Origin of the sequence: Paraglaciecola aquimarina (assembly GCF_032464635.1) — a bacterium.
Taxonomy (GTDB): domain Bacteria; phylum Pseudomonadota; class Gammaproteobacteria; order Enterobacterales; family Alteromonadaceae; genus Paraglaciecola; species Paraglaciecola aquimarina.
Window position 1 is genome coordinate 1,614,801 of the sequence record NZ_JAWDIO010000002.1, and the last position, 115,343, is coordinate 1,730,143.

The 115,343-nt window shown below is 42.2% G+C and carries 90 protein-coding genes, 1 tRNA gene, 14 pseudogenes and 1 riboswitch (1 of these 106 only partly in view); of the genes and pseudogenes, 50 read left to right on the forward strand and 55 right to left on the reverse strand.

Annotated elements, in window-relative coordinates:
• Positions 1–156: the start of a hypothetical protein gene (locus tag RS130_RS08285; protein ID WP_316025564.1), read on the reverse strand. It extends 489 nt beyond the left edge of the window; only the first 156 of its 645 coding nucleotides appear in the window; it begins with the start codon at positions 154–156; its stop codon lies beyond the left edge, outside the window.
• Between the two features lie 380 nt (positions 157–536).
• Between RS130_RS08285 and RS130_RS08290 the strand changes: the two genes are divergently transcribed.
• The 10 genes from RS130_RS08290 to RS130_RS08335 all read left to right on the forward strand — a co-directional run bounded on the left by RS130_RS08290 (position 537) and on the right by RS130_RS08335 (position 10,804).
• Positions 537–2,903, forward strand: a complete 2,367-nt coding sequence (locus tag RS130_RS08290; protein ID WP_316025565.1) for an MHYT domain-containing protein — start codon at positions 537–539, stop codon at positions 2,901–2,903.
• Positions 2,888–3,874: a response regulator gene (locus RS130_RS08295; RefSeq protein ID WP_316025566.1), complete on the forward strand. Its 987-nt coding sequence runs from the start codon at positions 2,888–2,890 to the stop codon at positions 3,872–3,874. Before RS130_RS08290 ends, RS130_RS08295 begins: the two co-directional genes overlap by 16 nt.
• Entirely contained in the window at positions 3,874–4,875 is a 1,002-nt protein-coding gene (locus RS130_RS08300; RefSeq protein WP_428982747.1) for a response regulator, read from the forward strand. The genes RS130_RS08295 and RS130_RS08300 overlap by 1 nt, the downstream gene beginning before the upstream one ends.
• A 101-nt stretch (positions 4,876–4,976) precedes the next feature.
• Positions 4,977–5,720: a gluzincin family metallopeptidase gene (locus RS130_RS08305; protein WP_316025567.1), complete on the forward strand. Its 744-nt coding sequence runs from the start codon at positions 4,977–4,979 to the stop codon at positions 5,718–5,720.
• Positions 5,721–5,740: 20 nt separating this feature from the next.
• Positions 5,741–6,955: a M3 family metallopeptidase gene (locus tag RS130_RS08310; protein ID WP_316028005.1), complete on the forward strand. Its 1,215-nt coding sequence runs from the start codon at positions 5,741–5,743 to the stop codon at positions 6,953–6,955.
• 550 nt (positions 6,956–7,505) lie between these two features.
• Entirely contained in the window at positions 7,506–8,099 is a 594-nt protein-coding gene (locus tag RS130_RS08315; protein ID WP_316025568.1) for a TonB-dependent receptor plug domain-containing protein, read from the forward strand.
• A gap of 8 nt (positions 8,100–8,107) precedes the next feature.
• The gene (locus RS130_RS08320) at positions 8,108–9,307 is read left to right on the forward strand and encodes a TonB-dependent siderophore receptor (protein ID WP_316025569.1); all 1,200 of its coding nucleotides are present in this window, start codon (positions 8,108–8,110) and stop codon (positions 9,305–9,307) included.
• The gene (locus tag RS130_RS08325; RefSeq protein ID WP_316025570.1) at positions 9,304–9,591 is read left to right on the forward strand and encodes a TonB-dependent receptor domain-containing protein; all 288 of its coding nucleotides are present in this window, start codon (positions 9,304–9,306) and stop codon (positions 9,589–9,591) included. The genes RS130_RS08320 and RS130_RS08325 overlap by 4 nt, the downstream gene beginning before the upstream one ends.
• Positions 9,592–9,723: 132 nt before the next feature.
• The gene (locus tag RS130_RS08330) at positions 9,724–10,503 is read left to right on the forward strand and encodes a PepSY-associated TM helix domain-containing protein (RefSeq protein WP_316025571.1); all 780 of its coding nucleotides are present in this window, start codon (positions 9,724–9,726) and stop codon (positions 10,501–10,503) included.
• Positions 10,504–10,552: 49 nt separating this feature from the next.
• Positions 10,553–10,804 carry a PepSY domain-containing protein gene (locus RS130_RS08335; RefSeq protein ID WP_316025572.1) on the forward strand — a complete coding sequence of 84 codons (252 nt, stop codon included), beginning with the start codon at positions 10,553–10,555 and terminating at the stop codon, positions 10,802–10,804.
• Positions 10,805–10,896: 92 nt separating this feature from the next.
• Here RS130_RS08335 and RS130_RS08340 read toward each other — a convergent pair whose 3' ends face one another.
• The 4 genes and pseudogenes from RS130_RS08340 to RS130_RS08355 form a co-directional block, all read right to left on the reverse strand.
• The gene (locus RS130_RS08340; protein WP_316025573.1) at positions 10,897–11,292 is read right to left on the reverse strand and encodes a TonB-dependent receptor; all 396 of its coding nucleotides are present in this window, start codon (positions 11,290–11,292) and stop codon (positions 10,897–10,899) included.
• Complete coding sequence (locus RS130_RS08345) at positions 11,235–13,436, reverse strand: TonB-dependent siderophore receptor (protein WP_316025574.1); 2,202 nt, start codon at positions 13,434–13,436, stop codon at positions 11,235–11,237. The genes RS130_RS08340 and RS130_RS08345 overlap by 58 nt, the downstream gene beginning before the upstream one ends.
• Before the next feature lie 299 nt (positions 13,437–13,735).
• Positions 13,736–15,080 (reverse strand): annotated as a pseudogene (locus tag RS130_RS08350) (nucleobase:cation symporter-2 family protein).
• Positions 15,081–15,233: 153 nt separating this feature from the next.
• Entirely contained in the window at positions 15,234–15,689 is a 456-nt protein-coding gene (locus tag RS130_RS08355; protein ID WP_316025575.1) for an immunity 22 family protein, read from the reverse strand.
• A 449-nt stretch (positions 15,690–16,138) separates the two neighbouring features.
• Between RS130_RS08355 and RS130_RS08360 the strand changes: the two genes are divergently transcribed.
• Together RS130_RS08360 and RS130_RS08365 are read left to right on the forward strand one after the other, a co-directional pair.
• Positions 16,139–16,897, forward strand: a complete 759-nt coding sequence (locus RS130_RS08360; RefSeq protein ID WP_316025576.1) for a substrate-binding periplasmic protein — start codon at positions 16,139–16,141, stop codon at positions 16,895–16,897.
• Between the two features lie 580 nt (positions 16,898–17,477).
• Positions 17,478–20,663, forward strand: coding sequence for a glycoside hydrolase family 2 TIM barrel-domain containing protein (locus RS130_RS08365; protein ID WP_316025577.1), 3,186 nt, complete (start codon positions 17,478–17,480; stop codon positions 20,661–20,663).
• 472 nt (positions 20,664–21,135) lie between these two features.
• Here the strand turns inward: RS130_RS08365 and RS130_RS08370 are convergent, their stop codons facing one another.
• Positions 21,136–21,780, reverse strand: a complete 645-nt coding sequence (locus RS130_RS08370) for a fibrinogen-like YCDxxxxGGGW domain-containing protein (protein WP_316028006.1) — start codon at positions 21,778–21,780, stop codon at positions 21,136–21,138.
• A 656-nt stretch (positions 21,781–22,436) separates the two neighbouring features.
• Here RS130_RS08370 and chrA point away from each other — a divergent pair.
• Positions 22,437–23,653, forward strand: a pseudogene (chrA, locus tag RS130_RS08375) (chromate efflux transporter).
• A gap of 874 nt (positions 23,654–24,527) precedes the next feature.
• On the opposite strand, the gene RS130_RS08380 reads toward chrA, so the two are convergent.
• Positions 24,528–25,148 carry a hypothetical protein gene (locus tag RS130_RS08380; RefSeq protein WP_316025578.1) on the reverse strand — a complete coding sequence of 207 codons (621 nt, stop codon included), beginning with the start codon at positions 25,146–25,148 and terminating at the stop codon, positions 24,528–24,530.
• Positions 25,149–25,357: 209 nt separating this feature from the next.
• Between RS130_RS08380 and RS130_RS08385 the strand changes: the two are divergent.
• Positions 25,358–25,747 (forward strand): annotated as a pseudogene (locus RS130_RS08385) (group II intron maturase-specific domain-containing protein); the annotation flags it as partial.
• Positions 25,748–25,871: 124 nt separating this feature from the next.
• Here RS130_RS08385 and RS130_RS08390 read toward each other — a convergent pair.
• The 17 genes and pseudogenes from RS130_RS08390 to RS130_RS08475 all read right to left on the reverse strand — a co-directional run bounded on the left by RS130_RS08390 (position 25,872) and on the right by RS130_RS08475 (position 46,628).
• Positions 25,872–26,699, reverse strand: a complete 828-nt coding sequence (locus RS130_RS08390) for an RES family NAD+ phosphorylase (protein WP_316025579.1) — start codon at positions 26,697–26,699, stop codon at positions 25,872–25,874.
• Positions 26,700–27,466: 767 nt separating this feature from the next.
• Positions 27,467–28,522, reverse strand: coding sequence for a hypothetical protein (locus RS130_RS08395; RefSeq protein ID WP_316025580.1), 1,056 nt, complete (start codon positions 28,520–28,522; stop codon positions 27,467–27,469).
• A 67-nt stretch (positions 28,523–28,589) separates the two neighbouring features.
• Complete coding sequence (locus RS130_RS08400; RefSeq protein ID WP_316025581.1) at positions 28,590–29,069, reverse strand: hypothetical protein; 480 nt, start codon at positions 29,067–29,069, stop codon at positions 28,590–28,592.
• Positions 29,070–29,278: 209 nt separating this feature from the next.
• The gene (locus RS130_RS08405; protein ID WP_316025582.1) at positions 29,279–29,632 is read right to left on the reverse strand and encodes a hypothetical protein; all 354 of its coding nucleotides are present in this window, start codon (positions 29,630–29,632) and stop codon (positions 29,279–29,281) included.
• A gap of 1,126 nt (positions 29,633–30,758) precedes the next feature.
• A complete protein-coding gene (atzF, locus tag RS130_RS08410; RefSeq protein WP_316025583.1) occupies positions 30,759–32,570 on the reverse strand; it encodes an allophanate hydrolase in 1,812 nt (603 codons plus the stop codon).
• A 9-nt stretch (positions 32,571–32,579) separates the two neighbouring features.
• Positions 32,580–36,233, reverse strand: a complete 3,654-nt coding sequence (gene uca / locus RS130_RS08415; RefSeq protein WP_316025584.1) for an urea carboxylase — start codon at positions 36,231–36,233, stop codon at positions 32,580–32,582.
• Positions 36,234–36,322: 89 nt separating this feature from the next.
• A pseudogene (locus RS130_RS23715) lies at positions 36,323–36,987 on the reverse strand (urea amidolyase associated protein UAAP2).
• A gap of 12 nt (positions 36,988–36,999) precedes the next feature.
• Positions 37,000–37,734 (reverse strand): urea amidolyase associated protein UAAP1, encoded by a 735-nt coding sequence (locus RS130_RS08430; RefSeq protein ID WP_316025587.1) that lies wholly within the window; start codon positions 37,732–37,734, stop codon positions 37,000–37,002.
• Between the two features lie 2 nt (positions 37,735–37,736).
• Positions 37,737–38,507 carry an ABC transporter ATP-binding protein gene (locus tag RS130_RS08435; protein WP_316025588.1) on the reverse strand — a complete coding sequence of 257 codons (771 nt, stop codon included), beginning with the start codon at positions 38,505–38,507 and terminating at the stop codon, positions 37,737–37,739.
• 38 nt (positions 38,508–38,545) lie between these two features.
• The gene (locus RS130_RS08440) at positions 38,546–39,370 is read right to left on the reverse strand and encodes an ABC transporter permease (RefSeq protein ID WP_316025589.1); all 825 of its coding nucleotides are present in this window, start codon (positions 39,368–39,370) and stop codon (positions 38,546–38,548) included.
• A 99-nt stretch (positions 39,371–39,469) separates the two neighbouring features.
• Positions 39,470–40,522: a putative urea ABC transporter substrate-binding protein gene (locus RS130_RS08445; RefSeq protein ID WP_316025590.1), complete on the reverse strand. Its 1,053-nt coding sequence runs from the start codon at positions 40,520–40,522 to the stop codon at positions 39,470–39,472.
• Positions 40,523–40,580: 58 nt separating this feature from the next.
• A riboswitch (guanidine-I (ykkC/yxkD leader) is annotated at positions 40,581–40,710 on the reverse strand.
• Positions 40,711–40,889: 179 nt separating this feature from the next.
• Positions 40,890–41,438, reverse strand: coding sequence for a LysR substrate-binding domain-containing protein (locus tag RS130_RS08450; RefSeq protein ID WP_316025591.1), 549 nt, complete (start codon positions 41,436–41,438; stop codon positions 40,890–40,892).
• A gap of 14 nt (positions 41,439–41,452) precedes the next feature.
• The gene (locus RS130_RS08455) at positions 41,453–41,809 is read right to left on the reverse strand and encodes a LysR family transcriptional regulator (RefSeq protein WP_316025592.1); all 357 of its coding nucleotides are present in this window, start codon (positions 41,807–41,809) and stop codon (positions 41,453–41,455) included.
• A 28-nt stretch (positions 41,810–41,837) separates the two neighbouring features.
• A complete protein-coding gene (locus tag RS130_RS08460) occupies positions 41,838–43,496 on the reverse strand; it encodes a response regulator (RefSeq protein ID WP_316025593.1) in 1,659 nt (552 codons plus the stop codon).
• Positions 43,497–43,709: 213 nt separating this feature from the next.
• The gene (locus RS130_RS08465) at positions 43,710–45,422 is read right to left on the reverse strand and encodes a TIGR03545 family protein (RefSeq protein WP_428982751.1); all 1,713 of its coding nucleotides are present in this window, start codon (positions 45,420–45,422) and stop codon (positions 43,710–43,712) included.
• Positions 45,423–45,474: 52 nt separating this feature from the next.
• Positions 45,475–45,978, reverse strand: a complete 504-nt coding sequence (locus RS130_RS08470) for a TIGR03546 family protein (RefSeq protein ID WP_316025594.1) — start codon at positions 45,976–45,978, stop codon at positions 45,475–45,477.
• Positions 45,979–46,019: 41 nt separating this feature from the next.
• A complete protein-coding gene (locus tag RS130_RS08475; RefSeq protein ID WP_316025595.1) occupies positions 46,020–46,628 on the reverse strand; it encodes a TIGR04211 family SH3 domain-containing protein in 609 nt (202 codons plus the stop codon).
• 159 nt (positions 46,629–46,787) lie between these two features.
• On the opposite strand from RS130_RS08475, the gene RS130_RS08480 reads away from it, so the two are divergent.
• The 3 genes from RS130_RS08480 (at position 46,788) to RS130_RS08490 (ending at position 51,111) form a co-directional block, all read left to right on the forward strand.
• The gene (locus tag RS130_RS08480) at positions 46,788–47,831 is read left to right on the forward strand and encodes a CYTH domain-containing protein (protein WP_316025596.1); all 1,044 of its coding nucleotides are present in this window, start codon (positions 46,788–46,790) and stop codon (positions 47,829–47,831) included.
• Between the two features lie 180 nt (positions 47,832–48,011).
• Positions 48,012–49,655 (forward strand): acetolactate synthase large subunit, encoded by a 1,644-nt coding sequence (locus RS130_RS08485; protein WP_316025597.1) that lies wholly within the window; start codon positions 48,012–48,014, stop codon positions 49,653–49,655.
• Between the two features lie 25 nt (positions 49,656–49,680).
• On the forward strand, positions 49,681–51,111 hold the full coding sequence (locus RS130_RS08490) for an aldehyde dehydrogenase family protein (RefSeq protein WP_316025598.1): 1,431 nt from the start codon (positions 49,681–49,683) through the stop codon (positions 51,109–51,111).
• Positions 51,112–51,750: 639 nt separating this feature from the next.
• Here RS130_RS08490 and RS130_RS08495 read toward each other — a convergent pair.
• Together RS130_RS08495 and mutH are read right to left on the reverse strand one after the other, a co-directional pair.
• The gene (locus tag RS130_RS08495; RefSeq protein ID WP_316025599.1) at positions 51,751–52,500 is read right to left on the reverse strand and encodes a PRC-barrel domain containing protein; all 750 of its coding nucleotides are present in this window, start codon (positions 52,498–52,500) and stop codon (positions 51,751–51,753) included.
• A gap of 437 nt (positions 52,501–52,937) precedes the next feature.
• Complete coding sequence (gene mutH, locus RS130_RS08500; RefSeq protein WP_316025600.1) at positions 52,938–53,624, reverse strand: DNA mismatch repair endonuclease MutH; 687 nt, start codon at positions 53,622–53,624, stop codon at positions 52,938–52,940.
• 101 nt (positions 53,625–53,725) lie between these two features.
• Between mutH and rppH the strand changes: the two genes are divergently transcribed.
• The 6 genes and pseudogenes from rppH (at position 53,726) to RS130_RS23720 (ending at position 60,802) form a co-directional block, all read left to right on the forward strand.
• Positions 53,726–54,256, forward strand: a complete 531-nt coding sequence (rppH, locus tag RS130_RS08505; protein ID WP_316025601.1) for an RNA pyrophosphohydrolase — start codon at positions 53,726–53,728, stop codon at positions 54,254–54,256.
• Positions 54,257–54,278: 22 nt separating this feature from the next.
• Positions 54,279–56,565: pseudogene (gene ptsP, locus RS130_RS08510) on the forward strand (phosphoenolpyruvate--protein phosphotransferase).
• Positions 56,566–56,614: 49 nt separating this feature from the next.
• A pseudogene (locus tag RS130_RS08515) lies at positions 56,615–57,449 on the forward strand (thymidylate synthase).
• Positions 57,450–57,491: 42 nt separating this feature from the next.
• Positions 57,492–58,508 carry a response regulator gene (locus tag RS130_RS08520; RefSeq protein WP_316025602.1) on the forward strand — a complete coding sequence of 339 codons (1,017 nt, stop codon included), beginning with the start codon at positions 57,492–57,494 and terminating at the stop codon, positions 58,506–58,508.
• Between the two features lie 11 nt (positions 58,509–58,519).
• Positions 58,520–59,473, forward strand: a complete 954-nt coding sequence (locus tag RS130_RS08525) for a GGDEF domain-containing protein (protein ID WP_316025603.1) — start codon at positions 58,520–58,522, stop codon at positions 59,471–59,473.
• 76 nt (positions 59,474–59,549) lie between these two features.
• A pseudogene (locus RS130_RS23720) lies at positions 59,550–60,802 on the forward strand (AmpG family muropeptide MFS transporter).
• Positions 60,803–60,827: 25 nt separating this feature from the next.
• Here RS130_RS23720 and RS130_RS08545 read toward each other — a convergent pair.
• Complete coding sequence (locus tag RS130_RS08545; RefSeq protein WP_316025607.1) at positions 60,828–61,244, reverse strand: cytidine deaminase; 417 nt, start codon at positions 61,242–61,244, stop codon at positions 60,828–60,830.
• 481 nt (positions 61,245–61,725) lie between these two features.
• Between RS130_RS08545 and nlpI the strand changes: the two genes are divergently transcribed.
• From nlpI to nadA, 3 genes are all read left to right on the forward strand, one after another.
• A complete protein-coding gene (gene nlpI, locus RS130_RS08550; protein ID WP_316025608.1) occupies positions 61,726–62,631 on the forward strand; it encodes a lipoprotein NlpI in 906 nt (301 codons plus the stop codon).
• On the forward strand, positions 62,631–63,701 hold the full coding sequence (locus tag RS130_RS08555) for a hypothetical protein (RefSeq protein ID WP_316025609.1): 1,071 nt from the start codon (positions 62,631–62,633) through the stop codon (positions 63,699–63,701). Before nlpI ends, RS130_RS08555 begins: the two co-directional genes overlap by 1 nt.
• Positions 63,702–63,951: 250 nt before the next feature.
• On the forward strand, positions 63,952–65,010 hold the full coding sequence (gene nadA, locus RS130_RS08560; protein WP_316025610.1) for a quinolinate synthase NadA: 1,059 nt from the start codon (positions 63,952–63,954) through the stop codon (positions 65,008–65,010).
• On the opposite strand, the gene RS130_RS08565 is transcribed toward nadA, so the two are convergent.
• The gene (locus RS130_RS08565) at positions 65,007–65,531 is read right to left on the reverse strand and encodes an NUDIX hydrolase (RefSeq protein WP_316025611.1); all 525 of its coding nucleotides are present in this window, start codon (positions 65,529–65,531) and stop codon (positions 65,007–65,009) included. The genes nadA and RS130_RS08565 overlap by 4 nt on opposite strands.
• Positions 65,532–65,846: 315 nt before the next feature.
• Here RS130_RS08565 and RS130_RS08570 point away from each other — a divergent pair.
• From RS130_RS08570 to RS130_RS08580, 3 genes are all read left to right on the forward strand, one after another.
• Positions 65,847–65,936, forward strand: a tRNA-Ser gene (locus RS130_RS08570).
• A 768-nt stretch (positions 65,937–66,704) separates the two neighbouring features.
• A complete protein-coding gene (gene ggt, locus RS130_RS08575; protein ID WP_316025612.1) occupies positions 66,705–68,462 on the forward strand; it encodes a gamma-glutamyltransferase in 1,758 nt (585 codons plus the stop codon).
• Positions 68,463–68,714: 252 nt separating this feature from the next.
• A complete protein-coding gene (locus RS130_RS08580) occupies positions 68,715–70,088 on the forward strand; it encodes a hypothetical protein (protein WP_316025613.1) in 1,374 nt (457 codons plus the stop codon).
• A gap of 84 nt (positions 70,089–70,172) precedes the next feature.
• Here RS130_RS08580 and RS130_RS08585 read toward each other — a convergent pair whose 3' ends face one another.
• Together RS130_RS08585 and RS130_RS08590 are read right to left on the reverse strand one after the other, a co-directional pair.
• Positions 70,173–70,631, reverse strand: coding sequence for a LysR substrate-binding domain-containing protein (locus RS130_RS08585; protein WP_316025614.1), 459 nt, complete (start codon positions 70,629–70,631; stop codon positions 70,173–70,175).
• Positions 70,621–71,145 (reverse strand): LysR family transcriptional regulator, encoded by a 525-nt coding sequence (locus RS130_RS08590; protein WP_316025615.1) that lies wholly within the window; start codon positions 71,143–71,145, stop codon positions 70,621–70,623. Before RS130_RS08590 ends, RS130_RS08585 begins: the two co-directional genes overlap by 11 nt.
• Positions 71,146–71,339: 194 nt before the next feature.
• Between RS130_RS08590 and RS130_RS08595 the strand changes: the two genes are divergently transcribed.
• Both RS130_RS08595 and RS130_RS08600 read left to right on the forward strand, forming a co-directional pair.
• On the forward strand, positions 71,340–71,882 hold the full coding sequence (locus RS130_RS08595) for an acyloxyacyl hydrolase (protein ID WP_316025616.1): 543 nt from the start codon (positions 71,340–71,342) through the stop codon (positions 71,880–71,882).
• Positions 71,883–71,949: 67 nt separating this feature from the next.
• A complete protein-coding gene (locus RS130_RS08600; protein ID WP_316025617.1) occupies positions 71,950–72,606 on the forward strand; it encodes an MlaC/ttg2D family ABC transporter substrate-binding protein in 657 nt (218 codons plus the stop codon).
• Positions 72,607–72,838: 232 nt separating this feature from the next.
• On the opposite strand, the pseudogene RS130_RS23725 reads toward RS130_RS08600, so the two are convergent.
• Both RS130_RS23725 and RS130_RS08605 read right to left on the reverse strand, forming a co-directional pair.
• Positions 72,839–73,180 (reverse strand): annotated as a pseudogene (locus RS130_RS23725) (LysR substrate-binding domain-containing protein); the annotation flags it as partial.
• 53 nt (positions 73,181–73,233) lie between these two features.
• A complete protein-coding gene (locus tag RS130_RS08605) occupies positions 73,234–73,635 on the reverse strand; it encodes a LysR family transcriptional regulator (protein ID WP_428982753.1) in 402 nt (133 codons plus the stop codon).
• 192 nt (positions 73,636–73,827) lie between these two features.
• Here RS130_RS08605 and trxA point away from each other — a divergent pair.
• The 8 genes and pseudogenes from trxA to RS130_RS23500 all read left to right on the forward strand — a co-directional run bounded on the left by trxA (position 73,828) and on the right by RS130_RS23500 (position 80,098).
• Positions 73,828–74,138 (forward strand): annotated as a pseudogene (gene trxA / locus RS130_RS08610) (thioredoxin).
• Between the two features lie 606 nt (positions 74,139–74,744).
• Positions 74,745–75,548 carry a hypothetical protein gene (locus RS130_RS08615; RefSeq protein WP_316025618.1) on the forward strand — a complete coding sequence of 268 codons (804 nt, stop codon included), beginning with the start codon at positions 74,745–74,747 and terminating at the stop codon, positions 75,546–75,548.
• A 243-nt stretch (positions 75,549–75,791) separates the two neighbouring features.
• Complete coding sequence (locus RS130_RS08620; protein WP_316025619.1) at positions 75,792–76,394, forward strand: outer membrane beta-barrel protein; 603 nt, start codon at positions 75,792–75,794, stop codon at positions 76,392–76,394.
• 283 nt (positions 76,395–76,677) lie between these two features.
• Complete coding sequence (locus tag RS130_RS08625) at positions 76,678–77,691, forward strand: efflux RND transporter periplasmic adaptor subunit (RefSeq protein WP_316025620.1); 1,014 nt, start codon at positions 76,678–76,680, stop codon at positions 77,689–77,691.
• Positions 77,642–78,151: a hypothetical protein gene (locus tag RS130_RS08630; RefSeq protein WP_316025621.1), complete on the forward strand. Its 510-nt coding sequence runs from the start codon at positions 77,642–77,644 to the stop codon at positions 78,149–78,151. The genes RS130_RS08625 and RS130_RS08630 overlap by 50 nt, the downstream gene beginning before the upstream one ends.
• The gene (locus RS130_RS08635) at positions 78,151–78,873 is read left to right on the forward strand and encodes an ABC transporter ATP-binding protein (protein ID WP_316025622.1); all 723 of its coding nucleotides are present in this window, start codon (positions 78,151–78,153) and stop codon (positions 78,871–78,873) included. The genes RS130_RS08630 and RS130_RS08635 overlap by 1 nt, the downstream gene beginning before the upstream one ends.
• A 116-nt stretch (positions 78,874–78,989) precedes the next feature.
• Positions 78,990–79,549 (forward strand): annotated as a pseudogene (locus RS130_RS23495) (ABC transporter permease); the annotation flags it as partial.
• 231 nt (positions 79,550–79,780) lie between these two features.
• Positions 79,781–80,098 (forward strand): ABC transporter permease, encoded by a 318-nt coding sequence (locus RS130_RS23500; RefSeq protein ID WP_346433340.1) that lies wholly within the window; start codon positions 79,781–79,783, stop codon positions 80,096–80,098.
• 120 nt (positions 80,099–80,218) lie between these two features.
• On the opposite strand, the gene RS130_RS08650 is transcribed toward RS130_RS23500, so the two are convergent.
• The 3 genes from RS130_RS08650 to RS130_RS08660 are packed head-to-tail and all read right to left on the reverse strand — an operon-like array spanning position 80,219 to position 81,364.
• Positions 80,219–80,716, reverse strand: coding sequence for an FAD-binding oxidoreductase/lyase (locus RS130_RS08650; RefSeq protein ID WP_316028141.1), 498 nt, complete (start codon positions 80,714–80,716; stop codon positions 80,219–80,221).
• Positions 80,646–81,191 (reverse strand): FAD-dependent oxidoreductase, encoded by a 546-nt coding sequence (locus RS130_RS08655; RefSeq protein WP_316025624.1) that lies wholly within the window; start codon positions 81,189–81,191, stop codon positions 80,646–80,648. Before RS130_RS08655 ends, RS130_RS08650 begins: the two co-directional genes overlap by 71 nt.
• 29 nt (positions 81,192–81,220) lie before the next feature.
• A complete protein-coding gene (locus tag RS130_RS08660; RefSeq protein ID WP_316025625.1) occupies positions 81,221–81,364 on the reverse strand; it encodes a twin-arginine translocation signal domain-containing protein in 144 nt (47 codons plus the stop codon).
• Between the two features lie 198 nt (positions 81,365–81,562).
• On the opposite strand from RS130_RS08660, the pseudogene RS130_RS08665 reads away from it, so the two are divergent.
• Positions 81,563–82,766 (forward strand): annotated as a pseudogene (locus RS130_RS08665) (aminotransferase class I/II-fold pyridoxal phosphate-dependent enzyme).
• Between the two features lie 158 nt (positions 82,767–82,924).
• A complete protein-coding gene (locus RS130_RS08670; protein WP_316025626.1) occupies positions 82,925–83,740 on the forward strand; it encodes a hypothetical protein in 816 nt (271 codons plus the stop codon).
• Between the two features lie 144 nt (positions 83,741–83,884).
• Here RS130_RS08670 and RS130_RS08675 read toward each other — a convergent pair whose 3' ends face one another.
• From RS130_RS08675 to RS130_RS08735, 14 genes and pseudogenes are all read right to left on the reverse strand, one after another.
• Positions 83,885–84,289, reverse strand: a complete 405-nt coding sequence (locus RS130_RS08675) for a hypothetical protein (RefSeq protein ID WP_316025627.1) — start codon at positions 84,287–84,289, stop codon at positions 83,885–83,887.
• Positions 84,290–84,350: 61 nt separating this feature from the next.
• Positions 84,351–84,731 carry a sulfatase-like hydrolase/transferase gene (locus tag RS130_RS08680; protein WP_316028009.1) on the reverse strand — a complete coding sequence of 127 codons (381 nt, stop codon included), beginning with the start codon at positions 84,729–84,731 and terminating at the stop codon, positions 84,351–84,353.
• A complete protein-coding gene (locus RS130_RS08685) occupies positions 84,662–85,591 on the reverse strand; it encodes a sulfatase-like hydrolase/transferase (RefSeq protein WP_316025628.1) in 930 nt (309 codons plus the stop codon). The genes RS130_RS08680 and RS130_RS08685 overlap by 70 nt, the downstream gene beginning before the upstream one ends.
• A 132-nt stretch (positions 85,592–85,723) precedes the next feature.
• Positions 85,724–86,440, reverse strand: coding sequence for a ZIP family metal transporter (locus tag RS130_RS08690; RefSeq protein ID WP_316028010.1), 717 nt, complete (start codon positions 86,438–86,440; stop codon positions 85,724–85,726).
• A 261-nt stretch (positions 86,441–86,701) separates the two neighbouring features.
• Positions 86,702–86,962, reverse strand: a complete 261-nt coding sequence (locus RS130_RS24075; protein ID WP_487369326.1) for a hypothetical protein — start codon at positions 86,960–86,962, stop codon at positions 86,702–86,704.
• Positions 86,963–87,043: 81 nt separating this feature from the next.
• A pseudogene (locus tag RS130_RS24080) lies at positions 87,044–87,259 on the reverse strand (hypothetical protein); the annotation flags it as partial.
• 23 nt (positions 87,260–87,282) lie between these two features.
• Complete coding sequence (locus RS130_RS08700; protein WP_316025630.1) at positions 87,283–89,535, reverse strand: outer membrane protein assembly factor BamB family protein; 2,253 nt, start codon at positions 89,533–89,535, stop codon at positions 87,283–87,285.
• A gap of 147 nt (positions 89,536–89,682) precedes the next feature.
• The gene (locus RS130_RS08705; RefSeq protein ID WP_316025631.1) at positions 89,683–90,558 is read right to left on the reverse strand and encodes a sialate O-acetylesterase; all 876 of its coding nucleotides are present in this window, start codon (positions 90,556–90,558) and stop codon (positions 89,683–89,685) included.
• A gap of 31 nt (positions 90,559–90,589) precedes the next feature.
• A complete protein-coding gene (locus RS130_RS08710; RefSeq protein WP_316025632.1) occupies positions 90,590–92,179 on the reverse strand; it encodes a sulfatase family protein in 1,590 nt (529 codons plus the stop codon).
• 1 nt (position 92,180) lies between these two features.
• Positions 92,181–92,312: a hypothetical protein gene (locus RS130_RS08715; RefSeq protein ID WP_316025633.1), complete on the reverse strand. Its 132-nt coding sequence runs from the start codon at positions 92,310–92,312 to the stop codon at positions 92,181–92,183.
• An 11-nt stretch (positions 92,313–92,323) separates the two neighbouring features.
• A complete protein-coding gene (locus RS130_RS08720) occupies positions 92,324–93,001 on the reverse strand; it encodes a sulfatase-like hydrolase/transferase (RefSeq protein ID WP_316025634.1) in 678 nt (225 codons plus the stop codon).
• Positions 92,910–93,239, reverse strand: a complete 330-nt coding sequence (locus tag RS130_RS08725; protein ID WP_316025635.1) for a hypothetical protein — start codon at positions 93,237–93,239, stop codon at positions 92,910–92,912. The genes RS130_RS08720 and RS130_RS08725 overlap by 92 nt, the downstream gene beginning before the upstream one ends.
• 13 nt (positions 93,240–93,252) lie before the next feature.
• Entirely contained in the window at positions 93,253–93,378 is a 126-nt protein-coding gene (locus RS130_RS08730; RefSeq protein ID WP_316025636.1) for a hypothetical protein, read from the reverse strand.
• A 32-nt stretch (positions 93,379–93,410) separates the two neighbouring features.
• Complete coding sequence (locus tag RS130_RS08735) at positions 93,411–93,743, reverse strand: sulfatase-like hydrolase/transferase (RefSeq protein ID WP_316025637.1); 333 nt, start codon at positions 93,741–93,743, stop codon at positions 93,411–93,413.
• A gap of 382 nt (positions 93,744–94,125) precedes the next feature.
• On the opposite strand from RS130_RS08735, the gene RS130_RS08740 reads away from it, so the two are divergent.
• From RS130_RS08740 to rlmA, 9 genes and pseudogenes are all read left to right on the forward strand, one after another.
• Positions 94,126–96,096, forward strand: coding sequence for a TonB-dependent receptor plug domain-containing protein (locus tag RS130_RS08740; protein ID WP_316025638.1), 1,971 nt, complete (start codon positions 94,126–94,128; stop codon positions 96,094–96,096).
• A gap of 40 nt (positions 96,097–96,136) precedes the next feature.
• Positions 96,137–97,801, forward strand: a complete 1,665-nt coding sequence (locus RS130_RS08745) for a TonB-dependent receptor domain-containing protein (RefSeq protein ID WP_316025639.1) — start codon at positions 96,137–96,139, stop codon at positions 97,799–97,801.
• 222 nt (positions 97,802–98,023) lie between these two features.
• Positions 98,024–99,569 (forward strand): annotated as a pseudogene (locus RS130_RS08750) (sulfatase family protein).
• A 98-nt stretch (positions 99,570–99,667) separates the two neighbouring features.
• The gene (locus RS130_RS08755) at positions 99,668–100,819 is read left to right on the forward strand and encodes an aldose epimerase family protein (RefSeq protein WP_316025640.1); all 1,152 of its coding nucleotides are present in this window, start codon (positions 99,668–99,670) and stop codon (positions 100,817–100,819) included.
• A 101-nt stretch (positions 100,820–100,920) separates the two neighbouring features.
• Entirely contained in the window at positions 100,921–102,531 is a 1,611-nt protein-coding gene (locus tag RS130_RS08760; protein WP_316025641.1) for a solute:sodium symporter family transporter, read from the forward strand.
• A 179-nt stretch (positions 102,532–102,710) separates the two neighbouring features.
• Positions 102,711–103,746: pseudogene (locus RS130_RS08765) on the forward strand (UDP-glucose--hexose-1-phosphate uridylyltransferase); the annotation flags it as partial.
• Positions 103,747–103,755: 9 nt separating this feature from the next.
• A complete protein-coding gene (locus RS130_RS08770; RefSeq protein ID WP_316028011.1) occupies positions 103,756–104,343 on the forward strand; it encodes a GHMP family kinase ATP-binding protein in 588 nt (195 codons plus the stop codon).
• Positions 104,312–104,899, forward strand: a complete 588-nt coding sequence (locus RS130_RS08775) for a galactokinase (RefSeq protein ID WP_316025642.1) — start codon at positions 104,312–104,314, stop codon at positions 104,897–104,899. Before RS130_RS08770 ends, RS130_RS08775 begins: the two co-directional genes overlap by 32 nt.
• A 231-nt stretch (positions 104,900–105,130) precedes the next feature.
• Positions 105,131–105,991: a 23S rRNA (guanine(745)-N(1))-methyltransferase gene (rlmA, locus tag RS130_RS08780; protein WP_316025643.1), complete on the forward strand. Its 861-nt coding sequence runs from the start codon at positions 105,131–105,133 to the stop codon at positions 105,989–105,991.
• Here rlmA and RS130_RS08785 read toward each other — a convergent pair.
• From RS130_RS08785 to RS130_RS08810, 6 genes are all read right to left on the reverse strand, one after another.
• Positions 105,972–107,072 carry a DUF1513 domain-containing protein gene (locus tag RS130_RS08785; RefSeq protein WP_316025644.1) on the reverse strand — a complete coding sequence of 367 codons (1,101 nt, stop codon included), beginning with the start codon at positions 107,070–107,072 and terminating at the stop codon, positions 105,972–105,974. The two genes, rlmA and RS130_RS08785, sit on opposite strands and share 20 nt — an antisense overlap.
• A 14-nt stretch (positions 107,073–107,086) precedes the next feature.
• On the reverse strand, positions 107,087–109,312 hold the full coding sequence (locus tag RS130_RS08790) for a TonB-dependent receptor family protein (protein ID WP_316025645.1): 2,226 nt from the start codon (positions 109,310–109,312) through the stop codon (positions 107,087–107,089).
• 67 nt (positions 109,313–109,379) lie between these two features.
• Positions 109,380–110,579, reverse strand: coding sequence for an imelysin family protein (locus RS130_RS08795; RefSeq protein ID WP_316025646.1), 1,200 nt, complete (start codon positions 110,577–110,579; stop codon positions 109,380–109,382).
• 8 nt (positions 110,580–110,587) lie between these two features.
• A complete protein-coding gene (locus RS130_RS08800) occupies positions 110,588–112,048 on the reverse strand; it encodes a di-heme oxidoreductase family protein (RefSeq protein WP_316025647.1) in 1,461 nt (486 codons plus the stop codon).
• Positions 112,048–113,691, reverse strand: coding sequence for a di-heme oxidoreductase family protein (locus RS130_RS08805; protein WP_428982851.1), 1,644 nt, complete (start codon positions 113,689–113,691; stop codon positions 112,048–112,050). Before RS130_RS08805 ends, RS130_RS08800 begins: the two co-directional genes overlap by 1 nt.
• 85 nt (positions 113,692–113,776) lie before the next feature.
• A complete protein-coding gene (locus RS130_RS08810) occupies positions 113,777–115,165 on the reverse strand; it encodes an imelysin family protein (protein WP_316025649.1) in 1,389 nt (462 codons plus the stop codon).
• Positions 115,166–115,343: the final 178 nt, after the last annotated feature.

Here is a 115,343-nt window from a genome sequence, read left to right on the forward strand (position 1 = left end):
CGATGACTTCTTAATATAAAAGGTGGCTTGTTCGTCTAAGGCATTGATGTAGCTCATTTCGGCATCATTGTTGCTGAGCGCTTCCTCTGTGCATGCGCTTAACATTGCCAAAAAGCTCATACTAAACAGAAGGTTAATCTTTCTCTTTACATTCATTATATCTTCCCTAGTGTATTGTGTTACGTTGAAACAGATAACGCTATGTGTGTGTTTATCAACCCATAGTGCGCACTTTCTTAATTCTTGTCTGTTTACAAATTGTATTTAACTGTAATTTTTTGTACAAAATGTTGCAGCAAATGATTCATCAATCATGGCTTATTGTTTAGTTACCTATTTTCGAACTAGACAATTCGTCGCTTTCGTCACATTATTTTTAGTATATTCTCACGTCTATCGAATTTTGTTTACAGGATAGGTCGGCAAACTATTTTTACAAAAACGATTAAAACTGAAAATTAGCTTATACCAGCCGATATACTTGTTTATACTCACCAACGGTTTTATTTTTTCTCCATATGGGTTTTTAGTGGTTTATGCAAAATCTATTTTCTGCTTTTTTTCATACTTCTGATAATAGTTTATTAGCGGTGTCTGACTATCACCCTTGGCTGGTAGTGTTGTCGGTAAGTATTGCTATTTTTGCCGCCTTTATGGGATTTCAAGTCGCATTTCAAGCGATTAGAAGCATATCTGTTGCACGTAAACATATTTCTTTATTGGTAGGTAGTATCGCTCTAGGCGGTGGTATTTGGTCAATGCATTTTATTGGTATGTTGGCTTTGGAGTTATGTACCGCCGTTACTTATCGATTTAGTTTGACCGCGCTCTCAGTGCTACCAGGTATCGCTGCATCATGGATTGCCTTGTATGTGATTATTCAGGCAAAGCCTAAAATATCTCAGTTTATTTGGGGAGGGGTGTTGGTGGGGGCTGGCATTGGCACTATGCATTATGTCGGTATGGCGGCGATGCAAATGGCGCCGCTACTGCGTTATGACCTATTGATGTTTTGCGTGTCAATTTTAGTCGCTGTTATTTTAGCGATATTGTCTTTGTGGATTAGTTTTGGTTTAGAACAATTCGCAGGTTTGAGCTTAAGTAAACGAATAAAAATTGTCATTTCTAGCTGTGTGATGGGGGCCGCTATTTCGGGCATGCACTACACAGGGATGGCAGCCGCCCGCTTTGTGCTTCCTGCCGGTATGGAGAGCAGTCCGCAAACCAATGATATATCCTATTATTTGGCAGCCGGTATTACTGTTATTACTATGTTCATTATAGGCTTGACCATCGCTTTGAATTTGGTTTTTCGCTATAAGGATGTGTCGGCTGTCGCCTCTCAAAATGAAAAACGTTTAACCGCTATCATGGATACGGCGGTGGACGGTATTATTACCATAGATGCCAAAGGAATAATAATTAGCATCAATCAAGCCGTTACTCATTTGTTGGGCTGGGAAGCCTCTGAGTTAGTCGGAAAAAACGTTAAAATTCTGGTGCCAATGCCCTTCCAGCATAATCACGATCAATACATAGAAAATTACTTACGTACCCGTGAAGCTAAAATTATAGGTTCGGGGCGGGAAGTCGAAGCCAATACCAAGTGTGGCGGCAAAATACCTATGCGGCTGGGAATAGGCCATGTTGAGTTTAATCAAAAGCACATGTTTGTGGCTTTCATCTCAGACCTTCGAGAGCGGGTTAAAATGGAAGCGGCGCTACGAGAAAATGAAGCACAAATTCGCTCGCTATTGACGAATATCCCGGGTATCGCTTATCGATGCCTAGATGCGCCGGGTTGGCCTAATTTATTCATGACCGATGAGGTTGAAAAGATCATCGGCTATCCTGCCGCAGATTTTTTATTGCCAGAGCCTAAGCGTAGTCTAGGGGATTTTTTGCATCCGGATGATGTGGATTATATCGCTGGAAAAGATCTTCGAGATCCGAATGGTTTCCAATTAGAGTTTAGATTTGTTGATAGATTCGGTGACACAAAATGGATGTTAGGTCACGGCAGAGCTTCTAAAGTGAATGGTACCGATGACTATTATCTTGATGGTTTTATTATGGATATTAGTGACCGCAAAAAAATGGAATCAGAATTGCGCACAGCCAAAGAGAAAGCTGAGCAAGCTGCAGAATCCCGCTCAGCGTTTTTGGCGAATATGAGCCACGAAATTCGCACCCCAATGAATGCGGTTATCGGTTTCAGTGATATTTTATTGGATGACGTTTTACCTAGTGGACAACGCAAACATATTGCCACAATCAATCAATCGGCCAAGTCATTGCTGCATATACTGAATGACATTTTGGATAGCGCCAAATTAGACAAAGGCAAGTTTCAACTCGAATACCGAAACTTTTCCTTAGTTGAAGAAGTGGATGCAGTTATCTCTACACTATGGTTACAGGCAAAAGGTAAAGGTTTACAACTTGACTTGAGTATTGATGACGACGTTCTAGGCTATTACAACGGAGCGCCTGAGCGTATTCGACAAGTGCTAACTAACTTGTTAGGTAATGCGATTAAGTTTACCGAACGGGGTAAAGTTGCGCTTAAAATTAGTCAATCAACGGGTAACAAAGTCGCGTTCACTATTACAGATACCGGTATAGGAATGACGCCCCAGCAATTAGCCAGTATTTTTGATGCATTCGCGCAAGCAGACGAGTCAATGAGTCGACGGTTTGGGGGGACGGGTTTAGGCACTACAATTAGTAAACAGTTAGTTGAGTTAATGGGGGAGAAATATTTGCCACCAGTGTGCATGAGCAAGGATCCGAATTTAGATTTGATATTCCCCTCGAATTGGTTAAATATTCCTCCGAGGACGCCCCAAAAAATAACTATGCGGCTTTACCTAAACTGCATATTTTGGTGGTTGACGATATAGAACAAAATATAGAATTGTTAAGTTTATTGCTGAAACGAAATGGCCATACTGTTAGCGAGGCAAGGGACGGGGAGCAAGCGTTATTACAGATGCAGAATAACCCTATTGACTTAGTGCTGATGGATATTCAAATGCCAGTAATGGACGGATTAACCGCGGCTAAAAAGCGCCGTTTACTTGAGCAGCAAAACGATTGGCAAAATATCCCTATCATTGCCCTTACGGCAAGTGTCCTGCCTGAAGATAGAAAATCAGCAGAAAATGCAGGTATGGAAGGATTTGCAAATAAGCCGGTTGATTTTACTTTGTTAACCAACGAAATGGCGCGAGTTCTAAATGTAAAAATTGCGGCTGGTAAACCGTTGCAGCCAAGTAACCAAGGCTTAGTTAAAATTGATACTGAGAAAGGTGCGGCATTATGGGGTTCTAAGCGCGCTCTTTATATTGAAGTGCAAAGGTTCATCGAAAATAATCAGCTTGAAATATTTGCCCTACGTGAGAAATTAACCGCACTCGATTGGGCTACGTTATCTGCTGGCGCTCATAAGTTTAAAGGGTTAACCGGTAATTTAGCGTTAAATAGCTTGATGGACTTATTTGGCAAGTTAGAGCAAGCCTGTGAATTGGCTGAAGTTGATAAGTGTAATGAGCTTATTTCTGATATAGAGACAGCCTTCCTTGCGGTCAGTACTGGTGTTGCAGCAATGCAAGGCTCGAAACCCAGAACAGAGCCGGTTGAAACGGCTCATGCAGCTTCCAGTGCAGATGATTTGTTGCAAGCATTACGGCACTTGGGAGTAGCAATAAATAATAATGAATTCGATGAAGAGCTATTAGATAAACTACATGACATGCGAGCATATAAACCGACTGAAATTCAGTTAATTATTGATGCATGCAATGATTTTGAATTCTCTAGAGCAGCGACGCTGGTTGATAATTTAATACAATCACTCGGCTTAGAGACTTAATGAAAAGAAACAACACTATGTTAAATACTAAACAAAGCGTGCTGATCGTTGACGATGAACCGACTAATTTACGGGTTTTGAATCAAGTTTTAAATCAAACCTACAGATTGATCTTTGCCAAAAGCGGTCAAGAGGCGTTACGTTTAGTAGAAAAAGATCGTCCAGATCTGATCTTGTTAGATGTGATGATGCCAGAAATGAGCGGTCACCAAGTATGTGAAACGCTGAAAAGCAGTAGTTTATATAAAGCCATCCCGATTATATTTGTCACTGCATTAAATGATACAGAAGATGAAGCCAAAGGCTTAAACCTTGGGGCAGTTGATTATATTTCTAAACCCATTTCACCTGCCGTGGTGAAAGCTAGAGTGAAGACCCATTTGTCCTTAGTCGATGCAGAAGAATTAAGACGTACTCGATTACAAGTTATTCAAAGACTGGGTAGGGCGTCAGAGTATAAAGATAACGAAACGGGTATGCACGTGATGCGGATGAGTCACTACTCAAGAGTGATCGCTGTGGCCCATGGTTTTTCAGACGCCGAAGCGGAGAACTTATTTAATGCCGCTCCTATGCATGATATTGGTAAAATTGGTATTCCAGATAGTATTATGCTGAAACCTGGGAAACTCACAGATGATGAGTTTGCGCAGATGAAAAAGCACCCAGAGATTGGCGCTGAAATATTAGGAGAGGCAGACTCTGATCTAATCGCATTAGCTAAAGTGGTGTCTATGACGCACCATGAAAAATGGGACGGTACCGGATACCCTAAACAATTGAAAGGAGAGGATATTCCCATTGAAGGAAGGATTGTCGCTATCGCCGATGTGTTTGATGCATTAACCAGCGTTAGGCCATATAAAGATGCGTGGTCAATAGAAAAGACCATGGACTTTATGCATAGCCAAAAAGGGCAACATTTTGATCCTGTTTTGATTGATTTATTCACTCAAGAGTTAGATCAAATATTACAAATTAAAGATCGTTGGAAAGACTAATTTTGCTTGCCCATTAGTCTTTTTACCTGCGCTACTAGCTGTTACTAAGCTAAGGCGTTCGCAAGAATAACATCACTTACCCTACAACTCGAGACATCTACATGAAAGTATTCCGTTTAAGCTATAACCTTGTTTTTGCGTCAGTGTTGGGGCTATCTATTGGTTTGCCAGCGCAGGCGGCCAATTCTTTTGACCGTTCACCGGAAGTGATTAGTCAAAGTTGTGATACATACATGGCGAAGTTTGAAGGCCAAATTGAGCAGTTGGTTTCTGACGGTAGTAACGCTACTTATGAAACTGTGTTTGTGACTTTTGACGATTTTATGACTGAATTCGTTGATGCATTATTACATGATTATTTAATGCAAAATGTGCACACAGATGAAGCGGTGCGCCAAGCTAGTACTGATTGTGCGTTAAAAGGTTTTGCTGCGCTCAATGCTTTGAATGCGAATCGCCCATTATATGAACGTATGTCGGCGGTCTCTACCCAAGGTTTATCTGCAGACAAAGCCTTTACCGTGAACTATTGGAAACAAAATTTTGAAAGCTCAGGTATAGGCAAGTCGCAAAGTGTTAGAGAACAAATTCAGCTAGTGAACGATAAAATAAGCCAAGTGGGGAATACCTTTAGGCAAAATATTACAAAAGCGGTGAACTCGATTAAGGTTAAGCCTGAACGTCTTGCTGGATTGCCTCAAGATTACCTCGATTCCCACCCTGTTAATGAGCAAGGGCTAGTCACTATCACGACAGCTTATTCAGATACTACACCTATTGCTAAATATGCTCACGATGCTTCGTTGCGTAAAGAAGTGAGTATCATGACGCGAAACCGGGGGTAGCAGAAAACCAGCCTGTACTGATTGAATTACTCGAAGAGCGTTACAAATTGGCTAAACTATTGGGCCATAAAAACTTTGCCGAAACCAATATGATCGGCACTATGGTCAGTGCACCTGCCAATGTTGTTAAGTTTACCGATACCCTAAGTGCCGCCATAAAAGCCCCTGTGGTCAAAGAAAAAGCAATATTGTTGGCGCAAAAACAAAAGCTGACACCTGATGCAAAACAAGTGCATCGCTGGGACGCAAGCTACCTGAGTAATATTATTCGAGAACAAGATTACAGCCTAGATGCTAAAGAAGTACGCCAATACTTTGATTATGACAAAGTCAGAGATGGCATTGTTGCGCTGTCTGAAAGCATGTTTGATATCACCATTAAGCCTTCAAAAGTTGCCACTTGGCACTCCAGTGTTGAAGCCTATGAGGTTTATGAGCACAACAAATTAATTGGTAGTTTTTTCCTAGACTCTCACCCAAGAGATGGCAAATTTACCCATGCTGCGCAATTTGGTATGCAGATGGGTAAAAAAGGCCAAACTTTACCAAAAGCCGCGTTAGTCATGAACTTTCCTAAAGGTCTAATGGAGCATAGTCAAGTAGAGACCTTCTTACATGAATACGGCCATTTACTGCATTTCATTTTTGCGGGGCAAAACGATATAGGCTATAGCCGTTTTCAAGGTGAATCCGACTTTAATGAAGCGCCATCTATGATGTTAGAAGAATGGGTGTGGGATTACGATACCTTAAAAGACTTTGCCACTAACGCTAAAGGCGAGGTAATACCTAAAGCATTGGTTGAAAAAATGAATAAGGCTCGCTACTTTGGTCAAGCTTTAGGGGTAGCTACTCAACTTACTTATACCGCCTTGTCATTTGATTTGTATAATCGCGATCCAGCGGGTATCGATTTAGATGCCTTCGAAAAAGATATTTTCGAACGCTACTCACCATATGGCTATGTAGAGGGTACGCATATGCACGCTTCTTTTGGCCACTTAGACGGTTATGGTGCTAAATATTACACTTACCAATGGTCTAACTCTATTGCTGAAGAACTGCTATCGCGCTTTAAACAAGAAGGCTTGCTGAATAAAAAAACGGCAAAAGACTATCGTCAGCTTGTATTGGCTAAAACCGGTACAAAACCAGCGGCCGAGCTGGTGAAAGACTTTTTAGGCCGAGACTTTAGTGTCGACGCCTATGCTAAAAAATTAAGTAATGGTGGTTAACCTAGTATGAAATACTGACAGAGGCTTGGCCTTTGTCAGTAGCACAATTGGTCTCATTCAATTCATTAGTATATCTAACCTGAATCCTGGACAAGCCAGAACCTCTGGATAACGCTCTTTTTGTAGCGGCGTTGGATTGGCTAGCAAAAACACGTTATTACGTACGACAATCCGCCTTGCTATACACGAAAAATCTCGTCACCGAGTAAGCCATTAAGTAAAGTGATGCGGGTGAATGAATTTAAGTGATTGAATTTTAATGTTAAATTTAATTCAATTCAAACGATACTTCTAATCCGGGATTCAGGTTATCTACCTTGTAATAAATCATGTTGTTTAGTCATTATCTACGTTGACTAATCTTTGCTTATTCCCATGCTGTTCGCTCTCTCGTCTCACAGTCTGTTTCTGAGCATTTTCCCGCGTTTGAATCTAGCGGTTACCTTTTATTTTTAGAAATTCAAATGATAATCGTTTGTATTAGTCTTTTTGTGTTGTTATTCTCCACCGAAAATTTAAGCACAGTACAAAACTAGGTGGAGATTCTCTGGTGCATTTATTCAATAAAATTACATTGGGGCTATTAGCAACGGTAACTGTAGGCGTTGCTGTTGCTGAAGAAGCGAGTAGTAAAACTGAAAGTGAAGAAACTTCGGTCGAGCGTATTCGTGTTTATGGCGAACAAGGGATAAGTAACTCTGCCACTAAACTGGGTTTGTCTATGGCCGACACGCCACAAACCGTGACAGTTGTCGCTAGACCTCAAATAGAGGACTTTTCCCTTACTAGCATTAATGATGTTTTAGCGTTTACCCCTGGCGTGACGGTTGAAGACATAGAAACAGACAGAACCTATTACACCGCCAGAGGATTTGATATTGTTAATTTTCAATTTGACTCTGTAGGAGTGCCTTTTTCGTCCGGTCTAGCAGATGGTCATCAAGACTCGGCAATATTTGAACAAGTTGAAGTGGTTAAAGGGGCGGCAGGGTTGATTACTGGATTGGCTAATCCTTCGGCCACAGTGAATTATATTCGTAAACGTCCTACCCAAGACACCAGTGCTAGCGTGGCTTTATCTTTAGGTGACAATGCACGTGGTCGTGTAGAGGGGATGTATCTGGTGCCTTTACTGATTCTGTAAGAGGCCGCTTGGTTGTCGTTAAAGATAAAGGGGACAGTTATCTTGACCGCTATTCTGATGATAACAATGTATTCTACGGCATAGTCGAAGCAGACTTGAGTGACTCAACTTTGTTAACTGTTGGTCATAGTTACAACGCTAATCACGTTAAGGGCAGTATGTCGGGAGCTTTGCCTTTGCATTACACCGATGGTTCAATGACTGATTATCCGGTATCCACTAGTACGGCCACCGATTGGGCTTTTAGAGATACCGATAGAAACAGCTCTTTTATTGAACTCAAACAGGGCCTTTCTAAAAATTGGAGCTTACATGCCCAATACAGCCGCAATAAAATAGCGATGGATTCAGACCTGTTTTATACCTACGGCACCCCAGACAAAGACACTGAAGTTGGCCTGTTAGGGTATGCCTATGGCTACAACATGGATGAGAAACAAGACATTGCAGACATTTTCTTAACGGGTTCAATTGACGCCTTTGGACGTAAGCATGAACTGATTGTGGGTTACAATTATGCGCAAATAGAGCTATTTGGCTTATCACTCTATAACTACACCGATGGTTATCCTGTTTTGGATGGCGACTGGGCTGATGGTTCTACCGCGGCAATGGCATTTCCTGATTACGACGCATTTACAACCGGTCACAAAGACGAACAAGAGCACAACTCTGTTTACTTTGCGACGCGGGTAAACTTACTGGATAACTTCTCTATCTTGCTTGGTGCAAGGCATATGAAGATCACTCAGGAAGGTTATAATTATGGCGTGGTGAACGAAAGTGAAACTGAAGAAACCGTACCCTATGCCGGTGTGGTTTATGACTTTTCAGACAATCTTTCTGCCTATGGTAGCTATAGTGAGGTGTTCACTCCGCAAAACTTTATCGGTAGAGATTATAAGTCTATTGGTGTTGCGCAAGGCAGTAACACTGAGTTAGGTATTAAGTATGCGTTCGATGACAAGTTATCTAGTGCCTCTTTTGCTATGTTTCGCTCGAAACTAGATAACTTGGCTGAATTTGGTGAAGTGATTGACGGGGTCAATATCTATGATGGCGTTACTTACGACACTGAAGGTCTTGAATTGGAGTTAATAGGGGCGGTAACTAATAGCCTCAATATTAGTGCTGGCGCAACCTATCTTTTCATATTGAAGACGACAGTGGTGCGGCTATTCGTACTTATATTCCTCGTAAAACGGTGAAAATAGCTACCTCATACTACTTCGATAGTGTGCCTGATCTATCTGTAGGGGCGAGTTATCGTTGGCAGAATGATATTTATAACGCTGCTGGAGAAGTACGGGTTGATCAAAAAGCTTACTCAACTGTAGACGCCTTTGCTCGTTACCAGTTAAACAGTAATATTGATTTGGCCCTGAATGTCTCTAACTTGTTAGATAAAAAATATCTCACTAGTTTGTATTGGACTCAGAGTTATTATGCGGCTCCTCGTCAAGTTCAAGCTACCATTGCTTGGCGTTATTGATGGGGATAGGTTTGCTGGTGTGATATGAACTGGCGTTATGGACTAAGGCTTAAGGACTATTATCTACCTATGGTATTTAAGCCTATTTTTTATTTTTCAGGTGGCAGAACATTTTGAAGGTTTATATTAGGTATGCGTAAAAAGCTGTTTAAACTGCATTCTTGGTTGGCAGTTACCTGCTTTGTTCCCTTGCTTGTGATTTGTGTTACAGGTGGGGTACTAGTATTCAAAGTAGAATTAGATGCTTTGCTTATGAAGGATAAAACCGTCCTAGTTGATAGCACCGACAAGCGTATCAGTATGGACCTGCTCGCGAAGGAAATAAATAGTGAATTCCCCGATTATGAAATTGGCAGCTGGGAAATATTTGATAATCAATACCGAGCCGATGCCGTTTACTTGTTAAAACGTCATACTCAAGATTGGTATAAAATTTATGTAAACCCCTACACCAATCAAATACTCAGTACCCCAGTGCCAACTGGCTCAGATTTAACAGATTGGTTGGTTGAGTTACATTACAGCTTCTTATTACACGGCAGCGGTATTTTTATCGTGTTTGTGTTTGGTGTAGTGCTAGTATTTTTAGGGATCAGTGGCTTAATCATCTATCGTAAGTTTTATGCAAGGGTATTTACGCTGCGCTACAAGGCCGTAAAGTTGGTATTGTTTAGCGATATTCATAAACTGTTTGGTACCCTAGCGTCACCTATTTTGTTGGTGATTGGCCTTACTGGGGTGTATTGGAATGCCAAAGAGTTTATCCACGAAGTAAGCCACACCGCAGCAGAAGAGGCTTGGGTATTAACCGAGCGGTTGTATAGCAGCGATGTTTCGTTAGATAAACTATTAGATGACAGCCAAAAGCATTTGCTTAGGATTTACGCCCACTTACTTACTTTTCCCCTTTGATGCGGTCAGTCACTTTACTGTGTTTGGGCACGTCACTACCCAGAATCCCTTGTATAGCGATTACAATAGTTGGCTTGGCTTTGATAAAAATAATGGGCAATTATTGAGTATCGATGACATCAGGCAGGGCAACCTGTTACGTAAATTTGACGACAGTATTAGGCATCTACACTTTGGTAGTTTTGCCGGTATTATTCCAAAAATACTATGGTGTATTGCCGGGCTGACCCCATTGGTGCTTGTCGTCACTGGTGGTTATCTGTGGTGGAATAGAAAGAAAAAGTATGGAAAAAAGCGCTAACTTAAGCTCACTTTTGGCAAAGTGTCTTTCTGTCTAAAAAAATCGGGGCGCTATTTGCCCCGACTAAGTCTGTTGTTAAAGTGAATTGAAAATTAAAACTTATAACTTAACATGATAGAACCGGTACGGCCTTCCGAAGGTTTGACCACAACAGAGTCGAACAAATCTGCAGAGGTGTAGTACTCTTCGTCAAATAGGTTATTAATCGACAACAGCACTTCGTAACTATCAGCCACATAACCGACAGATGCGGTCCATACCATGTAGCTAGGTAACAAAATGGTTTCTAGTACATCTGTATAAGTTTCGTCTGCCCAGCCAAAACCGGTACTACTGGTGAACTGTCCATCGCCCATAGGTTGTACGTAGTTTAAGTAGAAGCTCATAGAGTTGTCTGGTAAGCCTCCACGGTCTAATTCTACTCCTGTCCCTACAAAAATTGAGCGATTGCCACCAATACGTCCACCATATACTTGGTAAGGCTGCAACCCATTCTGCACTTGGCAAATTCTGCACCGTTAATAATTGCTAAGGCATTATCGCTGACTTCTGTTGTTTCAATATGCGTGGCAGTGGTTGTAATCGAGAAATATTCGTTCAGTAAAGCGCGGGCCTCAAATTCTATGCCCTTACTCGATACCGCTACTAAGGCTTGAGTTTCGCCAATACGGTCCGTTTTTTCTTGGTCATAAATTGATAAAGCAGCGTAAATACTCTCATCGTCACTGGTATATTTTATCCCCATTTCAATTAAGTCTGAATCTGCAATATATTCACCATTGTCGACACTATTGGGTACGATCCCACCTAGTTGGTTAGTCGTCAGCGAATTGGATTTAGCGTAAGTTGCGTAAGGTATTAAGCCTGAATCCATCATGTATGAGACACTAATATTATAACTTAGCACTGATTCAGTATCGCTATGAACTAATCCATCCCCAAAAGGAATGCCTAGCAAAGACACGGCTTGATCTTCCGATTCCACGTCGTAGTAATCATAGCGTCCACCAAGTAGAATCGACCATTGATCTAGCGTAATATCGGCTAAGTAAAATAGGCCTAGGTTGGTGACCGTAGATACTTGTTCCTCGTTATAATTTCTACGTACAGTGCCTTCAATGCCAATAGGATTGTTATCTTCATCATATAGAATAGTGGCATCTTCGTAAGGGTCTTCTACGGCCCAGTCGATTCTATCATTGGCTGTTGGCCCTACTGTAATATCACGAAAGTCGAAGGTTTCATCATAAAATCCATGATTATAATCGAGGTCTTCGTTGCGAATGCTGAGCCCGGTAATATGTTGGATAAAGTAACCGTCGCCTTGGCTATCAAACTTGAAGCTTGAACGAAACTCGGCAGCCTTGGCCCCAGGATAATCCGCAGTGAATCCCCAGCTTTGGTACTTAGTATGATCCATATAGTCGTAATAAAATTGGTTTTTCCAAGTAATGTCGCCATCGAGATAAGTGGTAAAGTCTAAGTAAGCAGTAAAAGCTGTTGAATCTGCAAAGTCGATATCGTCAATGAAAGTGGTTTTATGGTCAATTTGAGTGGTACCAGGATTGGTTAACGCATAGCCATCTATAAATCCAGGCGCGCCAGGGCAAGACAATAAGTTACCGTTGTAGACAAAGTTACTATTATCCTCTGTTCCCGCACTACAGAAAGAGCCAACCCCTGAAAATGATGAGTTGATAAAGTACGGCGCAGCCGGTGTAACAAAACCAGATTCTTGAGGTAATAAACGGTCTGCACCAATTGGGTTGTCTGAGTTACGCACAGGCGCGGCACCCGTAATATAGGTACCTTTGTCAATGAGGTCTTGGGTAACTCGGTTCCAATCTGGAACTTGGATACTATCTGAAGTCTGTGCTTGAAACCCCATTTCCATTGTTGTGCTATCACTGATATCTAAGTCGATGGCAACTTGTAGCATTTCATTGCTAGGCTCCGAACCATGATAAAAAGATCCAGAGTCCTCTACTTCAGCAAACACATATATCCCACCTTGCTTGTCACCAATTGTAAATGGTGTACCTACTTCGCCGGCCAGTATTTTCTGTGAATAGCTACCTAGAGTTAAATCGATTTGGCCAGTGGTCGACTCAATATATTTGGTGGCGTCTGACTTAGCAGATTTGGGCGAGTAATTCAGTTGCCCACCTACGCTACCTGTACCATATAAAGGGCTAACGGGCCCACGCATTACTTCGAGGTTTTTGGCTCCGCGAATATTGGTTTTAAAGGCCCCTGGGTTGGCGATCCTGCGAAACCCTCTAAAGTAATTATCAGCAGACTCACCGCGAATATCCATCTGACCTTGGATCCCAAAAAACGAACTGGTCATGGCCCCAGGGGTCATTCTGACTAGATCATCAACACTGCGTAAACCATACGCTTGAATCAAGTCTGCGCTGACTTCGGTTACGGCTCGTGGGGTTTGCACTAAAGATTTGTCGAAGCCAAAAGTGCTGCTAGATTCGGGGGGCATGAGTGAATTAACGTCTTTTACACCGGTTATCGATATTGTTTCCATTGCTTCTTCTTGCGCAAAACTAGGTGCGACATAAGAGGTTGCCAATACTGATACGGTTGCGACATAAAGCAAATTGTGTTTAAAGCTGTTCATTGTTCTGGGTGTCCTTTGTGTTTTCAGTCGTAGGCAAGTCATGTATGTGTTGATTTACATCACTGTAAATCACGTAAGTAAAAGCAATGGCTATGCCATAAACAATAATATTGACCGAGCGGTCAATTTTATTGGGGTGAGATACAAAAGTGAGAACATTGATGAATTATGCACAGACAAAACGCCCAAAAAAAGTGCAATATTGACTCTTTTTGGGTATACGGTGAGCAATTGATGTTGACTGATTAGTGCTGGTTTTAGCCTTACTTACAACTTAGTGACTTGGCGTAATTTTAAACCTAATCTTGTGAGGCACTTTTGTCTTCTGGCAATGATAAACTCATAATGATGGCGGTAAATCCAGCCGTGGTGACAGCAGAAGAAAGTATGTTTCTAATCAGCTCCGGTAAGTTTTGTACAACGTCAGGTACCATTAAGACACCTAAGCCCGCACCGAACGAGGTGGCAATGATCAGTGATTTTCTACGATCTATAGGTTCGCTGCTTAATATTTTTATCCCAGCAACGGCAATAGTGGCAAACATAACTAATGTTGCACCGCCTAAAACGGGCTTGGGAATAGCCTGCAGCACCCCACCGATTATCGGGAATAACCCTAATATCACCATGATAGCTGCAATATAAAAACCAACATGACGACTTGCTACCCCTGTCATTTGGATGACTGCGTTATTTTGACCGAAAGTAGTATTGGGAAAGGTATTAAATACCGCAGCAAGGGCCGAGTTTAAACCGTCTGCCAATACACCGCCTTTGATCCGTTTGAAATAGCGGTCTCCTTTTATGGGTAACTTACAAAATAGGCTGTTAGCGGTGATGTCGCCAGATGTTTCTAGGGCGGTTAAAAAGTAAATTAGAGCAACAGGTAAAAAAATGTCCAAGTCAAAATTGAAACCGTATTTGAAGGGTACTGGTAAGCTAAACCAAGGCTGCGAAAGCACATGGCTAAATGACACCAGTCCCATAGTGTAAGCAACAATCGAACCTGCCAACATACCTAACATAATCGCAGAAAGTCTGATCCAAGGGTTTTTAGAAATATTCATACCGATGATTAACACCAAAACAAACAGGCCTAACATTAAGTTTTTCAGCTCTCCAAAACTCTCACTGCCAAAGCCTCCGGCTAGAATCAGTGATCCCGACTTTTATTAAACTTACGCCTATTGTTGTGATCACTATGCCAGTAGTGAGCGGTGTTATAATACGTTTTACCTTGTCTATAAACTGGCTAACCCCAATCTCAATAAAGGCCCCGACAAAGCAAATACCAAACATAGTTGCCAATATTTCATCATTACTGCCCCCTTTACTTTTAATTGTAAAGCCCGCAACTAACAGGGCACTGACAAAAGCAAAGCTGGTACCTTGTACTGCGATTAAGCCGCAACCGACAGGACCAAAGGTTTTGGCTTGTACAAAAGTTGACACACCAGAGATAAATAACGCCATACTGATTAAATAAGGCACCTCTGCTTGTAAACCTAATGCACCACCAATAATTAACGTAGGTGTTATCACGCCTACAAAGCAGGCCATTAGATGTTGAAGGGCAGCAATAAAACTTTGCTTTTTGGTCGGTATATCTTCAAGCGCAAACAAGATATCGGAGTTAGTTTTCATTCAATTTCCTTTTGAGTTACTTAAGGATTAAGTAACTCTTATTCTTAGCCATCAAGTGATGAATAATTCAAAGGAAAGCAAGAATCTGACCAAAAGGTCAGATTGTTAAGTTGAGTCGTTTTTCTAAGTGATTTAAAAGGGGCGGCTTGCTATTTATTCTTCGTTTTCTGCGAACACACTTTCGCTCAATGGGTCGTAGTTAAATGCGCCGAGAAAAGTGGTGTACTTGTCTTGACTCACGCCACTCAGTTTGGTGCTATATTCTTGTTCAAATAATAAAATGATCCAGCTCACCTGTTCGAGCTTAGCCTTTTTAGCTTTACTCAATAAATTGACAATGTACGAGCTAGAGCAAGAACATTGTCCTGCAGCCTCACGAATATCAATTAAGCTGTCGTGAGAGCCGTTGGTCTCCATATCTTCCGGTAAGAAGTAACGGATTTTATAATTGGCTGACCAAGTGTTTTTAGCTCGTTTGTTGTTTTTGAAAAACGTCTCTTCAAAATACTCATCGGGAATATCAGCATAGGGAAAATTTGCTGCCCAGATTGATACTTTGTTTTTCTTATTAAAAAGAAGAGATTGCTCTTGGGGAATGTCTGTACTCATAAAAACTGATGGCCATAGGTGACTGAAAGTGTGTTTATAGTAATAGATGAGAAGCGTTAAAAACAGCTGCGAATGTTGAGCAAACATCGGAAGCCTGCAATAGGCAAATGATTGAACGCGTATCTGGAGGCGGCCTATTAACTGATAAACCGCTGGATGCATTTAATTGTTTATCAATATAGATGGTATTAATAATTAAGTGCGCGGTTAGTCATATTCGACACCTAAAACGTACTTATGTGCATAAAGCATTAAAATAGACTCAGTGATCAAAACCTTGGATAAGCAAGAACCTCTGGATAATGCTCTTTTTGTATCTAGCGGCGTTGGATTGTTTAGCAATAACCCGTTATTAGGTACAACAATCTGCCTTGCTAAATACATAAGGTTAGCGGTAAGGTAATTACTAATAACCTTAATATAAACCGTGGAATGTAAAGTGCTCTGATATGAAAAACAAGGTGCAAGTTTTGTTACTATTGTTCATTTCTGCGTTACCAGTAGGCGTAATGGCCGATACGTTAACGGCCTATTGTCGTGACTATCCACCAGAATTACTTTTTGAAAATGGCCAGTGTGCCGGCCCAGTACCTGATTTAGTGGCAGATGTTTTCGCACAGTTCGGGTTTTCTATTAAGTGGGTACAACAACCCCCATTGGGGCGATCAGTTAGGCAGGCCAAACAAGGTAGGATTGATTTGCTGATCAGGCACTCGATGACAGCAGAAAGACGAGAAGCTTTGCATCCTGTGCAGTATGCGTCGCCAACGAGACATCTATTTTTTTATAAATCACCCAAATTTAAATCCGATATAGACACATACGATGCTCTAAAAAACGTAAATGTAGGGGCTATTCGCAACGTTTTTTATTCTCCGAGTTTTGCAAAGTTGGAGAGTAAAAAACTGATTTTTGTCGATAAAACCGAACAACTTTTGGCATTGTTAGAGCTAGGCAGGATAGACGTTGCAGTTACTTCTGTTTATCACTATGTAGAACTATTTGCTACGCGATTTGAAAAGGCATCGCTAGAAGATTCTTTTACGAACCCTATGTATGTAAGCATCTCTAAAAAATCAAAGGTGGCGAAGTATCATAATCAAGTAGCGGCGCTTATGCTGGAGTATCGTAAAAGTGGCAAAGTCGCTCAATATTTTGAAAAATATGGATTACCCGCCCCCGCACAAACTTTTGACCACAAGCTGTAAATAGAAATCAGTAAAGAAATTAGATTGGAAACACGTGCCCACAAGAGCATCGCCCGATGCCGAAATTAGTCATACCCGTATGTCGTTAGCAGGCATCCATTGTTTTGCAACAGAAACGTCAGAACAGTAGCTTATTGAGACACCCATAAAAGTAAATCTCCCAAAGGTTGTTATCGAATTTAGTTATGGGTGTCTCGATTGGAGTTGCCTGGATTCCGGCTAAAAAGCGCACCGGAATGACGTGATGCGGGGCTGTCGGTATATCGTAATTTGGATCTTACTGTGTATTGCGGCAAATCAAAAAAGCAGTAACTCAGAAACTATTAGCCCTAGCAATGAATGGTCAATCCCAAATTACTACTGACCTAAAAGCCTGTCATGCCTGCATGTAGTTAGCAGGCATCCATTGTTTGCGGAGCAGAAAAGTCAGGATGTTTTTCTATCTTTCACATTAATTTTACATTCAACAATCAAAGTGTTGCTAATATAGCGCCAATAAAGTACAGTGTTCAAATATAAAATGGCAGGGTTAGTGAGCACACTAACGACCTTATTTGGATTTATGACTGTAGGTTAAAAAATGATAAAACGTAAACTGCGATCCTGTTTAGCGCTGGTGTTAATCACTACATTTATGGCTAGTTGTAACATGCAACAACAATCAATCCCCACTGTAGATGAAGAAACCATTTCATTAAATGGTGATTGGAAGTTTTATGCCATTTACGGTGAGGGCTCCAATTATATGAACATTCAGGAGCAAAGTAGCGACCTTGTCATTGATAACAAAGACGCAAACGTCGAAATGAAAGGTAAGTGGAAATCTTCAACCCTAGGTCAACGCAACACCCAAATATATGGCGATGATTATGTGCAGCATAATTTCACTTTAACCGACTTAAATAACGCCAATAAAGAGGACGATTCTTATTTTCGTTTTTACCCCAAATTTCAGAAATCAGGCTATTACGAGGCCTTTACTCGTTATCCATTTGCTTCACACTTAACTGCTCAGTACAAGATAAAGCATGCAGATGGTCTGGCTGCTAAATACGTGAGCCAGCGAGTATTTTGTAATGAATGGAACAGCTTAGGAATCTTTAAGTTTGACAGCCAACAGCAAAACTATGTTGAACTTACCGCTATCGTAAGTGGCACAGTCGCCGCCGACGCAGTGATGTTTAGAGAAATATCTGAAGAAAAATATCTACAAGCTAAACAACAGCCAAACCGTGTTTACTTAAGTGAATTTGATGATGCTAATTGGGCCGATCTAAAAGTCCCAGGGCACTGGGGCATGAACAATGATTTTTCTAATTACACTGGTAAGGCTTGGTACCGTAAACACATTAATTTACCTAAATCTTGGCAAAAATCCTCAGATCAAAGGTACTACCTAAAGTTTGCAGGGGTTTACCATTTAGCCAGTGTTTACCTGAACGGCACACTGATAGGTAAAAACCGTGGAGGCTTTACTCCATTCGAATTTGATGTGACAGATGCCCTTAATTTTGCTGGTGATAACGTGATTGCCGTGCAAGCTGATAATAGTGCAGTAGTGGGAGCGACGTGGAACTGGGGCGGTATTATTCGTGATGTCACCCTAACTAAAAATAACGATGTACGGATTGATTACCAATATGTGCATGCCGATCCCGACTTAGAAACTGGCAGTGCCAACATCAAGTTGCGGGTAAAAGTTGAAAACAACGCCAATGTCGAACGTAATATTCAGCTTACATCTAACATATTAGACGGCAAACAAATCGCCACATTAAGCGGAAGTATTGATGTGCCAGCCAATAGCAGCAAAGAAATACATTTAGACACTCAGCTTAGCCCTGAGCAAGTGAAGTTATGGCATTTTGACAACCCTAAATTGTATCAAATAGAAACCTCGATTAGCGATGACAGTAAGGTTTTACATACAAAACAAGAAAATTTCGGGATCAGAAAAGTCGAACTAACAACGTCTAAAATGTTGCTAAACGGCGAACCTGTCAGACTGGCCGGCTTTAACCGGGTAAGTGAGCACAGATATTGGGGCTCGTCTGAGCCTGCAGAAATACTGGCGCAAGACATAGATTTAATGAAAGAAGCTGGTGCCAACTTTATGCGAATCATGCATGGCACCCAAAACAAAACCTTGTTCGAATTAGCCGATAAAAAGGGCCTATTACTATTTGAAGAAATCAATGTTAGGGATCTAGATAACGATGAATTTAGAGCAAACTACTACCCAGTAGCCAAACTGGAGCAAGAGAAAGGCATTAAGCTAAACCTAGCCGATGAAGAAATTCTCACTTTAGATGAAGCCTACGTAAAACTACGCCCAGAACACGGCGTTACAGTTACCGAAAAGAACTACTTTTTAGCCAAGTATTGGTTAAAAGGCATGATCGAACGAGACATCAACCACCCTAGTATTATTGGCTGGAGCGTAGGTAATGAGCTAAACAATCATTATGAATACGGCAAGGCTGCCATTGACTATGTCAAAACAGAGTTAGACCCATACCGCTTATTAACTGTGGTAAGTAACTCCGGACAAAAACCACAATATACCCCAGAAACCGATCCCAATACGTTTTCTGACATCATTATGCACAATATGTATCGTTGGCAGGGTGAGCCACAAGAAATTTTAAATACCTTAAGAGCTAAATGGCCAGACAAGCCTGTGTTTATTTCTGAATTTGGTTTTGACCCTTTTCCGTCAACGGCACTAGATGCGGATAAAGAAATATTTTCTGAATGGACCAATCATTTCAGGCATAAAAATGAGTTTGTGATTGGTACGTCTATGTGGACCTTCAATGACTATCGCAGCGCTTACGCAGGCACAACGGCCGAAGAGAATCGTGTTTGGGGTGTGATCACATCATGGCGGGAAAAACGTCGTTTATACCAGCGTATTCAAAAGGAATACGCACCGGTTAAAGATATTGAAGTAAGCAACATCGATTTCAACAACAACCAAGCTCAAGTGCGTATGCCAATCAGAGATCCAGGCGACTACCCTAGTCATAGTATGCACAACTATCAGTTACGGTATCAATTTAGCAATAGCCAAGGCCAAGTGGTTTATAGCAATGTGAAAAACTTACCAAGCATTACGCCACTAGATAAAGAATGGCAAGGCACCATTAGTTGGACTTCTTTACCTGATGATGTACTTGCTCTTAGTTTAAGCCTAGTGACACCAACTAAGCACACTCGATTAAGTAAAACCGTGTCTTTTCAACCGGCGATTACACCGCAAATTAGCACCTTACTCTCTGGCAAGAATGCAATAAGGATCCTGTTTGATAAAGTGCCTAATGCAACTGAATACTTTGTTCGTTATACAGATGAAAAAGGGCTTACTCATACATCTGACAAAACTATAAGCGATAGAATTGATATTACAGGCTTGCAAGCTAATCAAGACTATCAATTTAGGCTGTTTGCAATTAACGACAAAGGGCCAAGCCAAGCATCTAAGCCAATCACTGCCAGTACCAATACTAAAGCTCTACCGCCGATTATTTGGGATAGTTTTATTGTCGACAACAAACTAGTCATCGCCTATTCAAGTGACTTTGCAGACGGCAATTATGTAGTTCAATATGGCAGCGGCAAAGAGCAGTTAAATAAAACTTTCGTATCGAACGTCAGAGGTATGTTGAGCATAGATTTATCAGGTGAGAAACAAATCTATTTCAAAATAAAACGCCAGCTCAATTCCCAAGATAGTAACTGGTCCGAGACGGTAAAAGTTGAATGAAGCAGATTCCTTCAGCATGAGCCAGACTGTGCAGAATGTTGCAGACTTAGGCAAGATGCTTATTGAGACACCCATAAAAGTAAATATCTCAAAGGTTGTTATCGAATTTAGTTATGGGTGTCTTGATTGGAGTAGCCCTGGATTCCGGCTAAAAAGCGCACCGGAATGACGTGATGCGGGGTTGTCGGTATATCGTAATTTGGATCTTACTGTGTATCGCGGCAAATTAAAAAAGCAGTAATTCGCAAACTATTAGCCCAAGCAATGAATGGTCAATCCCACATTACTACTGACCTCAAAGCCCGTCATGCCTGCACGTAGTAGCAGGAATCCAGTCTTTTAAAGCAGAAAAGCCAGAATGTTGCAGACTTAGGCAAAGCTTATTGAGACACCCATAAAAGCAAATATCTCAAAGGTTATTATCGAATTTAGTTATGGGTGTCTTGATTGGAATATTTATAAGTCTTAAACCTTATCGAATAAAATACATCAAGGTATCTTGATGTTTATAGGATGAGCCGTCTGAACCATAAGGCCATTCATCAAACTTCATTGATGAGTCCTGATAAATCGCTGCACCAGCAATGTCATAAGATTTAGCTGTAGTCGAATCAGTCAGACTTATTAAAGAATAGTCAAGTCCTCGACCATCACAGCCTCGGCTTTCATGATGCCAAATATGGCGAGAACCATCTTTACTTAATGCAGTCAGATTATTTAAATCAGATATGCTTTCACAATTAGCACCATATAGTTTGGCGGCACTAATTCTAGATACTCGCTTGTTTTCATCAAGAAGCATCATTCCGTCATTCATGTTTTCTCGCATAGCCACCCAGTATTCACTGGAAATAACACCAAACTTTTTGGTTGTAACATTGTTTGTTTGAGTTATGCGGTCTAAACCGTCAGTATGATGGGCAAATAACATCCAGCCACCACCAGAAGTCTGCATATCACAGTAAACTTCAATTGGCGCCAGAGGGCCATTGTTATCTAAATCAATCGCATAGTAACCATTTGCTGATGAGGGAATGTTGTTTTTTATGTCAGCGCAACTGCTGCCAACAACTACAAGTGCTTTCTTAGAAGGGGGTATCGGTTGATTTACACGCAGTTAGTGTGACAACACTCAGTATTGCCAAAGTGATTGCTTGTTTAAGTTGCATTTTATTTCCTTATTTATTAGTCATTTATCTATAGAGACATTAACTAATGCAAGTATCACGACAAAAAATATGGAACCAAATCTTCACTAATATACTGTGATACTTTAGCTACTGCCCTTAGCATATTCACATCTTTCTATGATTGGGCCTTAATAACGACAACATATAATTCAACGTATTGATGAATCAAAAGTGATTATAAATTAAGCAAAGTTAAATTTGTACAACTTTTAGCCTATCCATCCCCCTTTAAAAGTAAGCCTAACAATAAAACCTATTGAGACACCCATAAAAGTAAATCTCCCAAAGGTTGTTATCGAATTTAGTTATGGGTGTCTCGATTGGAGTAGCTGGAGGTTACGTTGAAGCTAACTGCAGCATTGAGCATTGAGCATTGATGTTAGCCCAAATGGTGTGCGCAGTATGTGGTTAAGGAGTGATATGGATGCAACAGTTCTAAGAGTCAAAAGAGCGCAGATGCTTGCAGAATTGGTGTAAAAGATAGCCAGTTTACCAACTGGCTGGTATGCTCATTACGACAAAGTCGCTCGGTAATTTGACCGACACAATCTCTTGGTAATCACATTAGTACAGACGAAATGGAATGAGCGATATCAAACGTAACGACAACGATCAAAGCCCGTGGGTTGTTTTTTTAATTTTCCTGCGCTTAGGCCTAACTTCGTTCGGTGGTCCGATTGCCCACTTAGGTTATTTTCATCAGGAATTTGTTAAAAAACGGCGTTGGCTGACAGACCAAAGTTACGGAGATTTAGTTGCTCTGTGCCAGTTTTTGCCTGGGCCAGCGAGTAGTCAGGTGGGCATTGCACTTGGATTGTCTCGTTCGGGGTATTCTGGAGCTGTGGCCGCTTGGTTAGGTTTTACATTACCCTCTGCAATTATACTCATCTTATTTGCAATGGGGATAACCGGTTACGGTGATTCATTGCCAACTGGTGTGCTTCACGGATTGAAGGTTGTCGCAGTATCCGTCGTTGTACAAGCGGTTTGGGGGATGGCTCGCAATCTTTGCTCGGATACGCCTCGTATTACCATCATGGTAGTTGCCGCTTGTATTGCGGTGATGACACAGTCGGTTTTAGGGCAAGTAGGAATTATTTTCATTGCTGCGGGCATTGGCGTTACGTTACTTAAACCGGCGACGGGAACGGCTCATGATCCTCTGCCAATTGTCATCAGGCGTCGTACCGGACTGATTTGGTTGTCGTTATTTTTTGCTCTGTTAGTGGGGTTACCTTTAGCGGCAGATGTTTTTCCTCATCAATCGCTTTCATTGGTGGATGCATTTTATAGAGCTGGTTCCTTGGTTTTTGGTGGTGGGCATGTCGTTCTCCCACTACTTCAGGCAGAGGTTGTTCCGTCTGGATGGGTAAGCAATGAGTCTTTTCTTGCAGGGTACGGCGCGGCGCAGGCTGTTCAGGCCCGCTGTTTACTTTTGCTGCTTTTCTAGGTGCATCCATGAATGAGTCACCTGCGGGTTGGTTAGGTGGCTTGGTCTGCTTGTTGGCGATTTTTATTCCATCCTTTCTTTTAGTTTTTGGCGCCTTGCCGTTTTGGGAGCATCTACGCCAAAGCGCTCAAACTCAATCCGCTTTGGCTGGTGTCAATGCTGCTGTTGTTGGACTCTTATTAGCAGCACTTTATCAGCCGGTATGGACGAGCGCGATACATGCCCCTGCAGGATTTTGGCCTTGCTTTACTGGCATTTGTTGCGCTTATGTTTTGGAAGTTACCTCCATGGCTTGTAGTAGTAGGAAGTGGGACCGTTGGGTGGCTGTTAACCATGATACCTTAAAGTGATTCCTGTGCAGGAACTGACGATTTGAAGTGAAACCGGGTGGGCGAAGCCGTCAGATACTGCTCAAATGCTCCGTTAGCCCACCATCGATGAGCCTGAAACATAAGCAGCAAAAAATAAGCTAGCTATCGAGACACCCATAAAAGCAAATATCTCAAAGGTTATTATCGAATTTAGTTATGGGTGTCTCAATTGGAGTAGCCCTGGATTCCGGCTAAAAAGCGCACCGGAATGACGTGATGCGGGGCTGTCTGTATATCGTAATTTGGATCTTACTGTGTATCTCGGCAAATTAAAAAAGCAGTAATTCGCAAACTATTAGCCCTAGCAATGAATGGTTAATCCCAAATTACTACTGACCTCAAAGCCCGTCATTCCTGCATGTCGTTAGCAGGAATCCAGTCTTTTAAAGCAGAAAAGCCAGAATGTTGCAGACTTAGGCAAAGCTTATTGAGACACCCATAAAAGCAAATATCTCAAAGGTTATTATCGAATTTAGTTATGGGTGTCTCAATTGGAGTAGCCCTGGATTCCGGCTAAAAAGCGCACCGGAATGACGTGATGCGGGGCTGTCGGTATATCGTAATTTGGAGCTTACTGTGTATCGCGGCAAACTAAAAAGCAGTAATTCGCAAACTATTAGCCCTAGCAATGAATGGTCAATCCCAAATTACTACTGACCTCAAAGCCCGTCATTCCTGCATGTCGTTAGCAGGAATCTAATCTTTCTAGGTAGGCATTTGTTAAACGGCTCAAAGTATTTTTTTGTGTGTAAACTAAGCAAAATTTGAATACAACCTATGTTTTTAACCTTGTTGTAACCCCAATATGATTGAGCCATCGTCAAATGGAGCAGACAAAATGAACCCACTAATTTCAAAAAACTGAATCCATTAACGATATCTTGCCTTTGCAAGCTTTAGGGTCATCTGAAGGATCATGGTCAAATGCTGTCTTGAGGATGTTGCGGTTATAGCCTTCTGGGCAACGATAGCATTTTTTGGATAGCGTTCCAGCCCATGCTCCATTAGGGCATCCCTTTTCACCTATTTTATTAGCTGCCCTATAGCTATACTTGGCCTCTGGTTTGCACTGTGCCTTACCCTTGTTTTCTTTAATGCGAGCTGGCTTGTAACTATTTGGGCAGGTCCAACATGCGCTGTTTTTAAACCAAACGTCTTTCGTTTCGCACTTAATTTTTAACAAGCCTGTTGGTTTACCATGAGGAATCGCAGCAACGTAATTATTCTTTTTTCTACAGTGTTTTTTATTTGCCGGATCACTAACCGTTTTGTTTACCCAATTATTAAAGCCTTCAGGGCATGACCAGCACTCACCTTTAAATTTTGTTATTCCCTTGTTGAAATCAGAGCATGATAATTTTTCACCATGTTCGATTGCGAAGGCGTATTCATTAACCTTGTAATAACGAAGAAAGCCAATTCCCACTGCCACTAATAGAATTAATACGGAAAATTTATAGATGTATTTAATCATTGTTTTTTCTCAATTTTTTTATGAGACATTAACCCATACACATTAATACTAATCCAAGTGTTTAAAAACTTGAATATTCGCATATAAGATTTTTTCTATCTTTTCATAATCTTACACAACTAAAAAGCGAAGCTTATTGAGACACCCATAAAAGTAAATCTCCCAAAGGTTGTTATCGAATTTAGTTATGGGTGTCTCGATAGGAGTCCAAACAACAAGTCCGAAGGTTAACAAACCGTAACTGGGGCGTGTCTATGCACTACCAACTATTTAAACTCAGCCAGTACTTACGTGGCTGGATAAACTACTTCGGTATCGCCAGTGGGTTCCAGCGATGCGTAGATCTAGATCATTGGATCAGACGTAGAGTTCGAATGGCCTATTGGCGGCAGTGGCGAAAGCCACGCACCAAAGTCAGAAGTTTAATGAAATTAGGTGTACATGTACAGGCAGCCGTTGCGTGTGGCATCACCAGCAAAGGACCATGGCGCAGTGCCAAAACCCCGGGGGTTAATCAAGCTTTATCCCTTGAATACTTAAAATCCGAAGGGCTTTATTCACTGCGTGATGGTTGGATATCGCTTCACCATCCTAAGTGAAACGCCCTCGGCTCTGGCATCCTGCTTCGCTCTACCTCCTGCATCCATGCAGTCGTGTGCGGAGCCGCATGCAGGGTGTTGTGGGAGCTGGAGGTTAGACACCTCCGGCTACCCGATTAGGTTTCTACCAAATAATTTTACCGTCGGATCTTTCTCCTTTGGCTTGCTTTACAACTTTAAAATCACAAAGCCCATAGGGATATAGTTTAATAATTTTTATAACTTGACTTGAAACTACTTTTGCTTTTGTTAAAACAGCTTCAGGGCGAAGAGAAATATTCGCCGTTCCTTTAATTTTGGCACTAGGAAATATTAAACCATCAATTTCAGGGTGTTTTTCGAGTAAAAGCCTGCTTAATGTTCTAGAGTAAATATAATCTTTTTCAGAAGCAGAAAGATCATTCAATAGCTCAGCAGAGAGAGCATCCATATATAAATAAGAAAGAAGCCCATGAATATCATTTTTACCAAGTCTATCGATTAATTTGCGTATCTCATCAAACATAGTCTGCGAAATTGTACTCGTGCCATGATAGGTATTATAAATCTCGCCAATTGCCAAGCACCTAATTCCTGAGTCAGACTGATTGGGCAATTGAAATTGTCCAATTTGAATAATGTCACCTTCCTTAGCATTAATTTCAGCGAGCGCTGTACCTATATGATACGAAGCATAGAACATTGGGCTACCTTTTTCATTCATGCGCCCAATGCTTGCCACTTCAGGAGGTGGAGAGTGCAACTCACTAACATGACTAAAGCCTTCAATGCTAGAACAAAGCCTTGCTCTTATAATTGGTCGATCATAGCCAAATTTAAAATTCAGCCCGCCAAAAGATTCAATATACCAATTTAAGAGCTTTTCAATAGCTTCAGATGAATCTGCTGAAAATAAATCTTTTCTAAATCGATCAAGACTATTTAACTCGATTACTTTAATGTTCGCTTTCATCTTCTTTGAAACCTAACGAGGCTGTAGAAAAAGTCCCAGCCTTAAATTTATTATCAAAATCACTTAAAAACACACACCAAATGGCACTGCTACGTGAAATCTGGATAGGTTTTACCATTGCACTTCAAAAAGAATCAGCTTAAAACACGCTATATTTTTTGACTCGAACTTTTTCTACAGCCTCAACACCCGCATAAATTGCGGATAGCAGTTGGCTAAAATAAGCGAAGAATGAGCGCCAGCCAACTGTTAGACGTCCATTTTGATGCGTTTGTGTACGCCCAGCATGGGCATGAACTAATGAGGTGAAAGTCCTCTGTAGGAGGAACACCGTTTATATAACTTACCGTTATTAAACGTTAACTACTAGCGAATGGCAAGGGCTAAACCGCGAGGTTTGGTCTGAAGGAAGCCGGACGCACAAAATGGTATGGAACCATTTTGAACATCCGTAGGATGGCCTTCGGTGAAATGCATGGACGCATTTCATAAATTTGCGAGCTGATGAACAATAACATCATATGAGGCGTAGGCTGGAGGTGAGTTGGCAGCAAATTGCAGGAGCAATTTACAACCGCTTTAGCTGGCTCCGAAGGGGTGAATACCAAGGATGGCATGAATACAAGACAACGAAACCATGTGATCTAACGGCCACCGTAAATGATGCAGCAGTGCAGAGACAGTTCATGCTCATATCTGGGGATGAAAATCACTAAAAATCAGCGTCTACGACCCCATTGATTGATCTTCAATAAGTGGTTAGCCCCTTAAAAACGAGCAATTAATTTTTCTAAACAAGGCGTTTTTTGTAAATAACTATCATTCCATTGCTGTATTACTCTGCTCTCGTCTAATAATCCCTCATATTCATCGTAGATAATCGCTAAGTCTTCATTAAACATTGTTTGGGCAATTCTAGGGATATCTTCTTCATCAATAGATGGTAGGTTTTTGTTGTTACGTTCCGTATCTATTGCCTCAATGTGCTGGCGAGTTCTTTTGCTAATTTCTAGTAAATCATTACTACTAAGTACGTTATCAGGAACTAGTCCGTGCAACAATTCTTCACTATCAGCAAACATTAAATAGGTGTTTAACGCTGCAGGATTTCGTCGTTTTAGGCCGAGTTCAACTAACGCTAAAGCATCAATTAAATCTCTTTTAACTTGTAAGTCTGCTTGTTTTTGTTCAGAAAAACGGAAAGCCGCACTGACCAAGTGTTCTATTACCAATTGCTGTAAACCCATATCTGTGTCGCCTAAAATAACTAACTTTTTAGCTGCAGATGAACGTTCAGATGGCTTTACATCTTCACGCTGCATTAAGGTTATAAGAGCCATACGGTCATCTTTATTGCCAAATTCAATAAGGGTTTCTACATCCAGTTCCTGATAGGGCTCAACATACTCATTATTTAATTTAAATGCCTCATAATCGGCAGTATCCTTGTGAATAAAGTGCATACCTCTTTTTAATGACCAGTCTTTTCTTTCTTCTTCCGCTCTATAAATATCATCTTCTGATAAATCTTCAGACGCAATACACCAGTTGTCTTCGTATGAGAACTTATCTTGCACGTTAAGATCTTTATTAACGTTATTATTTTGTAATTTATTTTTAAGAACGCTCTCTTGGTTTCTGTCGTTTGCTGTTAGTAAGTCCGTTTCTATTTCATGATCTCCTTGCAACGGTTCTAACTGCTCAGAACTTTCATTACCCGATGATATAAAGTTTCTACCGTCCTCATTTTCTCTTTGAAACAGAAACAAGTAAATTAACAGTGCTGAAATTAAAACTGCCAGCACACCATTCTTTTTGTTCATTATTTTTACTCTTATTTAAACTGTTTATCTGAGCATCATCGCTGCTCTCAAATTTTTCTGAATAAACCTACGGACATGTATTTGCTAAAGCTTCAGCTTTATCTAACTTACATCTTGCTAACCCAGCATCTCGTCTAGCTTCAGCAGTGTCTTTACATTGGTCATAAGAGTTACTTCCTATACTGAAGTATTTCCAATTAAAGACAGTATTAGTTATTGTGCGGCAACTTTTCGATATCGTTATTGAATAGGTATTTCTAAAATTACTTTCGCATCTTGCATATTCTACGTCTACATTTTTAGTACACGTCTTTACTTCTTCTTTTTCTGTCTCTGTCCCCCCTGGGCTCCCAACACTAGAAGGGATAGCGGGAATAACAGGTTGAATATTGCTCATATGTCTTTGAAGTTCTTCTTGTTGCCTACGCTCAAATTCAGAAACATGATGGTAAATTTGGATAGTCTCAATAGTACCAGCTAAAGCACTATTTACTGAACCAACAAAACATATTGTTGCAACTGCGGCTTTTGTTAACATATTTTTCACTATATTTTCCTTGTGTCATTATAAATAAAATTTCAATAAACGTGCTTCTTACTTAATAGAGAAACAACCTTTCTAACAAACCGATATTAAGACATACCACCTCTGCTAGAAAAAAGACTAGACTTAACATATACCATCATTAATAAAACCAGCTACATTCGCGTGCAAAATAAAATTTCTTCCTCAAATTAATTCATTTAATTTGGGTATTAAAAATACCCGTTAATATTGCCGTAAAACAAAATACTGTCAACAATAAGTGTGTGGAAGTAGAAATCTAATTGAGACATATATTGACGATCCACTATAGGCAAGACAATATTATCTTTGTCTTTTGGAAGGTGTAACATGGGATGTCGCACACCTTGAATGGTTTGTTCAACCTCGTAAGTATGCAGTATAGCTTTCTTAGCTACTTCGTATTCACTTGTGCCTTTTAATTGTCTGCGCCAAGTGGTTAAACCGATAATACCAATAACAACCGCTGAGATTGTTCCAATAATCGAAAAAACATCCTTAGTTATTGCCCAGTCAATGTTTGAAAAAGTTAGACAAATACTCACGCACTCTCCATAAAATAAAAGAATCTAACTAACGACAATTTAGGCTATTCAAACACGACAAATTGTCCAATTTCATTCGGGCTGTTTTTTTACACACCCACAAGGTTTTCGTTTATAACGAATAACCACTTCATGTGCAAAACATACTTATTTCAAATACGACATTTTTCCTTGATCTGCTGTTATTGGACAAAATAGCCAATCTGAATAGGTAGGGTGAGGTTATTTAATAATAAAAAGCCATGGATTCTGGCTCATACGTCATTCCTGTATGTTGTTAACAGGAACTACCGGAATGACGAGATGTGAGGCTTGTATTAACAAATATTCCCTCTGTGCGCGAAGCCTCTGTGCCCTCAGTGGTTCAAATTATTTGTTTTTGCTTTTTTAACTATCCCTAACTTCTACCTCCTATCTACTGATTTTTCTGCTTCATCCTGACTTTTCTACTGTAAAAGAATGGATTCCGGCTCAAAAGACTACCGGAATGACGTTAGGGAAAGACGATGAAGAGTGAAAACTTGCTTCAGTATCGATAAACGTAGGGATATATTTTTGTTTTTACTTCAACCTGTTTACTAGCACCTACCCACCGCTTTTTGTCGGCGAAGCCGATGCTCTATTCACGAAGTGAATGCTCTTGATTTACCTCGCGACTCCAAGTTCGCCGAGCAACGCAGGCTAATAGAGGGTAAATGACATGGATGTCATTTTAGCAAAGTTTGTAGGGAACACTTCTTTGCGACCTCTATTAGACAAGTCGCGCAGGTAATAGAACTTGGTTGGAGACCGGCATTTCTTGTTTACTTCTTTTTGCTGTTGACCATATTTACAGGATAAATATGGAACGCACTTTAGTGCGGCTCGAAGGGTGAAATACAGGGATGTATTTCATAAAAGAAGTAAATCGGGCCTCAGGGATGAGGCCTGAAAAACGTCATGGATGACGGTGAGCAACGCGAATGCCTTATCGCGCAGCGATGTAAGCAAAGCGAATATGTGGCGAAGCCATGCCTTGTGTGCGCAGCACATTCTTTGTGAGCGAAGCTCATGCCTTGTGAGCGAAGCTCATGCTTAGTGTGCGCAGCACATAAATTAGCAAAGCGCATGAGTGGCGAAGCCATGCTTAGCGCGCAGCGCAATACCCCCGCCAGCCGCCAAACTCACTAATATCTGTGCCTATTTCAGCTGCATAACCTTCGGCGATAAAACCTGTGAGTATGTCACCTGTTTCTAGCTCCACTTGGCCTATGCCTAATGGTGCGGCAATACCTTGGACAAAGGAGCCAAATTCACTGATGGGCATTGACCAGACTTCTACCTCGAATGCACAACCATTGTCGCTAGTACGGATCAACGCTGGGCGTTCTACAGCCCCTGTGACAGCATACATTTGGTAGTTAGCAGAGGTTTTATTGATGGATTTAAATATTGCCCCGCGTTCTGTTAGTTGCCAATTTAGTGGCATGCCAGATAAGTGAGCACCTGCTACTACTACATCAATGTAACCTGCACTTGGCGCTAAGCTACTGGCTGTTGCTTGATAAGCAATTTTAGTGGCCCCTAAAGGCAGTTGATTATGCTGGCGTAATCGAGTCGCTAGCGTTAATAGCTTTTGGTCTGTCATAGCTGGGCCGAATAAGGTCACCCCAAATGGCATGTTTTCAGCGGTAAATGAAGTGGGTACCGCTATGGCAGCAAAGTCGAGTAAGTTCATAAAATTGGTGTAATAACCCAATTGTGAATTACGCAAAATTGGCTCTTCGGCTATTTCGGCCAAAGTAAAATGTCGGCCCGCTGTGGGTGACATAAATACATCAACATCAGCCATTAACTTGTCTGCTAACTGTTTTAAATCTTGTAACTTGTATAAGGCGTTAAAGGCGTCGGTGGCCTTAGGTTTATCACCGGCGCTAATGATAGTGCGAGTTACGTCCATCATAGCTTCGGGTTTATTGCTGATAATATCTTCGGTGGCCACATAACGCTCGGCTACCCAAGGGCCTTCGTACAACAGTTTTGCCGCATCGAGTAGTGGTGCAAAGTCTACTTCAACTTTGCTTCCGCCTATGGCTTCTAGCTGCTTTATGGCGTCTTGATAGGCGGTTTGGTACTGGTCACTACCAAAAAAGGCTAACTGACTGGCTAAAGGCACAGCAAAGGTGAACTTGGCAGGAAAGTTTACCGCGCCTTGGTTAGTGAGCGGATTTTGACGGGCAAAGCCATCACTGTCATCAAATTTGGCGGCTACCGCAAACACTGTTTGTGCATCTTCGGCGGTTAAACTAAAAATACTGACACAATCTAAACTGCGACAAGCAGGCACCACACCTGTGGTTGATAACAAACCTTTTGACGGTTTTAAGCCGACTAAATTATTGAAACATGCTGGTACTCGGCCCGAGCCTGCTGTGTCTGTACCTAAGGCAAAACTGACTAAGCCTACTGCTGTGGCAATAGAGGAGCCAGAACTAGAGCCACCAGAAATATACTCTGGGTTAAAACTATTAGGTGCTGCACCATAAGGTGAGCGAGTGCCTACTAACCCTGTGGCAAACTGATCTAAGTTAGTTTTGCCTAATGGAATGGCACCGGCGTCTATCAGTTGTTGCACCACATAAGCTGATTTGTCTGCCACATAACTAAATTCTGGGCAGGCCGCTGTAGTCGGTACGCCCGCTAAGTCTATATTGTCTTTGATGGCAAAAGGTACACCCCATAATGGGCATTCTTCTGGGGTTTTGTTTTCTAAGGCTTTAACGTATGGCGCTACTTCTTCTGCTGATAATAAGTGGATCCACGTTTCTGGATAATGTTTCGCTTCGGTTAACAATTCGGCAATTAAGGTACTTGGGGTAAAGTCACCATTTTTATAGCTTTGTTGTAAGGCGTTAATTGTTAAGTTTAAAGGGGGGCTTAAGTTAATAGGTAATTTCATGGTGTCTCCTTAATCTTTCGTTGGGTTGCTAGAAAGTACTAACAAAGCTTGACCGGCTTGTACTTGTTGCCCGGCTTCTACTAGTACTTTTTTCACCACTGCGGCTTCTGGGCTAGCGATACCGATTTCCATTTTCATCGACTCTAAGATGATTAAGCTGTCACCTTCGGCTACGCTCTTATCTTGTTCGGTTTCGATCAACCATACGCTTCCAGCCGCCGTAGACTCTATAACAAACTCACCGTCAGCTAAAACCAGTTCGTCTTGTTCACCGTCCATGCTGTCGTCGGCTTGATAGACCAATTGGCCACTGGCCTTCCAGTCGTTCATTTCTTGCTCGAAGGCTCGTTCACGCTGCTCGACAAACTTGTCGATGTCGCGCTGTTGTTTAGACCATTCAAGGGCTAACTCGGGCATAGATATAGAGGTTTGTTCGATTTTGGGTTGCCATTTTCCAATTGGGAAATCAGCTCTGATTTGCTCAAGTTCATCATGGGAAACCGGATAAAAACGAATCTGGTCAAAAAAGCGTAATAACCAAGGGTTCTCAAATACATCTGTTTGACGATAGCGATTCCACATTTGTGCGGTACGCCCTACAAATTGGTAGCCTCCAGGACCTTCCATGCCATACACACACATATAAGCGCCGCCTATACCCACAGAGTTTTCTGCGGTCCAAGTTCTGGCTGGATTGTATTTTGTGGTCACTAGTCGATGACAAGGATTTAGCGGCGTAGCTACTGGCGCACCTAAATATACATCGCCTAAGCCAAGCACTAAATAACTGGCCGCAAAGACTATGTCTTGCACCTGTTGAATGTCGGTTAGACCATTAATGCGTTTAATAAAATCGATATTTGACGGACACCAAGGAGCGTCTTTGCGGACCGATTGCATGTATTTATCGATAGCTAGCTGACAAGCTTCGTCATCCCAACTTAGGGGTAAATGCACTATACGTGAGGCAAATTCCAGTTGGCTAGTATCGCCCAGTGCCATGTCTAATGTTTTTAACTTGGCGATCAGCTCGTCGACGGCCACGCTTTGGTTATCGAAGTGCACCTGTAGTGAGCGAATGCCTGGGGTGAGTTCTAATACCCCTTGGATATTCTCTGCCTCAACACTGGTTAATAAAGCTTGTACCCTGGCTCGTAAGGCTAGATCTAACACTAGGTCGCCATATTCGACTAACAAGAATTTATCGCCGGCTTGGCGAAATACCAGATCAGGTTCACCGTCTTCGGTGATTAACCTATCTAAAATAGGTGAACTAACGGCGACGGCTTGATAGTCACAGGCTTGTGGGGTTAATGCCTGCAATTGAGTGTTTTGGGCTTGTTCAAGTTGTTGTGCTGCGGCTAAATCGACTACCTCAAAACGTACTTTATCACCGGCTTTAAACTGGCCCAGTTTCCATAAGTCGGCAGATATGACGGTAAAGGGACATACAAAACCGCCTAAACTTGGTCCGTCTGGACCTAAAATAACCGGCATGTCTCCGGTAAAGTCCACCGTACCAAAGGCATAAGCATTGTCATGAATGTTTGAAGGGTGTAAGCCTGCTTCGCCACCGCTTTCTCGTGCCCACTCTGGTTTAGGGCCGATTAAACGAATCCCTGTGCGGCTTGAGTTGTAATGGATTTCCCATTCATGTTGATTAATGGTTTGAATGTCTTGTTCGGTGAAAAAGTCAGGGGCACCATGGGGGCCAGACATTACCCGTAAAGACCAACTGTTATCAATTTTAGCGGCTAACGCTTGGTTGTCATGAGTTGGGCGACTGATGTGATTAGCTTGGTTGTCTATCAGCTGAATAAAATCGCCAGTACGTAAGGCACGGCCACAATGTCCACCAAATTGACCTAAGGTAAAGGTGCTTTTGCTGCCTAAGTATTCTGGACATTGAATACCGCCACTTATGGCTAAATACGCTCGGCTTCCGGCACTTTTTACTGAACCAATTTTTAATGTTTGCCCAGCAGCAATATCGATCACTTGGTTCATGCCATAGCTTTGTTCATCTACTTTTATGTCAATTTCTGCACCACACACCATTACTTGACTGGCTTGATGGAACAATAACGATGGACCTTGAATGGTTATTTCTAAACCGGCTGCATCTTGACTATTGCCTAATAAACGGTTTGCTAGATTGAACGAGTAAAAATCGAAAGGACCAGATGGCGGTACGCCAATATTCCAATAGCCTGTGCGGGCAGGGTAGTCTTGTATGGTGGTCATGGTGCCGGGTTTCAATACTTCAAAGCCCGCAAAAATCGCTTGAATTTTGTCTAGGCTACGAGTGAAAATTTTGCCCTGTGTAAACAGTTCTGATTGCAAAATATCTCGCACATAATCCATATTGGTAATAATGCCATATAGCTTGCTTTGCTCTAGGGCTTTGTCTAATTGTTGGATGGCTTGCTCTCTGCTTTGCCCTTTCACTTGCACCTTGGCTAACATAGGATCAAAAAATGGCGACACTTCGATGCCTGCCTCAATCCAATGGTCTATACGCAGTGTTTCTGCGTTGGTGACGTGCTGTTCGGGCCATACAACTTGGGTTAATAACCCCGACGAAGGTTGAAACTGCTTAGCTGGGTTTTCGGCATACACTCGCGCTTGAATAGCGTGGCCATGACTGACCAAATTATCTATGGCGCTTAAGTCTGTAGCTGGCAATGAAGCTTGCTTGGCCATAGTGTCGTCATAGGCAATTTTTAACATCCACTCTACCAGATCTACATCGAAGCAAAGTTCAGTAATACCATGCTCAACCTGTAAGCGAGTGTTTACTTCCAAAAAGTAAAACTGCTGAGAATCTTGATCAAAAATATATTCAACCGTACCGGCGTTTAGGTAGTGAATAGAAGCCATAAGTTGTTTGGCTGTAGCATACATTTGCTGTCTGATGTCGTCAGATAAATTTGGTGCGGGAGTTTCTTCCACTACCTTTTGGTTACGTCTTTGACTAGAGCAGTCACGTTCACCTAAGGTCACGACTTGCCCAGCACCGTTACCCACTACTTGTACTTCAATGTGTCTGGCTCGTTGTACAAATTTTTCCAAAAACACGCCGTCGTTAGAGAAGTTTTGCGCGCCTAAATATTTCACATTGGTAAAGGCTTTTTCTAGCTGACTTTTATTGTCACACCTTTGCATGCCTATGCCACCACCACCGGCGGTACTTTTCAGCATAACGGGATAGCCTACTTGTTCGGCAAATGCGGTGACTTCGTCTAAGTCTGCCAGCAAGCCGCTGCCTGGTACTAAAGGCACGCCAGCTTGCTCGGCTAAATCGCGGGCTTGATGTTTTAAGCCAAAATCGATCATCTGTTGGGCTCTGGGACCAATAAAGGTGATGCCATGGTTTTGTAATTCATTACAAAAATCAGCATTTTCACTTAAAAAGCCATATCCAGGGTGGATAGCGTCAGCCCCTGATTGTTTAGCGATGTCGATAATTTTCTGTTGATCTAAATAGGTTTGGCTGGCCGCCCCTTCACCTAAGCTAAAGGCTTGGTCGGCTTGGCGTACATGTAATGACTCTCTATCGGCTTCAGCGTATACGGCCACACTTTTGATGCCCAGCTTTTTTAAGGTACGAATAATACGGCAAGCGATAGCACCGCGATTGGCAATTAATACTGTCTTAAACATAATCAAAGACTCATAAAGTGTGGGTCGTCCCACTGATTACTTTGGGTGAAATAGGTCGTCCTATTTACCGTTAATGGGTTGCTAGAAACTTAACTAGACTGTGAATTGGTGCCGGTTTGATCCCACACTAATACTTCAACCGGTGTGGGGTTATAAGCGTTACAAGGGTTATTCAATTGTGGACAGTTTGAGATCAACACAATAGTGTCCATCATGGCCTCTAGTTCTACGTATTTTCCCGCACCACTAATACCATCAGCAAAGCTGAGTTTGCCTTCAGATGTAATAGGCACATTCATAAAAAAGTTGATATTGTGAGTGATATCGCTTTTGTCCATGCCTAGTTCTTCGTTTTCGGCAATGGCTAATAACCAGCTATCACGACAGGCGTGCATGCACTTTTTGTCTAGAGCGTAACGCACGGTATTACTTTCGGTCGCACAGGCCCCCCTAAAGTGTCGTGTCTGCCGCAGGTATCGGCCACTATTTTTAGTAGTGGGTTACAGTCGTTGGTCATTAAAACGCTGCCAGCAGTTAAATACACATTGCCTTGTTCTCGAATAGTGTCGATAGCACTGTAACGTTCGCTAATATCGTTAGCGTTATAAAATAAGGTGTCGGCAGCTTGGTTTCCTTCAATATCTAAGATACGCACTGTTTGACCTTTTTTGATTACTTTTAAGTAGTAATCGCCGGCGTCTACTATGTCACGAATAACGGCGTCTTCTGCTTGTAGTTGGCTTGCTAAAATCATCTTATGCGCTCCTTATAAACCCAAATGGTACAAACGATTATTTTCAAAGCCTCGCAGATTTTCGGCACAGGCGTTTTTACATAAATCGTCTTCGCCAACCTCGGCTGATTGGAATATTTGGTATTCAACCGGTTTAAACGGGTAGTTGGCAGCAGGATTTAACGGATGAGGACAAGTGTGCAACAACACTATGGTGTCCATTTCAAAACGCAGTTCGATGCTGGCGCCTGCTCGGCTGTGGTCTGTTTGAAAAGCTAAGTTGCCTTCGTCGTCGGGTGCCACACAACTAAATAAATTAAGATTGGCTGCTAAGTCTCTTTTGCCTAAACCGTATTTGGCGGCTTCTACTAAAAATGCGTCGTTACCATTTTGTAGCCAGTTATTACTGTCCTTTTGATAACTTTTATCTCCCCATTTTTGTTGCACAATCTTACGGTTACTATTGCCGCAAACGGTGTCATGCCAGCCTAAACTGTCTTCGGTAATTGAACAAAAAATGCGCCCCATGTCTGAATATAAGCAGTGGCCTTTGGTCAGCTTAAAAGTGTGCTGACCTTTCAACGTATCTGGCGCGTTGTAACGCTCTAGTAGGTTTTCTGGGTTATAAAATAACATGCCCAAATTGGCCCCACCTTCTTTGTCAATTAGCCGTAAGCTGGTGCCACGACGCACACGCATTGACCAATGCTTACCACCGGGTAGGGTGTCTTTGTATAAAACATCTTGAGGTAAAATTTCGTTATTCATGGTTAGTTGTATCTCACTTTTTCAATCATTTTGTTCACCTCTTCTTTATTTGCTCTCGCTGATAAAGGCAGGTCAAAGGTCACTTGTGCGCCATAAGCGTTAGGCGCTTGTGGATCGTCACGCAATTTGTCAAACACCCATAGTCGAGACCCCAACTCAAATCCTTCTTTGATGTCGTGGGTGACCATGAAAATAGTTAGTTTATTTTTTTGCCAAATATCATGGATCAGTTCATGCATATCGCTGCGAATTCCCGGATCGAGAGCGCCAAATGGTTCATCCAGTAGCAACACTTTAGGGGCTTTCATTAAGGCTTGCGCTATGGCAAGTCGTTGCTGCATACCACCTGATAATTCGTGCGGATATTTATTGATGGCTGGCGCAAGTCCAACAGCGTTGATAAATTCAAGGGCTTTTTCTTTAATGATTTTTTTACTGTTGCCGAATGTCCAGCCAACCACTTTCGCTTTTGAAAACTCGTCAGCAATCATGACGTTTTGTAAAACAGTTAAATGGGGAAAGACTGAATACTTCTGAAATACGATACCGCGATCGGCGTCTGGCTCATCTTTCAGTGTGCTACCATCTAAGGTAATGGTACCTTTAGAGGGTTGCTCGCGGCCTAGCAGCATGTTCAAAAAGGTAGACTTACCACAACCTGATGCACCTACCATAGACACAAACTCACCTTGTTTGACTTCTAAGTTAAGTCGTTCAAGAACGAGGTTATCACCGTAGTATTTCCATACATTTTTGATTGATATAAAACTCATGGGAGATTCCTTACTATTCTTTTTGACGACAAAGCGCGTTATTTGCTGCTTTCTATTGAGTGATACCAAGGGAAAGCCTTCTCTGAGGTTTTTCGTAATAGGTAATCCATCAGAAAAGCCAGTAAGGTGATCCAAATGACATAGGGAAAAATAACGTCCATTGACATATATCTGCGAACCAAGAAGATGCGATATCCCAATCCTTCTTGTGCGGCTATCGCTTCTGCGGCAATCAAAAATAACCAAGCAGCACCTAAAGACAAACGCATCGAGGCAAGTAGGCGTGGCAGGATCTGCGGTAAAATAACGCGTAAACTGACTAACCAAGTTGACGCTCCTAGGGTTTGTGCTTTGATAAGTTGTTCGGCCGGTAGTTGCCTGACGCAAGATTGCATGTCACGCATCATGACAGGTGCGGTGCCAATGATAATTAGCATCACCTTTGCCAATTCACCTAACCCAAAACTAATAAACAAAATAGGTAAGATAGCCATGGGCGGAATGAGCGATAACACAGTAATTAAAGGTGAGAAACCAGAACGAGCTAATGGAATAAGTCCGGTTAATATACCAATCAATAGCCCCGATAGCGCGCTGATGCTAATACCCATACCGATTCGATATAAACTGGCAGAGGTGTCTTGCCAAAACAAATATTCACCTGTGCGTTTGTTTTCGGTAAAGGCTAGCCTGTCTACTGCATTGTAAATCTGGCTAAAACTCGGCAGTAATTTGTCATTCGGGTTTTCGGCCAGTCGCTCAGCCGAGGCGGTCCAATAGACAAAGAAAATAACAATAAAAGGCAATAAGCTTAAAAAAATCGTCAAAGGTTTTGATGGGGTGATGTTCATGAGTTTTTTCATGCTTAAAACCTTAATTAGTTGCACACGTTGGGTAAATGATTTGACTAAAAGTGCGGCTTGCTAAGTTTACTTTTTACTTAGCAGGCCGCGGCTTAGTAATTACAGTTTTCCGTCAACTGCCATTTGCATAAAGCTGGAGTCAAAACGTAATTGAATGTTGTTTTTGTCGCCGAATATACCAGCGGGAGTTTCGATACCGATAAAGCCGGCATCGGGAGCTCCGTCACCTAATAGTCCATGGTCAAATGAGAACTTCGCCACATTGCCCATGGTTTTTGGAAGTTGTGAGCTATTGGTAAATTCGACCGCTTCTTTAGCGGTATAGAACATTTTGGTGGTAGCAAGTTGTGCTTTATAACCCGCCAGATCTGTCCCCGAAGCGACCGCTAGTTCAGTCAGCACTTTGTCGTTGTCTTGCATGCTACTCATGATTTCAAACCAAGCGCCAACCAAAGCTTTACCTAATTTAGGATTGGCTTTTAGTGTGCGAGTATTGACAACTAAAAGATCGATAATTTCACCGGGGATTTTAGAAGAATCAAAGACCTTAGTGGTGTTAGGCATGCTTTCAATTTCGGATAGCAATGGGTTCCAAGTAACGACAGAAGTCACATTTTTAGTGGTGTAAGCAGCCACCATATCGGCATCAGCAGTATTCACTACTTTTACATCACGCTCACGTAACCCAACACTTTCTAAAGCACGGGCTAATAAGTAGTGAGAAACGCTTAATTCTACTAAGTTAACTTGTTGACCTTTAATCTCTTTTAGAGCACTTTTATTCTTTAATACGACACCATCGTTTCCATTCGAAAAGTCACCCACTACTAGTGCTGTGCTATCTACAAAGCTAGCAGAAGGAATTGTTAACGCGTCCATGTTAGTCATAGTGCAGGCGTCAAACTCGCCAGCTGTGTATTGATTGATAGATTCGATATAGTCGTTGATTTGTACCACATCAATTTCGATGTCGTACTTGTCAGCCCATTTTTTTACGATGCCAGATGAATCGCCATAGTCCCAAGGCATCCAACCTACATAAATAGACCAACATACAGAAAACTTGTCTTTAGCAAAGGTATTGCCCGAAGCCAGTAAGGTAAGTGCCAATAATGCAGCATTAAATAGTCGCGCAGTTTTAAATGTTTTCACAGGGCATCTCCAAAAGTTTACATAAAGTTCAATAAGCAAGAGGTTCATATAAATAGTGACCTCCCGGGCTTTTATCCCTCCGTGTAACCCTTTGCTGATGCAAAATATTCTTGGCAGAATATGGACTGGGTTGATAACTCTCGGACCAGACATTTATTAAATAAACCGGAACCCTAGTCATCTATTTAGTAAGTTGAGCTTTTAGCTACTCATATTAAGCCAAAATTGGTGTGCAATATGGTCAACTAAATATTTAGCCTCATGCTTTGAGGTGATTAGAACAGTAAGTTGTGATGTTGCATAGTGTTAATTTTGCATTCTCGTGATGCAAAATATGCATCAACAACTTTTATTTGGTTGTCGTTTGCTAATCAGATTCTAAGGTTGAGACCAATTGCTGAGCAAATCTAGCGGCGGCAACTGGTAGGGTGCGGCCTTTTAGTTGACCTACATAGACTTCGCCATGAGGCAGATCATTCTCATCTACTTTGATGGCTGTCATATTCATAAAGCTGAGATCTTTTGGCAACCCCACCTCAATTTGAAAGGTGATACATTTCCCTAATGACGCCTTGTAACGTAAGAATTCAAAGCTATCAGACTCAATTGCAGGCTTTAGTTTATAAAACGCTCTGTCAGCTTTTCTATCTAATATTTGTCTTAGGCCATATTGTTTAGTAGGTAAGGCTAAGGGGTACTCTAGGCACTCGCTTAGCTTGATGGTTTTTCTACCTGCAAGTTCGTGATCTTTTGAAACAATGGCATAAGTGGGTTGTTTAGACACAGACAAAATATGGAAATCGGTGAGTAGCTCGGGTTCAAACACTACGGCAATATCGGCATTCATATTGATTAGCTCTTGCTCTGCGGCTTTTCTGTCACGCCTTTGTACATTAAAAGTGACATGTGGGTGCAAGTTACTATATTGATTTATCTGATTGGGTAAAAAAAGGGTAGCAAAGCTTGGCTGCAGGCAATGTTAATGTGACCGCGTCGCTCGCCACGTAAGTCCGCAATTTGGCTTTTTACTTTTTCAATATCGGTGAGTTGTTCGCGTACATGATGTAAAAACACTTCCCCTGCTGCAGATAGTTCGACACCTTTTGGTAGCCTTTCAAAAACTTCCGTGCCTAACTCTTTTTCGAGAGCTAGTATCCTGCGGTTCAATGCAGTAGAGGTGATGGTTAGAGATTTGGCGGCTTTTCTGATAGAACCGATTTCAGCAATGGTTTTAAAAAATAATAATCTTGCAAGTGGCGCATAGCTATCTCTGAGATGAATTAACATGGGTAACGTACTGTAAATTAGTCGGTCACTACTTTGTTTTCTTTACAGATTCTTCAGAAGTAGGATCTAAAAAGTAAATGTTATTCTTATTGACCATACGTTTGAATATTTTATTCAGTCTATTTTGATTGCTGGCGTTCAATTTTCGATTTTGCATTTCAGCTAAAAAGTCTACTGTATTGATTTGCTCATATTCTAATAGTTCGGCGTCTACCATACTTTGTAGAAGGTTTAAGCTAAACGCAATTTCTCTGGGAAATAAAATATAGGCTTGGTAAAAATCTTGGGTGGCAGCTGTGTATTGCTTGTTTGAGAACTTCTGCAATCCAGATTTGTTGTACTCCAAAGCTTCTGGTCTTCTTTCGCCAATGCCTTCTTCGCTTTTGGTGACCAGCATATTTAAGGTGGTTTTGTTGTTACCTTCGTCTATATTTTCTAGCTTATCTTTACATAAATGTAAGTATTCTTTGGCTTTTTCTTTATTGCCTATATTTGTCCAAGCTTGAATGGCATCGGTGATGGTAGATATTTCTGCTTCATGCAAATTATCCATGCCTGGGCGTGTCAATATATCGCTAGATTTATCTAAATTGCCTTCTAAAAATGCAGCGGTGGCCAATAGGTAATCTTTTTTCTGAGAAAGGCTAGGATCCGATACTTTTCTTCCGGCTGCGCCAATTAAGTACTTAGCCACTTGTATATCTGCAGTTCGGTCGGCGTTAGATTTTAGCTCCGCTTCAGTTAGGTAACAGCGAGCCAAATCTAAGGATATTTCATCATAGCGTTCACGGATAGAGCGATTCGATTCGCGCTTTTTCTCAAGCAAGGTAATGGCATCGTCGCCTTTTTCCTGAGCTTGATAAATATAAGCTTTGAGCCGGGCGGCGGGGATAGATAATTCGCCTTCGCGAATTTGATGCATATAGTTCTCGGCTTTTGTGTATTGGTTGTTACCAACACTAATACGGGCTAACCACTCGCATGCTTTGTCATTCGTTAACTGAGATGCAGTGAGTTCCAGCAGTAGCTTTTCACTTTCTTCAAGGTGCCCGTCTAAAAATAGATTCTGGATCAGGCCCCACTTGGCCCAAATTACTTTATTCGAGCGGTCTAGTATGTTTTGGTAGTGGATGGCCGCTTCTGAATAACGTTTTAATTTGGTTAGAATTCTCGCTCTTAATTTAATCAAAGCGCTGCGTTTACGGCCTTGGGGATCACCTTCTAATAAAATATCAAGAACTGCTAATGCTTGCTCATAGTTATCTTCGTCCATAAGTCGGTAGATGGGCAATAAAAAGCCATGCATATTTAAGCAATTGGCAATGTTCTTCATCAAATTGCTGATGGTGTAAGGCTTGATTATAAGCGCTTCGGGATGCACATCGACTATTTGGCCGATAATCATGGGTAAGCGGTCTGAGGTAACAAACATGACGCAAGTCGCGAGCGAAATATAACCTTGTTGCTGTAATTCTTGGAGAACCTCTACACCATTTTTGTTTTGCCCTAGGTGAAAGTCCATCAGCACTAGGTCTATTTTATGATGGCGAATGTGTGCTTTAAATTCTCGACCATTGCTAAAACAGCCGATTTGGTTGAACCCCATATCTAGTAAATGGTTTCTTAGGTTGGCGCGCGCCATGCCATTGTCTTCTACAACTGCAACTTTAACCTTATTAAATGACATAGAGTAAAATGGTTACCTGAAAATGTAATTTAGCATAACAGAGTTAAAACAGAATGACTTGGTGTTTTATCTTTACCGGATATAGAAATTAACACATGGGTATGAAGGGTTATTAGGAAAGACAAAAATGGAGGAGCGTGAGATTCCGTTTCGCTACGCAATAGGGCTTTTATCTACACAGCGCACGCTGTGTAGATAAGGCTGCAATTTATATTAGCCAAGGATTTTATTCAAAAGCTTGTCTTTTACTTTATCTTTTGCTTTGTCCTTTTGTTTATCTAAAGCATTGTTGAGCTGGGCTTCAAGCAAAGAAGTTAAACTACTAATATCTCCATCAGCTACTTTTTCCCACTCAAGTAACTGTTCCATTTGTGTGTTGTTTTCACCTAAGACTCCTGCCGTTTTGGCATTCAACTTTTGTTTCAACTCATCTAATTTAGCTTGTTGTTCAGGCGTAACGCTAGCCATCAGAGCATTACCTAATTGTTGATTTAAGTCGGAACTAAAGGATAAATCTACGTCACCCAATGTTCCGCCAATGTCGGTATTCAGCTTAAGCTCTGACATTTGATTTAACGAGTTAGCGACGATAGTTGTGAGTTTATTGGCACCCTCTGCTTGGATGCTCAAATGTTGTAAATCCACCACTCCTTTACCCGAAAGAGCGTTGCCGTTTAACGCCAAATTCCCCGAGCTAGAGACTATACCTTTATTCAATTGCCCCGTTAATTTGTCTTGTTCGACTAATGTTAAATCACTCAGCTTCAAGCCAGATAAAGCCCAGTTTTGTTTGGCCTTTGCTCCACTTGCGGCTAACCATAAGTCACCATTTAATGTCAAAGACTGCCACAAAGCGCTGGCACTCGAATCGATTGAAAATGTGGTTGGACGACCTAAAATGTTATGTTGATAGGTGATATCTGTCCATTTGCTTTCAACCTTTTCTTGCTGCCACATTGCCGATATGTTGGCTTTTTTGATCCATAACTCTGGAATAGAAGCGGTATCTGCAAAACTAATCCACTTCCCAGTCGAAGCAATTTGTTCTTCTTCCTGCTGTTCTTTATTGGCTAACATTGGGCCTATTAGATCAAATGCCGTTAAGACGTAACGACTCCATTGACCAACTGAGTCACCAAATACTAAAGAGGTAACATCGTCAATAGCATCTAAATCGCCGGCGGCAACTGCTTTTAGTTGCTGATAATCCTCTGCCGGTGCAGTTTTTAATTTGGCCAATTGGGGTGACATTTCATCTCTCGCTTGGCTGATCGCTAACTTGAAGTCTTCTAGGGCTTTCTTGTCGGCCAATATTTCTTCTTTTAAAGCGTCGAACTCTTGTTTGGCTGCTAATAGCTGTGCCGCATCTTTGTAGTCGACCTCTTTTAATGCTTCTACTTTTTGTTTGTAGCGCTGTAATTTTTCTTTTTCAGGCAAGTTGGCGAATTGTTCTTTCAATAAGGGCGTATGCTTTTGCAATACAGCTTGGGAGTCAGCTATCGCCTTAGTGGTTTTTAAGGGCGACTTAGCTAAAATCTCATCAACTGACGGGACCTCCATTTGCTCAGCGAAGTCACTTGCTGTTTGCTCCGCTTCTGTTTCTTCGCCGTAGACTTCGCCCGCTGATGTTCTTTCTGTGTTGAACTGGGTATTCTCAACGATCAATTCATCAATCACTAGTTTGCGCAAAAGTAACGGCGCTAAGTCGACTCTTGCAGAAATTGTTGCAGCTTCAAAATGGTTGTTAGTGGGCAATTTGGGGTCGGTAAATTCAACTTTGCGTAAGGTAATACCAAAAGGAGAAAAATTGTGCTCTACTTTGCTTATATTCACTTCTGCGCCATTTGCTTGACCAAAGCTTTTCTCGGCAGCAAGTTTAATCCAAAAGTCCATAAACAAGATACTGACAGCAGCAAACAATGCCACTATGACAACAAACGCAATTAGGCACTGGCCAGCGAATAATTGATTTCATAGATTATTCTCCTAACCTTTGATAAATATGATAAAAACCTGAGCCTTTAATGACTTGGATAATTCTGAGTTGATTCACCCATTGCATAAAGCTCTTACGATATTTATCCACTAATCGTTTACTGAGTAATAAGCAAAATGGGAATAAAACTAATGCCACGATAACACTACCTAAGGTAATCGTATGGTAAAACTGAGTGAGTTGACCAAGGTAAGTATTGTAAAATGCGGTCCATATAGATTGTAAGCCGTCCGCTAATAACATGGACTCTCCAAATGCCGAAAAGCTAGAAGACAAGGGTACAGCGATAAGTGAAAAAATCGACCAAGATACCAAAAATGCACTAATGTTGATGCGGCAAAATAACGCGATAAATAACAATATTAATGAATGCAATCCCAAAAAAGGCGTTAAGCCCATAATCATACCTAGAGCAAAGCCAAATGCGAGTTGCCAAGGAGAGGCATCTGAATTAAGTGCTTTTAAAAGTTTAGCCAGCAAACCCATGAATATTTTCCTTCAAAAATTAACGCAAGATAATTTTACTGTTACATCCAATTGTCATTCTTACGACGCTTTTTAGGCAGATAAGTAATAAGGATCCCTAAGATAATACAAGCTACGCCGAATATACCGCCACGGGTGGCCCATTCTATGTCTGCATTTTTGTCATAATTATTTAAGGTTTCGGTGACTTCGGCAGTGGTTTTTTCGGATTCCGTCAATGACTGTTTAAGCTGTGCTACCTCTGCTGTTAAATTGCGGATTTGTTGATTCAGTAAATCTGTGTTGGTTTGCTCTGCTTGCAATGCTAATTGAGTTTGTTGAACTTGTTCTTTCAGTCCAGGAACTAATTCTCTGACGCTCTTGTCGACATTAATAAAGTCAGACTGAATCCAACCTTTACGTTGTTTATCGTCTACTACTTCTGAAAAGTTGTTGTCTTTGTCTTCTTGTATCAAGGTCACTTTTGTTCCCGCGGTGACCGAGCCTAAAATTCTGTAGTTTCTGCTTGGCCCAGCGTGCAAGTAGGTATATAAGTCATCAGAAATATAACGGGCCTCACCTTCAACTGAAGTTGTTTCTTGGGCAATAAGTGACCCACTAAATAAACAATTACCTACCAATAAACATAAAAATACTATTTGCTTACGCATATCAAAAATCTACTCCTTTTTGTAAACATAGATGGTATGGCCTGATTATTAGAAAGGCAAGTAACTATTTGGATATGAGGCGGTATTATAGGTTTATTATTGATCCTGTAATTGTGAAAGGCTATGGTAGGTAAAGTGTTGATTATCTTTTAGAAATGTATGGAATTAGAAATTGAGTTAAAACTCACCGCTCCGAGTAATGCTGGGCTGCTAATCGAGCAGAAGTTATTGCCCCAACTAGGTTACTCGGTAACTAAAAATGTGGTGCAATTGAGCAACTATTATTTTGATACTGAACAACGCACCTTGCGTAAAAATGATATCGGTTTACGTATTAGAGGGAATGGTCAACAACTTGAACAAACGTTAAAAACTGCTGGAAAATCAGTAGGCGGTTTACACCAAAGGCCTGAATATAATGTGCAATTAGCAGATAAAGAGGCCGGACAAACTGTTGTGCCTAATTTATCATTATTTGACAAAAGTGCTTGGCCACTAGGGTTTGATATTAGTGCTGCTCAACATGAGATTTCAACCTTGTTTATCACCGACTTTGAGCGACATATTTATTTGTTAGATGTGAATCAAAGCACGCAAATTGAGATGGTATGGGACTTGGGTTCGGTGTCTGCAAATGGCAAAAGTGAGCCAATATGCGAGATTGAGTTAGAACTGAAAAAAGGCAGCACCAGCGAAATTTTTGGGCTGGCTAAAAAATTGTTGCAAGTTATGTATTTGGCTATTGGAACCGACAGTAAGGCGGCGAGAGGTTATCGACTTGCCGACAACCTAGTAACTGTAGCGCCAAATGTACAGCCGATTACTGAAAATAACTTAACTGCTGGACAATTTGTTAAAGCAATAGAGAATGGCTTGTCTTGTTTACAGTATTTTAGCGCGCAGCTGTCGCGGCAATATTCTTTTTCGTCAGTTGAAAAAATAGCAGCAGTCATTCAACACTTAGGCCTAGGGTTTTCATTGTATGAGCAAGCCAAGATTGATATGCAAGCCGATGCAATTTATCAAAGAATAGTGAAATTTAGTGATAACTGGCAAAAGTTATTGGCTGACTTGCCTAATATGCAGCAACATAGTCAGCGAGAGTCGGCGGTTGATGCTCTGCTTTTTCAAGCAGAGGTGACCCAATTACAGTTAGATATAGTGCAGTTTTCGTTTGCGCAAAACCGCGCTGTTAACAATTGATTGTTTGCATATGCAAAATTGATTTAAGTAATCGGTTTTTTATGCTTTACCGGTGCATGTAGTTCAGTGGACTATAGACATCTAATAATAAAGAAAGGCTATGACCTTTTAAAATAATGTCCTTTCTTCTATACACTAGTGGAAGTCAGGATTTACCCCTACAAAACTAAAGGAGCGCCAATGAAAGCGTCTGATTTATTTATAAAAGCCTTAGAAGCAGAAGGTGTTGAGTATATTTTTGGTATTCCAGGTGAAGAAAACTTGGACTTATTAGAGTCAATGCGTGATTCAAATATCAAACTTATTTTGACTCGTCATGAACAAGGCGCTGGATTTATGGCCGCTACTTATGGTCGTTTGACAGGTAAAGTTGGTGTGTGTTTGTCGACTCTTGGCCCAGGTGCTACTAACCTTGTTACGCCAGCGGCATACGCGCAATTAGGCGCGATGCCTATGATGATGATTACTGGCCAAAAACCTGTAAAAACGAGTAAACAAGGACGATTCCAAGTCATAGACGCGGTTGACATGATGCGTCCCATTACCAAATATACCACTCAGCTAGTGAGTGGCGATCGTATTCCTTCGGCTATCCGAGAAGCGTTTAGATTAGCGCACGAAGAACGCCCTGGTGCAGTACATATCGAATTACCAGAAGACATCGCAGCAGAGCAAACGACGGCAAAGCTATTGTCTGCTAGTGTATCAAGAAGACCTATTGCTGAATATAAATCTATTAATAAAGCAGCGGGCATGATCCATGACGCGAAAACACCTTTATTATTAATTGGGGCCGGAGCAAACCGTAAATTAACCTCTAAAATGCTCAGAGAGTTTGTTGATAAAACAGGCATTCCTTACGTCACAACGCAGTTAGGTAAAGGTGTTTTGGACGAAAGAGATGATTTGTTCATGGGCAACACGGCCTTGTCTTCGGGTGATTTTGTGCACCGAGTTATAGACGGCGCAGACCTTATTATTAATGTTGGTCATGACGTCGTTGAAAAACCCCCTTTCTTTATGAGCCACAATGACAACAGACAAGTTATTCACATTAACTTTGAAACGGCCGCTGTTGATCCCGTTTATTTCCCTCAGTTAGAAGTCATAGGGGATATTGCTAACAGTATCTGGCAAATTAAAGAACAAATTAGCGCCAACCCGACTTGGGACTTTAGTTTCTTCAAAAAGGTGCATGAAGGGTATTTAACCCATAAAGCAGAAAGTGAAAATGATGATCGTTTCCCGATTTTACCTGAACGTTTTGTTCGAGATATTCGAGAAGCTATGCCTGACGACGGTATCGTTACTCTAGATAATGGCGTGTACAAAATTTGGTTTGCTCGTAACTATCCAGCTGCCTTGCCAAACACTTTGTTGCTAGATAACGCATTGGCGACCATGGGTGCAGGTTTACCATCGGCTATGGCGGCTAAAATGGTACACCCAACTAAACCTGTGATAACTGTGTGTGGTGATGGTGGATTTATGATGAATAGCCAAGAGCTAGAAACTGCTGTTCGTCTTAATCTACATATAGTTGTTATTATTTTACGTGATGATGCTTATGGCATGATCAAGTGGAAGCAAGCCAATATGGAATTTGAGAATTTTGGTTTAGATTATGGCAACCCAGACTTCGTAAAATATGTTGAAAGTTATGGCGGAAAGGGCTGGAGAATCGATTCGGCTGCAGGCTTGTTACCACAAGTAAAACAATGTTTAGCTGAGCCTGGCGTACATTTAATTGATGTTCCCGTTGATTACACGCTAAATGACGAAACATTAAATAAAACACTTCGCCTAAGAAGTGAAGCTATTTAAACCAGATACAACGACAGGAGCTATTATGTTAGCGAAAGCTTACCCTTATTATTTAGCCAATGAAGCGGTGTTTGCCAATCAAGATTTAGCAATTACCAACAAGTATACCAATGAAGTCGCTACATACACCGCTATGGCCGATGCAAAAGTTATCGATCAAGCGATTGCCGCAGCAGAAGCAAGTCAGCCTTTATTGAATAAAATGGCACCTTACGAGCGCCAAAACATAATCAACCATTGTGTAAAACGTTTTGAAGAGCGCTTTGACGAACTTGCTCACGCTTTGTGTATTGAAGCAGGTAAACCGATTAAAGATGCACGCGGTGAAGTAACGCGTTTGATTGATACCTTCCGTATTGCTGCTGAAGAGTCAGTACGCATGCATGGTGAAGTCATGAATCTCGAAATTACGCCACGGGCCAAAGGTTATACTGGCATGTACAAGCGGGTGCCAATTGGTCCATGCTCATTTATTTCACCTTTTAACTTTCCGTTAAATTTGGCCGCTCATAAAATTGCACCGGCACTAGCCACTGGTTGTGCTTTTGTACTTAAGCCTGCTAGTCGTACGCCACTAGGTGCCATTATTATTGGTGAAATTTTAGCTGAAACAGATCTACCCAAAGGCGCGTTTTCAATATTGCCTTGTAGCCGTGACGGCGCAGATTTGTTCACTACCGATGACAGATTTAAACTACTTAGCTTTACTGGCTCACCACAAGTGGGTTGGGACTTAAAAGCTAAAGCCGGGAAGAAACCGGTGATTTTAGAGTTGGGCGGTAATGCTGCTTGTGTGGTGGATCATGACACCGACCTAGATGATGCTATCGAACGCATTACTTTTGGTGCCTATTATCAATCAGGGCAAAGTTGTATCAGTGTTCAACGAGTGATAGTGCATGAATCTATCTACGCTGAATTTAAACAACGTTACACCGACAAAGTGGCAGGTTTGGTACATGGCGATCCTTTGAGTGAAGACACTTTTATCGGTCCGATGATTTCTGAATCCGAAGCCTCTCGTTTAGATAACTGGGTACAAGAAGCTGTAGCTGCTGGGGCAACTTTACTATGTGGCGGTAAGCGCGATGGCAACATGCTACAAGCTACTTTGCTTGAAAACGTACCAGTTGATGCTGCTATTAACACCGAAGAAGCCTTTGGTCCAGTATCGGTATTAAGTTCATTCGCTGATTTTGATGAAGCCTTGAAGGAGGTCAATAACAGCCAATTTGGTCTACAAGCTGGTATATTTACCCGCGATATATACAAAGCTCATAAAGCTTGGGACGAACTAGATGTAGGTGGTGTCGTTATTGGTGATGTACCTAGTTGGCGTGTAGACAACATGCCTTATGGTGGTGTTAAAGAGTCTGGCTTAGGTCGTGAAGGAATAACCTTCGCAATGGAAGATATGACTGAAATACGCTTGATGGTGTTACGTACTCCACAGTGATTTTGTGTTGGTTTTAAGCAGTTAAAAAAGCGCCTGTTGGCGCTTTTTTGTTTTCTACAAACTCTAAAGGTCGTGCACTTTCTATTAAAACGTAAGGTTCCTGACAAAACTGTTAGCAGGGATATACAAGCTAACACCGTCATCCCTGCAAGCTGTTAGCAGGAACTACCGGAATGACGAGGGCGAGTAACGTCATCCCTGCATGTTGTTAGCAGGGATCCACAATGCTGAATAAGTGATATTCACTACTACTGCTAAAGCAAACCGATCTCCGGCTCAAAACACTACCGGAATGACGAGTGCTTGAAACACTACCGGAATGCCGAAAGCGAGTAACGTCATCCCTGCATGCTGTTAGCAGGGATCCACAATGCTGAATAAGTGACATTCACTACTACAGCTAAAGTAAACCGATTCCGGCTTAAAACACTACCGGAATGACAAGGGCTTGAAACACTACCGGAATGACGAGGGCGAGTAACGTCATCCCTGCATGTTGTTGGCAGGGTCTCACAAGGCTGGGAGCGAGGTGTCATTAAGGGGGGAGGTAGTGTAACGAAGGGGGCAGGTAAACCAACACTTTGCTCTGATTGCAGAGTAAAGTGTTGGTTTTCTTAGTTGCTACTTTTAGCCAGCGTTCTAACTGTTAATTTGTAGCTTGTTTCTGACTGATTCCAGATATTGCGGGTCGTTCAATTTATCGGCATCGAACTCTGGACAGGCTTTAATTTGCGCTAAATCAATGTTGCAGCTGACGGTTTGATCCTGCCAACTTAAGCCAGTTAATTGATCGGGCGAGACTAGTACTTTTTTACCGCCTGGTAGCCAATCTCGGGTATCAATGACTAAGTAACGTAACGACCAAGTGAATGTGTCCCAGATTATATCTTTGATGTGTCCTTTTTTACCGTCTCTGGCATCAATCCCATAGCTGATAATTTCATTGGACGAGCGTAAGTGATTGGTTTGTTCTATATTGTCATCAACCGCAATGTCTACAGCCTGACCTTCAGAGGTCGCTAGAGCGGTAGGGTAGGCGTAGTCACCCCATGATTTTGTACCCATCCAATAATAGCCATAACCAAAATAGTCAAAGTAACTAATTTCGAATTGACGAGAAACAGTTTGTCGCTCTTCCAGTTTGGGGCTGTCCTTAACCTTCTGCTTGCTAATGGATACTTCAAGTGAATGCTCTTCAGGGTTGTATTCTTGCAGTGCAATGGGACTAATTAACGTGCGCTGACTTAGGGGGATCCATGGGCTGGTGTCGACTACTAAAAATCGAATAATCCAATTTCTGTCATCAAAATAAATATCTTCTACTTCACCCATCTTGCCATCAACTGCGGATAGTGAGCTGCCATTGAGTTCTTGTAAACTAACTAACATAATTGTTCCTTTTGTTATCTGTCTTTACCTTCTTGTATTAGAGAAAGTTAAGTGGATTCATTCTGTTCGAATAACAAATACAACGTAAGTTCTGCAACCTGTATGCCATTGCAAGTAAATTTTTGTTTGGCTTTGTGGCCTAAGGTTCAAGCTAGTTAACGGTAAGTTGGTATGCTGTAGTCTGTAAAAACTACAGGCTAGTGTGCAATATTTTCTTGGTTTCTGCATACTGTTTCCAGCGGTCTTCTTGATCCGTATCTTGCACCTGCCTATTACCCTCAAGTAATTTTATAGGGACACCCACGATACTAATTTTATAGAGACACCCACGAAATTTTATAGAGACACCCACGATACCTGCAAACCTTGTTGATGCAATTATTGGATTAATGATGCGGGCGCTATATTTTGTTATGGCTGAATGAAGTAGGAAAAGCTTATAGCCCAAAATAATCAGCCAAGAGTTGTGAGGTGAACTCTTTACGCAAGTAAAAGCCTCGAGGCCGAGTTTGGATTTTTTGGCCGTTTTTACCTATAGCATCGGTTAAGGCGGAGCCATCTGCTGCTTTAGGGCGAATCTGTAAGTATTGCCCATGTTTGGCGGTAATGTTTTCTATGTTACCCAAAGAGATCATTTCCATTAGTTCTTCCCAGTCCATGCGCAGTTGGTGATCTTGCTCGGAACTTGGGGTCCATAGAAATGGAGTGGCAATGCGTCTGTCTCTTGGCGGGATTTCTCGTCTGCCGTCTATTGGCACCCATAACACTTGTTGAATCTTGTTGCGCACGTTACTGCTGCGCCACTCAATACCTGCAACATCAAGCAGTGGCGCGTAACAAACGTAAGTCGTTTCTAGAGGAAAGCAGTTTTCATCTATGGGGATGGTTTTTAGCTCAATACCGAGTTTAGCAAAATCTTGCTCTGACTTTGAGCCCGCGGTCGCGCCTAAGCAGCGTTCTAACAATTGTCCGGTCCAGCCTTTTTCCCGTTTAAAGTTAACAGGCACCTTTATTTTGTTGATATCGGCTAATTCACCCAAGGTCAACCCGGCTAAGGTTTCTGCCCGTGACATCAGTTGTGCCGTAGATTTTGGTTCTTGGTTTGGAAATATATATTGTTTCATTATGCTGATGACATCGTTTAATGCTGTTTTATTTCTTTGAATGCTCGGTAGTTTATGGAAGAATGCAGTACATTAAAAGAATTGAGTTCTTGGGAGTCTAAGTGATTGATGCCGAAGGATTCCGCGCCAACGTTGGCATAGTGATTTGTAATGAGGTAGGCCAAGTATTTTGGGCTAGACGTTATGGGCAACATTCTGAGCAGTTCCCACAAGGTGGAATTGACCCAGGTGAAACTGCAGAACAAACTATGTATCGTGAGCTTTATGAAGAAGTAGGCTTGCGGCCGGAACATGTGAAAATTTTATCCGTAACTAAAAATTGGTTACGCTACAAGTTACCTCGACGATTGGTTCGTCAGGGCAGCAACCCTGTTTGTATTGGGCAAAAACAAAAGTGGTTTTTATTGCAGTTGACCTGTAGTGAAGATGACGTGGATTTATTGCAGTCTGGTCACCCAGAGTTTGATAATTGGCGTTGGGTGAGCTTTTGGTATCCGGTTAGAAACGTTGTGTCGTTTAAAAAAGATGTTTATAGGCGCGTGATGAAAGAGTTTGCATCAACCGCAATGCCAGAAAATATGCAACCTGTGCATGGGCATCCGCATAAATCAAAACGTCGCCGTAAAGCGTAAGTTTAGAGAGTAAAGAGGGAATATGTTAACTGCGCTGAAACGTATTGTTCAAGAAGTGAATCAAATTCCAGTTTTGGATGATGCACTGCGATGCCTAGCAGACAGGCTCATTGAGGCGCTGGATGTTGATTCTTGCAGTATTTATCTTGCCGACTATGAACAGCAACATTTTACCTTGGCAGCCACTAATGGGTTAGCTAATGAAGCGGTTGGTCACGTTTGTATTGGCTTTTCAGAAGGTTTGATTGGCCTTATTGGTCAACGTGAAGAGCCATTGAATATTAGTGATGCTCAAAGCCACCCTAGATTTAAACACTACCCAGAAGTAAAAGAAGAGCATTACCATGCTTTCTTGGGTGCGCCAATTATTCATCAACGTAAGGTGCTGGGAGTGTTAACGCTACAGCAGCAAGATAAACGACGCTTTAGCGAGGATGAAGAGGCTTTTCTGGTTACATTAGCCATGCAGTTAGCGGTGGAAATTGCGAATGCGAAAGCGCGTGGTTCAATTAATTCACTCAGTCATAATGTTCCCAAAGATTGGCAAAAATCATTAAGGGGGTGCCCGGTTCATCTGGCTTGGCCAGTGGTGTTGGTTACCTGCAAAATATGTTGGTGAGTATTCACAACCACACCCATAAACGTAGTGACGACGCTGAACTTGAAATCAGAAATTATCGGCAGGCGGTAAAACAAACTCAGGATGATATGGCTGTCTTGTCTGAGCGAATGCAGGGTGACGTACCTGAAGATGTGCGAGCTATTTTTCAGCTGTACCATCATCTGTTAGACGCCAATAGTTTAGGCCGCGAAGTAGAAGCAAAAATTAAAAGTGGCTGGGATGCGCCGACATCATTAAAAATGGTGGTAGAAGGTTATATTCGCCAATTTCAGTCTATGAATGATGCATATATGCGAGAACGTGCTGTCGATGTCGAAGATATGGGCAACAGAGTTTTGGCTAATATTCTCGGCATAACGTCAGATAATGTGACAAAAGAGAGCCTCCTCAATCGACTATTTTAATTGCCGAAGAAGTCACGGCCGCGATGTTAGCAGAGTTTCCCAACGAAAATTTAGCTGGCATAGTTTCAATGCGAGGTTCGAATAACTCTCACGCGGCGATTATGGCAAGAGCGATGGGGGTGCCAGCAGTAATGGGAGTGACTAACATTCCCATTAACTTACTGGATGGTAAAGAGATCCTACTCGATGGCTATACAGGCGACGTTATTGTTTCGCCTAACATAACGATTAAGCGTGAATTCGAACAACTCGTTTTAGAAGAGCAGCTATTATCGGAGCGCATTCACGCGGAAGATAATTTACCTACCGTTACCACCGATAATTGTTCGTTAAGTTTGTTTGTAAATGCCGGTTTATCATTAGAATCAGAAGGAAGTTCAAACCTTGACTCTGATGGAGTTGGGCTATTTAGAACTGAAATCCCTTTTATGATGCGCCAGCGTTTTCCAACCGAGCAAGAACAAGCCGATTTATACCGTGAATTGTTACAGGCAGAGCCTAATAAACCTTTTACTATGCGTACGCTGGACGTCGGTGGTGACAAGCCTCTACCCTATTTCCCTATTGTTGAGGAAAACCCCTTTTTAGGTTGGCGTGGCATCAGACTTACACTGGATCACCCTGAAATATTTTTAGTGCAAATTAGAGCAATGTTACGAGCTAGCATTGATTTAGATAATTTAAATATTATGTTGCCTATGATTACCTCTGTTAGTGAAGTCAGTGAAGCAAAACGATTGATTCGACAAGCCTTTTATGAAGTGCAAGAAGAAGCCGAGCTTCAGGGCCAGCGCTTGTATATGCCAAAGATTGGTGTGATGTTAGAAGTGCCAGCGGTTATTTACCAGTTACCGCAGTTAGCAAAAATTGTCGACTTCTTTTCGGTGGGCAGTAATGATTTAACTCAATATCTATTAGCAGTTGATCGCAATAACTCTCGGGTTGCTGGTCTGTATGATAGCTATCATCCCGCAGTATTAAGTGCATTACACACCATAGCTAAAACATCAAATACATTACAGATGCCCATTACCGTTTGTGGGGAACTGGCCGGTGAACCTTATGGGGTGGTATTATTGCTAGCAATGGGGTATCGAAAATTGAGTATGAATAGCCATAATTTGTCGAAAGTGAAATGGGTCGTGCGTAATATTAGCCGCAGTGACGCTGAACAATTATTAGCGAAAGTGCTGACCTTAAATAATCCTCAAGACGTTCGCCAAGAAGTTAACCTTTATCTAGAACTATCAGGTTTGGGTGGATTGGTTAGAGCCGGCAATTAACTCCCTGAAGGGCTAACAACAAACAGCAATAAGAATTGAGAATGTAACCATGCAGCAATATTTACAGCTAATGCGTCATGTATTAGACACGGGAACTAAAAAAGAAGACCGCACTGGGACCGGCACGTTAAGTGTTTTTGGCTACCAAATGCGCTTTGATTCTAAATCAAGGTTTTCCTTTGGTGACCACTAAGAAATGTCATTTACGATCCATTATCCATGAATTGTTGTGGTTTCTAAAAGGTGAAACTAACATCAGTTACTTGACTGAAAACAACGTTAAGATTTGGGATGGATGGGCGACAGATGAAGGCGAGTTAGGCCCTGTTTACGGTAAACAATGGCGTAGTTGGGAAGGAGCTGATGGCCAAGTTATTGATCAAATCAGTGAATTAGTCGAGCAAATCAAAACAAATCCTGACTCAAGGCGATTAATTGTCAGTGCGTGGAATCCAGCTGTGTTGCCCGACACTCGTTTTTCGCCAAAAGAGAACGCTGCTCGAGGCCGGCAAGCGCTTCCTCCATGCCATACAATGTTTCAGTTCTACGTTTTAGACGGTAAATTGTCTTGTCAGTTGTATCAAAGAAGTGGTGATATATTTTTGGGGGTGCCTTTCAACATCGCAAGTTATGCTTTATTAACTATGATGTTAGCCCAAGTGTGTAATCTAGAACTGGGCGATTTTGTGCATACCTTGGGCGATGCTCATTTATATTTGAATCACTTAGAGCAAGCAAAGCTGCAGCTAACTCGCGAACCTTACCCCTTGCCGAAAATGCGGATTAATCCTAGTATTGATGACATATTTTCATTCAGTATTGATGATTTTGAATTGATAGACTACCAGGCTCATGAGCACATTAAAGCGGCTGTGGCTATCTGAGCCATTTGATGACATTTACATATAACGGGTGCCAATTGTAGAATGACAATTTCAGTGTTGATTTGTGATGATTCAAACTTTGCTCGTAAGCAGATGGCTCGTTCTATTCCTGATGGGTGGGACGTAGAAATCAGTTTTGCAGAGCATGGTGAGCAAGCGTTAAGCATGATCCGTGCAGGCAAAGCTGACCTAATGTTTTTAGATTTGAACATGCCAATTATGGATGGTTATGAAACTCTGCAGGTTATCAAGGATGAAGATTTACCTACTATGGTGATTGTTGTATCCGGAGATGTGCAGCCAAAAGCTTACGCCCGTATTTTAGCTTTAGGCGCTCTGGATTTTATATCGAAACCTGTAGACACCACTAAATTAATCGAAATCTTAACGCAATTTGGGTTGTATTCTGGAGATGCAAGCACTGTAAAGCGAGAGCAAGATACCGGGCCTTTGAGCCAAAACTCTAATGCCGAAAAGTTAGACGCATACCGAGAAATGGCCAATGTTGCCATGGGGCGAGCGGGAGATAGTTTAGCAACCTTGCTTGGTGAGTTCATTGATTTACCCATTCCGAATGTTAACCTCATTACCAGCAATGAATTGCATATGGCATTGGCCGATATACAACGTAATGAAAGTGTTTCAGCGGTATCTCAAGGGTTTATCAGTGCTGGGATCAATGGTGAAGCATTGGTCATATTTAATGATTCTAATTTTAAGGGGATGGTTGAATTAATTAAGTATGAAGTTGACGACAATTCTGAGGCACTAGAGCTAGAAGCCTTAATGGATGTGTCAAATATTTTGATTGGAGCTTGTTTGCGAGCCCTATCTGAACAGCTTCACTCTGTATTTAGTCATAATCATCCTATTATTTTGGGACGACATTGTGATTTGGAAGATATTCTTAAAAACACCATACATAGAAAAGAAGACATGTTAGCGATTGAAATTGCTTATTCGATCAAGAGTCAAAATATAAACTTCGATTTGTTGTTGTTGTTTCCCAAGGAATCTATCGATTTAGTATTCGATAAACTTGTCTCTTCTCATTCTTAAGGCTCGATTTTATGGCAGTTGATAAAAGCTTGGCAGAAATGCATTGGAAACATGACCTGTTAGGCTCGATTGAAGTCGGCATTGTTGTGCTAGATAAAGAGTTTAACGTGCATGTATGGAATCAATTTATGGAAAACCATAGCAGCATAGTGCCTAGCATGATCCAAGGTCAGAATGTTTTTGAGTTTTTCCCAGAAATAGATAAAGGCTGGTTTACACGCAAAGCAGCTCCAGTGTTTTCCCTTAAAAGCCCTGTATTTGTTATTTGGGAGCAACGCCCCTATTTATTTCGTTTTGGCTGCAATCGGCCCATTACTTCTAAAGCCGAACATATGTACCAGAATATTACGATTTTTCCATTGGCTTCATTGACAGGCGAGGTGGAGCAAATATGCGTGGTTATATATGATGTTACTGATGAAGCAGTAAGTCGTATGGGCATGCAATCTCTTAATATTCAATTGCAGGAAATAAGCCGAGTTGACGGCTTAACCGGGCTTTATAATAGACGCTATTGGAATGAGCAATTTGATTTGCACTTTAAAAGAGCCAAAAGAAGTGATAGTGACTCTGCTCTTATTATTTTGGATATCGACCATTTCAAAAAAGTGAATGACACCTACGGTCATCCAGCAGGAGATCAAGTTATTCAAGCTTTGGCGCAAATCATTAAAAAAACCATTCGTGAAACTGATATTGCCGGCCGTTATGGCGGAGAAGAGTTTGCCATTATCTTACCCGATACGCCTGTGGCTAATGTTGAGTTTGTTTCTGAGCGACTTCGTCGGTTAGTTGAAAAATGTGTGGTGGATTATGGCGGCGTTAATATTTCATTTACCATTAGTATCGGCATTGCAGGTTTTGACTCAACGCATGAAACCAGTGCCCAGTGGTTAGAGTCGGCAGATAAAGTCTTATACCAAGCCAAAGCAGCCGGTAGAAACCGAGTCATCCTTGCTGAATAGGGCCCATAGGCCAATTGCTATTATCATCCCTTGGCCCTGTGGCTGAGTCATTCTGTCTTTTATTAGTTGTGTGTAAATGAATAAAAAAAGTTTTAAACAAGCCATTTTAAATAAGCGCATGCTTATATGTATTACCACGGGATTTTCATCGGGTTTACCACTTTATTTACTCATTCAGTTTGTGCCTGCCTTATTACGTTCTGCTGAAATTGACTTAGCCACCATAGGTTTAATTAACTTAGTTCTGTTCCCGTACACTTGGAAATTTCTATGGTCACCGATTATGGATCGGTTCGTTTTGCCGTTTTTCGGCAGGCGGCGAGGGTGGATGTTTGTTACGCAAGTTGGGCTGATAATATTGATGAGCTCTCTGGCTTTATTTGACCCCCACTCCGATCTCACCAGTATTATTGTTATTGTTTCCGCCATCTCCTTTTTTAGTGCTAGTCAGGACATTGTCATTGATGCATACCGTAGAGAGATATTGCCAGATGACGAGTTAGGTGCAGGCAATGCTTTCTATGCGCAGGCTTATCGAATTTCTTCTTTCGTGCCTTACCACTTGCCATGATTTTGGCCGGATTTTTCCTTGGTCAATAGCGCATTTGTCGATTGCAGCCTTTATGTTGGTGGGGCTTATTTCAACTCTGTTGATTAGGGAATCATCAAAAGCAGGCGACGAACCGCAAACCCTGCGTTCGGCTGTGGTTGAACCTTTTAAAGAGTTCTTCCAACGAACCAATAGGCAAGATGCGCTTTGGATACTGCTTTTTATTATTTTGTACAAGTTGGGCGACAGTATGGCGACCGCGTTAGAAACCCCATTTTTTATGGATATGGGATTTTCAACTGTAGAGATTGGCTCGATCGCCAAAATATCGAAAACCATAGGTGCGACAGTCGGTACCATTTTAGGTGGCTTGGCCATGATTAAATTGGGAATTAATCGTAGTTTATGGATTTTTGGTGGATCTCCAGATTTTGTCAATATTAGGCTACGTGATGTTGTCTATGGTGGGCTATAACCACTTCGTTTTAGCTATTGCCAGTGGCTTTGAATACCTAGGTGTAGGTTTAGGCTCTGTGGCGCTAATAGCATTTATGGCTAAATCGACTAATAAACATTTTACCGCTACTCAATTTGCATTGTTGACCAGTATTGCGGTGATCCCCAGGACGTTTGTTAGCGCTACTACGGGTTACATAATTGAATCGGTAGGGTATACCCAGTTTTTTACAATTTGCTTTTTATGCGCGTTGCCCGGCATGTTGATGTTAATCAAAGTCGCTCCTTGGAACGGTGAGAAACCCAGCCCAACTGATAGCTGATTTGCTGGCAATTATTGTAGAAACGTTAACGTTTGTCTTTTTCAAAGCCAAAAGAAAAGGGTAATAGTTCTGAAAATAGAACGGTTTTGACTTCACCTGATTTGTTTAGCAAGTGAACACGTGTTTTATTATCGGCAAACTCAGCGATTTTTTGTCTGCAGCCGCCACATGGTGGACAATAACTGTCGCCTGAGCCGACTATGACTATCTGCTCGATTTGTTTACAGCCTGATAAAATCATGGTTGAGATGGCCCCAGCTTCTGCACATTGACCTAAAGGGTAGGCTGCATTTTCAACATTACATCCAGCATGAATGTTGCCATCAGCGTCAAGTAAAGCAGCGCCAACTTGAAATTCTGAATAGGGAGCGTAAGCATTTTTTTGCGCATCGATTGCGTGCTCAATTAGTGCTGGTGGAATAGTAGAGTGAGATTTTTCCATTGCTGCAATGGGCCTTTTTTATTACGGCCGACTAGTGTGCTTTATTTTTACTAATTGATACAAGTTAAATTCATTTATTATTAACTTTAAGCGCACCCCAATAAAAACATTGATACTCAGCGAGAAGGCAAAATTACATCATCAATAAGTTAAGATCAAAAGATAGAAACGTTTTATAGGTGGGAGTAACACCGAGTGCACACTGTTAAAACTCGCCCCTCGGATTTGGTATTCGGTTAACCGTATTTGCAAGGTAATCGACACTCCTACAATCCGCCGCCTTGTCTACAAATCGATGAATGGTTCTGAGTCCATAGCGACTTAATAGCATGGGTAGCGCTTTACTTTCTCACTCAAATGAGCGAATCTAGCTGTCTAATGTACTCTGTGTTTTTTCTTATATTATTGCGTTAGCTTGTTGTCTTGTTGATTCAGTATTGGGTGAAAATATTCTAATTTTAGGTAATCAGCCTTTCTAATTATGCGAAAACTTATCTTTTTAATTGCTTTGTCTAGTGCCTATTTGATGGGCTGTGCAAGTCATAATGAGCCTTCCCAAGGCAACGGACAAATGGGCAACTTACTGTTAGCCGAACCCGCGCCAATGAATCCACGATCGCAATTGGCGATTGCTCGATATAGTCATATTTTAGGGCAAGCTGATTTAGACGATGACCAAAGAGCACAGTTACTGCAACAGCGAGGCTCTTTGTATGACAGTGTTGGTTTGTCGGGGCTGGCTCAATATGATTTTAATCAAGCATTACAATTAAAGCCGGATTTAGCTGAAGCTTATAATTCTATTGGTGTACATTACACTCAGCAGATGAATTTTATTCAAGCCTACGAAGCATTTGACGCCACCTTAGATATTAATCCTGAGATGGAATTCGCATTCTTGAATCGCGGCATCGCGCTTTATTATGGCGGACGTCCTGATCTAGCCGTGCGTGATCTTGGCGAGTTTTACAATAAAAATGCTGCTGATCCTTACCGTGCTTTATGGCGGTATTTGGCGGAAAGTGTGATTGACCAACCGGCCGCTATAGCGACTTTGTCTGAGCTGCGCAAGAATTTAGATGAAGACAATTGGGCCACTAAAATAGTGGATTTGTATTTAGGTGTAGTGACCGAAAATGAATTGCTAAATGCGTTAATTGGTGGTGTTACTAGCCAACAACAGTTAACCGATCGTCTGTGCGAAGCTTATTTTTATTTAGGTAAGTATCACTCTGAGAAAGGTCATCGTGGTATTGCCTCTAATTATTTTAAGTTAGCGTTAAGTACCAATGTGTTTGAATATGTTGAACATAGATACGCACGTTTAGAACTTAACTTATTAAGAGATGCGTCAAACGACGAAAAAGCAGCCACTGAAACCCAATAATGATGTGGCGAGTGGCTAAGTCGTTAACCTTTATTGTTGTTGCGTTTTGGCCACTTTGCTCGATGTTTATTAGTTTGTCATCTCTTTCGGGCAATAACTTACCTATACCTCAATCAAGTCATTCTACAGTACCCACTTTAAATTTGGCGCAAGCCTTAAAGTTGTGGGAAAAGGGCAAGTTTCAAGACTCACTTAACCTGCTGACTCAGATTGAAAATCCGAAAGCTGAAGTTCGTTTCTATCGTCGTTATTTTGAGCAATTTTTACAGCCCAAGCCTAGTACAATTGCGAGTCCTGTCAGTTTTGCATTTGATTCTAAGCAATGCGCTCAGCAGATATTGTTTGTCACGGGTAGTGTCTATTCTTTGGCCCAGGCTGAAGTGTTTAAGTCTAAATTTGTCAATGACCAACGTTTAAAATCACTGTCAATTTGTATTCAACCGACCATTTGGTTTGATCCTGAAAAAGTGCGTTGCAAAGAAAACTTGAGTCAGAATGGGCGACTAGCTTGCAATATGCCGCAATTAGCGAAAAGTCTAAAAATGCAGTCTTTCACCCACTTAGTCATATTTGCAGACAAAGGCAAAGCTAATGTACATAACGGTATTATGTTCTTAGACAAGCAAGATACCTATGACGTATTCGTGCACGAGCTTGCCCACTTCTCTGGATTTGTAGATGAATATCCTTTGAGAGGTGAGTTGGCTAATCAAATTTGCAATGGTGTGAATGCTCCAAATGTCGTATTTCGTAAAGTAAGAGGCAATAATGTTGACAAGGATTGGCAGCGTTCAACTGAGCTCGGCCAAAATATCCATTTTAGTAAGGCACGTACTTGCGACAATCATGCGGTACAAGCGTATAAAATGGATAAAAATATGACGTTTATGGAATATCATGATGTGGGTTATATTCCCAAACTATACCTTCTTGCTTGGCAACAGCAATTACGCAAACAACAAAACTCGCCATCGGCCCATGTGAACTTTGCACAATATTATGAATCCCAGAATAATCAGCAAGAAAGCCAGTATTGGCGCACAAAGTATCAGGCCTATCTAAAAATGTAATTCAATCGCCAGTACTCATCCGCAATTGCAAGGTGTTATCCATTTAACATCTACTCAAATAATGGTCTAGGGCCTTTTCATGCTAAGCATGGGATTTGCAAAGGGGCCTCCTTTACGGCGTGTTTGAAGGCGGCTGAATGTACCCTGCGAAAGCCGATGTCAATATGGATTGGGATAATATGTCATTTCTATGACAATCAGGTATAATACTCAAACCAATTTTATTCGTTGTTAGTTAACCATTTAGATTATGTCTGAGCTATTTCAAGTCGAAACCATAGATTATCCATTTCCCGCCAAACCAGCAGTGCTAAGCGATCTTGAACAAAAACGCTATGTTCAAGAAATCAAAACCTTACTAAAGCAAAATAATGCAACCTTAGTTGCTCATTATTATACCGACCCAGAAATCCAGGCTTTGGCCGAAGAAACGGGGGGCTGTATATCTGATTCGTTAGAAATGGCTAGGTTTGGCAGAGACTGCGAAGCAGACACATTGATAGTCGCTGGTGTTAGGTTTATGGGAGAAACCGCTAAAATTCTCAGTCCTGAAAAAACGGTGTTAATGCCAACATTAGACGCAACCTGTTCATTAGATTTGGGCTGCCCTATCGAACCTTTTTCTGCGTTTTGTGATGCTCACCCCGATCATACTGTAGTGGTTTACGCCAATACGTCGGCTGCGGTCAAAGCCAGAGCTGACTGGGTGGTTACCTCTAGTATCGCTCTAGAAATAGTAGAGCACTTAGATTCATTAGGTGAAAAAATTATTTGGGGCCCGGATCGCCATCTAGGAGCCTATATTGCCAAGCAAACAGGTGCCGATATGTTGTTGTGGCAAGGGGAGTGCATTGTACACGATGAGTTTTCGGCTAAAGCTCTGAATGATATGCGTCACTTGCATCCAGACGCTGCCGTTTTGGTACACCCAGAATCGCCAGCGAGCGTTGTAGCCATGGCTGATGCAGTGGGCTCAACAACGCAATTGATCAATGCCGCTAAAACCTTGCCCCATAAAAAGTTTATAGTGGCAACAGATCGTGGCATTTTTTATAAGATGCAACATGCAGCGCCAGATAAAATTTTATTAGAAGCACCGACTGGCGGCAATGGCGCAACCTGTAAAAGTTGTGCGCACTGCCCCTGGATGGCAATGAACGGCTTACAAGCTATTCATAAATCGCTCACTGAAACCAGTGGACACGAGATATTTGTGGATGATCAACTCCGCGAAAAAGCCCTTATTCCATTAAACAGAATGTTAGATTTTTCTGCTCAATTGAAAATGAAGGTGACAGGTAACGCTTAAGCATGTGACCTTTTAAATTGTTCTATCGCCTTTCGTAATGAAACAAAGGCGATACGGCTGCTATCTAGTTCATCTACTCTTACCCATTGATAAGCCGCTATTTCAGCGACATCAGCATTAAGAATAGGCTTTTCTGTTAAATGACAGACAAACACCACGTCACAGGTTTGATATATTACATCTTTGTAATGGTAGGTATTTGCCCCAGAATAAAAATACTGCCAATTAGTAATATCGACAGATAATTCCTCTTTCAACTCTCGACTCAGCGCTTCTTCAAGTGTTTCATTGTGATCGACAAAACCTCCCGGTAAGTCTAATTGATCCTTTTCAGGCTCTTGAGCCCGTACCGTTAATAATATTTCGTCATCACAACAAATGATTGCCGCGACCGCTGCAGCGGTATTGTGGAAGTACTCAAATTGACACTCAAGACATAAATGCTTGTGTCCATTCAATGAGCTAATTTTGTCACTTTTACATCTGGGACAAAATTGAAAAGAGCTGAGATTAGTTGACATGTTTGTTTAGCTCATTGTTTATTTACCAATGAACACCTTATTGGAGCAATATTTGTCATATGGTACAGACAAATTTAAAGATGTAGCAAATGCCTTTTAAAAAATATTGCCAGCTATTGGTAACTTAATAGGCTTATAGAGCGATAATTTAGGTATTTGTAAGGTTTAACTTGATTCATGGCGCTGATTTCCATAACATACGCCGCGCTCAGAAAATCAGTCAATTAACTGAGCAAGACAAAATTTAGCGCAAGCCAGCGCAGGGTTAGGTCTAATAACCCATTTAAGACAGGCTAACAATTTAAAAAGAGTTACGGAGAGGTGGCTGAGTGGCTGAAGGCGCACGCCTGGAAAGTGTGTTTAGGGTTAAACCTAACGAGGGTTCGAATCCCTCTCTCTCCGCCAAATAGTGGTTAAGTAAGAACCAATAAAGACCCGCAAGGCGCGTAATTAGCTGCTTTGGCGGGTTTTTTATTGCCTATGGCGTTCGTTGTGGTTTAGTAACATCAGAGGTAACACAACTGTCACCTATTCAGCCTAGTGGATCCCTGCTAACAACATGCAGGGATGACGTAGGAGTGTCATGCAGGGATGACGTAGGAGTGTCACTAGGATGTTTGTCACCTCCACCATTCCGTGGTCAATTGAGTCGTCGTCATTCTGGTGGTGTTTTGAGCCCTCGTCATTCCGGTGGTGTTTTGCGCCTTCGTCATTCCGGTAGTTTTTTCAGCCGGAATCGGTTTGCTGTTAGCACCCGCTTCAAGATCACACAATCCAGTTACTTATCAGTAATACCAACATTCTAATCATGGGTGTCTCAATTGGGTTTATGGGTGTCTCAATTGGGTTGGTGTCTCAATTGGGTTTATGCAGAAATAGTGGTTTTGTTGCTGGTTTAAACAAACCTGTGGTTTATATTTGTTGTTAATTATTTGCGCGGAATGTTAATTAAAGTGGTTTGATTTTAAAGGGGAATATCCATTTTTTCTGCTTTACGTAATAAACTTTAGTCTATTCTAGTCTGGCCATTGTCAGTAGGCGGTGAGTTATGATAAGTATTTAGTTGTAGATACTTTTTAGTGTCGCCATTTGGGTGTACTACGCATTTTGAGACCTTTCAAAAGTGATCCTCGCCTTATTCAATAATAAAATTTTAACTATCGGGAATAGCTTATGAAGTTTCACATATTTGTTTTTGGGGTGTTAGCTACCGCGCTTTGGGGATGTGGGGCGCAAGACAAAAAAATAGAAGAAGTAAAAGTGTTGGCAGAAAAGCCAAAACAACAAGCTATGGTGGTAACGGCTAATCCTCACGCCACGGCTGCTGGGCTGGAAATATTACGGGCAGGCGGTTCAGCAGTGGATGCGGCCATTGCCATTGAGTCTGTATTGAGTCTGGTAGAGCCGCAAAGCTCTGGCTTAGCCGGTGGGGCGTTTATGGTGCATTACGATAGCGCAACTAAGTCACTGGCTGTTTATGATGGCCGTGAATCAGCACCAAGCGGCGCGACGCCAGATATGTTTATGTTGGAAAATGGTGATTCGATGCCATTTATGCAAGCTAAGACCAGCGGTCTGTCTACGGGCGTACCAGGTGTACTAGCGATGCTGTCAATGGCCCATCAAGAGCAAGGCAATTTGGAGTGGGGCAGTTTATTCGACTATGCCACCAAGCTAGCCAGCGAAGGTTTTAAGATTTCACCTAGATTACATGGCATGTTAGAGCGGTTTGGGAAATATATTCCAAGTACCCCAGAAGAGGGTCCGACTGACGCCTATGAGTATTTTTTTGATCAAGCAGGTGTCGCGCATCCAGAAGGGTACCTTCTGAAAAACCCTGAATATGCGAAAACCCTAAGTATTATTGCCAAAGATCCAGCGGCGTTTTACCAAGGAGATATTGCCAAACAAATTGCAGCTATGGTGCAACAACCTCCTAGAGCGGGCTCTTTAACCGCTGAAGATATTGCTGCTTATCGACCAGTAAAGCGTATGGCCCTGTGTCAGGATTATCGAGATACGCAGATTTGTGGAGCGCCGCCGCCGTCTTCGTGGTTAGCTGTGGGAATGATTATGGGCATTCTAGAAAACGGTCCAAGTCCTACTGCTGCGGGTCCGAGCGACCCCAGAAACTGGGCTATTCTAGCTCAGGCCCAACAGTTAGCTTATGCCGATAGAGATCAATTTATTGCCGATCCTAATTTTGTCGATATGCCCATAAAAGGCATGTTGAACAAGGAGTATTTAGCCAGCCGTGCCAAGCTCATTTCTAATAAGGCTACGCCTTTAACCTATGGGGTAGGTAATCCTTGGGCATACAATGACACGCCTAGCGAGGTCTCCTCTGGTATTGATGCCACGCAAGATGTTCATGGCACAACCCATTTTGTTATCGTTGATGCAGAGGGTGATGTGGTGTCGATGACAGCAACGGTTGAAAGCATATTTGGTACCACCCGCATGGTAGGTGGTATGTTTTTAAACAATCAGTTAACTGACTTCTCTTTCCAACATCATGACAAGGATGGTAATGCCATTGTCAACGCCGTGGCAGCGAATAAGCGCCCTCGTTCGTCGATGTCACCGTCTATTGTGTTGGATAAAAATGGCGACTTTTTATTAGCAACCGGCTCACCTGGCGGTAACAATATTATTGCTTACACAGTGAAAACTATGGTGGGCGTATTTGAGTGGGGATTAAGCCCGCAAGATGCTGTTGATTTACCTAATATGGTGGCACGAGGCAAAACTGTGCGTCTAGAAAAAGGCGCCACGCCTGACGCGATTATTATGGCCATGAAAGATATGGGCTTTGATGTCGATGCTTCTCGTGGCGAAAACTCAGGACTTAGCGTAATCATGCGTAAGCCTGATGGTACTCTTGAAGGAGCTGCAGATAAACGTCGTGAAGGGGTAATTGGTACGTTGTAGCCGTTGTTAAACTAGTTGCTGAATTAGCGCGTTAGCTCAATGAGCTATCGCGCTTTTTAATTTCTACTCAGACCAATGTCGTTAATTTGTGGGTAAGATTACGGTTGGTTTATTTTGACTAACGTATTAAAACTAAAAAATAAACACTGAGGTTGCCTACCAAAATTTCTGTTATTGGGTAAGTTTGGCAAAATAAGGCATAATGACTGGCATAGAAATATGTAATCGAAGTGATGAGGAAATTAGCGTTAAGTGGAGAAAATTAAGCTCACCCAAGATGAAAGTCTTTCTATCAAAATTAGTTATCCGTTATTGCCGAGTGATCAGCAGAGACTGGACTTATATTTTTCGTTACCTGACGAAATGGGAATTGGACCCAAAACCCTCACAGAAGAACAATATTTTCACAGTAGTATTCAAAGCCATAGTGCTTATTACTCAGATCAATTACATTTACCTTTGGTACGAAGTCGTTTTGTTAGCCAACAAAAAGGCGAACAAACGGATTATCGATTAAATCTCAATTTGTTTTCTTATCAAATTCGTATTGCCTTAGATACAGATATTACACATACCCTTAAACTTAAAGAGTGCGAAGACTTTTACCCTCAGGCAATTGAGCTAGCCGAGCAAATTTCTGGCCTACTCAAAAAATTAAGGCGCTATACTCCACCCGACAAAAAACTCAAAGCATTCTATGAAAATGCCGACAATTACCTAAGTTGGCAAGTAGAGCAGTCTTTTCTAAAACTTCTATCAAGAGCGCCAAAAAGTGCCGACTACAGCAGTGAAAGGAATTTTCTATTGGCCTTGTGCCGCCGAGAAAATCAATACCGAGCAGACAATCGGTATAACTCGCAGCTAACCTTAAGTGATCCCAATCGCATCACCAATAAAATGCGTTTATTGCAACGTTTAATTGAGTATGGGGTGGTGTTTCAAAAACAAGTGAAAAACCTTAACAGCAATTTGAATCGTATGGTTAGAGGTACAGTGACGGCGGTCATAATGGCTTTTGTGACTTTGTTGGTACTAAACGCGCGGACCAATTTCACCGAAGTGACGATTGCACTGGTTAGTATGTTAGGGATTGTTTATGGGTTAAGAGAGATATTTAAGGATGATCTTACTCGTATTATTTGGCGTTGGATCCAGAAAGGTCGGCCTAGATGGAAAGTTATTTTTACTCATAGCGTGAGCAAGGTACGTGTAGCCACACAGACTCTGTGGCTGGAATATATTCGGAATAGAGACTTGCCGCAACAGGTTGATCATCTGTTTCAAACTCGGCGTCAGCAGAATAAGCAGGCCGCACAACTGTTACACTTTCGTAGCGATACCAAAGTCAATTCGAAGAGCTTTCTTCCCGGTTACGATGCGATTCAACAGCGACTTAATTTTAATCTAACGCCTTTTATTCGTTTCTTAAAAAAAGGTGAAGGGCGTTTGTATTCGTTAGACGGCAGTAAAATTACCAAGCAAGCGGTTGAGCGTCGATACCAAATTAACCTAGTGCTTGTTCACACCAACAAACAGCATCAGCAACAGGTACAGCGTTATAAAATTACGTTAAACCGTTCTCACATCATCAATATTGAAGCCATTCGTTCAACTGAAATAAACTGACAAATTTAATAGCAATCTGGATTGATAAGTACTCACTGATTGGCGATTTATTAATGCGGCTTAGCATAAGGGCAACGGCGCTTTTTACTCTTCGTGTGATTCGCACATGGATGAGTTATTTTTACATAAACTATCCATGACTTGTTGGGTTTCGATTTTCACTTTTCGGTTAATAATTCGCTTTAAATGTTCTCTAAGCCATATCAGGCCTTGGTCACTATCTTGGCGTTTATGCCAAATACTCGAAACTTGTTGAGGCATTAACTCTAACGGTGGTTTTGTAGCCGAAATTTCTCCAGCGATGATTTGTTTAGAGACCGCCGCTATAGGCGTGACACAGATAAGGTCACTGTGTTTAATTAAGTTTGCTACAGAAGAAAAGTGATTTACCGTGACAGCGATACGTCTTGACAATCCATGCTGCAGTAACACTTGATCTGTATAACCGGTGGTGTCTCCAGACAATGATACCAATAGGTGATCTGCTTCTGCGAACTCTTCTAAAGTCAGTTCTGCTTTAGCCAAAGGATGATCATGATTCATTACACAAACATAGATCGGAGAAAATAAAAAATTCAGCCCTAAAAGTATTCGAAATAACCCCAGAATTGCCCAGTACTATATCTACTTCGGCATCTTCCAAAACCTGTTCGGTGTTGATAATGGTGTAAGGCACTGCATGAATGTTAACGCCAGGCGCGTGTTTTTCGATAATACTGCGTAATTCTGCCCATACCATGTCCACTATTATGTCTGAAACGGCGATCCTGAATGTGCGTTTAGCCGTAGCCGGATCAAAACTCTTTGGATCAATAGCCTCGGTCAGTGAAATTAGAGGTACGCGTATTTGATTCCACAGGTTTTGTGCGTGCAATGTCGGCTGAATATTCCGCCCATCTTTAACAAATAGTTCGTCTTTCCATGCTGCTCTCATTCTACTTACAGAATTAGAAACTGCGGGTTGGGTCATAGACAAACGTTTAGCTGCTCGAGTAATTGAGCGCTCGGTCATAATTGCATCAAAAACCATTAATAGGTTGAGCTCTTGTGGACGCATAAGAAATCCAAGGTAATTAACAATAGTTGAAGTATACATCACAAAATAAAATGTATTCTATATTAAAATGAAATTATTATTATGTTTTTGGCTGCCTCATAATTCATTCCATCGAAACGGAGTAGCCGATTATTTAAATGAATCCTCATTTTGTCTGCTACCCCAGAACATTTATTTTGTATTTGGAAATTATTATGCGTTGGTTAGTTTTATTGATGGCTCTGTTGGTTGCTGCAATCCCTACTCAAAGTGCTCAGGCAAGTGAGCAGGCGGTAGCGATTGATTATTTATATGGTGAAGATGATTTAACTGGGGTGCGCTTAGGGTATCGACCTTTCACCACTCGTATTTCAACCTTTGATTGGTTGGGTGATTTAGATGTGTATTGGGAAGTGAGTGTTAACTTTTGGGAATACGGCCCACACAGTAAACATGATACTAACTATGCTATTGCCATATCACCCGTGTTTACCAAGCAGTTTGATACCTTGTACGGAAAATACCCACTTAAATGGGAGTTTGGCATAGGGGTTTCTTTGGTAGATGACACCCGGTTTGCGGGCAAAGATATTGGCTCACACTATCAGTTTGAAGACCGTTTAGGCTTGGTTTTGGATTTTGGAGATAACTTGAATAAGTCATTGGCTGTTCGTTATATGCATTATTCAAATGGTGGTTTGAATGACCATAATCCAGGCCTAGATTTTCTGAATATGTCTTACGCATATCATTTTTAACAGGTTTTACTTTAATCCAGATTTTACATACTAATGAGTTATTTTACTGCTCGTGAGGAGCCCACAAATGAATATTAAATTGACAAGAATAATAATGGACTTAGGTAAGGCAATGCTTTTCATGCTTGCCTTAGTGTTAGCAAACGCGAGTTATGCTAATCAAACTAACCCGCAGTTGTTGTTGGAAAAAGTGACTACGACCACTTTTGAAAGAATAGAAGTGGAACAACAGAGTATCGCCGCTAATCCCGATCATTTACGGAGGATTATCGAGCAAGAACTAATGCCTCACATAGATTACAAATTTGCTGCTTTCAAAGTGCTAGGTAAGCATTTTAGAGCAGTGCCTAAAGCCGATATTCCAGAGTTTGTTGAAGAGTTCAGGCAATATTTGATATCTAACTTTGCTGTGGCGCTTGCTAATTATGGTGGTCAAGAGCTTTTTGAGCCAGTCAAGGATACCGACAATTTAAAAAGTATGACCGTAAAAGCCATTATACGAGATGCTGATCGCCCCGATATACACATTAACTTTAAGTTAAGAAAAATCAAAAAAACGAACGAATGGAAAACCTATGACCTAGTAGCTGAAGGTATAAGTTTGCTGTCGAGTAAGCAAAGCGAGTTTGCTTCAATTATTCGTCAACAGGGGATTCAAGGTGTGATAGAAGTGATGAAAAACAAAAATGGCGAACCCTTGAACATTGCGGCAAATAGTCGTTAGTAGTAATCAGTACTGACACAATTTCTGGTTTACAGTGAGCAGTATATACAGTTGTAATGTGAACTGGCTGTTAGATTAAAGCCGTTCACTGAAGGGTAAAATAGCGGATGTCAATCATGCTATTTTGCCGTTTAAGGTGTCTCCCCTTTAGATTACATCCAACGTTCTCTTTACCATCAAACTGAGTTGACGCACAGTTAACTCTCATCAGCAAAAAGTATGCTGGTGAAAGCTAATTCAAGCACCCTATATTCGATTGAAAGTACTCCAAAAATTTACGGGTTTTAAAGGCGATGCTACGGCTTTGATATAACACCGTTAATTTAAGTGCGACCGGCTCTCTATCCAGTTTTAGCCGTTTCACTATGGATGACGTTTCATTTGGTTGGCATAAATAGTCAGGTAATTTAGCGATGCCCAAATTGTGAGCGGTTGCCTGGAGGCGCATTTGTGGGCTAGACAGAACCATTTTGGCAGGCACCGAAATTAACTGTACCTTTTGTTTGTCTCTAAAAAGCCATTGTGCATTGGCGCTAGAGGTAATGCACTGCTCTTGCGCTAGATCTTCAGGACTGCGTAGGTGCTCAGTTTTATAGTCAAGACCGCAATATAAAGATTGAGGAAAGCTTAAAAGCTGCTTTCAACCCAATTGGTGTCAGCTAAATCTGTTTCGTGCAGTACAAAAATAAGATCGTATTGATAACTTTCTTCCGGAAGGGCTGACGAATAGTGGCTGCAATGCACCATTACACCTGGGTATTGTTTGGCGTAGTTTGTAACAATAGTGCCTATCACTTGGTTGAAAAACTCAATGGGTAAAAGTATGTTGAGTCTACCCTTAGGGGCGGTATTGAGTTCATGCAGGTCATCTTCAACATTGCTAAGGGCTTCTAAATGCGGTTTGCATGAACGGTACAAAAGTAAGCCGCTTTCTGTTAGTTCCTGTTTTCGAGTGGTGCGATTTAATAGTTGATACCCTAAATGTTCTTCTAGCTTGGCTAACCTTCGACTGAGTTTCGATTTGGGCACGCCCATCTGCTGCGATGCTTGAGTCAGCGAGCCAGCGTCAATGATGCTAGAAAAAAAGTAAGGTCATCAAGATTGAGCATGATTATTGTTCTATAAATGAAACAGTGGGTGTTATTAAGCCTGTATATGAAATTAATCGCAAACCTTTTATACTCTTTGCTCGATTAATTTTATGTGAAAAGGTAAAACAAAATGAGTGATGTTAGAGTTATTGAAAGTGAAAATTTTGAGCAAGAAGTCAAAGAGCATAAAGGCACTGTGTTGGTCGATTTTTTGCTGATTGGTGCGCGCCCTGCAAAATGGTGTCGCCTTTATTGGACAAACTTTCTGTTGAAAAAGAAGATATCAAAATAGTCAAAGTGGATGCCGATGAAGCACAAGATCTTATGGCTAAGTTTGGGATTAGAGGTATTCCAACTTTACTATTATTTAAAGATGGTGAACTCGCAGCGAGTAAAGTGGGTGCGGTATCGGCAACGCAATTGTCAGAGTTTGTTGCCTAGGCAATATCGTCATGTTGTAGCGAGTGTTGGTTGTTGCTATTACATGGCGATTTCTTTATTAAAAAAGTGAAAGTGCTGTGCATTTTTGCAAAGTAAATTTTGCAATTTCTCTCTATATCCATCAAAATCGAAATATTTTGCAGAATAGCTTGCCCTGCAAAAAATTGTTGTTTCGATATTCATAGGTTTGAGGAATTCCCCCATTATTTCAAAACAGTATTACCCTCAAGTTTTGTTGCTGTTGGCTACTTTCTTGGCTTTGCCGGCTGCGGCTAATATAGAGTTGAATGATCGTGTGGGTTTAAGTGGCTTTGCTCGAGTGGTGGGGGGCTATTTAGATGAGAAAAATGCGACCTCTGATAATTACTCTAATAAGCTAGATTTCTCACAACAAAGCATATTCGCCATTCAAGCAGATGTTGCAATAACCGACAGTATTAGTCTGTCAGGGCAATTGCTTGGGCATACAGCTGAGGACAGAGATTCAGGATTAGAGTGGTTATATCTAAGCTATAACCCGAATGCAAACTGGCATTTTAAAGCTGGAAAATTACGTACACCGTTTTTTCGGTATAGTGCCGTAATTGATGTTGGTTTTTCTTACCCTTGGATATCTCCCCTAAGCAAGTATACCGTGGCTTCCTATTTTCAAATTATGAAGGTATCAGTGCGGCTTATCAATTTGCTATTGATGACTTTAACTTTGATATCGAAACATACTATGGCACTTTCAGTGGAGAGTTTTCTAGGGCTGGTGAAAATACCGCTATTGACGTAGATGAAATTAAAGGACTCATTTTCACTTTAAGCGATGGCAATCTCACGGCACGAACCTCGATTTTGCGCTCTGCAGATTTTTACGCAGATTTTCATGGTTTTGATCAATTCGCTAATATTATCGAGGCGGCAGGTTTTCCTGAAAATGCTGAATCTTTGAGATTTAATGGCAGTGCGACAGGTTACCAAGCTAGTATTAACTATGACACCTTAAGTTACTTTGCCGTGGCAGAATGGGTCAAAATTAAATCAGATCTACTGGTTGTTCCTCAGCTTGAGGCATATTATTTAACCCTTGGTTATAACTTTGACCCTTTTCAGTTGCACCTAACATATTCGGCTTCCGATAGTTCGTACAACATTCCTGAAAACTTAATCCCTAAAAATGTGTCAACTGAATTGACTGAGTTGTCATTTCTTTACGATGGGATCACTCAAAATTTACCACTCTACAACTTAGACTCTCTAACGTTAGGTTTGCGTTGGGATGTAAAGTATAACTTGTCAGCTAAAGTCGAGGTCGCCTATTTAAGTGGCGAGCCGAATGAGAATTCTTTCTTTGAAAATATAACTGATCCAAACTTTGACCGTAAAGCTACTTTGTACCAAATTGGTCTTGAGTGGGTATTTTAGAAAGAAGGCAATACTGCCAACCCGCATGACAAGTGGCCACTCAGCGAGAACGTCCCAGCGGATTGTCCCCTGCTTTCTCGGTATTTGAAGGGCAACAGCTCTTCCAGCACCTTGTTCAAAGAATGCGGGTTCGTTCTGACCTCATATCTTACAAAATCTAACATTTGCTATACAAAAGCCTACGACTTGTCAGCTAGGTTTAAGGTAAATTACCGCTACTCTTTACTTTAAAAGGAATGACTCATGAATAGAAAATTACAGACTGCATTATTCGTTGCGCTCACCTCTATGTTTTCACTTCATTTATGTGCACAGACGCCTGTTAAGGCACATAGTTTTGGAGGGCATATTGCTACTGGAGGTATTGAGTTTAATGACTCAGAGGACGATGGTGATGGGGTCGTTCAGATTTACGGCTTTTATAATTACGCCTTTACAAAGTACTTCGCCCTTGAGGTCGGCTTGAACGTTGGAGCGGATGTTGATGAGTGGGATTGCTATGAAGATAGGCACGATGATTGGCACTGCTCGACAAATAATCGCTCATTGTTTGGCTTAGGAGTGGACGAAGTGGAGTATTCTAACTTGGTAACGGCTATTAAAGGTGTGGTTCCTATTTCACAACGTAATAGTTTATATGCCAAAGTCGGTGCACAGTTTTATGAGTATGAATTAAGTGACGGTAGTCAAATCCTGCACGATGATGATGGGACAGGCTTGTATTTAGCCGTCGGATGGCAGTACGTATGGGATATGGGTATTGGTATGAATGCAGGTTTCGAAAGGTACAATATGGGCGATTTAGTGTCTACTGCTGCTAATATAGGAATTAGCTACAGTTTTTAGTGACAAAATTTAGCCGTAGGATACGGCTACCCAATGTCTGCGCGAACAAGCGTCTAAGAAATCAGAGGTCTCTATGGCTGCAGATGTCCTACCGTAATGCTGTTAATAACTCGGCAGTGGCAGCGACAATTTCTCTTCGTTTTAGCAAAGTCACCTTGGCTGTCACGTTTTGACACAGCTTGGGTGACTCCCTTTACAATACCTTGACATAACTTAACTATGATTTGTGGTTTAATTCTTAGGTAGAGGGCAATCGCTCTTATTTTAAGAAGGTAAAGGAATAATGAAATTTGGCTCATTTGCTAAGGCAATGGTTGTCGTTTTACTTGTTGCTGTGGCTGCATGGTGGTTTTTGCCTGAACAAAGCACCATACAAATTAAGTATCACACGCAAGAAATTACAACAGGTAAAATTGAAAGCACGGTGAACTCCTCTGGTTCAATTTCGCCTGTGGTGACAGTTGACGTAGGGTCTGAGTTATCAGGATTGATTTCTCAACTAAATGTGGACTTTAATGATATTGTCACCAGTGGCCAAGTTATTGCCCGTATAGACGATCGCACAGTGCAGTCTAAGTTGCGTCAGAGTGAAGCAGATTTAGCTTCGTCTCGCGCTTATTTAGTGCAGTTACAAGCGGGGCTTAGCAGAGCCCAAACCGAAGCCAAACTTGCCGAAAGAGAATACCAACGAAATCGTGAGCTACGAGATAAAAAGTTAGTGAGTGATTCTGTGTTAGATATCAGCGAAACCTCTTATCAATTAGCTAAGGTCAGCATCGAAACCGCCAAAGCGGCTATTTTAGTGGGCGAAGCAAGAGTTAAACAATCCATGTCTAGCTTAGAGCAAGCTAAGTTGGATTTAGACCGAACTTTTATTCGCTCCCCAGTGGACGGGGTGGTGATTGATCGGCAAGTAGACAAGGGCCAAGCCGTATCAGCCAGCTTGTCGGCACCGACCCTGTTTTCTATTGCTCAAGACTTGGTCATGATGCAAATTGAAACGGATGTTGACGAAGCTGACATTGGCAGGATCAAACAAGGGCAAGGGGTTAAATTTACCGTTGATGCTTATCCCGAACGCAAGTTTACTGGTACTGTTACCCAAGTCAGAAAATCGGCTACTGTGACCAGCAATGTTGTGACTTACAAAGTCATTATTGGGCTAGAAAATAAAGAGTTATTGTTGTTACCTGAGTATGACAGCCAACGTGGATATTGTTTTAGGGCAACGAGACAACGTGCTGCGCGTGAGCAACTCCGCCCTACGTTATACCCCAGAAGGTCAATCAGCCAATGAACAAGGCGCTGGCATGTCGGGCCGTGCTAAACAATTAGCCGAACAACTCAAGTTAAATGCCGCTCAACAAAAACAACTCGCCCAAACCATGGAAAACATGCAACAGAGCATGGCTGCAGCCAGAGAGTCTTCTCGTGGGATGGGCGGCGGGCCTCCACAAGGTCCAAACGATACGATGAAAAAAATTCGTAGCCAAATGGATATAGAGTTACGCAGCTTCTTGAGCCCAGAGCAAATGGAGCAATACAAAGCACTAAATCAAAAAAATCGTAGACCGCGAGGAAATAGAGAGAAAGATGATAATTTCCAACGAGGCACGGTTTGGGTGCTACGTGATGGGCAGCCAAGTCGAGTTAATGTCAGAGTAGGTATCTCTGATTTAGAATACAGTGAAATAGAGTCAGATGAATTAGCGGCAGGAGATTTAGTCACAGTGCGTGCACAAAAGGTGAATCAATAATGCCATCTGCACTGATTACGGTTAAGCAAGCTAAAAAGATTTATCAAATGGGTGACGAAAAAGTCTATGCCTTAAAAGGCGTAGACTTACAGATTCAACAGGGTGAATTTGTGGCCATTATGGGCTCTTCAGGTTCGGGAAAATCAACCATGATGAACTTGCTGGGTTGTTTAGATATCGCCACCGAAGGCTCAATTGCTTTGGATGGAATTGAGCTGGCTAACCTGTCGAAGAATGAATTGGCGTCTATTCGTAATCAACGAATTGGCTTTGTCTTTCAGCAATTTAATTTGTTACCTCGTACCAGCGCTTTGGACAATGTGACCTTGCCGTTGCTGTACAGTCAAGTACCAGAATCACAATGGCTAGAACGGGCTAAGCGCTGTTTAGAACAAGTTGGCTTGGGCAGTCGCATGGAGCATCATCCCGCGCAACTATCTGGTGGCCAACAACAACGGGTTGCCATTGCCAGAGCCCTAGTGAACCAACCTGTTATGATTTTAGCGGATGAGCCAACAGGGGCCTTAGACACCCAAACTGGCTTAGAAGTGATGGCGCTTTTTCAGCAACTGAACCAACAAGGAAAGACCATTATCTTGGTCACTCACGAGCCGGAAATTGCCGAATTTGCCAAACGTAGATTGACCTTTCGTGACGGCGAATTAGTGGCAGACGATATAAACCCCAAGCCTCGTATCGCGACAGAAGAGCAAGCCAAATGAGAATCTTTATCCTACTCAAGACCGCCATGACTGCCTTGCGGGTCAATCTGTTACGTAGCTTTTTAACTATGTTAGGCATTATCATTGGTGTATCGGCGGTCATTATCATGGTGGCCATGGGCGCAGGTGCCCAGCAACAAGTAGACGAGCAAATTAAGTCATTAGGCGGTAATGTGTTTTTTGTGACCGGGGCCAGGCGTTCCAGTGGCGGCGCTCGCGCAGCATCTGTGGTCAAAATTAATGAAGACGACGCTAATTTGATCGAAAAACAAGTGCCTGAGTTGAGTCTGCTGCGCCTTATTTGTCTTCAAACGGCCAGATCATTTACGGTAATCTCAATTGGTCTACCACGATTAGTGGCATCGACAATCGCTACTTTATTGTGCGTGATTGGCCAATCGCAAATGGGCGAGAGTTTACTACTCAGGAAATTAACAGCGGTGCCAAGGTGGCGATTATCGGTGAACGTTTACGCTCTGAGTTATTTGGCATGAGTGAGGCGATAGGTCAAACCATACGCGTGAAGAATTTTAATGTCTCTGTGGTGGGCATATTAGAAGCCAAAGGCCAAGATGCGCGTGGCGAAGATCAAGACGATGTGATTTTTCTGCCGATTAAAACGGTGCGTAACAAAATAACGGGCATTGACTCCACTAATCCCAAGTCTGTACGTTTTATTCAGGTCAGTGCCTATGACGGTGAAGACATGGATTACATTGAGTCGGAAATGTCACGGTTATTGCGCCAACGAATGCGCATCCCCGTTGACGGGGATGACATGTTTCGGATCCGTAACGTATCAGAGATGATCGCCACCAGAGCCGAAACGATGCAAGTGTTTAACACTCTTTTGGCTTGGGTTGCCTCAGTTAGCTTAGTGGTGGGAGGCATTGGTATTATGAATATCATGTTGGTGTCTGTTACCGAGCGCACCCGAGAAATCGGTTTACGTATGGCTGTAGGCGCTAAGCCTTCGGATATTCTTAAACAGTTTTTAATTGAGTCTATTGTACTGTGCGGTTTGGGTGGAGGAGTAGGGGTACTCATTGCTTACTTATTTGTGTTCTTAGGCAATAATTATGGCATTGGTGCCGGTGGCGTGATCAATACCGACGTGGTGTTATTGAGCATAGGTTTCTCTGCTTTTATTGGCGTGTTCTTTGGTTATTACCCTGCATTGAAAGCTTCAAAGTTAGAGCCAATTGACGCCTTGCGTTACGAGTAATTTGAGCTAGCTACTGCCTTGTAAAGGGAGTAGCTAACCTGAGCTCTGGATAATAAGTATCGTTTAAGCTAAGCAATAGTTTACGCTGGGCAAGTCTTGGTGGTTAGATAAAACAACTGATTAGCGCTTTAAACCAGCAAACAACTGTTGGTGCTCGTGAATAATACGTTCGGTTTCTAAAGGCTCTGGTTCGGTAGACCAGTCTCCAGGTTTGAACGTGCCGCCTACTATCATCACGTCTTTGCGTGAAAACATATATAGCGGCTTTTTACTGTCACTGCCGCCAACTGTTAAATAATCTACAGCAGGATCGGGCGGCATGAGCACCAACTGGCCCTTGGCTGGCATAATGTCTTGGTCACCAAATAAGGCACGGGAGCCTAAGCCTGTGCAGTTAAAAATAACCGGTTCTGCTAAACCTAGTAACGCTTCTTGATCCTTAAAATAGCGAGGTTCGAATCGACCGCCCGCTTGATAGATTTCTTCAATTAGCCGTCGCATAAAGGTATCTGTTTCAATGATCATGGTCAAAGAGCCATTGCAATATTCACTGGCAAAGGGATGCTGAGCCTGGTCCGTATTGTTGCTTAAACGGGTAGAATTGATCGAATTCGCCATGGGGTTCTGGTGGCTTTTTACTCATAGAGTAAAGTTCAGTCCAACTCACGCCGTAGTGCTCGCCGACCATACTAGAGAAGGTTTGATGAGCTATTTTAGCGGCCGTTTGTATTTGCCGTTTGAAAGCCGGGCTAGACACTAAGGGGTCATGCACACTAAAGGGGCCCCATTCGCCACCGGCTACATGAGATGTGGTGTGGCGGGCCACACTTTTGCTATAGATGGTGACCTGCCAACCCGCTTCTTGGAGTAACCTCGCAGTGGTTAAACCCATTATTCCGCCGCCAATAATAGCGGCCTGTTTATGGCCAGAATATATCACTTGATCAACGGCTAAGGCTGATGAGCCCCACGATAGGGAAATGCCACCTCCTCCATGCCCATAATTGTGCACCAGTGTTTTGTTGGCAAAGGCTTCTTTACGTACAACGAAACCCGCTGGTCGATAGGGTCGATGACCTACAACTTGAGTCACTATATTGCCGCTGGATATTTTTGGGGCGATTAGCGGATTGCGTGAAAAAGGTCTAACAAAGCCTTTAGGCCGTGACCTGCTATGGGGGCGCTGCAGCTTGCTAACGTGGTGGCGAGTGCACCAGCAGTTAATCGTTGCAAAAATCGGCGTCGTTCAAGTTCAGGCTTATACATACTTCTATCCTCTGGGCTTGGTTAATATTGAAAGGTTGATGGCATGCCAACAGTATTTCGCAGGGTGAACAAGCTAGGCAAAGGCAAGCACTATGCCAGTAATAAACAGTAATATTGCTTGTTCATTTGTTTGAGCCAGTGCAATTCCAATGATTTTGGGTATAGTTGTCGTTTTTTTGGGTAGTAGGGTTTTATCATTTGAAATATTCACAACGGGCACAGGCAATTTCGCCCTTTTTTGCCATGGCTTTCAGTGAAAAAGCCAGCGTCTTAGCAGCCCAAGGCAAGCATGTAGTCAAACTCAACATAGGCGAACCTGACTTTGGTGCTCCGCCCGATGTTTTGAAGGCGATGCAGGAATTAGCGGTTAGCGCACCCTTGCCTTACACCTCAGCTCTTGGTTTACCAGAATTACGCCAAGCTATTGCCCACTTTTATAAAACGACCCATCAATTGGACATTGACCCAAAGCGCGTCGTAGTGACAGCCGGAGCCTCAGCTGCTTTGCTGCTATTGTCGGCGGCTTTTGTTGATCCCTGGTGATCAAGTCATCATGGCCGACCCAGCGTATCCATGTAATCAACAGTTCATTCAAAGTTTTGGTGGCAAGGTGCAGTTAGTGCCTACTCAAGCAGATTCTCGTTTTCAGTTAAACATGCAGTTGCTTAAGCAATACTGGCAAAATGGGCATAGCGGAGAAAAAGGGCATAGCGGCACCCGAGGCTTAATGCTAGCCACACCTTCTAATCCTACCGGTACAGCAATAGCTGTACATGAACTGGCGGCCATGTGTGAGTTCGCCCGTAGCCAAGGGGCTTGGCGGATTGTGGATGAGATTTATTTGAATTTACATCACGCTGACAATGGTGCCCAACCGCAAAGTGTTTTGGCCTTTGATGATGAAGCTTTGGTCATTAACAGCTTTTCAAAGTACTTTGGTATGACAGGCTGGCGCTTAGGTTGGTGTGTGGTGCCCGAACGGGCTGTGGAGGTGTTAGAGCGATTGGCACAGAATTACTATATTTGCCCATCGACGCTGGCCCAAAAAGCGGCATTGCAGTGCTTTACATCAAGTTCAATTGCGGTATGTGAATCTCGACGAAAGGCTCTGATAGCGCGCAAAAAACTGGTATTGGCTGGATTAGAAACCTGTGGTTTGCCGGTTCCGGTTGAACCTGACGGCGCATTTTATGTATATATTGATGTAACAGCAACGGGGCTGAGCGCCATGACGTTTTGCGAAAGGGTATTACAAGAAGCCCACGTTGCCCTTACCCCAAGTAATGATTTTAGTGAGCAACACCACAAACAATATGTGCGTTTGTCTTTTGCCTCAGCTGAATCTGAGCTAGAAGAAGGGTTGCGTCGACTGAGTAATTTTATGGCTAGCTTGTCTAGTTAAATATTCGCGTCTAGTTCGTGGTACTAGAGGGGCATATATCGTGCCTTTAGCGGTGTTATCATAGTGAGTCGAATTGGCAACTGCTTTTCCCTGTGATCTGCGCGCGGCCAGTGATTCAATACTCTGTGGGGCTTTAATTAATTGGAAACGCTTAAATTGTGTTTATTCTAACTAGACAAAAAATAATACGTTTAATGTTTTGGTGGCTGGTGGTGATACCGGCTATCCCTTTTGTGCTGATTACTTTGGGTATTAGCGTTTATGTTTATTGGCCACGTGACTTTTCCTCTGTTAGCCAATTTACCGTGGCACAGGATGTTGAGTACGTTACTTTGTCTGCTCATGGGGTGCATGACACGTCTGCGAGTTGGGGGGATGAATTACAGCAATGGATGACAACGACACCTTACCCACAAATGACTGGCGTTACTCAGCAAAACCATAGCATTGACTGGCAATATTATTCTGATAGCGTGTTTACGTGCTCTGTGGTGGGTAAAAAAATAGGTACTGAAATAGGTAAACGTTTGGCGGCCCTTCCTCGTTTAAAAGCCATTCATGCCATCGGCCATAGTTGTGGTTCATTTGTCGTTTTAGGGATTTGCCAAGGAGCGAAGTCGGTGGCTGCTGATTTGCTTGTGCAAACGACTTATTTAGATCCTGTGTCGGTTTATTCGGGATTTTTTTGGGACTATGGTATCGACAATTTTGGTTCATGTGCCGATTTTAGTGACAATTACATCGATACTCGAGATACAGTGCCCGGCAGTAATCAAGCCCTACCCAATGCTATTACCTTTGATGTGAGCGAACGGCAAACTGTCGAATATGCGGATATTCCCCCTCATGCATGGCCAACGCGTTATTATATTAACGCTTTTCGAGCCAAAAAAGTGCCTTTGCTATACAAGGGCGACAAGGCCGATTTTAGCTCACTTAAGAAAGGGCAATTGATCAAGGTTGCTAGCCCTTAGAGAGTCGCTATTGGCGTGACGTGTTCATTGAACTGCTGTCGGCTACATGTTCAGTGAGTTGCCCAAGCGGTCAATGGTTGTTCTCGGTCAAATAGCGAAAATGCAGACCAAAGCCGCTGGGCATTCCATATTCATCCCTTCATTTTAATAAGGATCTTGGGGTTTAATTTTTATGATCTCTGCGTAGTCGACTATTTTATTCTCTGCTTTCCATTTCTCGCACATCGCAGTTAGTTTTTTAACTAAATCAGGCTTGTCTTTAGCTAGGTTGTGGGTTTCTCCCGGATCTTTTTTAATGTCGTATAGCTCGTAAGTGATCCCCGGTTTTGCCTTAGTTTGCAAATACCAACCTGCCTCTATCAGTAGTTTCCAACGTCCTTGATAAATCACACTTTGTTGGCCTTTATCATTAAAATAGATAGCTTCTGGGGGAGGCATTGATTGTCCTTTTAAGCTAGCGACTATACTGCGCCCGTCTGGTTTTCTGGGCGTTGAGCCATGAAATTGACTTGGAAACTCAGTATTGGTGATATCTAACAAGGTCGGCACTATGTCACCTACCCAAATAAGGTCATCCGAAATGGTGCCACGGCTTTATAATTCTAGCCAGCTAACAATGGCATGAGCTCTTGCCCCCTTCCCACAACAACGCTTTTACTCCTTTGTAGGGGGAATTCATTAAGTCGCCAATATGAGCAGCGGCACCGTTATCAGAAAAATAAAAAATGAGGGTATTGTCGTATGCTCCACTGTCCTTTAACGCTGTTATCAGCTTGCCCACGTTGTCATCTATTTTTTCTACCATTGCGGCATGTACCGCTGCTTGCTGGCGGTATTGTTCGATTTTGTTTTGTTCTGCTTGGGTCCATGAAAAGTTGTTGTTAGCGACCTTGACGTCTTGAGGAAATAAACCTTGTTCGATCAATCCTTGATGGCGACCATCGGCAATGTGTTGTAAGTCTGCATAACGTTTAAGGTATTTTTGTACCAGTGGCTCGGGTGCTTGTAATGGTTTATGTGGTGCACGGTATGCGGCATACATAAAAAGGGTTGAGGTTGTTTAGATGCTTGTTTGAGCATGCCGATGGCACGATCTGTCATGCCATCGGTGGCGTAAAAGGCGTTACCCGATTTACCGTCACAGCCACCATAACGTTTTTTATTGAATGCTGTCTTGGTATAGCAGTGCATTTTGTAGTGATAATCGTAGGTTAATTGGGCGGGTTGATTATCTTCATAGTATTGATGTTTATCTTGTGGAGTAAAAAACAGATTGCCTTGAGCGCCATGGAATACAAAGCTTTTTTGAAATCCTCTTTGTGGAGGTAAACCTAGATAGTCTAGTTCCATTTCTTTCTGGGTCAACTCCATTCCTAGGTGGGTTTTAATCCAAGTAGGGGTCATTTGCTTGACGTGTTCTTTTATGTAACTGCCGCCTAAATGCCATTTACCCGCCATTAAGGTTTGATAACCATTTGCGCCTAATAATTCAGAAATTAAAGGCTGCTCGTAGGGAAGGCGGCCTCTATGAGCGGGAAATGGCATTTCTCGTACCCAGTCTCCTACGACTCCGCCGCCAAAACCAACATGGGCAGCATCGACCCCAGTGAGTAGGGTAGCGCGAGTGGGGCTGCATCTAGCATTACTGTAAAACGAACTAAGGCGGAGTCCGCCGGCAGCTAGTTCATCAAGATTTGGGGTATCAATCTCGCCACCAAAACTACCTAAGTCGCTATAGCCGGCATCGTCTGACAGTATGACTAGAATATTAGGACGTTTGTCTTCGCTGTGGCCAGCAAAGGATAGCAAAAGGCTAACAACAGTTAGGCATAGAAGAAGGGATCTATTCATTTTATTATCTGTGTTAATTGTTAACAATGACTGTGAGTATATCTGACTTACCAATAACTTAACACTGCTAGGTTGTCATTATAGGTTGTTAAATATTAGGCAATAATTGCCTTTTCTCTTTCTGGCTATTGTTTAGGGACTTGTTAGCATTAACCCCAACATACCTAATACAAATCCAAACACCGCGCCCATAGGCGGTGCCCAGTGTTTTTCTAGTTTGACTTGTGGAGCCAAATCTTGAAATATTGCGTATAAAATCCCGCCAGAGGCAAATAGCATCACAGCAGCAATAATGGCTGGTGAATCCGACAACCATAAAAACCCAGACACAGCCGCAATCGGGCCTAATAAGGCCATAAGCGCAAATACCAGTATGAGCTTTTTAGCGGTATAAGTAGAAGACGAGGATAACTCTCGATACGCACTAAAACCTTCCGGTAGATTCTGCAAGCCAATTAAAGCCGCGAGCAAAAATGCATGGTTATTGCCAGTTGCAAAGGCAGCACCAAGAGCAATAGATTCGGGGACAAAATCCGCCAACATGGCAGCTAGTTGGCTTGCTGGCGTGTTGATTCTATTCAGAAATATATCAAGGGCCATAAAACTTAATCCACCCACAATAAGCCAACTACAGGCAGGTATCGGGTTAAGCACGTCGATTCCTTCTGGCACCAACACTAGGGCGACTGCAGATAACAAAGCCCCGCCGCCAAAGGCTGTGACGGTATGCCTGAATTCTTGATTCAGCGATTGTTTTTTAAATTTCACAGTTTGTGCGATTACGGCACCTAATGGCATCGCTAAGCCTGCGAGTAAAGTGGTGATTATTGCGGTGAAAATCAGGGGCATCATCTAATCCGTTGCTGTGGGGAAATGTCGAGTAGGTTAGTTATTTCGATTATACCCAGAATGTATTTCATGATCGCAAGGGATTATAGCCATGCCATTAATTAAACAATCAACGCAGAACAAGCCAGCGGTTTTTGAACAAGGTGAGGGTTTGCGGGAATGGTTGTTCCCTTTCAAATGCCGTTAACCTAGAGAAAAGTCCGCTGTGATGTTGCCGTGGGCGAGCTTTAAAAGCAGCTAACTCGCCATTTTCATCGGTATTTATAAAGGGGTTGTTAGCTCAATATCAATAAAGCGAAATAATCCTGTTGGAATGGTAACCATGGTTTTATTTTGAGTTAACGAGAATTCAGTATTGTCTACTATATCAATAACCTTAGTGGGTTTAATGGTATTAAACGAGACTTCTACTTGGGTCGATTTTGGGTTGATATAGCCGCCATCGATTAAGGTGAGTCGCAGTCTTTTGGGGGCAATTTGCGCGACTACCCATGCGGCGTCGCCTTTTACAGTGATAGGCAATAATCGACTTTTTTGTTGTATGGTTTTCGCTACCTCTTGATAGTAAGTGTTGGCAGCATAGGTGTGTTTTCCGTCGGCAGAAAAATACTGTCGCCCATCTGTGTAAAACTCACTCATGATATTCTTATACAATGGGTGGAGGTGATCGACTAACTTTCCTCGTGGCGCGTTTTTATCAGCATAGCTACCATGTTGTGGCGGGGTAATTAATACCATGCCATTGGGTTGAGGGGGCAGGTAATTTAGGTGTCTGTCTTGTACCCCTGATGCATAGCGAGAATAGTCCCATTTAGTTACCGGCGCTCCTGGCTAAGAGCCATTTAAATGGCTAAACACCATTGGGTTGTTGTCTTCGACTTCTTGGTCGAAAAAGTTAGCCATTTAACGTTGTTGCCTTCATCTACGTAATGTCCGTCGGGCTCCAACATACTTAGGTGTACGGGAGAGTAACTGAGTATTTGTTTGGGCTTAGGGTTATATAGTATTCCTTTTCCTATCAAGTCCCATAGCACGGCTAAGTATTCGTTGTGATAAGCAAAATTATTAATATAAGTCGCGCCGTTAGCAATATGATATACAAACTGCCTTAAAGCTAAATTGGGCACCATTTGGTGGGAATGTTGACGCAGTCGGTCAAAGCTTGTGTTGTCTCTTGAAAAACGGGTTCCCCATTGGTTGACTGCGCCACTGGCCCACAATCCCGTGCGAGCGGCAATACTCAAGTCCATGGACTTATCAGTGGTTTCTTCCATGGCGGGAATAAAGACATCGGCATATTTACCCGACACCAAGTCGGCCCAGCCTCTTTTGTAAATCATTGATTGCCAAAAAGTATGCTTATTGCGCAAGAACATTTTGGCATCGGTTTGTTTGAATTTATCGGCCAGTGGAAAGACAAAATCAGATAATACGTATTCAAAATCTTTGTCGTATTTAGCTAGTTCTGGAAAGATCATGACTGTTTTTTTGTCGCCAGCGACTTGTAACGTTTTTACATGAGTGTCGAAACTTCTAAAAAATGGGTCATTACCATGGCCACCCCAGTAAGCGGCGCCTGGCACATCTTGGTATATTTTTTTGGCTTTACTTAATATTTGTTGCTGGCTTTGGTCGTACTTTTGTCGTTTGTCACGTTTATTTTTATATACCTCGTTCTTAATTGACGAACGATCCCAATTTTCTGAACGCAGATTACCGTAACCTAGAAATACTGGCGAAGAGTATTGCGCAGAAATCTTATCGATTACCGCTTTATCTGTTTGGTTATAGTCAGACATTAAATACACTGGATTAAGCTGGCTATTGGTTACGGTGCTATTGGTGACACTATAGTTGGCTAAGTCCGTTTTTAGTTTGTCAGTGTTGGCTAACATCTCAGCCAATTTACCTTTGGGTTCTAGTTTGGCAAAATCATCTGCCCAAGTACTTTTTTGAGTATCAATAATATGGAAACTGCTGCCACCAGATTGGGCGCTGGCTAAAATGATGTGCCCAGTTTTAGGGGACTTCACCATATCATTGTATGCATACTGGTTTTTGTAGATCGCGATTTTATCTTTAGTCGATTGGGGATGAATAGGCAAGATCCCCAAAATATTACCGTACCAAATCGCCAGCTTTTGCTGACCTTGATGAGTAACTAGTTCAGGTTGTGCTACACGGTAGCCGAATTCAGCGAAAACTTTATGCAATTTAGGCAATGGGTAGGCAAGCAATTTATCGTTAGCCAAATCGAATATGGAAACGCTTTGTCCTTTCATTTTGGTGCTACCCATTAGGATGTCGTCGGCTCCATCGCCATTAAAATCGGCAATACGTAAATCACCAACCGGACTTTTCGCTGCGGTTAATTTAACTGTTTTGAAAGGAGTATCAGCTAAGGGTTTGAAGAAGTATAAAGAGCCAGCCGATTGCATGGAGTTCATGGTGCCATGCATCACTATAATAGGTTGATTGTGCTGGTCTTTTAATGGGCGTATAAAATTGGCAATTTCTAAATTTGCTGCAGGGTTTCGGGTGCCTTTAGGCTGGTTACCTTTGTTTTTAATGCCCCAAGGTTTAGTCGTCACATAGTCAGCCGCGTAAATACGTTTAAGTTGCTTACCCTGTGGATTTAAATAATACAAATGCTTGTCATAACTTCCTGCCAGCACATAGATTTTCTGCTTATCCTTGAGCACTGTCACTGAATACATAGGGGCGTCATTGGTTTTGAATGACCACAGTAGCTGCCCTGAATCTGACAGACAATAGATATGACCATCGGCATTGGCTGCTAGAGTTTCGTCTTTGCCATCCTGATCTAAATCGGCCGTCCACAGGTCGTGATTCATATAACCTGACAAGGGATTTTCCCATAACAATTTGCCTTTTGTGGAATAGGCGACGATTGTGCCTTTATGGCTAGACGCTATGACAACTGATTTATCTTGATAGTCAGCCACTCTAATTTTACTGAGGGTGTAGTCAGTATCTATGCTTACTATTGCAGAATGATTATGGGCAGTAGCATGAACTACCTGCGAACTGAATAAGGTAGCAAAAGCTAAAGTAGTAAAACATTTACGTAACATAGATGACTCCGAGTGTTAGCTGACAGCTTTATATTGTGTATAGGCTTAAATTAACGTGAGCTTAGCTTGTTAAGCCTCATAAAGGCAAACGTTCTCCCTTTTGTTTACAATAACTTTACTAAAAATGATTAGCGGCTCTTAAAAAGACTAAAAGGACAAGAATGCGCTAGCGAAGGTCTTGCCCATGTTTATTTGCCCCTTTGTGTTGTAATGCACGTTATCAAAGTGTTTAGGGTAATCAATCCAGCTTGGATCCAATGAGGTTGGGAGTAAACGTATAAAGGGATCTGCGTCAGCGGCCTGCTGCTGAGCTGTTCTGACTAAGTTTGTGCCTTCAGGGTATTTTTTTGCCTGCATATTGATTTGAGCGACAACGACCTTTAATTCTGGTTGCGCCAGTTGAGTACGATAAGCCGCCACTAAGTTCTGTAAATTCTGTTTATAGTGCATAGCTTTAAGGGCGCTATTGGTGTCGTTCTCACCTTGTAACCAACCCAAACCCAGCAATCTGTAGTTGGTACCTTGTTGTGTTAAGTAGGCTAAAGTTTGCTGTATTTGTTGTATGTGTTCGGCAAATAGCTTAAGGCTTTGCTTGTATGCGCCTTGCTCTGCTGCTTGGGCTTTGTCTTGACTCCAATTGGGGTTCCATGCTCCATGCAAAGACGTGCCCCCATAAGCAGTTTTAATCACTAAATATCGCTGTTCGGGATGCGTTGCCGTGAGTGTCAAAAGCATTGCTAATTCTGGACCAAAGGTACGTTCGAAACCGTATTTTTTTAAATGATACTTGGACTCGGTAAATAGCTGCTTATTGGTTGCTTGTATGCTTTGTCTTTTGGTTACAATTGTAATCTGATCACCAAGCTGGCGTAGTCGAGCTTTAGTCTTTGGGTCTAGAGCGTCAAAGTTTCCAGCGCCAGCCATATTAGACTGGCCTGCCATCAAAATAACCTGTACTTGTGCAGACTCCGCTTTAACCTGAGGTTGAGTGCTAGCACTTGGCAGGCAGAGAATACTAGCCACACCAATGCCAGTATGGCTAATCTTTTCATTATTATTTACCTAACGTTGTTAAGAATGTATCCCAAAATGCCAAGTAAGTGTCATGGTCAACATCTGTGCTTAAACCTCTTGCTTCCATTTGGGTTTGATAGTGTTCTGCAAAGAAGTCGTCCCAGTATTGTTTAACTTCTGGTGATTCATCTATCATGCCTTGATCGTTGGTTTCGGTTTGCCATTTCACTAACTCTGCACGCATTTTTTTAAGTTGCTTGCTGTATTTGGGATCATTGGCTAAGTTGTGGGTTTCATCGGGATCCGTCAAGGTATCGTACAATTCTTCAGGGGGTCTTGAATCAGCAAAGAAAGGCGCTTGAGCTGCATTCAGTTTACCTTGCTCATGCAGCTTTTGCATTAAAGTGAGTACTGGGTATTGTAATTTTTTATAGGTATTAAAATCGGTATAAGGCTTTTCGGGCCAGAAGTTTTTTATATATTTAAATCTCTGATCTCGAACCGCGCGCACTCTATCATCTGTTTCGTCACATCTATCTTTGTGGGCGTATATGTATTCTCTAGGCTGTTTTTTATCACCCAAAAATATATGGCCTTCAATATAATCTGGTACTTCTATACCAGCTAAATCCATGCTGGTGGGCATGATGTCTATTAAACTCACTAATTCGTCGCTTACTTGGCCGGCTTGAATCCCCGTGCCCCAAACAATTAATGGCACTTCTAATCCACCATCGTATAGCCATTGTTTGTCACGTAACATGGCACGGCCATGGTCACCAAAAATGAAAATAACAGTGTTGTCTAGTACGCCCGCTGCATCTAACTCTGCCATTAGGTTGCCAACTTTTTGATCGACCGTTTGTACCGTTTCTAGATATAGCGCCCAGTCTCGGCGTACAATTTCGTGATCTGGATAATAACTAGGTAATCTCACTGCTGCTGGGTCGACTGGGTTTTTCGGATCGGCCACAAAAGTCCTGTGTGTTTCGCTGTAGTTGATTTGAGCAAAAAATGGTTTGCCTGCATATTCTTTGATGTAGGTTTGCCATGCTGGGCGCGCCAGTATTTTCATCTCTATTGGCGCATGTTCGTAGGCGCCTCCTGAGTATTTTATTTCACCATCTTGTGCGTCAAATGCGCTACCAAGGTGGTTAAAGTTAAAGTCTGTTTTTTGTTTTGGCCCCATTAATAAGTTGACGTAACCGGCTTCTCGAGTGTACTCAGACATCATTTTAACGTTTTCAGGTAGCATGAAGCCGTCGTCAAGATGACTTCTATGATGATGAGCGCCAATACTGGTTGCATGCATTCCGGTGAAAAATGCTGAGCGTGCGGTCGAACAAACCGCTGCGGTGGCATAAGCTTTATTAAAGCGCATTCCTTCATTGGCTAGCTTATCTAAGTTTGGTGTTTTAACCGCTGGGGTACCATATACCGCTAAATCTAAAGAAATATCTTCTAAAACAAGCCAAATGATATTGGGTTTGTTTGGGTTGTTGTTTACTTTCGATACCGTTTTAGCGGTTGTGATAGGCGTGTTCATTTGTGCGTTAATATTGGGTGTTTGGTTACAGGCGACGATAGAAATAGTAGCGACAGCGATACCAAGTGTTTTCAACCAGTTCATATTATGATCCTTTAACAATACGTTGTTTACGTTTTTCAATGTGTTGTAATTTCTGTTCTAGCGCTTCCACTAATTCGGGGTGATCATTCACTAAATTGTTGGTCTCACCTGGGTCGACATTTAAGTCATACAATTGTGCTGTTGTTAATGTGCCAGGATCGATGTTCTTTTTGGGTTTGACCCAAGAAGGTATTTTTTCACGGCGCGAATATACTTCCAGTTGTCCATTCGCAAAGACTGGGCATGGGGTGTTTCTTCTGCCAAAAGAGTACGAGCTTTTATTTTATGGTTAAACAAGGCGGATAACTGGTTATCACTGTCTATAGCTTCGTTATCTTGTAATGGTAAGTTAAGTAACGTGGCGATAGAAGCGTATAAATCTATTTGGCTAAACAAACTATGACTAACGCCTTTTTTCACTTTGGCTGGATAATGCACAATGAATGGAACACGGGTTCCTCCTTCAAATGCGCTGTACTTGCCACCACTGTAGGGCCCGTTCATTTTGTGTTGACCAACGCGGTTCAGCGCTTCGTCATCATAACCATCGGTCAATACAGCACCGTTATCACTGGTAAATATGATGAGGGTATTCTCTAGTAAATCTAGTTTTTTTAAATGATTAACCACTTGCCCAGTAATCCAATCCATTTGTACTATTGCATCACCCCGCACTCCCATGTCTGTTTTGCCTTTAAACTGCTTGTTGGGTAGGCGAGGGACGTGGATATCATGAAACGAAAAAACAAAAAGAACGGATTTTTTGATTCTGATTGATGAATTGCTTGGCTTTATTGCTAGTAACAGTATGGAATTCTTCATCTATCCATTCGGCACTTTTTCCGCCTTGCATCCATCCGATGCGACTTATCCCATTAATAATCGTCTTGTCATGCTGGGAATCTGCACCTTGGCGCAATAGATCTGGATTTTCGTAGCCAGTTGGGCGAGAGCCTATTTTTTGCTCGTAACTAACATACAAGGGATCGCTTGGGTCCAAATTGACTACTTTGTGGCCTTCTAGATAGACAGAAGGTACCCGATCTCCGGTAGCTGGCAATAAAAAACTGTAGTTAAACCCGATCTCTAAGGGTCCTAGCTTTTACTTCTGCATTCCAATTTACTGGAGTGACACCATCGCCTAAACCTAAGTGCCACTTACCTATTACTGCAGTTTGGTAACCTTGTGCTTGTAACATTTTGGGTAAAGTGGCTTGGCTTGTGGATATGACTAAAGGCGCATCTCCCTTAAGAATTTTGATTTTTTCCTAAATGCGTGTTCGCCTGTCAGGAGCGAATAGCGAGATGGGGTACAGGTCGCTGCTGAACTATGGGCGTCAGTGAATCGTATGCCGTTACTTGCTAATGCGTCGACATTGGGAGTATTGACTTGAGTTGCGCCATAACTGCTGAGATCGCCCCAACCTAAATCGTCTACATAAAATACGACTATATTAGGTTGTGAGGGCTGACTTTTGGCAATGGTGAAAAAGGGAATGAGTAATGCGCAACAGCACAAGCTGCTAAAACCAACAGATAAGTAGGTATTGTTAAACAGCGCCATAAAAATGTCCTTCGCGCACAGTTTGTATTGATGTGTACAAATTCTATTGTACAAATATGAATCATGCAATGTATTTGGTAACGTTTTCCCGAATAAATTTTATATTTGTTAATTTACAGTATGTTTGTAAATGAATGTAAGGTGGTTGGATGAGTTGTTTAGTTGTTGTTTTTAATGGCCTATTTTTTTGTTTTTGTTTTCTTTAAATCATTTCTGCTTGTTTTGATTAACAATTAATTAGCAAATATTGAAATTGTTATGTATTCTTTGTAAGAAATAAAGGGAGAACGTATTCCCTTTTGTTCTAGAGTTGATTTGTAGCAGTTTATAATCTAGCTATCGACTCATTAATTCTGTACTACAACAGGTGATGGTAAACGACATGAACAGTAATTTTACACTTACAGCCACTTCGGCAGCTATATTCACTGCTTTATTTTCTCAAGGAGCGTTTGCCCAAGAAGCTACGGGCAAACAACAAGCACAGTCCGAGCAAGACCTTGAAGTTATCACGGTGAAAGGATTTAGAGGGAGCTTACAAAGAGGGATTAACAATAAACGTTTCTCTGATGGCGTGACTGATTCTATTCATGCTGAAGATGTGGGTAAGTCTACAGATCAAAACATTGCTGATGCATTATCTCGAGTTACCGGTGTTACAGTTCAGGAAAGCGACGGTGAGGGAACGCGTATTGCAGTCCGTGGTGCGGGCGCTTCATTAAATCAAATTTCAATGAATGGTGTGGCACTTACCAGTGGTTTAAGTGGTGGAAGTGGTTCACCTGTTGCCGACCAAAGTGTCGATTTGAGCTCTTTTTCTTCTGATATTTTATCTTCTATTGTAGTGCAAAAAACCTCTGCTGCTGACCAAGACGAGGGGTCATTGGGGGCTAATGTTGTTTTAAAAACCGTTAAGCCTTTAAACATTAAAAAACCGAGACGAAACTTTGAAGTGCAAGGCCGCTATAACCAGTTCTCTGATGATGTGGATCGCAAGCTGTCTTTTAGTTTTTCAGACAAGTATTTTGATGACACTTTTGGTGTGATCGTCACGGCTTCTGATGAGACTCAGCACACCCGTAAAGATGAATATAGAGCGGGTTGGCATGAAGCGTCTATTAATATCCCAGATGGTAAAGCCCGAGATGCCGAGACAGGTAAGATTATTCGAATTGCCCAAGATGGCATGTCGCCCGCTGATTTTGACGAGAATAGTGAAATTGTAAATACGGGTGATTTGTATGCCTTGACTATGTCTGACGCTAGCCAAATTATTAATACCAATCAGCGCGATCGAAAATCAATTACGGCTGGTTTTCAATATGCGCCATCAGAGAATACTGATATCCAATTAGATTTGAGCCACTCTCAACAAGATATTGTTGAAGATAATCAAAACTTCAATATGCAGTTTGGTTTGTTAGATACCAATAATGAAGGCGACCCGCAACAAGATTGGTGGACTGTCGATCGAGACTCAGACACCTTGGTAAAGCGCTATTCGCGCCATGCTAAATCGCGCCTATACCGAAATGTAGGTGGTTATGAGCAGGCCACTAATATTGCCACATTGAATCTACAGCATTGGTTGAGCGAAGATTTAAAAATGAATGTTCTAGTGGGGTATTCTCGTACTGAATCTGACAGTAAAGATAATATTGGTCTATTCATGACACCTAATGGTGTAGGCAACACCAGCATGTATGACATTCCTTTGACTTCGGATGATCCGAATGTCGTTACCCTTGAGCCGGCTGGTTATGACTGTACGGGTTCTCAGTGCCGCATCGATGTGGCAACAGGTTTAATGCAAGTCAATTCACCTGACGATGTCACCCTTAACTTTGCCCCCAGCCTAACCAATATCTTAGATCCGAATTTATTTGGTGCGGCTAATTTAACTAAATATGACAATTCGAATTCTGATACGAATAAATCTTTGTTCTTAGATTTTGATTGGACAGTCGATTTTGCCGGTATGACCAAAATTGAGTTCGGCGCTAAGTACACCAATCGAGTCAAAGACATTGTGACCCAAAGAGACACGTTTACCGATGGCGCAACTGTGTTCAATGCTGAGGGGGAGGAAGTCTCAATTAATGGTATTTCGACTATTCGCTTAGCTGATGTACTTGATGACAAAGCGTTTCCTGTTGACGATTTTATGGCGGGTATTTTAGATGGCCGTGATCAAGCTTATATGTCTGGTTGGGATGTAGTAGACCCTTTTAAAGCGCTAGAAATTGTGACGCCTTCAAATGGTGAAAGTGGCAAAGATGTAAGGTTGAAAATCGACAACTCTGGTTCTCGTGTCATGAGATCAAGACGCCAAAGCTATCTATGGAAAAATTAATTTCGAATACTTAGACGGGCGTCTAACGGGGAATTTAGGTTTGCGTTATGTAGAAACCACTACTTATTCAGAAGCCTACAGTAAAATACAGTATCAAGGTGGTAGCAATACCTATGACCCTCAGCAGCTAATACAATATGCTGATACCAGCCAACCACAATGTGATGAGCCTGTATGGATCGCTCCAACCCCAGGAAATTCAGATAAAAATAGTTATCCTATTAATTTACAGGCTGCTGGTAGCTGTTCTTTGTATCAACTGACTCATGCCTTTCATTTGAAAAGAGCGAATACGCATTTAGCTGAGCCAGGGGAGAATTTGAGCGCTGAAGACGTAGATCCTAGCAACGAAGATTATATTCTACAGGTTGTTTGGGACAACGGTGTACCTGTTGTGGTCAGAAATGAAGCGGCGCCTAACGGTAATAATGGTCGTTTTTCTACCACGGCAGAAATTAAAGCGTTGGCAGACCGCTCAACCAACGATAAAACGGTCAATGACGCAATGGGTAACTTAGTTAACGGCGGTGAACAAATGGGCGTTGTGGCTAACCTCAGGCCTTTACTGGTGGCAGATGAAGCGACAAATGATGTTTGGTTGCCTAGTTTAAATCTAAATTATCAGTTTACTGAAAACCTAATCGGCCGATTCTCTGCGACAAAAACGATGGCTCGACCTAAGTTTGACTCAACCACGCCAGGTGGATCTATTCGAGAAAGTGCTTGGGAATTAAGGGGATCAGGCAAAATTAACAATGTAGCCCTTTTACCATTAGAGTCTAATAATTTAGATCTGTCATTAGAATGGTACTTTAATTCTAGCAGTTTGTTGTCGTTGGCTTTGTTCCGCAAAGACATGACAAACTTTGAAGAAACCGTGAGTGAAGTCTATTTATGGACTGATCAACGAGATAACTATGACATGTCAGGTATTAATAATTTAAATGATGTCTTATTTGTGCCTAATCAAATAATAGATAGTGAAGGTAACCCTGTCGTTAACAATATTACCGGGTTAGCGGAGTGGCAAGAAACACCCAATAATTCAAATTGTATGCCTGACCGCATGATGCATAGACAACTACGAGAGCAACTTACGTTAGGCTGTCACGCTTTGAATGTTGATGTTGTACGAAATGGCAAAGGGGCAGTCACTCAAGGTGCTGAGTTCACTTACACACAGAACTTTGACTTTTTACCAGGATTGTTAGCAGGCTTAGGTACTAGTATTAACTACACCTATGCCGATTCTGAATCTGACGCCGAAGTCTCGGCTACAACAGGGCAGGTAATTAAGCCTTTACCACAACCTTTCACACCTAAGCATTCATCTAATGTGACAGTGTTTTGGGAACAAGACGGTGCAATGATTCGCTTGGCAAATCGCTACAATTCGACTCAATTAGTCAATCGTGGATTGGCCAGTGGTGCATCTTGGCTAGAGTCTAACAATCGCCTAGATTTGAGCGCTTCGTACCAGATCAACAAAAACATATCCGTGTCGTTTCAAGCCCTTAATTTAACTAATGATTCTCGCCGCACGTTTTACACCAGTACTCGCACTGTTATGGGCGTAACTGAGGACGGTGCACCTATTGTATTTGATGAGGGCAATGCCATGGACAATGAAGGTGATACCAGTCGTACTTTGTCTGAATATAAAACAGGTCGTCAATTCCGTATTGGTATTCGAGGTAACTTTTAAGCGCGCAAAAACAGCTATCTTGATGCTTAGTTAAGCGTTAAGATACAATAAAGGGATAACGATATCCCTTTAATTAAAATGTTTAGCGAGTTAGTATTTGAAAGTGTTTTTTTATACAGTGGCACATTGGAAGGGGCTGTGGTTTAGCACCAAGTATGTGCCGTAAATGTTGAGTAACAGCGACGAGTTGAGAGTCTAATAATGAAAGTGAATTTATCTCCTATGAAATTATCTTTAACAGCCATGATGATTGCGGGTTTGTTGTTGGGTTGTGGGCAAGAAACAAAAACAACAGCTGTGGTGGAAAAAGATTCAACCACAGTAAATAAACCTAATATTGTTATTTTTTATGTAGATGATTTAGGTTTTGGGGACTTGAGTAGTTATGGTATGACAGCCACTAGCACGCCTAACGTGGACGCCTTAGCAAATGAAGGTATTCGCTTTACTGACGCCCACAGCTCGGCTGCAACTTGTACTCCTTCACGATACTCTTTATTGACTGGGCAGTTTGCCTTTAGAAATGATGCGGCCATTTTACCCGGCGACGCCCCACTGATTATTGATCATACTAAACCTACCTTACCGAAAATGTTGCAAAAGGCTGGTTATAAAACGGCTGTTGTAGGGAAGTGGCATCTGGGTTTAGGTGACGGTTTTGTTGATTGGAATAAAGACGTCAAACCTGGGCCAATAGAGCTGGGGTTTGATTATAGCTTCTTGATGCCAGCCACCGGCGACCGAGTACCGACAGTCTATTTAGAAAATCACACTGTGCTGAATTTAGATCCAAATGATCCCATAACAGTTAGTTATGAAAAACGCATTGGTAATCGCCCAGTAGGCACTGAAATTCCAGAGCAGCTTAAACAAACAGCCGACTTACAGCACAGTGCGACTGTCGTGAATGGCATTTCTCGTATTGGTTGGATGCAAGGCGGAAAATCTGCCGAATGGGTAGATGAAGAGTTTCCACTGGTATTTACCGACAAAGCCAAGACGTTTATCAGAGAGAGCAAAGATCAACCCTTTATGCTGTTTTTCCCATTCCATGACATTCATGTACCAAGAGTACCGAACAAAATGTTTGCCGGAAAATCGGGTATGGGCCCGCGTGGTGACGCTATATTACAGATGGATTGGATGACCGGTCAGATAGTCGAGGAATTGAAAAAACAAGGTGTCTATGACAACACTATTATCGTTTACTCTAGCGATAATGGCCCAGTAATGGATGATGGTTACAACGATACAGGCGGAAGAATTACGCGGCTCTCATGATCCAGCTGGCGGATTTCGCGGTGGAAAATACAGCGCTTATGAAGCAGGCACCCGTGTGCCTATGATAGTAACCTATCCAAATGGTTTAAAGCATAAAGGTGATAGTGATGCGCTTATTAGTCATATCGACTTGTACAAATCTTTGGCAAGACTGGCTGGTGCAACATTGGAAAAAGATGAGGCTATTGATAGTGTTGATGTGTTACCCGCCTTACTCGATAGCAGAGCAGATGCTCGAAGTGAAATGTTAGAGGAGTCTTTCACTCTGGCGCTAAGAAGTGGCAAGTGGAAATATGTCGAGCCTTTCAGTGGTACAACGCCGGGTTGGTTGGCTAACAAAACCGCTATCGAAAATGGGCTGATGGCTAGCGCTCAACTATTTGATTTATCGAAAGATCAAAAAGAGTTAGTCAACGTGGCAGCACAGCATCCCGATGTAGTCGCGCAATTGCAATCTCGCATTGATGCAATAAAGGCCAAAAAATAGCTCGATAAGCCAATAGCCATGGGGTCAACTTCCGGCTGGAGTTAGGCCCTTTTTATTGTCTTGCAGGTATTAATCCCAACCTCTCAACCAAGTAGCTAATGATGAAAACCAAGGTTAAAACATGGATAGGACTGGTTCTAGTCATAGGATCTGCTTGCTCGAATGTTACGTCAAATCAGCCGCAAGCTGTTGAAAAACCTAGTGTTAGTGTGTTTGATTATGGGGTGCTGTCTAGCGGCAAGAAGGTTGAGCAATATCGTCTAGTTGCCAACAATATCAAGCTTAATGTGATTACCTACGGTGGTATTATTACCCATTTAGAAGTACCTGATAAAAACGGTGTTTTTGCCGACGTGGTGTTAGGGTTTGATGAGTTAAGCAGTTATGAACACAGAAATAGATTTTTTGGCGCAATCATTGGCCGTTATGCTAATAGGATTAGCCATGGTAAAGCCCTTATCGACGGTACTGAATACCAATTAAGTACCAATAGAAAGCCTCATCAAATACACGGTGGCTACCAAGGATTTGACAAGGTGGTGTGGCAGGCAAAGTCTGCGGTATCGGCAAATAGCGCAAGTTTAATTCTAACTTACACAAGTGCCGACCAAGAAGAAGGATATCCCGGTACGCTTAATGCTGAAGTCACTTATCAAATATTTAATTCGGGTAAGTTGGCGGTTACCTTCAAAGCAAACACCGATAAAGCCACAGTATTTAACCCAACCCAACACAGTTATTTCAATTTGTCAGGCACTGGCGATACCGTACTTGGGCATCGGCTTACATTACATGCAAAACAAATGGTCGAACTTGATGATGACGGCATTCCCACTGGTCAGTTATTAGCGGTTAAAAACACTGCCTTGGATTTTTTAACACCGAAAAAGATCGGCCAAGATATCAATAGCCAAAATAAGCAAATTATCATTGGTAAAGGTTATGACCATTATTTTAAAGCAAAACACACACGAGGCGAGTTGACCGAAATTGCGCAGCTATACGAGCCAGTATCAGGTAGAAAATTAACGGTTAGTACGACTGAAATGGGCGTGCAGTTGTATAGTGCAAATTATTTAGATGAGAGTGTAATCGGCAAAAATGGTGTCGCCTACCACGCGCAGCAAGGTGTATGTCTTGAAACTGGGCAAATGCCTAATGCCCCAGCCGAGCCAGCCTTTAAAACGCTGTTAGTCAAACCAGAGCAACCATTCTCCTCAACAACAGAGTTTGTGTTTACCCAGCATTAATAATTGATAACTAAGGCTGGGTTTTGGAGTGTGAAATTAGTAAACAGTATGGTGTCGCAAAACGACAAATATGACCGAAAATTAAACCCTAGAGGAAACTTATGACAATCCTATCCTTTTTATTTTTTACACTGTTTGCCGCTGGGCTGACGTGGTATTTAACGCGAAATTACGAAAACAAAAGTAGCGACGGCTTCTTTTTGGGGGGCAGAAGTTTAACCTTTCCAATTATTGCCGGCTCTTTGTTGCTGACCAACTTATCCACTGAGCAAATGGTTGGGTTAAATGGTTCAGCTTATAAAAATGGTTTAGCAGTGATGGCTTGGGAAGTCATAGCAGTGTTGGCCTTGGTGTTGATGGCGGCTTACTTTTTGCCTAAGTTTTTACGTTCAGGTATCACCACTGTCCCGCAGTTTCTTGAGCAACGCTTTGACCGACGTACACAAACCTTAGCTAATTCAATCTTTTTGGCAGCTTACGCTTTGTTGTTAATCCCGATTGTTTTATACAGTGGCGCTAAAGGTCTGATTAATATGATGGATTTGCATCAATTAACGGGCATAGAAAGTGAGTTTACCTTGTTAACTATTACCTGCATTGGGATAGGTTTAGCGGGGATGATGTATTCTCGATTTGGTGGACTTAGAACCCTAGCGGTATTGGATACCATTAATGGTATTGGATTGTTAGTGGGTGGTTTCATGATTGCAGCGTTTGCGCTGTACGTCCTAGGTGGTGATGGCGGTATTCTCGCAGGCTGGGAAACGCTCAGCACGGTACATCCAGAGCGTATGGACTCAACAGGTGCAGAAGGACTGGATTCAGAAGTCCCGTTTTCTACCATCTTTACCGGCGTGGCGTTACTGAACTTATTTTACTGGTGTACTAACCAGCAAATCATCCAACGTACATTGGGCGCCAGTAGTTTGGCCGAAGGCCAGAAAGGGGTGTTATTGACTGGTGCCTTAAAACTGCTTGGTCCAATTTATTTGGTATTGCCAGGTTTGGTGGCGTATCACTTGTACTTTGGACAAGGGGTAAGTAACGATGACGCTTACGGCAAGTTAGTGGCAGATGTACTGCCGGCTCAGTTAACCGGTTTTTTTGCAGCGGTGATGGTGGGCGCTATTTTAAGTTCATTTAATGCGGCGCTTAATTCCACCTCAGCGTTATTCTCTTTAGGGCTGTACAAACACGTAATCAATCCAACAGCGAGCGACGAAAAGACCGTTAAAACCGCCAAGTTATTTGTCACCGTTATTGCTATTGCCGCTATGTTTGGCGCGCCGTTGTTGTCTAAAACCTCAAGTATTTTTAGTTACTTACAAACGATGAATGGAATTTATGCAATCCCGATTTTTGCGGTTGTGGTGATGGGCATGCTGAATAAACGAGTACCGTCAGCGGCGGCTTTTTATTCTATGGTTATAGGTTTAGTTGTGATGATTGGGTTATTGATTGCGTACCCTGCTTTAAACGGAGGTGCCAATACGACTGAGTTAACGGGGATAAGTAACTTCCACACCATGGGCATAGTGTTTGGCTCTTTAATGCTAATTATGTTTATTGGAGCCAAAGTCGCACCACGAGAAAATCCTTGGGAAATTACCACCAATACGCCGATTGATATGACACCTTGGAAAGGCACCAAAGTGGCGAGCATTATTTTGGTGATTGCGGTAGTGGCAATTTACGCGGCATTCTCTAAGTAAAGCATGACCCGTTGCAAGGCTATGTATTTGGGTATTAGGTACATAGCCTACAGCAACGTGTTCGATATCAGCCTTAAGTATGCAAAATACTTGAATTGAACTTACTTGAATGAACAAAGAGATAATGAGTCAACCATTTTTGATGCAGACATTAATTATTTGATACAAAGCGGGAAATCATGACAAACATATTTGACCCAACAGAACATCCTCATAGACGATATAACCCACTACTCGATGAATGGGTTTTAGTCTCACCTCATAGAGCAAAACGTCCTTGGCAGGGGCAAGTTGAAGCAATCGACGAAGCGAAAAACCCAAGTTACGATGCTAGTTGTTTTTTATGCGCAGGCAATACCAGAATTAATGGTGAAGTAAATGATAACTATGCTAATACCTATGTTTTTAGCAATGATTTTGCAGCGCTAAAACAAGATACCCCTCAGGTGAGTCAAACTGAGCCATTATTTAAAATGGCTACTGAACAAGGCGAGAGCCGCGTGATCTGCTTTTCACCAGATCATAGTAAAACCTTGCCCCAACTTTCAGTGGAAGAAATTTTATCTGTTATCAATACTTGGCAAAGTCAATGTGTCGAGTTAGGTGACAGCTATCAGTGGGTGCAAGTGTTTGAAAACAAGGGAAGTGTCATGGGCTGTTCTAATCCTCATCCCCATGGACAAATCTGGGCACAACAACAATTGCCTACCTTGGTGGCCCGAAAGCAAAAGTCACAACTTGCTTATCAACAAGAATATGCTTCTTGTCTATTGCTTGATTACGCTATTCAAGAGTCTAATAAGCAAGAACGTGTAGTGGTAGAAAACAACGACTGGATTGTTGTGGTTCCATATTGGGCGGCATGGCCGTTTGAAACGCTGTTATTACCCAAATTTGCGGTGCAACGAATGGTCGAGTTAACTGCGGCACAAAAACTATCTTTGGCCGCTATTCTTAAGGCTATTACCACCAAGGTACGATAACTTATTCCAGTGTTCATTCCCTTATTCTATGGGCTGGCACGGTGCGCCTTATGATGGACAAGCTCACTCTGAATGGTCATTACATGCCAGCTTTTTCCCGCCTTTGTTACGTTCTGCAAGTGTGCGTAAGTTTATGGTGGGTTACGAAATGATGGCAGAAGCACAGAGAGACCTAACTGCTGAGCAGGCTGCGGATAGATTGAAAAATTTATCCGATGTGCATTATAAGGAAAATCAAAAAATGAGTGATGAAAGTTTAGTTAATCAACTATTTAAAGATAAATTTGGATATACAGCGAGTACGTTTTGCCATGCTCCTGATCGGGTCAATCTTATTGGAGACCACACTGATTACAATGACGGTTTTGTGTTTCCAGCAGCAATTAATTTTGGCACTAACATCGCCGCGTCAAGAAGAGATGATTTAACCGTACATATATATGCGCACGACTGCGATGCCCAATCAACTCATTTTGTTTTGCATCAGTTTTCTTTCGATGCTGACAAAATGTGGAGCAATTATGTACAGGGAACGTTGCAAGCTTTGATGACGATTTTTCCCGATATCAAAGGGGCTGATTTAGTCGTGTCGGGCAATGTACCACAAGGTGCAGGGTTAAGTTCATCAGCCAGTTTTGAAATTGCTGTGCTTAAAACCTTTGCTGAACTGTATGACTTGGACTTAGCGGGCGTGACAGCCGCCAAGTTAGGGCAAATGGCCGAGAATAATTTTGTAGGTTGTAACTGCGGAATTATGGATCAGCTCATTTCTGCAATGGGGCTAAAGGGCCAGGCTTATGTTGTTAGATTGCCAAGACTTGAGCTTTGAATACGCGCCCATTCCTGATGATATTTCGATTCTTATTGTTAACTCTAATGTAAAACGAGGGCTAGTAGATAGCGAATACAATTTGCGCAGAGAGCAATGTTCCGAAGTGGCCAGTTATTTCGGCCACACTAGTTTACGGGCTGTCAGTATGGAAGCTCTCGAAGCGGCAGAACAACAATTAGCCCCTGATTTATTTAAGCGTGCTCGTCATGTGCTTAGTGAAAATGCTCGTACGCTAGCGGCGTTAGAAGCCCTAAAAAATAATGACTTGGCGACTATGAGTGTGTTGATGAAAGCGTCACATGCTTCACTTAGAGATGACTTTGAAGTGACCACTAAGGAGATGGACGGACTTGTGGCCATTATCGAGCAAGCTATTGGCTGCAAGGGTGGGGTACGGATGACTGGCGGCGGCTTTGGCGGCTGTATTGTGGCGTTAATACCAAGCCACATGACTGAGCAGTTGTCGGCTTTGGTACTTGCAGAATACCCTAAACAATATGGGATTACGCCAAGCATTTACAGTTGTACTGCTAGTAATGGAGCGTTTGCCTAATTCTATTTGCAGTCACTTGGTTGTATACCTCTGTTGGTCATTTTGCTCGTCGCTAACCGGTTTTGAAGCAGTTTGTTCGCAGCCATGTTGTTGGTTTTTTACGGATTGCTATTATCTTATTTGGCAAAAAGCACTCAAACATTTAAGGCCGTTTAGTTTTTTTGATTTCTTGAAATGGGGCGGTGTTTTTTTGGTAAACTGTTGCCATGTGCGACTTGTTAGAAACCTTACATGAATAGTGTTCAATCGTTGTGGAATTGCCCTTCTTGCCAGACAGAACTAACCTTGCAAGGCAAAACGTGGAGCTGTGAAAATAAGCACAGCTTTGATATGGCCAAAGAAGGTTATGTTAATTTGTTATTGGCGCACCATAAGAACAGTAAAGAGCCGGGCGATAATAAAGATATGGTCAATGCTCGCCGGGCTTTCTTAGAGCAAGGTCATTATCAACCTCTAGCAGAAAAACTTGGCCAATTATTTAGCGAATATTGCCGCACATTAGAAAACAATAATGAAATTAACTTTTTTGATGCTGGTTGTGGCGAAGGCTATTACATGCACGTAATTAGCCAGCTTGCCCAATCAGCAGAGTTTTGCTGCGCCTACAGCGGTATAGATATTTCGAAAAACGCGGTGTTAAAGGCAGCAAAAAAGTATAAAAACAATCAATTCGCAGTGGCCAGTACTTATCACCTGCCGTTACAAAATGACAGTCAAAATGCTGTGTTGCAAATATTTGCTCCAAGCAGCGAACAAGAAATATTGCGGGTGCTGAAATCAAATGGCGTGTGGCTGACAGTTAACCCGGCGGCTAATCATTTACATCAACTTAAACAAGCACTATATGACTCGCCTACCGAGCATAAAGATAACTCAAATGTGCCGGCAGGATTTACGTTGCAGAAGCAAATTAACCTAAGTTTTGATGTTTCGCTTACTACGCAAGCCGCAAGAGAAAACTTGTTGATGATGACGCCTTATTATTGGTCTGCTACCGAACAGAAAAAACAGCAGTTAATTCAACAATTACAGTTAGTGACCACGGACTTTGATATCCGGATCTATCAAAAAGTTAGCCCGCTTCAATCATAGTCATATGATTATCAAATTTTAACGCTAAGGTATGCATTCTGGCAGGCCCAGTTATGGGGTGTGCGTGATCCAATGTTTTGAGCAATCCTTTGCCGCTAGAGGCCAACATTCTACCCTGTGAATAGGCTAGACCTGACACATCCCTAAAGCGTTGTTGACTAATAAAGGTGCGAGTAGCGGTATCCCAAAAACTAAGATGGGAGCCTCTAGGGCAACTCACACATAGTAGGTTATCTTTGACTAATAAGCTGGCCGTGTATTGTTGCATTTGATATGTCTGACTTGGTGGAGCCTTAAAGGCTTGCAATCTGTTTTCACCGTGATGAGAAAAAACCAGCGGCTGCATCGCCATTTTTTGTCCTTGATATTGAGCGCCAACAAACACTGCTCCGTCTTGGCGAGTAGTGAGATGTCTGAGACTTAACTGGTTATCTGGTGGCGCATAACTAGAAATGACCTTGCCTGTTTCTATATCTACGTACGCTAAATTAGGACGCATGTTGTTTATATTGAGCTTCTTTCTCGGTTGTTGTGGGTGGGTTTCAATCCCACCGTTGGCAACGACTAGTGTTTTTCCATCAGGCATTAGCGCCAGTTCATGAGGGCCAATGCCGCCAGAGTCGAACCTGTCTAATACCCTATAAGTTTGTGCATCTCTTACCACTATTAGGCCACGCTTTTTATCAAACTGATTTTCGGTGGTGTACAGGTATTGTCCATCTTTTGAAAATACCCCGTGACCATAAAAATGGCTATCCACCTGGCTTTGAATGTTGTTGACAATCTCGCCGTTAACAAAGTCTATTTCCACTGCAAAACGATCGGGTCGGCGGGCAAAGACTAGTGCATGTCCTAATTTGTGGGGGAGCGCTAATGAGTCGTGACCACGAGCAGGTAAGGTTACCTGACTAATGACGTGCCCTTGGCTGTTGATAGCGACGGCTAGGTTTTGACCTTGCTTATCGTTACACGTGCTCACTAGCCATTGTTCGGTTTTTTGTGCCGTACATGCAGGAAAAAGCCAAGCGGATAGTGCTACTTGGCTTGCGCCTAAAATAAATTGCCTACGGCTAATGGTCATGCAAATATCCTACATTAAAATGCGTATTTAGCGCCTATTACGAATTGCCTAGGCTTACCTGGACGCGCTCCAAAGGGCCTGCGAGAAACAATGTTGACTTGGTCGGTGAGGTTATCTAATTTGCTGTATAGTCTTAAGGCATTATTTAGTTGGTACCAAGCAGCTATGTCAATTTGACTAATATCTGAGGTTACGACACCTTCTAATTCAACACCTGTCCCCGACGCTTCTGACATTTCGGTTATGTATTTGAAAGCTAAATCCACTTGCCACTTTTCACCCGCTAACCCGAGTTGTAGGGTAAACTGATTTTCTGGCAAATAAGGGAGTTCGTCACCTGCTGTGACATTACCCCATTGGGAAAAAGTTGAAGCGAATGATGTTTGGAATTCTGATTGGCTGTGGGTGTAAGCCATTTTAACTGGTAATTGAAAGCCGTTAGGCAACGAAAATTGTCCGTTTGCACTGAATTCAACTCCGTAAATATCTACTTCGCCCCCATTAAATTCCACATCAAGTTCAGTGATACAGCCACTAGAAAAAGTACAACTACCTTTTAAATTACTGTAGTCGTTATAAAACCCTATTGCTTCGACTTGCCAATCGGCAATATTTGCTCTTAGTCCTAGTTCATAGTTCCAGCTTTCCTCTGGTTTAATATCACTTTCTTCGCCTGGACTATTGGGTACAAATCCTTTATTCACCCCCGCCAATACACCGAGTTCAGGGGTGATTTGATAAAACAATCCGGCCCCAGGTAAAATTATCGTGTCACTGTTTTTTTGCAACGATTGCGCTAAATGATTGGCGGACTCTCCGTCGATACTCTCAATCCTTAAGCCAAAAGAAGTATGTAAGTCACCCCATTGTATTTTAGAGTTTACAAAAGCGGCGATGGCTGTGGTGGTGTCTTTGTTGCTAGTAATGACGTCATCAGTCTTACCTGCATAGGTTAGTTGTGCGTTAACCATATTCAAATAGCGGGCTCTATGATGTCTTTCTACTTGGTCTTGGTGAATACGTAAGCCGGCATCAATTGTCATATCAGCTTCACCAACGGTGCTATCCCATGTGAGTTTGGATTGAATACCCTGAGAGTAGAAAGTACGATCATTGAGGGTAAATATTAAGGTTTCATCAGACGTAAGCGAGTCTTCTTCCCCCTTAAGAATTTGCATGAATCGAGCATTCAGCCCTGTTTCCGGTGACGACAAGATGCTATCTAAGCTGCGATTCGAATCAAAACCGTTTAGTCTATCCCAATCGCGATTAAAATCTCGGCGGTATACTTGGGTCAGTATTGCCATTTCTGGGCTTAACTCTATGTAGTGCGAAGCTTGTAATTGTAAATGTTCCCAATCAAATTTGTCATTTTGACTAGCGGCATAGCGTTGGTAAGGCTCATCACTGAAGTCAGTATCGGTCAGACCTAAATAAGTCTCATGAGAAACTTCTTCAGAATAGCCCACCTTAATTTGAATTTGTTGATTGAATGGGTCGTCTGCAAACTCATAATTAATTTTGCCTAGTATTTCATTTTTAGCAAAGCCTGTGTTGTCATCATTGGCTAGTGATTTAAATCCATCAGCTCTAAGGTGTATACCTTCCAGCATTAGACCTAAATTTCCTATGTGCTTTGAATAGTGTCCGTGCGTCTTGGCATAATTTTGTTGGCCTATTGCGACGTCTAGTTCACCGCTGTCTTTTGCATGGATAGTACGAGACAGCATATTAATCGCCCCGCCGACGGTATTGGGGCCATATGTAATCGCTGAAGGTCCTTTAAATACTTCAACTTGGGTCATACGGGAAATGTTGGGAAAATAGTAGGCGGCAGGTGCGGAGTAGGGAGCTGGCGCTATCAATACACCATCTTCCAGCAAAGCTATTTTGCTGCTGCGTTCGCTAGTGGCACCCCGTAAACCGATATTGGGCCTCAATCCGTAACCATCTTCTTCGCGAATATATACGCCATGAACACCTTGTAATACCCGATGGATATCATCAAATTCAAACTGCTCTAGCGCGCTCTCGTTTAAGACGAAGCCCGAACCAGTGGCGGTTTCTAAAGCATGTTTATTGCCAAAAATTTGAATTACGTCAGATATTTTACTTTCTTTAGTTGGGCTTTCTGCGCTTGGTGCTGGCACCGATTGTTGAGCAAGCAAAGTTGATGGCCAAAACATGCTTCCTAGGCAGCAGGCTAAGCTAGCAATAGTACTTAACTTGGTATAATTCATTCGCGTTGTCTTATGGTTCACTGCAAAAAATTCCTTTGAATGTCTGTTTTGTTATTCATACTAAAAATTAATCGCCGTCTGTTGCGTTAAAGCCGGTACTGATATCTAACGCTTGTAAAAACTCAATGGTCAATACATCTCGTATGGCATTGAGTTCATCGACTAATGCTGTGAGCTGGGCACGGCCATTATCGTTAGCAATGGCGCTTGAGTAGTTGTTTAAGTTTTGATTGATAGTTGCGATACGGCTAACGGCTGCGGCTATTTCTGTGTTTACTTGAGTGGCAATGGTTTGCTGGGCTAAGGTGGTTGTCAAAATGTCATCAAAACCTTGTCCACCCTCAGCAGTGAATATACTCACATATGTCGCTAAATTGGTGGTTATGCTTGTAAGTGATTCATCACTCAAATAGTGTTCTGCATTTTGCGATATACCTGGCGATGTAACTGCCAGCGCTGCCAGAATTTTATCATCTTTTACAATATTGATATGTTCAAGCCACAGGGTGACGAGTTCTTCTACCGCATCTTGCACCGAGCTAAACTCATTAATACCAGTGATTAATGTGTGTCGGTAATTGCCACCTGATGTTTGCCATTGGCTGTGTATTGCACTGGACATGTTGTATAAATTGTCAGCGATAGCCGTGGCGATTTCGCAACGTTTTTCTCTATTTGATGCGTTAATGAGTGTATCGCTATTATTCGGCGGATATAGTAAATATTCTAATGCGGGAATGCCTTGAGCTCCCACATTTACCCCCGATATTAAAACGGCGTCAATTGTTTCACCTTGCCTCAATAGTAAGGCCTCTACGCCGTTTCTGACTGCATCGGTACCGGGCTCCCAAAATTGAATACGCAGTGAACGAGTTTCGTCTAAAGCCGGGCCTAAATTCAGCCATTGGATTTTTTGCCATGCTTGAACCACTTCTTGCCAACGTTGCTTAAAACTCGTTAAGTCGGCTATGTTGGCTGTATTTGCCGAACAAAAGGCATGGCTTTGGGTTTGCAGTGCTTGAGTTTTAGTTACAAAATCAGCATAGGCAGGGATGATATGATTATCCGTTAAATCAGTAAGATACGAAGCAAATTCGGCATTTAGATCTGCCGCTGGATTAGGAGTGGGCTCAACCACAGGATCCGGTTGTGTTGGCGTTGACGACGTGTTACCGCCTCCGCCACCGCAGGCTCCTAAGATCAAACTGAAGGATATTACCAAACTAAGTTTAGTAAATGACGCTATGTGTGTAAGAGGGTGATGCATAACAACTCCTAAATGGCATCTAAAAACGCTAGAAGTGCGCTTCGTTGTGCAAGGTCTAATTGAATAAATGATTGCTGGCTGGTCAGGGCTTCACCGCCATGCCATAAAATAGCTTCGGCCACGGTTTGAGCTCTGCCATCGTGTAAAAATAGGTTTTCTTCGCGAACACTTTTTCTAGCACCAATACCCCACAAAGGCGGTGTACGCCATTCTTGACCATTGGCGTCATATTCGTTTACGCCATCTGCTAGGCCTTCGCCCATGTCATGTAAAGCCAAGTCTGTGTATGGCCAAATTTTTTGATTAGCGAGGCGTGGGTGTGGGTAATTAACATCGGTTGTATAACTGGCTGTATGACAGGACTCACATCCTAATTTGTAAAACAAGTCTCGGCCTTGTTGAACTTGCTTAGCGTTTATACCTCTCGCTGGTGGTACCGCAATCAGTTGATTAAACTGGGTGACTAAGTCTAGTAGCTTATCAGGTATTTCAATCGACTGATGGCCGCCAATTGCTGAGGCGGCTTGACAATTTTTTTGTTGAATACTGCATGACTCAGTTTCAAAAGAGGTATTAGTGATACCAATATCATCTCTAAATGCAGCAGCCACTTGCTGATGTAAACTGGGTTGTTTTGCCTTATGACCAAAACGCCCAATGCCTAAAGAGAGTGTGTCGCTTAGGTCAGCAATTGGTTGATGAAATATAGCGGTATTGTGCCTAGAAGGCATAATAGGTACTCGATTATATTTGCCTGATATTCCATCTTGGTCATTATCATTGATATCTTCTTGGCTTAATAAATCTTCTGCGCTGATGGCATCTAATAACCCCACTCCATAAATAACAGGAGAGAAGCGCGGTGAAAGGACACTACGTTTATCCAATTCGCCATAGGCTAAGTCAGTTAAATCATATGTGGGTTGGCGTAGGGTGTAAGACGTACCATCGGCATATTGGCCGGAAATCTGTTGATATCGTAGGTCTAATCGGGCTTCGCCAACTAAGTCAGGTTGAATACTAGAATGAGTAACAGCAATTGCTCGGGGCTGTATTTGACCACCATAGACAGGATCAACAAATAACCCGTGTTGTGCTGAACCTAGGCGTATGACTAAGGCCGAAGGTTTTGATAGTCCTTCTGCTGGGGCAGGGCCTTTGCCACCAGCAGAATGACAACTAATACAGGAACGAGTATTGAATAAAGGCCCTAGTCCATCTCGGTCTCTTGTTGAGCTAGGGGCAATGACCCAGGGGTCGCGAAACAACGAAAAGCCGGTCCAGAACTTAAGCTCTTCTTTACGATCAACATTTCTGCCCACTTGTACAAAGCTTCTATCAGATAAACCTTTTCCGGTCATACCACCTGCAGGCAAGTGTTCAGCTTCCTGAAATGCGGGCACAGAGACCTTGCTGCAACTGATTAAGCAGGTCATCAATGGCATGATCCAATAGCGATTAATTGTCATTAAAGTGATTCGATAAACGTCAGTACTTGTGCGCGCTGGTTTTGGTTAAGCTGTTTAAAGGCAGTTAAACTATTTTCTGCTTCGCCGCCATGCCATAAGATTGCTTCTTCAATCGTTCGAGCTCGGCCATCGTGCAGAAACGTCGCATCTGGGTTAACGGTTTGTACTAAGCCTATTCCCCACAACGCAGGTGTTTTCCATTCTGTGCCGGATGCCATGCCTTGCACGAGATCATCTGCTAAACCATCGCAACGTTGTACATACATGCATTCTTCACCGCTTGTACAACTGACTTCATCTTTTGTTTCGCGAGTGACGGTACAACTGCCCCCCATATCATGTAGCAACAAATCTGTATAAGGATAAATGGTTTGGTTGGATAGCATGTCAATCGGCGCGGCGTTTTCTTCTAGTCCACTAAACGCGATTTCTCCTAACACACTGCCTGCGGCTTCTTCTGTCACATGTCTAGGTGTATGGCAGCCAATGCAACCCGTTTCGAAAAACGCCTGTCGCCCAGCTGCGACGTCGGCATTCCATTGGGCGTTGACTTGGTCAAACCCTCGTCTTGCCGGTACTCCCAATACGCGGTTATAGAATTCAACTTGGGCTAGCTCTAAATCGCTGATGTCGGCTTGTCCTGCTGCGTTCGTCTCGCGTTCTGCTTGGTTTAAACAGGCTGTTTGTAAGTTAGTGCAAGGCTCTTCTATAAATATGTTGCTGGTGATACCAATGTCACCTCTGTAAGCTCCGGCAACTTGTTGTAAAACGCTTGGAGCTTGCGCCTTGTATGCAAAGCGTCCTAACCGGGGTTTATTAGTCAGTACGTCTGTCACCATTGAGGCACGACCCGATATTCCATCCTGATCAGTATCATCTTCGTCCGCAAGCGCTAGAATATATTGCTCTGGAATGGCTTCTAGCAAACCTACGCCAAACACTTGGGGGGCGATTCTTGGAGAAAAACGTATATCTGCAGTAAACTCACCAAAGCTTAAATCTTTGGTTTTATAAACTGGACTACGTAAGCTATAGGAAGTGCCATCTGGATAACTACCGGTTACTTCTGCGAATTCAATGTAGGTGTAGGCCTCGCCCAGCAATACGTCACCGTTGGTTGAACCATTAAAACGAGGCCAACCAGAAGCAAAGTCAGAAGTACTAAAACTCTGTTCGGCGAAGGTTTGCAACTGATCACCATAAACAGGGTCGGGCGCCCCTGAACCATCGCCAATTTTGACTAACATACTGGTAAATGGCTGGGCTATATTGCTTGGCAGTACACCGCGTCCATCGTTTAGATGACAGCCCTGACAATTACTGGTGTTAAGTAAAGGGCCCGCACCATCGTGAGGTGTTCTAAAAATATGATCTCCAGAAGTAAAATTACCATCCAAAGTAAAATCATCGGCTATCGGGTTGGGCCGAGTACTAAAAGCGTCTTCATCAGCTACAAATACTGTGGCGTCACCTCCTGATAAATACTCAGTATCATCAATAGTGTCGGCTTTCAGTGGTGTTAGCCCGCTATGGTCTAGCTCTGGTTGTGGAACTGGGGTGGGAGGGATGACATCCTCTGGTGTGGTAGGGCTATCAGACCCACCTCCACATGCGGTTAGAAACGTCAAAGCCACCGCAACCATGATAGGTTGAAGTGGCTTGCTAATATTGGTTATTGTGGCGTTTTTCAAGTATGTTTCACTCTATTCAAAATGATAATGGGGCATATTAGCCACTAATATCTTCTTCAGTATCTTGACGTAAATCGTTAACAGTAATCCCTAAAGCTACTATTGCTTGTTCGATGTAATCAGTTTGCTCAACTAATGCGTCAATTACTGCAACAACATTTGGTTGGTTAATACCTTGTTGAATCAATACATCGAAAGGCGTGCCTGTTTTCGCTTTAGTATCTATTACTGCTGCCGCCGCCATTGTTGATTCTAGTGAGGCTCGTAAACTATTCGCTAACTCATGATGTCCCTCAACAACCATTAAATCATAGATTGAGGCGCCTTCGATTTGTTCGCCGTCTATACGGGTATAACTTGCGTTAAATGAGTTTTGAACCCCTTTCGCATTTAAGAAAATATCTCTGTGGGTGTTGTCACTGAAGCATGAGTGCTCATCTTCTTGAGAATCGGTTTTGAGAGCAATATTGATACGCTCTCCTGCTAATTCGCCGTAACTTAAGCGGCCCATACCTTCCATTATTTTAGCTAAAGATTCATTTCCGCCAGCCACAAAAGCGGTGTAATGTACGCCAGCATTGGGTTCCCAAGCTTCAACTACTGCGGTTAAATCGGCCACTAGCACATCGGCAGCAGCCAATAAGTACTGTCCACGTCTAGTACAAATGTCGTCGGTTACAGCTACATTTCCCGAAGTACAAGTACCAACGGTCACAGAGTAATCTGATACTGGACGTTGGCCACCACTTGAGTCTCTGGTACCCGAGCCACTCAGATCTTCGTTTAAATCTTGCCCCCAAAGTAAAAATTCAATGGCGTGGTAACCAGTGGTGACATTTCTCTCGTCTTCACCCAATTCAAATACATCTTGTATAGTTTCTGCGTTAATTACTGGGTATTCGGTTGTATTGGCAATTACATTACCGCTTAGAGCATTGGCTGCGCTTTCGGGGCCCGGATCGCCATCCACCACAACGGCAACATAGTCAATAATTGCTTCACCTAATGGCCATGCATTGATGCGACCTTCAGGGCCTTCTCCATCTTCACCTATGGTACCGTTGTCTAATAAAGCATCGATTGGACCTTCTCTAAAGCGATAAACCTCGGTTTGCCCATAGGGTTCGCGAGCGGCTAGCCAAGCTTGTTTGGCGTGACTGAAGTTGCTTTCGGACGGATCGGCAATAAAAGTAGCAATTTTACTGCGCATCGTTTGTGCTGATATCAATGAGTCTGCATAGGCTGCATACGCAATGTTCGCATTAGTTGTAATGACATCATTGCGTGTAACAAAAGTGCTCACGCCATCCACGCCATCAGTTCCCGATACTCCGTCTGCACCAGGAGCACCATCTTCACCGTCGTCTACGCAAGCGGTAAGTGATAGTCCTAGAAGTAAGGCTAAAGCGATTGAAGACTTTTTCATGTTGATATCCATTTTATGTAGTAGTAGTGATAGTGATGATGGTATTGGTAATAATTCTCATTATCTTTCTTGTGGAGAGGAAGTCAAGAACAAATATTCATTGCTTAAGGTTGCTGGTGTCATTTTGCATACCAAGGTTTCATTCAAAAACCGCTTAATATTTTCTGAAAGGCCGTTT

What these genes read in the sequence shown, in the direction of transcription:
- ggt (WP_316025612.1), top strand. Translation starts at nt 66,705, where the DNA reads ATGAAGTTTCACATATTTGTTTTTGGGGTGTTAGCTACCGCGCTTTGG.
- RS130_RS08590 (WP_316025615.1), bottom strand. Translation starts at nt 71,145, where the DNA reads ATGCGTCCACAAGAGCTCAACCTATTAATGGTTTTTGATGCAATTATG.
- RS130_RS08330 (WP_316025571.1), top strand. Translation starts at nt 9,724, where the DNA reads ATGCGTAAAAAGCTGTTTAAACTGCATTCTTGGTTGGCAGTTACCTGC.
- RS130_RS08380 (WP_316025578.1), bottom strand. Translation starts at nt 25,148, where the DNA reads ATGATTAAATACATCTATAAATTTTCCGTATTAATTCTATTAGTGGCA.
- RS130_RS08625 (WP_316025620.1), top strand. Translation starts at nt 76,678, where the DNA reads ATGAAATTTGGCTCATTTGCTAAGGCAATGGTTGTCGTTTTACTTGTT.
- RS130_RS23500 (WP_346433340.1), top strand. Translation starts at nt 79,781, where the DNA reads ATGTTGGTGTCTGTTACCGAGCGCACCCGAGAAATCGGTTTACGTATG.
- RS130_RS08300 (WP_428982747.1), top strand. Translation starts at nt 3,874, where the DNA reads ATGAAAAGAAACAACACTATGTTAAATACTAAACAAAGCGTGCTGATC.
- RS130_RS08455 (WP_316025592.1), bottom strand. Translation starts at nt 41,809, where the DNA reads ATGTTAATTCATCTCAGAGATAGCTATGCGCCACTTGCAAGATTATTA.
- RS130_RS08790 (WP_316025645.1), bottom strand. Translation starts at nt 109,312, where the DNA reads ATGAATTATACCAAGTTAAGTACTATTGCTAGCTTAGCCTGCTGCCTA.
- RS130_RS08720 (WP_316025634.1), bottom strand. Translation starts at nt 93,001, where the DNA reads ATGAAGAATTCCATACTGTTACTAGCAATAAAGCCAAGCAATTCATCA.
- RS130_RS08355 (WP_316025575.1), bottom strand. Translation starts at nt 15,689, where the DNA reads ATGAGTACAGACATTCCCCAAGAGCAATCTCTTCTTTTTAATAAGAAA.
- RS130_RS08770 (WP_316028011.1), top strand. Translation starts at nt 103,756, where the DNA reads ATGAGTGATGAAAGTTTAGTTAATCAACTATTTAAAGATAAATTTGGA.
- RS130_RS08735 (WP_316025637.1), bottom strand. Translation starts at nt 93,743, where the DNA reads ATGGCGCTGTTTAACAATACCTACTTATCTGTTGGTTTTAGCAGCTTG.
- atzF (WP_316025583.1), bottom strand. Translation starts at nt 32,570, where the DNA reads ATGAAATTACCTATTAACTTAAGCCCCCCTTTAAACTTAACAATTAAC.
- RS130_RS08690 (WP_316028010.1), bottom strand. Translation starts at nt 86,440, where the DNA reads ATGCCCCTGATTTTCACCGCAATAATCACCACTTTACTCGCAGGCTTA.
- RS130_RS08555 (WP_316025609.1), top strand. Translation starts at nt 62,631, where the DNA reads ATGATGTGGCGAGTGGCTAAGTCGTTAACCTTTATTGTTGTTGCGTTT.
- RS130_RS08460 (WP_316025593.1), bottom strand. Translation starts at nt 43,496, where the DNA reads ATGTCATTTAATAAGGTTAAAGTTGCAGTTGTAGAAGACAATGGCATG.
- RS130_RS08660 (WP_316025625.1), bottom strand. Translation starts at nt 81,364, where the DNA reads ATGTATAAGCCTGAACTTGAACGACGCCGATTTTTGCAACGATTAACT.
- RS130_RS08755 (WP_316025640.1), top strand. Translation starts at nt 99,668, where the DNA reads ATGATGAAAACCAAGGTTAAAACATGGATAGGACTGGTTCTAGTCATA.
- RS130_RS08650 (WP_316028141.1), bottom strand. Translation starts at nt 80,716, where the DNA reads ATGGCGAATTCGATCAATTCTACCCGTTTAAGCAACAATACGGACCAG.
- RS130_RS08495 (WP_316025599.1), bottom strand. Translation starts at nt 52,500, where the DNA reads ATGTTAGTTAGTTTACAAGAACTCAATGGCAGCTCACTATCCGCAGTT.
- RS130_RS08760 (WP_316025641.1), top strand. Translation starts at nt 100,921, where the DNA reads ATGACAATCCTATCCTTTTTATTTTTTACACTGTTTGCCGCTGGGCTG.
- RS130_RS08440 (WP_316025589.1), bottom strand. Translation starts at nt 39,370, where the DNA reads ATGAAAAAACTCATGAACATCACCCCATCAAAACCTTTGACGATTTTT.
- RS130_RS08345 (WP_316025574.1), bottom strand. Translation starts at nt 13,436, where the DNA reads ATGAACAGCTTTAAACACAATTTGCTTTATGTCGCAACCGTATCAGTA.
- RS130_RS08700 (WP_316025630.1), bottom strand. Translation starts at nt 89,535, where the DNA reads ATGTTACGTAAATGTTTTACTACTTTAGCTTTTGCTACCTTATTCAGT.
- RS130_RS08620 (WP_316025619.1), top strand. Translation starts at nt 75,792, where the DNA reads ATGAATAGAAAATTACAGACTGCATTATTCGTTGCGCTCACCTCTATG.
- RS130_RS08390 (WP_316025579.1), bottom strand. Translation starts at nt 26,699, where the DNA reads ATGAAAGCGAACATTAAAGTAATCGAGTTAAATAGTCTTGATCGATTT.
- RS130_RS08395 (WP_316025580.1), bottom strand. Translation starts at nt 28,522, where the DNA reads ATGAACAAAAAGAATGGTGTGCTGGCAGTTTTAATTTCAGCACTGTTA.
- RS130_RS08775 (WP_316025642.1), top strand. Translation starts at nt 104,312, where the DNA reads ATGTTGTTAGATTGCCAAGACTTGAGCTTTGAATACGCGCCCATTCCT.
- RS130_RS08305 (WP_316025567.1), top strand. Translation starts at nt 4,977, where the DNA reads ATGAAAGTATTCCGTTTAAGCTATAACCTTGTTTTTGCGTCAGTGTTG.
- RS130_RS08810 (WP_316025649.1), bottom strand. Translation starts at nt 115,165, where the DNA reads ATGAAAAAGTCTTCAATCGCTTTAGCCTTACTTCTAGGACTATCACTT.
- RS130_RS08490 (WP_316025598.1), top strand. Translation starts at nt 49,681, where the DNA reads ATGTTAGCGAAAGCTTACCCTTATTATTTAGCCAATGAAGCGGTGTTT.
- RS130_RS08795 (WP_316025646.1), bottom strand. Translation starts at nt 110,579, where the DNA reads ATGCATCACCCTCTTACACACATAGCGTCATTTACTAAACTTAGTTTG.
- RS130_RS08565 (WP_316025611.1), bottom strand. Translation starts at nt 65,531, where the DNA reads ATGTCAACTAATCTCAGCTCTTTTCAATTTTGTCCCAGATGTAAAAGT.
- nlpI (WP_316025608.1), top strand. Translation starts at nt 61,726, where the DNA reads ATGCGAAAACTTATCTTTTTAATTGCTTTGTCTAGTGCCTATTTGATG.
- RS130_RS08740 (WP_316025638.1), top strand. Translation starts at nt 94,126, where the DNA reads ATGAACAGTAATTTTACACTTACAGCCACTTCGGCAGCTATATTCACT.
- RS130_RS08485 (WP_316025597.1), top strand. Translation starts at nt 48,012, where the DNA reads ATGAAAGCGTCTGATTTATTTATAAAAGCCTTAGAAGCAGAAGGTGTT.
- RS130_RS08520 (WP_316025602.1), top strand. Translation starts at nt 57,492, where the DNA reads ATGACAATTTCAGTGTTGATTTGTGATGATTCAAACTTTGCTCGTAAG.
- RS130_RS08525 (WP_316025603.1), top strand. Translation starts at nt 58,520, where the DNA reads ATGGCAGTTGATAAAAGCTTGGCAGAAATGCATTGGAAACATGACCTG.
- RS130_RS08585 (WP_316025614.1), bottom strand. Translation starts at nt 70,631, where the DNA reads ATGAATCATGATCATCCTTTGGCTAAAGCAGAACTGACTTTAGAAGAG.
- RS130_RS08480 (WP_316025596.1), top strand. Translation starts at nt 46,788, where the DNA reads ATGGAATTAGAAATTGAGTTAAAACTCACCGCTCCGAGTAATGCTGGG.
- RS130_RS08360 (WP_316025576.1), top strand. Translation starts at nt 16,139, where the DNA reads ATGAAAAACAAGGTGCAAGTTTTGTTACTATTGTTCATTTCTGCGTTA.
- RS130_RS08635 (WP_316025622.1), top strand. Translation starts at nt 78,151, where the DNA reads ATGCCATCTGCACTGATTACGGTTAAGCAAGCTAAAAAGATTTATCAA.
- RS130_RS08290 (WP_316025565.1), top strand. Translation starts at nt 537, where the DNA reads ATGCAAAATCTATTTTCTGCTTTTTTTCATACTTCTGATAATAGTTTA.
- rlmA (WP_316025643.1), top strand. Translation starts at nt 105,131, where the DNA reads ATGAATAGTGTTCAATCGTTGTGGAATTGCCCTTCTTGCCAGACAGAA.
- RS130_RS08685 (WP_316025628.1), bottom strand. Translation starts at nt 85,591, where the DNA reads ATGAATAGATCCCTTCTTCTATGCCTAACTGTTGTTAGCCTTTTGCTA.
- uca (WP_316025584.1), bottom strand. Translation starts at nt 36,233, where the DNA reads ATGTTTAAGACAGTATTAATTGCCAATCGCGGTGCTATCGCTTGCCGT.
- RS130_RS08730 (WP_316025636.1), bottom strand. Translation starts at nt 93,378, where the DNA reads ATGTTACAAGCACAAGGTTACCAAACTGCAGTAATAGGTAAGTGGCAC.
- RS130_RS08430 (WP_316025587.1), bottom strand. Translation starts at nt 37,734, where the DNA reads ATGAATAACGAAATTTTACCTCAAGATGTTTTATACAAAGACACCCTA.
- RS130_RS08800 (WP_316025647.1), bottom strand. Translation starts at nt 112,048, where the DNA reads ATGACAATTAATCGCTATTGGATCATGCCATTGATGACCTGCTTAATC.
- RS130_RS08600 (WP_316025617.1), top strand. Translation starts at nt 71,950, where the DNA reads ATGAATATTAAATTGACAAGAATAATAATGGACTTAGGTAAGGCAATG.
- RS130_RS08805 (WP_428982851.1), bottom strand. Translation starts at nt 113,691, where the DNA reads ATGGTTGCGGTGGCTTTGACGTTTCTAACCGCATGTGGAGGTGGGTCT.
- RS130_RS08365 (WP_316025577.1), top strand. Translation starts at nt 17,478, where the DNA reads ATGATAAAACGTAAACTGCGATCCTGTTTAGCGCTGGTGTTAATCACT.
- RS130_RS08435 (WP_316025588.1), bottom strand. Translation starts at nt 38,507, where the DNA reads ATGAGTTTTATATCAATCAAAAATGTATGGAAATACTACGGTGATAAC.
- RS130_RS08785 (WP_316025644.1), bottom strand. Translation starts at nt 107,072, where the DNA reads ATGACCATTAGCCGTAGGCAATTTATTTTAGGCGCAAGCCAAGTAGCA.
- RS130_RS08470 (WP_316025594.1), bottom strand. Translation starts at nt 45,978, where the DNA reads ATGGGTTTGCTGGCTAAACTTTTAAAAGCACTTAATTCAGATGCCTCT.
- RS130_RS08710 (WP_316025632.1), bottom strand. Translation starts at nt 92,179, where the DNA reads ATGAACTGGTTGAAAACACTTGGTATCGCTGTCGCTACTATTTCTATC.
- mutH (WP_316025600.1), bottom strand. Translation starts at nt 53,624, where the DNA reads ATGAAACAATATATATTTCCAAACCAAGAACCAAAATCTACGGCACAA.
- RS130_RS08595 (WP_316025616.1), top strand. Translation starts at nt 71,340, where the DNA reads ATGCGTTGGTTAGTTTTATTGATGGCTCTGTTGGTTGCTGCAATCCCT.
- RS130_RS08545 (WP_316025607.1), bottom strand. Translation starts at nt 61,244, where the DNA reads ATGGAAAAATCTCACTCTACTATTCCACCAGCACTAATTGAGCACGCA.
- RS130_RS08475 (WP_316025595.1), bottom strand. Translation starts at nt 46,628, where the DNA reads ATGCGTAAGCAAATAGTATTTTTATGTTTATTGGTAGGTAATTGTTTA.
- nadA (WP_316025610.1), top strand. Translation starts at nt 63,952, where the DNA reads ATGTCTGAGCTATTTCAAGTCGAAACCATAGATTATCCATTTCCCGCC.